Annotated in this window: 115 protein-coding genes, 1 other RNA gene and 2 riboswitches (1 of these 118 only partly in view); of the genes, 19 read left to right on the top strand and 97 right to left on the bottom strand. The window is 45.3% G+C overall.

Features of this window, described 5'->3' with window-relative positions; genetic code table 11:
• Nucleotides 1-841, bottom strand: partial view of an amidohydrolase gene (locus NFR88_RS03095; RefSeq protein ID WP_251613454.1) — the 5' portion only. The gene continues 770 nt to the left of window position 1, outside the view; the window shows 841 of its 1,611 coding nt (coding positions 1-841); its start codon is at nucleotides 839-841; the stop codon falls past the left edge of the window.
• Between the two features lie 251 nt (nucleotides 842-1,092).
• Here NFR88_RS03095 and NFR88_RS03090 point away from each other — a divergent pair, with 251 nt between their 5' ends.
• The gene (locus tag NFR88_RS03090) at nucleotides 1,093-4,257 is read left to right on the top strand and encodes a PAS domain-containing hybrid sensor histidine kinase/response regulator (protein WP_251613451.1); all 3,165 of its coding nucleotides are present in this window, start codon (nucleotides 1,093-1,095) and stop codon (nucleotides 4,255-4,257) included.
• A gap of 68 nt (nucleotides 4,258-4,325) precedes the next feature.
• On the opposite strand, the gene NFR88_RS03085 is transcribed toward NFR88_RS03090, so the two are convergent.
• The 9 genes from NFR88_RS03085 to NFR88_RS03045 all read right to left on the bottom strand — a co-directional run bounded on the left by NFR88_RS03085 (nucleotide 4,326) and on the right by NFR88_RS03045 (nucleotide 12,455).
• Entirely contained in the window at nucleotides 4,326-5,972 is a 1,647-nt protein-coding gene (locus NFR88_RS03085; protein ID WP_251613448.1) for a hypothetical protein, read from the bottom strand.
• Nucleotides 5,969-8,065, bottom strand: a complete 2,097-nt coding sequence (locus NFR88_RS03080; RefSeq protein ID WP_160202058.1) for an efflux RND transporter permease subunit — start codon at nucleotides 8,063-8,065, stop codon at nucleotides 5,969-5,971. Before NFR88_RS03080 ends, NFR88_RS03085 begins: the two co-directional genes overlap by 4 nt.
• 6 nt (nucleotides 8,066-8,071) lie before the next feature.
• Complete coding sequence (locus NFR88_RS03075; RefSeq protein ID WP_160202057.1) at nucleotides 8,072-8,668, bottom strand: HdeD family acid-resistance protein; 597 nt, start codon at nucleotides 8,666-8,668, stop codon at nucleotides 8,072-8,074.
• Between the two features lie 139 nt (nucleotides 8,669-8,807).
• Nucleotides 8,808-9,371 (bottom strand): TetR/AcrR family transcriptional regulator C-terminal domain-containing protein, encoded by a 564-nt coding sequence (locus NFR88_RS03070; RefSeq protein ID WP_160202056.1) that lies wholly within the window; start codon nucleotides 9,369-9,371, stop codon nucleotides 8,808-8,810.
• Nucleotide 9,372: 1 nt separating this feature from the next.
• On the bottom strand, nucleotides 9,373-9,837 hold the full coding sequence (smpB, locus tag NFR88_RS03065) for an SsrA-binding protein SmpB (protein ID WP_160202055.1): 465 nt from the start codon (nucleotides 9,835-9,837) through the stop codon (nucleotides 9,373-9,375).
• On the bottom strand, nucleotides 9,831-10,325 hold the full coding sequence (gene lepB / locus NFR88_RS03060; RefSeq protein WP_160202054.1) for a signal peptidase I: 495 nt from the start codon (nucleotides 10,323-10,325) through the stop codon (nucleotides 9,831-9,833). Before lepB (NFR88_RS03060) ends, smpB begins: the two co-directional genes overlap by 7 nt.
• Nucleotides 10,326-10,901 carry a signal peptidase I gene (gene lepB / locus NFR88_RS03055; RefSeq protein ID WP_161908386.1) on the bottom strand — a complete coding sequence of 192 codons (576 nt, stop codon included), beginning with the start codon at nucleotides 10,899-10,901 and terminating at the stop codon, nucleotides 10,326-10,328.
• A gap of 19 nt (nucleotides 10,902-10,920) precedes the next feature.
• Nucleotides 10,921-11,451, bottom strand: coding sequence for a signal peptidase I (gene lepB, locus NFR88_RS03050; protein WP_243151058.1), 531 nt, complete (start codon nucleotides 11,449-11,451; stop codon nucleotides 10,921-10,923).
• A gap of 17 nt (nucleotides 11,452-11,468) precedes the next feature.
• Complete coding sequence (locus tag NFR88_RS03045; RefSeq protein ID WP_161908385.1) at nucleotides 11,469-12,455, bottom strand: RluA family pseudouridine synthase; 987 nt, start codon at nucleotides 12,453-12,455, stop codon at nucleotides 11,469-11,471.
• Nucleotides 12,456-12,558: 103 nt separating this feature from the next.
• Between NFR88_RS03045 and NFR88_RS03040 the strand changes: the two genes are divergently transcribed.
• Nucleotides 12,559-12,990, top strand: coding sequence for a hypothetical protein (locus NFR88_RS03040; RefSeq protein WP_160202050.1), 432 nt, complete (start codon nucleotides 12,559-12,561; stop codon nucleotides 12,988-12,990).
• 3 nt (nucleotides 12,991-12,993) lie between these two features.
• On the opposite strand, the gene NFR88_RS03035 is transcribed toward NFR88_RS03040, so the two are convergent.
• Nucleotides 12,994-13,260 (bottom strand): hypothetical protein, encoded by a 267-nt coding sequence (locus tag NFR88_RS03035; protein ID WP_160202049.1) that lies wholly within the window; start codon nucleotides 13,258-13,260, stop codon nucleotides 12,994-12,996.
• An 82-nt stretch (nucleotides 13,261-13,342) separates the two neighbouring features.
• Between NFR88_RS03035 and NFR88_RS03030 the strand changes: the two genes are divergently transcribed.
• Together NFR88_RS03030 and fba are read left to right on the top strand one after the other, a co-directional pair.
• Complete coding sequence (locus tag NFR88_RS03030) at nucleotides 13,343-13,579, top strand: hypothetical protein (RefSeq protein WP_160202048.1); 237 nt, start codon at nucleotides 13,343-13,345, stop codon at nucleotides 13,577-13,579.
• Nucleotides 13,580-13,615: 36 nt separating this feature from the next.
• Entirely contained in the window at nucleotides 13,616-14,545 is a 930-nt protein-coding gene (gene fba / locus NFR88_RS03025) for a class II fructose-1,6-bisphosphate aldolase (protein WP_251613445.1), read from the top strand.
• A 35-nt stretch (nucleotides 14,546-14,580) separates the two neighbouring features.
• Here the strand turns inward: fba and NFR88_RS15035 are convergent, their stop codons facing one another.
• From NFR88_RS15035 to NFR88_RS02995, 6 genes are all read right to left on the bottom strand, one after another.
• Nucleotides 14,581-15,501, bottom strand: coding sequence for a response regulator transcription factor (locus NFR88_RS15035; protein WP_275557582.1), 921 nt, complete (start codon nucleotides 15,499-15,501; stop codon nucleotides 14,581-14,583).
• A 112-nt stretch (nucleotides 15,502-15,613) separates the two neighbouring features.
• Nucleotides 15,614-17,050, bottom strand: coding sequence for a nicotinate phosphoribosyltransferase (locus NFR88_RS03015; RefSeq protein ID WP_330588304.1), 1,437 nt, complete (start codon nucleotides 17,048-17,050; stop codon nucleotides 15,614-15,616).
• 96 nt (nucleotides 17,051-17,146) lie between these two features.
• Entirely contained in the window at nucleotides 17,147-19,981 is a 2,835-nt protein-coding gene (gene uvrA, locus NFR88_RS03010; RefSeq protein WP_161908384.1) for an excinuclease ABC subunit UvrA, read from the bottom strand.
• 81 nt (nucleotides 19,982-20,062) lie between these two features.
• Nucleotides 20,063-22,039, bottom strand: a complete 1,977-nt coding sequence (gene uvrB / locus NFR88_RS03005) for an excinuclease ABC subunit UvrB (RefSeq protein WP_251613441.1) — start codon at nucleotides 22,037-22,039, stop codon at nucleotides 20,063-20,065.
• A 327-nt stretch (nucleotides 22,040-22,366) separates the two neighbouring features.
• On the bottom strand, nucleotides 22,367-23,239 hold the full coding sequence (locus NFR88_RS03000; RefSeq protein WP_160202044.1) for a YitT family protein: 873 nt from the start codon (nucleotides 23,237-23,239) through the stop codon (nucleotides 22,367-22,369).
• Nucleotides 23,240-23,244: 5 nt separating this feature from the next.
• Nucleotides 23,245-23,724 carry a YbaK/EbsC family protein gene (locus NFR88_RS02995; protein ID WP_160202043.1) on the bottom strand — a complete coding sequence of 160 codons (480 nt, stop codon included), beginning with the start codon at nucleotides 23,722-23,724 and terminating at the stop codon, nucleotides 23,245-23,247.
• A gap of 322 nt (nucleotides 23,725-24,046) precedes the next feature.
• Between NFR88_RS02995 and NFR88_RS02990 the strand changes: the two genes are divergently transcribed.
• Together NFR88_RS02990 and NFR88_RS02985 are read left to right on the top strand one after the other, a co-directional pair.
• Nucleotides 24,047-25,462 (top strand): sodium-dependent transporter, encoded by a 1,416-nt coding sequence (locus tag NFR88_RS02990; RefSeq protein ID WP_251613438.1) that lies wholly within the window; start codon nucleotides 24,047-24,049, stop codon nucleotides 25,460-25,462.
• A 245-nt stretch (nucleotides 25,463-25,707) separates the two neighbouring features.
• Nucleotides 25,708-27,105 (top strand): sodium-dependent transporter, encoded by a 1,398-nt coding sequence (locus NFR88_RS02985; RefSeq protein WP_160202041.1) that lies wholly within the window; start codon nucleotides 25,708-25,710, stop codon nucleotides 27,103-27,105.
• Between the two features lie 61 nt (nucleotides 27,106-27,166).
• Here NFR88_RS02985 and NFR88_RS02980 read toward each other — a convergent pair whose 3' ends face one another.
• From NFR88_RS02980 to NFR88_RS02970, 3 genes are all read right to left on the bottom strand, one after another.
• Nucleotides 27,167-28,264 carry a M20 family metallopeptidase gene (locus NFR88_RS02980; protein ID WP_251613433.1) on the bottom strand — a complete coding sequence of 366 codons (1,098 nt, stop codon included), beginning with the start codon at nucleotides 28,262-28,264 and terminating at the stop codon, nucleotides 27,167-27,169.
• A gap of 165 nt (nucleotides 28,265-28,429) precedes the next feature.
• On the bottom strand, nucleotides 28,430-31,957 hold the full coding sequence (gene nifJ / locus NFR88_RS02975) for a pyruvate:ferredoxin (flavodoxin) oxidoreductase (RefSeq protein ID WP_160202036.1): 3,528 nt from the start codon (nucleotides 31,955-31,957) through the stop codon (nucleotides 28,430-28,432).
• Between the two features lie 165 nt (nucleotides 31,958-32,122).
• Nucleotides 32,123-32,383 carry a pro-sigmaK processing inhibitor BofA family protein gene (locus NFR88_RS02970; protein ID WP_251613429.1) on the bottom strand — a complete coding sequence of 87 codons (261 nt, stop codon included), beginning with the start codon at nucleotides 32,381-32,383 and terminating at the stop codon, nucleotides 32,123-32,125.
• Between the two features lie 94 nt (nucleotides 32,384-32,477).
• Between NFR88_RS02970 and NFR88_RS02965 the strand changes: the two genes are divergently transcribed.
• On the top strand, nucleotides 32,478-32,675 hold the full coding sequence (locus NFR88_RS02965) for a DUF2508 family protein (RefSeq protein WP_160202034.1): 198 nt from the start codon (nucleotides 32,478-32,480) through the stop codon (nucleotides 32,673-32,675).
• Nucleotides 32,676-32,787: 112 nt separating this feature from the next.
• Here the strand turns inward: NFR88_RS02965 and recR are convergent, their stop codons facing one another.
• The 19 genes from recR to NFR88_RS02875 form a co-directional block, all read right to left on the bottom strand.
• Nucleotides 32,788-33,387 carry a recombination mediator RecR gene (recR, locus tag NFR88_RS02960; protein WP_160202033.1) on the bottom strand — a complete coding sequence of 200 codons (600 nt, stop codon included), beginning with the start codon at nucleotides 33,385-33,387 and terminating at the stop codon, nucleotides 32,788-32,790.
• Nucleotides 33,387-33,746 carry a YbaB/EbfC family nucleoid-associated protein gene (locus tag NFR88_RS02955; RefSeq protein ID WP_160202032.1) on the bottom strand — a complete coding sequence of 120 codons (360 nt, stop codon included), beginning with the start codon at nucleotides 33,744-33,746 and terminating at the stop codon, nucleotides 33,387-33,389. Before NFR88_RS02955 ends, recR begins: the two co-directional genes overlap by 1 nt.
• A gap of 26 nt (nucleotides 33,747-33,772) precedes the next feature.
• On the bottom strand, nucleotides 33,773-35,410 hold the full coding sequence (gene dnaX / locus NFR88_RS02950; protein WP_251613427.1) for a DNA polymerase III subunit gamma/tau: 1,638 nt from the start codon (nucleotides 35,408-35,410) through the stop codon (nucleotides 33,773-33,775).
• Between the two features lie 503 nt (nucleotides 35,411-35,913).
• Nucleotides 35,914-36,125: signal recognition particle sRNA large type (gene ffs, locus NFR88_RS02945), an RNA gene on the bottom strand.
• Between the two features lie 88 nt (nucleotides 36,126-36,213).
• Complete coding sequence (locus tag NFR88_RS02940) at nucleotides 36,214-37,098, bottom strand: MBL fold metallo-hydrolase (protein WP_251613425.1); 885 nt, start codon at nucleotides 37,096-37,098, stop codon at nucleotides 36,214-36,216.
• A gap of 278 nt (nucleotides 37,099-37,376) precedes the next feature.
• Complete coding sequence (locus tag NFR88_RS02935; protein ID WP_251613423.1) at nucleotides 37,377-38,483, bottom strand: AIR synthase family protein; 1,107 nt, start codon at nucleotides 38,481-38,483, stop codon at nucleotides 37,377-37,379.
• Nucleotides 38,476-40,449, bottom strand: coding sequence for an NAD-dependent DNA ligase LigA (ligA, locus tag NFR88_RS02930; RefSeq protein ID WP_251613421.1), 1,974 nt, complete (start codon nucleotides 40,447-40,449; stop codon nucleotides 38,476-38,478). The genes NFR88_RS02935 and ligA overlap by 8 nt, the downstream gene beginning before the upstream one ends.
• Before the next feature lie 14 nt (nucleotides 40,450-40,463).
• Nucleotides 40,464-42,677, bottom strand: coding sequence for an ATP-dependent helicase (locus NFR88_RS02925; protein WP_251613419.1), 2,214 nt, complete (start codon nucleotides 42,675-42,677; stop codon nucleotides 40,464-40,466).
• A gap of 55 nt (nucleotides 42,678-42,732) precedes the next feature.
• Entirely contained in the window at nucleotides 42,733-43,500 is a 768-nt protein-coding gene (locus NFR88_RS02920; protein ID WP_251613417.1) for a sugar phosphate isomerase/epimerase family protein, read from the bottom strand.
• A 52-nt stretch (nucleotides 43,501-43,552) separates the two neighbouring features.
• Nucleotides 43,553-43,684: a hypothetical protein gene (locus NFR88_RS15030; RefSeq protein ID WP_275557584.1), complete on the bottom strand. Its 132-nt coding sequence runs from the start codon at nucleotides 43,682-43,684 to the stop codon at nucleotides 43,553-43,555.
• Nucleotides 43,667-43,866, bottom strand: a riboswitch (cobalamin riboswitch). Its footprint overlaps the gene before it by 18 nt.
• 142 nt (nucleotides 43,867-44,008) lie before the next feature.
• Nucleotides 44,009-44,827, bottom strand: a complete 819-nt coding sequence (locus tag NFR88_RS02915; protein ID WP_161908375.1) for a hypothetical protein — start codon at nucleotides 44,825-44,827, stop codon at nucleotides 44,009-44,011.
• Nucleotides 44,824-45,378: an RNA polymerase sigma factor gene (locus NFR88_RS02910; RefSeq protein ID WP_251613414.1), complete on the bottom strand. Its 555-nt coding sequence runs from the start codon at nucleotides 45,376-45,378 to the stop codon at nucleotides 44,824-44,826. The genes NFR88_RS02915 and NFR88_RS02910 overlap by 4 nt, the downstream gene beginning before the upstream one ends.
• Nucleotides 45,379-45,691: 313 nt before the next feature.
• The gene (locus NFR88_RS02905; protein WP_251613412.1) at nucleotides 45,692-46,978 is read right to left on the bottom strand and encodes a fibronectin type III domain-containing protein; all 1,287 of its coding nucleotides are present in this window, start codon (nucleotides 46,976-46,978) and stop codon (nucleotides 45,692-45,694) included.
• A gap of 15 nt (nucleotides 46,979-46,993) precedes the next feature.
• Nucleotides 46,994-48,079: a fibronectin type III domain-containing protein gene (locus tag NFR88_RS02900; protein ID WP_251613410.1), complete on the bottom strand. Its 1,086-nt coding sequence runs from the start codon at nucleotides 48,077-48,079 to the stop codon at nucleotides 46,994-46,996.
• Nucleotides 48,080-48,124: 45 nt separating this feature from the next.
• Complete coding sequence (locus NFR88_RS02895) at nucleotides 48,125-49,492, bottom strand: DUF4430 domain-containing protein (protein WP_251613408.1); 1,368 nt, start codon at nucleotides 49,490-49,492, stop codon at nucleotides 48,125-48,127.
• Between the two features lies 1 nt (nucleotide 49,493).
• On the bottom strand, nucleotides 49,494-50,789 hold the full coding sequence (locus NFR88_RS02890) for a fibronectin type III domain-containing protein (RefSeq protein ID WP_251613406.1): 1,296 nt from the start codon (nucleotides 50,787-50,789) through the stop codon (nucleotides 49,494-49,496).
• A 118-nt stretch (nucleotides 50,790-50,907) separates the two neighbouring features.
• Nucleotides 50,908-51,840, bottom strand: a complete 933-nt coding sequence (locus NFR88_RS02885; protein WP_251613404.1) for an ECF transporter S component — start codon at nucleotides 51,838-51,840, stop codon at nucleotides 50,908-50,910.
• The gene (locus NFR88_RS02880) at nucleotides 51,819-53,465 is read right to left on the bottom strand and encodes an ABC transporter ATP-binding protein (protein ID WP_251613402.1); all 1,647 of its coding nucleotides are present in this window, start codon (nucleotides 53,463-53,465) and stop codon (nucleotides 51,819-51,821) included. Before NFR88_RS02880 ends, NFR88_RS02885 begins: the two co-directional genes overlap by 22 nt.
• The gene (locus NFR88_RS02875; RefSeq protein WP_251613400.1) at nucleotides 53,438-54,346 is read right to left on the bottom strand and encodes an energy-coupling factor transporter transmembrane component T; all 909 of its coding nucleotides are present in this window, start codon (nucleotides 54,344-54,346) and stop codon (nucleotides 53,438-53,440) included. The genes NFR88_RS02880 and NFR88_RS02875 overlap by 28 nt, the downstream gene beginning before the upstream one ends.
• A 115-nt stretch (nucleotides 54,347-54,461) precedes the next feature.
• A riboswitch (cobalamin riboswitch) is annotated at nucleotides 54,462-54,653 on the bottom strand.
• Nucleotides 54,654-54,929: 276 nt separating this feature from the next.
• Between NFR88_RS02875 and NFR88_RS02870 the strand changes: the two genes are divergently transcribed.
• A complete protein-coding gene (locus NFR88_RS02870) occupies nucleotides 54,930-55,841 on the top strand; it encodes an Rpn family recombination-promoting nuclease/putative transposase (protein WP_251613398.1) in 912 nt (303 codons plus the stop codon).
• A gap of 93 nt (nucleotides 55,842-55,934) precedes the next feature.
• Here the strand turns inward: NFR88_RS02870 and rplQ are convergent, their stop codons facing one another.
• From rplQ to NFR88_RS02685, 37 genes are all read right to left on the bottom strand, one after another.
• The gene (gene rplQ, locus NFR88_RS02865; protein ID WP_161908366.1) at nucleotides 55,935-56,276 is read right to left on the bottom strand and encodes a 50S ribosomal protein L17; all 342 of its coding nucleotides are present in this window, start codon (nucleotides 56,274-56,276) and stop codon (nucleotides 55,935-55,937) included.
• A 130-nt stretch (nucleotides 56,277-56,406) separates the two neighbouring features.
• Nucleotides 56,407-57,351 carry a DNA-directed RNA polymerase subunit alpha gene (locus NFR88_RS02860; RefSeq protein ID WP_160201943.1) on the bottom strand — a complete coding sequence of 315 codons (945 nt, stop codon included), beginning with the start codon at nucleotides 57,349-57,351 and terminating at the stop codon, nucleotides 56,407-56,409.
• Between the two features lie 49 nt (nucleotides 57,352-57,400).
• Nucleotides 57,401-58,021: a 30S ribosomal protein S4 gene (rpsD, locus tag NFR88_RS02855; protein ID WP_160201944.1), complete on the bottom strand. Its 621-nt coding sequence runs from the start codon at nucleotides 58,019-58,021 to the stop codon at nucleotides 57,401-57,403.
• Nucleotides 58,022-58,043: 22 nt separating this feature from the next.
• Entirely contained in the window at nucleotides 58,044-58,442 is a 399-nt protein-coding gene (gene rpsK / locus NFR88_RS02850; RefSeq protein ID WP_160201945.1) for a 30S ribosomal protein S11, read from the bottom strand.
• Nucleotides 58,443-58,459: 17 nt separating this feature from the next.
• The gene (gene rpsM / locus NFR88_RS02845) at nucleotides 58,460-58,828 is read right to left on the bottom strand and encodes a 30S ribosomal protein S13 (RefSeq protein ID WP_160201946.1); all 369 of its coding nucleotides are present in this window, start codon (nucleotides 58,826-58,828) and stop codon (nucleotides 58,460-58,462) included.
• Between the two features lie 121 nt (nucleotides 58,829-58,949).
• Nucleotides 58,950-59,063, bottom strand: a complete 114-nt coding sequence (gene rpmJ, locus NFR88_RS02840; protein WP_050738992.1) for a 50S ribosomal protein L36 — start codon at nucleotides 59,061-59,063, stop codon at nucleotides 58,950-58,952.
• 137 nt (nucleotides 59,064-59,200) lie between these two features.
• A complete protein-coding gene (gene infA / locus NFR88_RS02835) occupies nucleotides 59,201-59,419 on the bottom strand; it encodes a translation initiation factor IF-1 (protein ID WP_067532786.1) in 219 nt (72 codons plus the stop codon).
• 19 nt (nucleotides 59,420-59,438) lie between these two features.
• The gene (gene map, locus NFR88_RS02830; RefSeq protein WP_251613396.1) at nucleotides 59,439-60,185 is read right to left on the bottom strand and encodes a type I methionyl aminopeptidase; all 747 of its coding nucleotides are present in this window, start codon (nucleotides 60,183-60,185) and stop codon (nucleotides 59,439-59,441) included.
• A gap of 1 nt (nucleotide 60,186) precedes the next feature.
• On the bottom strand, nucleotides 60,187-60,831 hold the full coding sequence (locus NFR88_RS02825; RefSeq protein ID WP_161880235.1) for an adenylate kinase: 645 nt from the start codon (nucleotides 60,829-60,831) through the stop codon (nucleotides 60,187-60,189).
• A gap of 17 nt (nucleotides 60,832-60,848) precedes the next feature.
• Nucleotides 60,849-62,129 (bottom strand): preprotein translocase subunit SecY, encoded by a 1,281-nt coding sequence (gene secY / locus NFR88_RS02820; protein ID WP_160202030.1) that lies wholly within the window; start codon nucleotides 62,127-62,129, stop codon nucleotides 60,849-60,851.
• 7 nt (nucleotides 62,130-62,136) lie between these two features.
• On the bottom strand, nucleotides 62,137-62,577 hold the full coding sequence (gene rplO / locus NFR88_RS02815) for a 50S ribosomal protein L15 (protein ID WP_160201949.1): 441 nt from the start codon (nucleotides 62,575-62,577) through the stop codon (nucleotides 62,137-62,139).
• Between the two features lie 20 nt (nucleotides 62,578-62,597).
• Nucleotides 62,598-62,777, bottom strand: a complete 180-nt coding sequence (gene rpmD / locus NFR88_RS02810; RefSeq protein WP_160201950.1) for a 50S ribosomal protein L30 — start codon at nucleotides 62,775-62,777, stop codon at nucleotides 62,598-62,600.
• Nucleotides 62,778-62,790: 13 nt separating this feature from the next.
• Entirely contained in the window at nucleotides 62,791-63,294 is a 504-nt protein-coding gene (gene rpsE / locus NFR88_RS02805) for a 30S ribosomal protein S5 (RefSeq protein ID WP_160201951.1), read from the bottom strand.
• A gap of 16 nt (nucleotides 63,295-63,310) precedes the next feature.
• A complete protein-coding gene (gene rplR / locus NFR88_RS02800) occupies nucleotides 63,311-63,676 on the bottom strand; it encodes a 50S ribosomal protein L18 (RefSeq protein ID WP_160201952.1) in 366 nt (121 codons plus the stop codon).
• An 18-nt stretch (nucleotides 63,677-63,694) separates the two neighbouring features.
• The gene (rplF, locus tag NFR88_RS02795; RefSeq protein ID WP_160201953.1) at nucleotides 63,695-64,237 is read right to left on the bottom strand and encodes a 50S ribosomal protein L6; all 543 of its coding nucleotides are present in this window, start codon (nucleotides 64,235-64,237) and stop codon (nucleotides 63,695-63,697) included.
• 13 nt (nucleotides 64,238-64,250) lie between these two features.
• Nucleotides 64,251-64,649 (bottom strand): 30S ribosomal protein S8, encoded by a 399-nt coding sequence (gene rpsH / locus NFR88_RS02790; protein WP_160201954.1) that lies wholly within the window; start codon nucleotides 64,647-64,649, stop codon nucleotides 64,251-64,253.
• A 178-nt stretch (nucleotides 64,650-64,827) separates the two neighbouring features.
• Entirely contained in the window at nucleotides 64,828-65,013 is a 186-nt protein-coding gene (locus tag NFR88_RS02785; protein WP_160201955.1) for a type Z 30S ribosomal protein S14, read from the bottom strand.
• Between the two features lie 9 nt (nucleotides 65,014-65,022).
• Nucleotides 65,023-65,568 carry a 50S ribosomal protein L5 gene (rplE, locus tag NFR88_RS02780; protein ID WP_160201956.1) on the bottom strand — a complete coding sequence of 182 codons (546 nt, stop codon included), beginning with the start codon at nucleotides 65,566-65,568 and terminating at the stop codon, nucleotides 65,023-65,025.
• Between the two features lie 17 nt (nucleotides 65,569-65,585).
• On the bottom strand, nucleotides 65,586-65,891 hold the full coding sequence (gene rplX, locus NFR88_RS02775) for a 50S ribosomal protein L24 (RefSeq protein ID WP_160201957.1): 306 nt from the start codon (nucleotides 65,889-65,891) through the stop codon (nucleotides 65,586-65,588).
• Nucleotides 65,892-65,905: 14 nt separating this feature from the next.
• Nucleotides 65,906-66,280, bottom strand: coding sequence for a 50S ribosomal protein L14 (gene rplN / locus NFR88_RS02770; RefSeq protein ID WP_160201958.1), 375 nt, complete (start codon nucleotides 66,278-66,280; stop codon nucleotides 65,906-65,908).
• 14 nt (nucleotides 66,281-66,294) lie between these two features.
• Nucleotides 66,295-66,555 (bottom strand): 30S ribosomal protein S17, encoded by a 261-nt coding sequence (gene rpsQ, locus NFR88_RS02765; RefSeq protein WP_160201959.1) that lies wholly within the window; start codon nucleotides 66,553-66,555, stop codon nucleotides 66,295-66,297.
• Between the two features lie 18 nt (nucleotides 66,556-66,573).
• Nucleotides 66,574-66,777, bottom strand: coding sequence for a 50S ribosomal protein L29 (gene rpmC, locus NFR88_RS02760; RefSeq protein ID WP_160201960.1), 204 nt, complete (start codon nucleotides 66,775-66,777; stop codon nucleotides 66,574-66,576).
• Nucleotides 66,777-67,208 (bottom strand): 50S ribosomal protein L16, encoded by a 432-nt coding sequence (gene rplP, locus NFR88_RS02755; RefSeq protein WP_160201961.1) that lies wholly within the window; start codon nucleotides 67,206-67,208, stop codon nucleotides 66,777-66,779. Before rplP ends, rpmC begins: the two co-directional genes overlap by 1 nt.
• Before the next feature lie 26 nt (nucleotides 67,209-67,234).
• Nucleotides 67,235-68,113: a 30S ribosomal protein S3 gene (rpsC, locus tag NFR88_RS02750; protein ID WP_160201962.1), complete on the bottom strand. Its 879-nt coding sequence runs from the start codon at nucleotides 68,111-68,113 to the stop codon at nucleotides 67,235-67,237.
• Between the two features lie 17 nt (nucleotides 68,114-68,130).
• Entirely contained in the window at nucleotides 68,131-68,466 is a 336-nt protein-coding gene (rplV, locus tag NFR88_RS02745) for a 50S ribosomal protein L22 (protein ID WP_160201963.1), read from the bottom strand.
• A gap of 16 nt (nucleotides 68,467-68,482) precedes the next feature.
• Nucleotides 68,483-68,761, bottom strand: a complete 279-nt coding sequence (gene rpsS / locus NFR88_RS02740; RefSeq protein ID WP_160201964.1) for a 30S ribosomal protein S19 — start codon at nucleotides 68,759-68,761, stop codon at nucleotides 68,483-68,485.
• Nucleotides 68,762-68,778: 17 nt separating this feature from the next.
• A complete protein-coding gene (rplB, locus tag NFR88_RS02735; protein WP_160201965.1) occupies nucleotides 68,779-69,612 on the bottom strand; it encodes a 50S ribosomal protein L2 in 834 nt (277 codons plus the stop codon).
• 18 nt (nucleotides 69,613-69,630) lie between these two features.
• Entirely contained in the window at nucleotides 69,631-69,921 is a 291-nt protein-coding gene (gene rplW / locus NFR88_RS02730) for a 50S ribosomal protein L23 (protein WP_160201966.1), read from the bottom strand.
• Nucleotides 69,921-70,544 carry a 50S ribosomal protein L4 gene (rplD, locus tag NFR88_RS02725; RefSeq protein ID WP_160201967.1) on the bottom strand — a complete coding sequence of 208 codons (624 nt, stop codon included), beginning with the start codon at nucleotides 70,542-70,544 and terminating at the stop codon, nucleotides 69,921-69,923. The genes rplW and rplD overlap by 1 nt, the downstream gene beginning before the upstream one ends.
• Nucleotides 70,545-70,573: 29 nt before the next feature.
• On the bottom strand, nucleotides 70,574-71,209 hold the full coding sequence (gene rplC, locus NFR88_RS02720) for a 50S ribosomal protein L3 (protein ID WP_160201968.1): 636 nt from the start codon (nucleotides 71,207-71,209) through the stop codon (nucleotides 70,574-70,576).
• Nucleotides 71,210-71,496: 287 nt separating this feature from the next.
• Nucleotides 71,497-71,808 carry a 30S ribosomal protein S10 gene (rpsJ, locus tag NFR88_RS02715; RefSeq protein ID WP_160201969.1) on the bottom strand — a complete coding sequence of 104 codons (312 nt, stop codon included), beginning with the start codon at nucleotides 71,806-71,808 and terminating at the stop codon, nucleotides 71,497-71,499.
• A gap of 693 nt (nucleotides 71,809-72,501) precedes the next feature.
• Nucleotides 72,502-74,100, bottom strand: coding sequence for a putative polysaccharide biosynthesis protein (locus NFR88_RS02710; protein WP_160201970.1), 1,599 nt, complete (start codon nucleotides 74,098-74,100; stop codon nucleotides 72,502-72,504).
• Nucleotides 74,101-74,311: 211 nt separating this feature from the next.
• Nucleotides 74,312-75,217 carry a carbohydrate kinase family protein gene (locus tag NFR88_RS02705; RefSeq protein WP_251613393.1) on the bottom strand — a complete coding sequence of 302 codons (906 nt, stop codon included), beginning with the start codon at nucleotides 75,215-75,217 and terminating at the stop codon, nucleotides 74,312-74,314.
• 33 nt (nucleotides 75,218-75,250) lie between these two features.
• Nucleotides 75,251-76,915: a nucleoside kinase gene (locus tag NFR88_RS02700; protein ID WP_160201972.1), complete on the bottom strand. Its 1,665-nt coding sequence runs from the start codon at nucleotides 76,913-76,915 to the stop codon at nucleotides 75,251-75,253.
• 120 nt (nucleotides 76,916-77,035) lie between these two features.
• The gene (locus NFR88_RS02695; protein WP_160201973.1) at nucleotides 77,036-77,173 is read right to left on the bottom strand and encodes a hypothetical protein; all 138 of its coding nucleotides are present in this window, start codon (nucleotides 77,171-77,173) and stop codon (nucleotides 77,036-77,038) included.
• 87 nt (nucleotides 77,174-77,260) lie between these two features.
• Entirely contained in the window at nucleotides 77,261-77,803 is a 543-nt protein-coding gene (locus NFR88_RS15200; protein ID WP_465250572.1) for a YdbC family protein, read from the bottom strand.
• Between the two features lie 103 nt (nucleotides 77,804-77,906).
• On the bottom strand, nucleotides 77,907-78,812 hold the full coding sequence (locus tag NFR88_RS02685; protein WP_251613554.1) for a metallophosphoesterase: 906 nt from the start codon (nucleotides 78,810-78,812) through the stop codon (nucleotides 77,907-77,909).
• Between the two features lie 156 nt (nucleotides 78,813-78,968).
• Between NFR88_RS02685 and NFR88_RS02680 the strand changes: the two genes are divergently transcribed.
• Nucleotides 78,969-80,420: an MATE family efflux transporter gene (locus NFR88_RS02680; RefSeq protein ID WP_160201976.1), complete on the top strand. Its 1,452-nt coding sequence runs from the start codon at nucleotides 78,969-78,971 to the stop codon at nucleotides 80,418-80,420.
• 403 nt (nucleotides 80,421-80,823) lie between these two features.
• Here the strand turns inward: NFR88_RS02680 and NFR88_RS02675 are convergent, their stop codons facing one another.
• Both NFR88_RS02675 and NFR88_RS02670 read right to left on the bottom strand, forming a co-directional pair.
• Nucleotides 80,824-81,573: an exodeoxyribonuclease III gene (locus NFR88_RS02675; RefSeq protein ID WP_160201977.1), complete on the bottom strand. Its 750-nt coding sequence runs from the start codon at nucleotides 81,571-81,573 to the stop codon at nucleotides 80,824-80,826.
• Between the two features lie 12 nt (nucleotides 81,574-81,585).
• Nucleotides 81,586-82,500, bottom strand: coding sequence for a pseudouridine-5'-phosphate glycosidase (locus NFR88_RS02670; RefSeq protein ID WP_251613390.1), 915 nt, complete (start codon nucleotides 82,498-82,500; stop codon nucleotides 81,586-81,588).
• Between the two features lie 137 nt (nucleotides 82,501-82,637).
• Here NFR88_RS02670 and NFR88_RS02665 point away from each other — a divergent pair, with 137 nt between their 5' ends.
• A complete protein-coding gene (locus NFR88_RS02665) occupies nucleotides 82,638-83,339 on the top strand; it encodes a M23 family metallopeptidase (protein WP_160201979.1) in 702 nt (233 codons plus the stop codon).
• A gap of 26 nt (nucleotides 83,340-83,365) precedes the next feature.
• On the opposite strand, the gene trmB is transcribed toward NFR88_RS02665, so the two are convergent.
• The 4 genes from trmB to NFR88_RS02645 are packed head-to-tail and all read right to left on the bottom strand — an operon-like array spanning nucleotide 83,366 to nucleotide 86,487.
• Entirely contained in the window at nucleotides 83,366-84,004 is a 639-nt protein-coding gene (gene trmB, locus NFR88_RS02660) for a tRNA (guanosine(46)-N7)-methyltransferase TrmB (RefSeq protein ID WP_160201980.1), read from the bottom strand.
• Nucleotides 84,005-84,011: 7 nt separating this feature from the next.
• Nucleotides 84,012-84,809 (bottom strand): energy-coupling factor transporter transmembrane component T family protein, encoded by a 798-nt coding sequence (locus tag NFR88_RS02655; protein ID WP_251613387.1) that lies wholly within the window; start codon nucleotides 84,807-84,809, stop codon nucleotides 84,012-84,014.
• The gene (locus NFR88_RS02650) at nucleotides 84,806-85,663 is read right to left on the bottom strand and encodes an energy-coupling factor transporter ATPase (RefSeq protein WP_251613384.1); all 858 of its coding nucleotides are present in this window, start codon (nucleotides 85,661-85,663) and stop codon (nucleotides 84,806-84,808) included. Before NFR88_RS02650 ends, NFR88_RS02655 begins: the two co-directional genes overlap by 4 nt.
• Nucleotides 85,648-86,487: an energy-coupling factor transporter ATPase gene (locus NFR88_RS02645; RefSeq protein ID WP_251613382.1), complete on the bottom strand. Its 840-nt coding sequence runs from the start codon at nucleotides 86,485-86,487 to the stop codon at nucleotides 85,648-85,650. The genes NFR88_RS02650 and NFR88_RS02645 overlap by 16 nt, the downstream gene beginning before the upstream one ends.
• A gap of 87 nt (nucleotides 86,488-86,574) precedes the next feature.
• On the opposite strand from NFR88_RS02645, the gene NFR88_RS15025 reads away from it, so the two are divergent.
• A complete protein-coding gene (locus tag NFR88_RS15025; RefSeq protein WP_275557599.1) occupies nucleotides 86,575-86,703 on the top strand; it encodes a hypothetical protein in 129 nt (42 codons plus the stop codon).
• Nucleotides 86,704-86,790: 87 nt separating this feature from the next.
• On the opposite strand, the gene NFR88_RS02640 is transcribed toward NFR88_RS15025, so the two are convergent.
• The 3 genes from NFR88_RS02640 to NFR88_RS02630 all read right to left on the bottom strand — a co-directional run bounded on the left by NFR88_RS02640 (nucleotide 86,791) and on the right by NFR88_RS02630 (nucleotide 89,904).
• The gene (locus tag NFR88_RS02640) at nucleotides 86,791-88,476 is read right to left on the bottom strand and encodes a D-alanyl-D-alanine carboxypeptidase family protein (protein WP_251613379.1); all 1,686 of its coding nucleotides are present in this window, start codon (nucleotides 88,474-88,476) and stop codon (nucleotides 86,791-86,793) included.
• A 229-nt stretch (nucleotides 88,477-88,705) separates the two neighbouring features.
• The gene (locus NFR88_RS02635) at nucleotides 88,706-89,245 is read right to left on the bottom strand and encodes a DUF2284 domain-containing protein (protein ID WP_251613376.1); all 540 of its coding nucleotides are present in this window, start codon (nucleotides 89,243-89,245) and stop codon (nucleotides 88,706-88,708) included.
• 104 nt (nucleotides 89,246-89,349) lie between these two features.
• Entirely contained in the window at nucleotides 89,350-89,904 is a 555-nt protein-coding gene (locus NFR88_RS02630; protein ID WP_251613373.1) for an ECF transporter S component, read from the bottom strand.
• 118 nt (nucleotides 89,905-90,022) lie between these two features.
• Here NFR88_RS02630 and pdxR point away from each other — a divergent pair, with 118 nt between their 5' ends.
• Nucleotides 90,023-91,408, top strand: coding sequence for a MocR-like pyridoxine biosynthesis transcription factor PdxR (gene pdxR / locus NFR88_RS02625; protein WP_251613370.1), 1,386 nt, complete (start codon nucleotides 90,023-90,025; stop codon nucleotides 91,406-91,408).
• A gap of 347 nt (nucleotides 91,409-91,755) precedes the next feature.
• Here pdxR and NFR88_RS02620 read toward each other — a convergent pair whose 3' ends face one another.
• Nucleotides 91,756-92,544 (bottom strand): hypothetical protein, encoded by a 789-nt coding sequence (locus NFR88_RS02620; protein WP_251613367.1) that lies wholly within the window; start codon nucleotides 92,542-92,544, stop codon nucleotides 91,756-91,758.
• 77 nt (nucleotides 92,545-92,621) lie between these two features.
• Entirely contained in the window at nucleotides 92,622-93,641 is a 1,020-nt protein-coding gene (locus NFR88_RS02615; RefSeq protein ID WP_251613363.1) for an FAD:protein FMN transferase, read from the bottom strand.
• Nucleotides 93,642-93,672: 31 nt separating this feature from the next.
• Between NFR88_RS02615 and NFR88_RS02610 the strand changes: the two genes are divergently transcribed.
• The 7 genes from NFR88_RS02610 to NFR88_RS02580 all read left to right on the top strand — a co-directional run bounded on the left by NFR88_RS02610 (nucleotide 93,673) and on the right by NFR88_RS02580 (nucleotide 102,188).
• Nucleotides 93,673-94,044 carry a NusG domain II-containing protein gene (locus NFR88_RS02610; protein ID WP_160201780.1) on the top strand — a complete coding sequence of 124 codons (372 nt, stop codon included), beginning with the start codon at nucleotides 93,673-93,675 and terminating at the stop codon, nucleotides 94,042-94,044.
• Nucleotides 94,028-94,552 carry a Gx transporter family protein gene (locus NFR88_RS02605; RefSeq protein ID WP_251613360.1) on the top strand — a complete coding sequence of 175 codons (525 nt, stop codon included), beginning with the start codon at nucleotides 94,028-94,030 and terminating at the stop codon, nucleotides 94,550-94,552. Before NFR88_RS02610 ends, NFR88_RS02605 begins: the two co-directional genes overlap by 17 nt.
• Nucleotides 94,553-94,565: 13 nt before the next feature.
• Nucleotides 94,566-96,281 (top strand): aminopeptidase P family protein, encoded by a 1,716-nt coding sequence (locus tag NFR88_RS02600; RefSeq protein WP_251613357.1) that lies wholly within the window; start codon nucleotides 94,566-94,568, stop codon nucleotides 96,279-96,281.
• Nucleotides 96,282-96,479: 198 nt separating this feature from the next.
• On the top strand, nucleotides 96,480-97,760 hold the full coding sequence (locus tag NFR88_RS02595) for an MFS transporter (RefSeq protein WP_160201777.1): 1,281 nt from the start codon (nucleotides 96,480-96,482) through the stop codon (nucleotides 97,758-97,760).
• An 18-nt stretch (nucleotides 97,761-97,778) separates the two neighbouring features.
• A complete protein-coding gene (locus NFR88_RS02590) occupies nucleotides 97,779-99,668 on the top strand; it encodes a Xaa-Pro dipeptidyl-peptidase (protein WP_251613354.1) in 1,890 nt (629 codons plus the stop codon).
• Nucleotides 99,669-100,110: 442 nt separating this feature from the next.
• Nucleotides 100,111-100,647: a helix-turn-helix transcriptional regulator gene (locus tag NFR88_RS02585; RefSeq protein ID WP_160201774.1), complete on the top strand. Its 537-nt coding sequence runs from the start codon at nucleotides 100,111-100,113 to the stop codon at nucleotides 100,645-100,647.
• A gap of 32 nt (nucleotides 100,648-100,679) precedes the next feature.
• Nucleotides 100,680-102,188: a carboxypeptidase M32 gene (locus tag NFR88_RS02580; protein ID WP_160201773.1), complete on the top strand. Its 1,509-nt coding sequence runs from the start codon at nucleotides 100,680-100,682 to the stop codon at nucleotides 102,186-102,188.
• A 94-nt stretch (nucleotides 102,189-102,282) separates the two neighbouring features.
• Here the strand turns inward: NFR88_RS02580 and NFR88_RS02575 are convergent, their stop codons facing one another.
• From NFR88_RS02575 to NFR88_RS02530, 10 genes are all read right to left on the bottom strand, one after another.
• Nucleotides 102,283-103,560: an ATP-binding protein gene (locus NFR88_RS02575; protein WP_251613352.1), complete on the bottom strand. Its 1,278-nt coding sequence runs from the start codon at nucleotides 103,558-103,560 to the stop codon at nucleotides 102,283-102,285.
• Nucleotides 103,561-103,730: 170 nt separating this feature from the next.
• Nucleotides 103,731-104,948 carry a peptidase T gene (gene pepT / locus NFR88_RS02570; protein WP_251613350.1) on the bottom strand — a complete coding sequence of 406 codons (1,218 nt, stop codon included), beginning with the start codon at nucleotides 104,946-104,948 and terminating at the stop codon, nucleotides 103,731-103,733.
• 10 nt (nucleotides 104,949-104,958) lie between these two features.
• Complete coding sequence (locus NFR88_RS02565) at nucleotides 104,959-107,139, bottom strand: transglutaminase domain-containing protein (RefSeq protein WP_251613348.1); 2,181 nt, start codon at nucleotides 107,137-107,139, stop codon at nucleotides 104,959-104,961.
• Entirely contained in the window at nucleotides 107,129-108,220 is a 1,092-nt protein-coding gene (locus NFR88_RS02560; protein WP_251613346.1) for a DUF58 domain-containing protein, read from the bottom strand. Before NFR88_RS02560 ends, NFR88_RS02565 begins: the two co-directional genes overlap by 11 nt.
• 10 nt (nucleotides 108,221-108,230) lie before the next feature.
• Complete coding sequence (locus NFR88_RS02555; protein ID WP_251613344.1) at nucleotides 108,231-109,178, bottom strand: AAA family ATPase; 948 nt, start codon at nucleotides 109,176-109,178, stop codon at nucleotides 108,231-108,233.
• Between the two features lie 381 nt (nucleotides 109,179-109,559).
• Nucleotides 109,560-110,444, bottom strand: coding sequence for a YitT family protein (locus tag NFR88_RS02550; RefSeq protein WP_251613342.1), 885 nt, complete (start codon nucleotides 110,442-110,444; stop codon nucleotides 109,560-109,562).
• A 95-nt stretch (nucleotides 110,445-110,539) separates the two neighbouring features.
• Complete coding sequence (locus NFR88_RS02545) at nucleotides 110,540-111,433, bottom strand: YitT family protein (protein ID WP_251613340.1); 894 nt, start codon at nucleotides 111,431-111,433, stop codon at nucleotides 110,540-110,542.
• A 150-nt stretch (nucleotides 111,434-111,583) separates the two neighbouring features.
• Nucleotides 111,584-112,789, bottom strand: coding sequence for an L-serine ammonia-lyase (locus NFR88_RS02540; RefSeq protein WP_251613338.1), 1,206 nt, complete (start codon nucleotides 112,787-112,789; stop codon nucleotides 111,584-111,586).
• Nucleotides 112,790-112,891: 102 nt separating this feature from the next.
• Nucleotides 112,892-113,773, bottom strand: a complete 882-nt coding sequence (locus NFR88_RS02535; RefSeq protein ID WP_251613336.1) for an EamA family transporter — start codon at nucleotides 113,771-113,773, stop codon at nucleotides 112,892-112,894.
• A gap of 68 nt (nucleotides 113,774-113,841) precedes the next feature.
• Nucleotides 113,842-115,221 (bottom strand): aminopeptidase, encoded by a 1,380-nt coding sequence (locus NFR88_RS02530; RefSeq protein ID WP_251613334.1) that lies wholly within the window; start codon nucleotides 115,219-115,221, stop codon nucleotides 113,842-113,844.
• Between the last annotated feature and the right edge of the window lie 122 nt (nucleotides 115,222-115,343).

Raw genomic sequence — 115,343 nt, 5'->3', positions numbered from 1 at the left:
CAAGAATCTTTTGCAACTGCCGGAATTCTTCCAGGGAAGATACCTGAATCTGCGCAAACACGCGTACAGGCAGGCGCTGCTGCTTTCGCAGGTTATCATAGGCACGTAAAATTCTCTCTTTCGACGTAAAATCCGAAAACGCTTTCATGTCATCACACTGCACCGCCGTAAAGCCCCTTGCCTTGATTTCCCTTAACGTCTCTTCAATCACCTGTTCAATTTCTTTGACGGAAAGCGCCGGTTTATGCACCAGTACCATGTCAGCAATCGCATCCTCATAAATTCTCCCATCTGGCATACCGTCAGGATATCTGCCGATATTCTGATTGTCCAGATAGGTATTATGGTCAATTCCTGCCAATTCCAAAACTTTGCTGTTTACCGCCGCAATATGAATGCAGACCCGCTTGGCAAAGACATAATGACAGTCTGAAACGCGGTCTAAATCTTCCCGGCTAAGCAGTCGTTTGTCCGGAAAATGTTCTTGATTCCAACGGCTTCCGATGATCCAGCTTCCTGCAGGAATCTGCTGTTCTGCAATGAATGCTCGCATACGCCGCACCACATCTTCTGCAGAAACGGCTTCCGATAAGTCCACACAATACCGCTGATTATACCCATACTCCACCAGATGCATATGACTGTCATGAAACCCGGGTGTTACCACGCGGCCTTGCAAATCAACCCATTCCGTCATTTCATCCTGCCTTGTAAAACCAATGTCCTCCTCGTCCACATCCACTGCCTGAATCACACCATCTTCAACCAGAAAGTTTGCAGCCATGGGATGGTCAGAATCCATCGTAATCATTGTTCCGTTATAATAGAATGTTCTATTCATCGTTCTCTTGTGCTCCTCCTATTTTATGATTGTATCTGAGAAGCGTATTTTTTCTGTATATAAAACGTATTTTTTCCGTTTTTCTGTAAATAACGAAAAAATTCCCCAAAATACGATTGCGGCTACTATTTTCCATTTCAAATCCTCTTAAAACATTGACATTACCCCGCAAGCGCAGTAAAATTTAGAATAGGTATGCAATCATGCCATCACAGAATCGCAAGCCACAAATTAGGGAGGATATTCGTTTTATGTACCATTGTCATATACGATTCTACTGCATCGGCGACCGGCATCGGGTATTGAAACAGCTCAGGGCACTGACCCCTTTTTCACAGTTTTCCCATGCATTTCTCGAAAGTGATCGGGTCGAAAAAGTCTCAGCATCACAAGCTGATGTCATTTTCGCAAGTCTGCCGACAGCAGATTTACAAGCGCAGTTGTCACAGCTGCTGACGTGGAAAAAGCCGGAGGCGCAGCTCATCCTGCTTACGGCAGAGGATACAGACGTGGAAGCGTTCACAGATTGCGTTTCAGCACTGACCGATATCTGGTCGCAATCCGCTTCCGACGCGTTATTAATGTTCCGCATCCAAAAATGGTATCAGGACTACAAAGCGCAGAAAGACGCCTGGCAGACCAGCCAGTACCTAGAAACCACCATCAACAGCACACCGGATTTAATCTGGTATAAGGACAAAGACGGCATTCACAAAAAAGTCAACGACAGTTTCTGTCAAACCGTCAACAAGACCAAAGCGCAGGTGGAAGGTCGCGGTCATGCTTATATCTGGGACGTAGAACATGACGATCCTGCCTGCATCGAATCGGAGCGCATCGTCATGGAAACCAAAGAAACCTGCGTTTCCGAAGAGACCATTCTCAGCAGCGGTGAAACCAAAATTCTAACTACATATAAATCACCATTATACAATCTGGACGGCACTGTTATGGGCACCATGGGCATCGGTATCGACATCACCCAGGAGCGGGCTTACGCCGATGAACTGATTCAGCAGAATCAAACTCTGGAGATGCTGTTTACTACCATGGACTGCGGCATCATGTGCCACAGCCTGGACGGTTCCAGGATTCTCAGCATCAATCAGGCTGCGCTGCGCATTCTAGGCTATCCCGACGAGCAGGCACTCCTTGCAGACGGCTTTGACCTGGTGGCTTCCACTGTTTTCGAAGAAGATAGAAAGCGACTGCGGAAATCCATTCAGTCCCTTAAAAAGGAAGGCGACAACGTCAGTGTCGATTATCGTGTGCAGCATGCAGACGGCGAAATTCTCTATGTAACCGGCAATATCAAACTCATCGAAGAAAATGGTGAACGTTATTATCAGAGATATCTGTTAGACCGTACTGCACAGAGACTGCAAGAAGAGCGAGAGCGCCTGGAAGATCAGCGTCGGCAGATGGAACTGGTGCATGCCCTCAGTATCGAGTATGTGCTGGTCTGCTTCTTCGATTTAGACACCGGCGAAGGCAAAGTCCTGCGTATGGGCGAATGTAAAAATGGCATCATGCCTGCCATCTTTCATGATGCGCTGTCTCTGGAAACCTGCCTCGAACAGTATGCAGCCACAAGCATTCACGAAGAAGATAAAGAAGCGTTCCGAAAAACCGCTTCGAAAGCCCATCTGGAACAGGAACTTTCCGAAAAAGATATGTGCTATATCAACTACCGTACCACCTGCTGCGGCGAAATCCGCTATTTCCAGATGAAAGCAGTACGGGCTGGAGACTGGGACAAGACCCACAGCATCGTACTGGGATTCCGCTGTCTGGATGAGGAAATGCGGGACGAAAGAGAGAAAAAGGCACTGCTGGAAGATGCCCTTTCGCAGGCAAACCGTGCCAACAAAGCCAAGAGCACCTTCCTCTCCAACATGTCCCACGATATCCGTACGCCGATGAACGCAATCATCGGTTTTACAGCACTGGCAATCACCCACATCGACCGTAAAGAGCAGGTGGCAGAATACCTGAAAAAAATCATGACCAGCGGCAATCATCTGCTGAGTCTGATCAACGATGTACTGGATATGAGCCGGATCGAAAGCGGCAAAATTCATCTGGAAGAACAGCCTTGCAGTCTGCCGGAAATCCTTCACGAACTGCACAATATCATCCAGGCGGATATCAACGCCAAACAGCTTGACCTGTATCTGGACGCCATCGACATCCAAAACGAGCAGATCTGCTGTGACCGGCTGCGGCTCAATCAGGTACTCCTAAACCTTTTGAGCAATTCTATCAAATACACCGGTGCAGGCGGCATGGTCAGCTTGAAAGTCATCGAAAAACCAGGTGCTTCGCCGGGCTTTGCTAATTTTGAATTCCACATCAAAGATACGGGAATTGGCATGAAAAAAGAATTTGTCGCCCATATCTTCGAACCGTTCGAACGAGAACGGAATTCTACCAGCAGCGGCATTCAGGGCACCGGACTTGGCATGGCGATCACGAAAAATATCGTCGATATGATGAACGGTACCATTGCAGTACAGAGCGAACACGGCGTCGGCACGGAAGTCATCGTCTGCCTGACACTACGGCTGGATGAAGCCGGAAAAAAAGAACCTGTCGCTATTGCGGAACTCAACGGTCTGCGGGCGCTGGTGGTAGATGACGATTACAACACCTGTGACAGCGTTTCCTGCATGCTGCAGCAGATTGGACTGCGGGCAGAATGGACTATGTCAGGAAAAGAAGCAGTGCTGCGCACCCGTCAGTCAGTTTCAAGAAATGATCATTACTTTGTCTACATCATCGACTGGCTGCTGCCTGACATGAATGGTATTGAAGTCGCCAGGAGAATCCGTCAGGAAACCGGAAAGGAAGTTCCGATTATTGTTCTCACCGCTTATGACTGGTCCGATATTGAAGAAGAGGCAAGAGAAGCCGGCGTTACCGCATTCTGCAGCAAGCCGCTGTTCCTGTCAGAACTCAGAGGCTGTCTCCACTCCATTGTGAAGAAAGAGCAGGCTACCGATGACATTCTTGACTCAAAAGAAATCCTGCGCAGCGGACATATTCTTCTTGTAGAAGATAATGAGCTGAACCAGGAGATTGCAGTAGCTATTTTAGAAGAAGCCGGTCTTACTGCAGAGGTTGCTGAAAACGGTCAAATTGCTGTAGAAATGCTAAAATCTTCCCAGCCTGGATATTATCAGCTGGTGCTGATGGATATTCAGATGCCAGTGATGAACGGCTATCAGGCTGCCAAGAAAATACGAAAGCTGGAAAACAGGGAGCTTGCCTCCATTCCAATTATCGCTATGACTGCAAATGCTTTCGAAGAAGATAAGCAAGAGGCATTGCGCTGCGGCATGAACGATCACATCGCAAAACCAATTGATATTGAAACCCTCTTGGAAACACTGGATAATATTTTGATGAGCAAATAAACGTTATCAATATATATGCTAAGAAACCAGCTGGCGCAATCCGCCAGCTGGTTTCTTTTTCCCTATATTTATTTCTCTTCCAACGCTTCGGTACGGTATATGAATCTCACCTGTCCGTCCATGTCGTCAGAAATGCCTGAGAAAGACTGATAAGCTTTGGAAGCGTTTACGGTAGCCTTCATTCGATCGAGTAAGTCTCCGATATTTCCGCCGGCAGCTCCTGCCAGCTTCTGAATTCCCTCTTTATCAAATTCTTTCAGCCCATTGTTCAGTTTTTTAGCGCCGCCGCGAAGCTCCGTTACACCATCTACCAAGGCAGGCATATTTTTATCTAAAGTCCTAATACCTGTATTCAGTGCGTTGACACCGTCGTACAGACTCTTTGTGCCTTTCGTAAGCTGCGCTGCCCCTGTATTCAGCTGCTCAGCGCCGGCCTTTGCAGACGCTACGCCCTGCGTATACTGCAGCAAGCCTAGGTAGAACTGGTTATAACTATCCAGCTGCGCTTTCAGTGCAAGAATTGGCGCAGAACCGGCGTCGGGAGCAGCCGCTGCTGCTCCTTCCAGCACCTGACTGTAATTCTCAATGGTCAATTTTGGAAGCGCTGCCCCTGCTGCTGCAAGCTGTGCGTCTGCTGTTGCGAGCATAGACTCAAATACCTGCTTTGCACCTGTAGTGATAGCTGCACTGTTGCCGTCTAATGTTGTCAATCCATCCTTTAATCCTGTAATACCCCCAGAAAGTTCCTGCACCCCGTTTTGTAAAGTTGTTGCGCCAGCCTTCAGGCTTTTTCCGCCTGCAGCCAGCTCATGAACTCCCAGCGCCAGCTGTCCCGATTTATCTAACAGCGTATCCAGTCCGTCGTAAAGCTGTGATGAACCGTTCAGCAGCTGTTTCATAGCATTTGTCAGCTGATTAAGGGCACCTGCCAGTTCATCTGCCGAACCTATCTTTCCTGTATCTAAGTCAGCAAAAATGCTGCTGTCCGCTACGGTTACCGTATTAGTCATTTCAAATTTGTCCACATCAGCGGTCACTTCGACATAATCCGGAAGCTCCAGGTCAGAAGAATCTACATTGAGATTGTCTGCAAGTCCCGGAAGCGCCATGCCTGCCACAACGGTACGTTCCCCGTCGTTAATCACCTTTCCGCTGGAAACTTCCACATTGCTGAAAACGTCATTGTCCATAACCATACCGGTCAGTACCGCAAAAGGCACATAGATTTTCTCCGTTCTGCCGCCGACTTTTGCCATCTCATACAGATTGTTTTCATAGTCAAAGCGAACGGTCACTTCGCCGCTTTTTCCGACCAGTTCTTCTGGCTCGATGTCTTTTCCGTCCAGCTTATAGGAAATCTCCATGTTAATCGGCAGTTCTTTTTTTATACTGCCCCTGTAATAGATATCTTTTCCCTCAGCATTCCAAATTTTTCCTGACTTTCCTTCGTTCTTACACTCCTCATCACCTTTCAGATTTTCAATATCTGTCAAAGCTGACCTGTCGTAGAGAGATTGGCTTCCTGTCAGGTTTTTCAACCAGTCGCTGACGATGATTTTCTGCACGGAACCGTCGCTTTCCGCAAGAACGTAAACCGTTTCTTCTTTCTGATTCGCGTCTTCCCCATCATCGGCGTATGCCATAGTCACACCGCTGCCCACAGTAAGAGCAATGCACAAAACCACCACTAAGCATTTTTTTAATTTATTGTTCATAGATTTGACACCTCCGAATTTGTTCTAACTACATGTTTCATTCCCCTGGTCGTTGCACAGACCAATCTATCACAGAGCATAAGCAGCGCCGGCAGCAGGAAGATAACACATATCATGCTGACTACCGCACCTCTTGCCATCAGCATACACATGGAGCTGATGATGTCGATATCCGAGTAAATTGCCACTCCAAAGGTCGCAGCAAAGAGCCCTGTTCCCGATACGAGTATAGATGGGATAGAAGCTGCAAGAGCAGTCGTAACACTTTCTCTCTTATCTTTCCCGGAAAGCCGCTCCGTTTTGTATCTGGTCGTCATCAGAATTGCGTAGTCCACCGTCGCCCCTAGCTGAATGGTACTGATGCAAATCGGCGCAATAAACGGAAGCGACTGTCCCAGGAAGTGAGGAATTCCGAGATTGATAAAAATTGCGAGTTCAATAACCGCAATCAGGATAAACGGAAGGGAAATACTTCCCTCGACCAGCGCAATAATGAGAAAGATTGCAATAATCGATACCGCATTTACCACCTGAAAATCGTGGTTGGTGGTCTCTATCATATCTTTCATGCAAGGAGCCTCTCCGATGAGCATACCCTCTTCGTCGTAGCTTTTCAGCACTTTATTCAGACTGTCAATCTGATCATTCACTTCATCACTGGCAACGTCATATTCCGAATTGACCAGTAGCAGTTCACTTTTATCACTTTCTAAAATTCCCTTGACTCCCTCTGGTAAAATCTCCTCAGGCACCATACTGCCAAGGACTGATTCCATGCCAAGGACATATTTTACACCCTCAACCTTTTCCATTTCCTTCATCATAGCGCGAACTTCTTTAGAAGGCAGATCTGCGTCCACAAGCACCATATGGGTTGAAGCGATATTAAATTCTTCCGAAAGCTTAGAATTTGCAATGACGTATTCCATATCATCCGGCAGACATTTCCCCATGTCATAGTAAACCTCGTCATTGGTTTTGCTGTACCCGTAAATCGCTGGCAGCGCTGCAACAATAAAGACTGCAAGAAGCACCGGAAAGACTTTTGTCACACGTTTTGCCAGTTTTCCCATATCGGGAATAAGCGATTTATGCTTTGTCTTATAAAGGGGTTTATCCAGTACAAGGATTAAGGACGGCAATACAGTCACACAGCCGATAACGCCGAAGATGACACCTTTTGCCATGACAATGCCCAAGTCTTTACCCAGAGTGAAGCTCATGAAGCACAGTGCCGCAAAGCCTGCCACTGTAGTAATAGAGCTTCCAACAACACTTGCCAGGGTCTTTCTGATTGCGACAGCCATGGCCTCCTTGTGGTCGTCATAAAGCGCCCTCTGCTCACTGTAGCTGTGCCACAGGAAGATGGAATAGTCCATGGTAACCGCTAGCTGCAGAACCGCCGAAAGAGCCTTTGTTATATATGAAATTTCTCCAAAAAAATAGTTCGTTCCTAAATTGAGCAAAATCATCATGCCAATCGAGACAAGAAATACGAAAGGCACCAGCCAGCCGTCCAAAAGCAGCACCATGGCTGCCGTTGCAAAAAGCACTGCAAGCCCTACATAAATCGGTTCTTCCTGTTCACACAGATTTTTTAAGTCCGTTACCAACGCCGACATGCCCGATACAAAACACTGCTCGCCGCAGACACTGCGCACATCAGCAATTGCATCAATGGTTGAGTCAGCACTGGTAGCACTGTCAAAGAAGACCGCCATCAGAGTTGCATCTCCCTCATTAAATTCATCGAAGAGTTTATCCGGCACCATCTCCATCGGAATGGAAATATCCGCCAGCGTGGAGTACCACAGGACACTTTCTACATGATCCACCTCTTCAAGCTTTTCACAAAGAACCGCTACATCTTTATCCTCCATATCTTCCACTACAATCAGGGAGAAAGCACCCTTTCCGAAGTCGCTCAAAAGTTCTTCCTGACCAATTACCGTGTCCATATCCTCCGGCAAATAATCCAGCATGTCATAATTGATTCTCGTTCCCAGCATTCCAAACAGGGAAGGAACCATTAAAACAATCGCAACAATTAAAATCGTAATCCGGTGTTTGACCACCGCCCTTGAAAAACGCATTTTCTGTCAGTCCTCCTTTTCCTCGCAATACACGTTTTCTATCATATCCGGCCATTGATGTCTGATAATTTTTACCGCTGTAATAACTGTGCTAAGATTCAAAATCCCCTCCGAAAGCATGCCTATGCCCAGTAGAATCATCAGCAAATCCGTACCCTCACCCGGACGCAGCAGCAGGACAAGTCCAAGAGCCTCTGTAACTGCCGCACTTGCAAAGATCAGCCACCACTTTCCTATGCCAAAAGTTCTCGACTGACCGGCAACCTGTATTTTCAGAAGTCCATCTATCACCATAAATATGCCAAAGGTGATACAGATAAATAACATCAGACTTTCAGGTCGTACCAGTATCACACCGCCAAGAATCAGAAGCAGAATGCCCAGTGTCAAATCGTGCTGAAATGCCAGCCGGTACAGGTCCTTTGAAAAGTATCCAACCAGTTTGACTGCGCCAAACAGCAGAAACAGTATGCCGCAGCAGCTGCCCAGCAGCGCTTTAGACAATACCGGTGCTGTAATCAGCAAAATCCCCAGCACGCATAGACCAAGGGAAATGACAATGTATCCGATTTTCGCTGTTTTCATCGGTGCAACTGAACGCATCACTATCCATCCTTCCATCTCATATCAAACATCTACAGCGCTTTTTCTTTCTGTATTTAACTTACCAGATTTTCTTCTGGTTAAAAATGGGCAAAAGAAAAACCCCTGCCTAAAAATTAGGCAACGGGGTCTAATGTGACTAAATTTCTGCTTGATTACATCTCCTGATCATCTCATCGGACAATCCATGACATAGGTGAATCAAATGATGAATTTCTTCAATAGAATCCTCCGGCATACTGCGGGAAAGCCAATCAAGACCAGCTCCAAACAGTTCAAAACGGAAAAAACGAATGGCAATTTCCCGGTCTTCAGCACTGACAAGGCTCTCTCCAAAAACCGTATCCAAATAAGTTCTGACAATATACTCGCAGGATTTCATCAAATACCGCTCAAAGAGGTCTCGATTCATAGAATTGAAAATATGTAAGACCGCTTTTTTGTTATGCAGGGCAAAGTCAAAAGCCTCGCTGATACAGTCCTCCAGGGACTCAATCTTTGGATATTTTTTTACCAGCCCATCAGCCAGTTCCACAATGATTTCTTCCATCAGAGCAGGAATATCCTGGAAGTGATAATAAAAAGAATTTCGATTGATACCGCACTCCTCTACGATACTGCGAACGCTGATTTTATTTAGCGGCTGCTCGCTGAGCAGCTTCATAAAAGACATTTTAATCGCTTGCTTGGTGAAACTTGGCATACTACCACCTCTGCTTCATGGCATGGTCGATTTTACGAGCCGCGTCTTTCTTTGCCATGTCGTCACGCTTATCATAATTTTTCTTACCGCGCGCTACCGCCAGCTCCATCTTCGCCCGTCCGTCTTCATTGATATATAAATTCAGCGGAACCAAAGTCAGACCTTTCAGCGTTGTATATCCAATCAGCTTTCTGATTTCCTGCTTATGTAAGAGAAGTTTTTTCGGGCGCAAAGGTTCTGTATTAAAACGATTACCCTGCTCATAGGGGCTGATGTTCATACCGTAGACAATCATCTCACCCTTTTCAATTTTTGCATAGCTTTCCTTGATACTGACCTTTCCTGCACGAATGGACTTAATCTCTGTGCCGGTCAGCACGATACCCGCTTCGTAAACCTCTTCTATAAAATAATCATGGCGCGCTTTTTTGTTGTTTGCCACCATCTTCTTCTGTCTTTTTACCATTTTAAAATTACCTTTCCCAGTAAATCCTCTTCATCAACCAGCCCCACAGATTCATGTCTGCTGTCTGTACTGGCTGCTCTATTATCTCCCATCACAAAAATCTTCCCTGCGGGAATCTGTATCTCTTCCATATCGCCGCTGATACCCTGCGTAAACACATATTCTTCGTCCAGCTTCTGATTATTTACATAGACCTGCCCCTCCGTAATCAGAATCCGATCACCCTCTACACCAATAACGCGTTTCAACATGACAGTGTTTTCGCCGGACACCGCATAAATTTTGTTCTTCATCAGAATCACATCGCCCTGCTGCGGTCCTTTTTTCCCCGCAAACGCAAGCCTGCTAACCAGCACCTGATCTCCGTTCTCATAGGCTGGAAGCATGCTGTGGTCCGTAACCTCCGTAATCTGAAAAGCTAGAGATACTAAAAGCCCTGCACCTGTACCTAATATAACGGCGAGCAGAAAGACGACTGATTTTTTCATTTACTGTGTACTCCCAATCATTCCAAATTTACTAAATGGATAAAGTCTGAATACCACCTTTCCTACGATTTTGTCTTTCTCAACAAATCCGACTTCCAAAAAACGGCTGTCAGTGCTGTGCAGTCTGTTATCCCCCATGCAGAAATAATTGCCTTCCGGTACGACAACAGGTCCCACATCTCCGTTAGTAACACCATCTTTAATATAGCGCTCTTTCAGTTCCTCTCCATTTATGTACACTTTTCCTTCTCGAATCTCTACAATATCACCTGGCACGCCGATGACTCTCTTAATGAGTTTTTTCAAAGTTCCTCTGTTATTATCTCTAAGCTTTGACTGAAACACGATAACATCACCTCTTTCAGGCTCCGCCTCCCCTACATAGGCCTGTTTATGAATCAGCAGATAATCTCTATGCTCAAATCCCGGCTCCATAGATCTGCCATAAACCGCTGTAGGGATCACAAACTGCACTACAATCAGCGCCGCCGCACTTGCTGACAGCACCGATTTCAGCCAGTCTATTCGGTTTTCACGTTCTCGCTGTCTCTTTCTTTCTCTTCTGCTTTTTCCCATGATTTCCCTCTCCTGCATATTATTTATCGTACGGATTTTGAATAATCCCAAATTCGCTGAACGGATAGACACGCAGTACCACCTTTCCAATGACGTCGTCTATCTCAATACATCCTACATCTTCGTCCCTGCTGTCAATGCTGACTCTTCGATTATCACCCATGCAGAAAATCTTGCCCTCAGGAATCACCAGACGTTTCACCTCGCCCGAAGTAAAATCTTCTTTTAGATAGTCCTCTTCCAATTTCTTGTCGTTGATATACACCTCTCCATCAATGATATCGATGGTCTCTCCCGGCAGCCCGATAATACGCTTGATGAGCATTTTCTCCTCACCGTTTTCCTGTACCAGTGAAGAATGCACCACAACCACATCCCCGCGCTGCGGCTCACCAAACAGAGTGTAGGACTGCTTGCTCACAAAGAGATAGTCATCCTCATAAAAATTCGGTTCCATGGAGCTTTGCTTGACAATGGTCGGTTTAACAAATTGTATTACAATTACAGCAATAACTACTGCGAATAAAATATCCTTGATCCACTCTTTCATGTTTTTGTGATTCCCCTCTATTCATCTTGTTCAAAAATATGCTTTTTTATTCTCATAAAGCTTTCCGGAAGTTCCGCCGTGAATTCTTTGCCACTCAGATAAGAAAGGCTATCCGGACAGTTTTCAAATTTCAGCCTGTACGCATGAAGCAGCTGACAAGACAGTCCAAATTTTCTGCCTGCTGCTGCATTTATCATTTTGTCTCCGTACTTGGAATCGCCCAGCACAGGATAGCCGGCTGCTGCCAGATGGGCTCTGATTTGGTGCGTTCTGCCTGTAATGATTTCGACCTCCGCCAAAGTGCACTCTCTGCCGCAAAAGGTTCCATACTGCAGCGGCACAGCGATGGTTTCCATTTCTTTGCCGCTCTCTGTTATCGGTACTACAGCAATGCGGTTTTTCTCTTCATTCTTAACCATCCTGTCCATCAGGTGAAGAGGCTTTTCCATTCTTCCTCCGACAACAGTCAGATACATCTTGCGGATTTTATCTTTTTCACGAACCATCTGATTCAGTGTCTGCAGCGACATGGCGTTTTTTCCAAAGAGCACCAGACCAGTTGTATTTCTGTCCAGTCTGTTGACTGGAGCCGGCGTAAAAGTCTTCTCCAGCCTGGGATTGAACTCTTCTTTGTCGATGAGATAATCCACCACCTGGTTTGCCAGATGATTCTTTTTCTCGCTGCTGTCTCCATGGGTTAGAAGCCCAAGGGGTTTTACTGCCGCTAAAAGATTATCATCCTCATAGGCAATACCGAACTGCCTTCGCGTCCGGTTCACCCTTCTGCGCTTTTGGAACTTCTCCATATCCGCATCGCTGATGTACAGCAATATCTCATCGCCAAAATGCAGCACGGTATCTTCTTTTCCTCGCTTTCCGTTGACCTTGACATCCTTTCGAATAGCCTTGTAGATAAAACTCAGCGGCGCATTTTCCAAATATTTTCTAAGGAACTTGTCCAAACGCTGTTCCTGCTCGTTTTTGCCTATTTCAATCCTAATCATACCCTTTATTATACAACATTCCCCGCTCTAAAGCAAAATGTATTTGTTCTTTTGCGAAAAGTATGTTAAATTATATATAGAAAAAGACGAAAGGAGAATCTTGATGAAAAAACTAAAAGATTTTTTCTACGACAAAAACGATATTCTTATTGCACTTGCGATTTTAATTATAGCTGCACTCCTCATCGTGTGGCGCATGGAGATCATCATGGATTATCCGAGGACCCTCGCTGAAGAAACCGGCACCCTTGATACTACAGAACCAGAGGCTGTCGACAGTCCCGAGAATTCCCAGCAGGCCAACGAAATCTGGACAGCCGGCGTACTGACAAAGGACATTACTGTCACGGTCCGGGGCGGCACAGCTACCGAAGCAGTGCAAAGTCTTATCGATGCAGAACTCTTCGCATCTTATGACGAGTATTCGTCAGTCTGCAATGCTGCAGGGTACAAACCTGAGAACATCAAGGCAACAACCTTTACATTCCCTGCCGGCAGTACCCAGACAGACATTGCCAGAATGGTTACACAGTAAACTTTACTTTTTCAAAAGCTCGATGATTCTTGTCAATCGAGCTTTTTGCTGTCCATTCATCATGGGCATTAAGCTCTGTACCGCTGCCATCTGTTTCTCATAAGGAATATTAGCTGCTTCGAGCTGATTCTTGATTTTCATAATTTCTGATACAAGTTCAGCGTCGCTTTTCTGTTCGTAGGATTTAGCCTTAGCTACAGTGGTTTTCTTATCAGCGGAAATTCCCAGCTGTCCTGCCAAATCTAAAATGGTCTTATCGTCTAATTGCATGAATACACTCCTTTCTACTACACTATATGCACCAAATGCGCCGGTATTTCATAATATGATATAGAAATTACGGAGGTGACATATGGCAAACAACCCTATTCCCATTCTGGCTGTGCTGTTTCTTTTAAAATCCAAAAATACTGGAACCGGTTTCAGACCACCGGTTATGAATACCCTGGAGCTGGAATCCATGCTGGACAATGCTCATTCCATGATACATACCATCGAAAAACTCCGCGGTTTTGCCCAGGTCAGCGGGCAAGGCAGCCTTCCTGATATGAAAAAAATGATGGAAATCGTTGAAAAATTACCGCTTTAGTGTATAATAGACATATACATTTTAAGGAGGTATGACATGGCTTTAGTAACAACAAAAGAAATGTTCGCAAAAGCAATTAACAGTGACTATGCAATTGGTGCTTTCAATGTAAACAATATGGAAATCATTCAGGGTATTGTCGCTGCGGCCCAGATAGAACAGGCACCGCTGATTCTGCAGGTCTCTGCAGGTGCCAGAAAATATGCAAAACCATCTTACTTAACCAAACTGGTGGAGGCTGCCATCGATGATACCGGTGTAGATGTTACACTGCATCTGGACCACGGTGAAGATTTTGAAATCTGCAAGAAGTGCGTCGACGACGGATTTACTTCTGTTATGATTGACGGCTCCAAATATCCTTTGGAAGAAAACATCGCTCTGACCAAACAGGTGGTAGAATATGCTCATGCACACGGTGTTGTGGTAGAAGCTGAGCTAGGCAAACTGGCAGGAGTGGAGGACAATATCAAGGTTGACGCTCGTTCTGCAACCTTTACAGACCCGGATGAAGCTGCAGAATTCGTAGAAAAGACCGGCGTAGACTCTCTCGCCATCGCCATCGGCACCAGTCACGGCGCATACAAATTCAAGGGAGAACCTTATCTGGATTACGAAAGATTGAAGAAAATTCATTCACTGATTCCAAATACTCCACTGGTGCTTCACGGTGCCTCCTCTGTCCTGAAAGAATTTGTCGATAGATGCAATCAGTATGGAGGAGAAATTCCGGGTGCTCAGGGCGTTCCTGAGGATATGATCCACGAAGCCGTTAAGTACGGTATCTGCAAAGTCAATGTAGACACCGACCTGCGTCTTGCCATGACCGCTGAAATCAGAAGAGTTCTCGCAGAAAATCCAGGAGAATTCGATCCAAGAAAATATCTGGGACCAGGAAGAGACGCTATCACTAGAATGGTACAGCACAAAATCAGAGATATGCTTAACGCATCAGGAAAAATGTAAAATGTAGAAAAAGAGGCTGTCTGAGACAGCCTCTTTTATGCTTTCGGTTCTTTTTCTTCTCTTACTATGCACACCGCTTCTACTCTGCTCTTAACACCAAGCTTTCTAAATAAGTTGTAGACATGCGCCTTTACGGTGCTTTCTGAAATAAACAGAGCTTCGGCAATCTGTGTGTTGGTCTTGCCGCTGTAAATTTCTTCGAGAATTTCAATCTCTCTTTTAGTCAATTCATATTTGTTCTGCACATTGGCAAGCGCCTCAGAAAGTTCCATTACTACCGGCGCCTCAGACGTATAAGAACTTCTGAAATCCCTCTTGTACTGCAGTACCATATTTGCTGCGTTGATTACCAGCCAATAGTAGATGGTTATATTCATAACCACCTCTTTATCACCGTCAATCCAGCCGCTTTCACTGATGAAATAGCTGATATAGTTTACCGTCATAAAAAACGTAATAACGATCTTATAGGCGATAAATCGTTTAGGCGCTTTGCTGCGAACACTGTTTAAAATGCTGCTGATACTGCCCACAATCAGAAGACCAATGAGAGGCACATCAATAATCAGTCTAATCCAGTAAATTTCTCTAAACAGAATGATCGCCGCCATCCAGATAATTCCATAAAAAAACACGTAGACCGACGCAAAACCCGTAAACCGGCTCTCTTCCTCTACGCCGGTAATACTGTTGCTGACCCGGAGCCACAGATATACCAGAACTGCAATGAAACAATCGCCGATACTAATCAGCAAGGAAGTTTCTATGTGTATAATGTTATCACAGTAGTAAATCACAAAGTCATAAACATTCATGAACAGGAGCATGATTACAAAGGGTTTCATGGAAGCAAACTGCTTTTCTTTATCTCCTTTTCCTGCCAGCCACTGTATGGTCAGCCCGCAGGCGCCTATCAGAATTGCAAATATATAAAGAAAGACAATAACATGTCGCATACAAGATCCTCTCTATCCAAAAGCTTACTTTTATTTATTTTACTATGGAATATACCAAAAGACCAGCAAAAATATGCTGGTCTTTAAAAAATTTATTGTCCGATTCTACAGTCTACCGCACAGTATGTTCTTCCAGAAGCTGGTTCTTCATATTCCACAGATTCTGGGATAAATCCACATAATATGTTTGTGGATTTTCAAAACGCAGTGTCTCACTCCAAAGCGTCTCTATTTGCTGTGAGCAATACGTTCTAATCTCTTCGATAGATGGGTTTTCATATACACATTCCCCCTTGTCAAAGAGCTGTACTCTAAGATTTTTTACGTAGAAATTATAAAGTTTTTTCTTTTTCCATACTGCATTTGGATCAAAGATTTCATATCCGTCTACTTCAGGAATTTCTTCACCATCTACAGTTAAAACGTCTGCCAAAGCTTTTCCTGTCTCCTTGTCGAAGAGTCGGAACAGAGACTTAAAGCCAGGATTCGTAATCTTCTCCACATTCTCAGAAATTTTAATCTTAGGAATGATTTTTCCTTCCTGTTCCAAAGCCGCCAGTTTATATACACCGCCAAAGACCGGTTCTGACTTGGCTGTAATCAGTCGTTCACCCACGCCAAAGGAATCAATCTGTGCGCCCTCCATAATGACATCCCTAATGATGTACTCGTCCAGCGAATTAGATACCGTAATAGTACAATCCGTAAGACCGGCTTCGTCCAGCATTTTCCTGGCCTTCTTTGTCAGGTAAGCCACATCGCCGCTGTCGATACGAATGCCCATCTTCTTTGGCTGTGCTTCCTTGAACACCTTGATTGCATTAGGCACGCCGGACTTCAGCACATTATAGGTATCCACCAACAAGGTACAATTTTCTGGATAAATTTCGGCATACTTTTTAAATGCCTCGTATTCGGACGGGAACATCTGGACCCAGCTGTGAGCCATAGTCCCAAGGGCTGTAATGCCAAAATCTCTGTCTGCGATGGCACATGCTGTTCCTGCACAGCCTCCGATATATGCCGCACGAGCGCCGTAGACCGCTGCTGCAGTGCCATGGGCTCTTCTCGTCCCAAACTCCATGACAGGTCTTCCCTGTGCCGCTCTGACGATACGATTTGCCTTGGTTGCAATCAAACTCTGGTGATTAATGATTAAAAGCACCATTGTTTCAATGAACTGCGCCTGAATTACAGGCCCTCTCACCGTCAAAATCGGTTCATGGGGAAAAATTGGTGTTCCCTCCGGTACCGCCCAGACATCACAGGAAAATTTAAAGTCTTTCAGATAATCCAGAAAATCTTCACAAAAAATTCCTTTCTCTCTTAAATAGACAATGTCTTCTTCTGTAAAATGCAAATCTCTCAAATAGTCAATGAGTTGTTCCACTCCCGCCATCACTGCATAGCCGCCGCCATCGGGCACTTTTCTAAAGAACATATCAAAATAAGCGATATCTTCTTCTACATTACCTGACTGAAAATATCCATTTGCCATAGTGATTTCATAGAAATCCGTCAGCATCGTCAGGTTTTCATTTTTCATCATTGGGATAATCTCCTTTAGTATACAATCCAAATCATATCTATGCCTTTCTCTGCCCGCCACAGGCACGTATCGAAAGGTACAATTTAGTATTATACACTATTTCAGAATTTTCTTCAAGAACTCTCCAGTATAAGATTTTTTGCACGCTGCAATCTCCTCCGGAGTTCCTGTAGCAACTATGGTGCCTCCACGGTTTCCACCATCCGGTCCTAAGTCGATTACATGGTCCGCCCTCTTGATGACATCCAAATTATGCTCAATGACAACCACAGTATTGCCTGCGTCCACCAGCTTATCAAGCACTGCAATCAGTTTATCTACATCAGCAAAATGAAGCCCTGTAGTTGGCTCGTCTAAAATATACAGTGTTTTTCCCGTACTCCTCTTGGAAAGTTCCGACGCCAGCTTGATTCTCTGCGCTTCACCGCCGGAAAGCTGGGTTGATGGCTGTCCCAGTTTGACATAATCGAGTCCCACCTCGTTGAGAGTATCCAGCTGTCGTTTGATAGTAGGAAGGTTTTTGAAAAAGTCCAAAGCCTCGGATACGCTCATATCCAGCACGTCAAAAATGCTCTTGCCTTTATATTTCACTTCCAATGTTTCTCTGTTATATCTCTTCCCTTTGCACACTTCGCAAGGTACATAAACATCAGGCAGGAAGTGCATTTCTATCTTGATAATACCGTCACCGCTGCACGCCTCACATCTGCCGCCTTTTACATTGAAGCTGAATCTGCCTTTTTCAAAACCGCGGATTTTGGATTCCGGAAGGCTTGCAAAGAGGTCTCTGATGTGGGTGAACATGCCGGTATATGTCGCCGGATTGGAACGAGGAGTTCTTCCGATTGGAGACTGGTCAATGTTGATGACCTTGTCGATGTGTTCAAGTCCGGTCATATTCTTAAACTTGCCAGCTTCGTCCTTTGTTCTGTTAATCAGCTTTGCCGCGCCTTTATACAGAATCTGGTTGACAAGGCTGCTCTTGCCTGAACCGGAAACCCCAGTGACGCAGACGAATTTCCCAAGGGGTATGTCCACGTTTACTTTCTTTAAGTTGTTTTCTTCAGCACCTTTGATGGTGATACACTTACCGTTTCCTTCCCTTCTTGACTTCGGTACAGCGATGGATTTTTTGCCGGATAGATACTGCCCCGTAATGGAGTCAGGACACGCCATGATATCCTCGACTGTTCCCTGCGCCACCAGTTCACCGCCGTAAACGCCTGCCGCAGGTCCGATATCGATGATGTGATCCGCGGCGTACATAGTATCCTCATCGTGTTCCACGACCAGCAGGGTATTTCCTAAATCAGTCAGCTCCCGCAATGTTGCCAGCAGCTTTTCATTATCTTTTTGATGCAGCCCGATACTAGGCTCATCCAGAATATAAAGCACACCCATAAGGCTGGAACCAATCTGCGTCGCAAGACGGATTCGTTGGGATTCACCGCCGGAAAGGGTCCCCGCTGCCCGTGAAAGGGTCAAGTAATCCAGTCCTACGTTAATCAGGAAATTCAGTCTTTCTTTGATTTCCTTGATAATCTGTCTGCCGATGATTGCTTCCTTTTCGGTCAGCTGCAGCTGATCAATAAATTCGTAAGCTTCACGAATAGAAAGGTCGGAAAGCTCTGCCAGATTCTTTCCTCCTACAGTAACTGCAAGAACCTCCGGTTTCAGCCTCTTTCCTTTACAGTCGGGACAATCCCGCACTGTCATATATTTTGCCATACGCTCTTTCATGAAATCAGAATTAGTTTCACGATAACGCCGCTCTAAGTTGTTGATTACCCCTTCAAAAGGATGATCTCTTTCGGATTTGCTTCCGCTGCTTCTGCTGACATAAGTGTATTTCAGGTGGCGCGTACCTGTGCCATAGAGCAGTTCTTTCTTGAACTTCTCAGGTAGTTCCTCATAAGGGGTATTCAAATCCACACCGTGGTCTCTTGCCAAAGCATCAATCATCTGTCTGTAAAACCCAGAAAATTCCATGGACGCAAAAATATTGCCGAGGGCTCCTTTGATAATGCTCTTGTCCGTCTGGATAATCAACTCCGGATCAATTTTCTGGGTAAATCCCAGCCCGTTGCAGGACGGACACGCCCCGAAGGGACTGTTAAAAGAGAACATTCTCGGTTCCAGTTCCTCAATGCTGACACCGTGTTCCGGACACGCCAGCTTGGTAGAGAAGGTCTTCTCTACAGAATAATCCTTGTCCACAAACTGCACCACAACCAGACCGTCACCCTGATGCATTGCCAATTCAACTGCTTCCGAAATACGGCTTTCCTGTCCGTCTTTGATGATGATACGGTCGACGACAATTTCTATGGTATGCTTGAACTTTTTGTCCAGCTTGATTTCTTCTTCATTAATTAGCCTGATTTCCCCATCGATTCTGACTCTGGTAAATCCCTCTTTGCGAATTCGCTCCAGAATCTTCTCGTGCTCGCCCTTACGCTGCCTGACAACCGGCGCCATAATCATCAGTTTGGTGCCTTCCGGGAATTCCATAATCGTATCCACCATCTGATCCACAGACTGACTGGTGATAGGCTGTCCGCAGACCGGGCAGTGCGGCTGTCCGATTCTCGCATAAAGCAGTCTCAGGTAATCGTGGATTTCTGTCACCGTTCCCACTGTGGAGCGGGGATTCTTGCTGGTGGTCTTCTGGTCGATGGAAATCGCAGGTGAAAGCCCTTCAATCAGCTCTACATCCGGTTTATCCATCTGTCCCAGAAACTGTCTCGCATAGGAAGAAAGACTCTCCACATATCGTCTCTGTCCCTCTGCATAAATCGTATCAAATGCCAGCGAAGATTTTCCTGAACCGGAAAGACCGGTCAAAACCACCATCTTATCTCTCGGGATTTTTACATCGATGTGTTTCAGATTATTCTCGTTGGCACCTTTTACAATAATTTCATTTGCCATATATCTAACTCCGTTTCTGTAAAATTATCTCTATGTTACGTCTAGTCTATACCGACGGTTGCGCCGCAAATCACGCCAACCTTATGACAGCCGGCTCTTATATTCAAATATCTGGTCACGCAGCTGCGCCGCACGTTCAAACTGCAAGTTCTGCGCAGCATCCTTCATTTCTTTTTCTAATTCCTTTACGTAATCCTTCAGTTCCTTCTGGGTCATTTCTATCGGCTTCTTGCCCTTATATCTGCCCTCATCCTCTGCTGGTTTGGTTGCCTCAATGACCGCGCGGACTGATTTCTGTACACTCTTCGGCGTAATTCCGTGTTCCTCGTTATATCTCGCCTGAATGCCTCTTCTTCGCTGCGTCTCGTCGATTGCCGCCTTCATAGCTTTGCTGATATAATCTGCATACATAACAACCTTGCCATCTACGTTACGAGCGGCACGGCCGATGGTCTGAATCAGTGAAGTCTCCGTTCTGAGGAAACCTTCCTTGTCGGCATCCAAAATTGCCACCAGCGATACCTCCGGAATATCCAGTCCCTCTCTCAGCAGATTGATGCCAACCAGCACGTCAAACTCTCCGAGGCGTAAATCCCTGATAATCTCAAGGCGTTCCAAAGTATCCACCTCCGAATGAAGGTATCTGACTCTGATTCCAGCATTGGTCAAATAGGTTGTCAGGCTCTCTGCCATCTTCTTGGTCAAAGTGGTGACAAAGGCACGTTCTCCTTTGGCAGCGGTCTGTTTCAGTTCGCCAATCAGGTCGTCAATCTGTCCTTCGGTCTTTCGCACTTCAATCGGCGGGTCCAAAAGACCTGTCGGTCTGATAATCTGCTCTGCTGTAATGCCGCCAGCCTTTTCTCTCTCATACGATGCTGGCGTGGCGCTGACATACACTGCCTGATTGACAAGTCCCTGCCATTCTTCAAACTGCAGCGGTCTGTTATCCAGCGCTGACGGCAGTCTGAATCCGTACTCTACTAACGATGATTTCCGCGATCGATCCCCTGCATACATGGCACGAAGCTGCGGCAGCATGACATGAGACTCGTCTATCATCAGCAGAAAATCATCGGGAAAATAGTCTATCAAAGTATACGGTCTGGTGCCCGGCGCAAGGCCATTGATATGACGGGAATAGTTTTCGATTCCCTTGCAGGTGCCGATTTCTCTGAGCATTTCCATATCGTATCTGGTTCTCTGCTCAATTCTCTGCGCTTCCAGCAGTTTGCCCCGATCCTTAAACCAGCGCACTCTCTGATCCAGCTCATCCTCTATGGTAACCAGCGCCCGCTCCATATTCTCCTTGGAGGTAACATAGTGGGATGCCGGGTAAATTGCGATGTGGTTCCTAAGTCCCAGAATTTCTCCTGTCAGCGGATTCATCTCTTTAATACTCTCCACCTCGTCACCGAAGAGTTCTATGCGAACTGCCTTATCGGACCCTGCCGGAAAGATATCGATGATATCTCCCCGCACGCGGAAGGTGCCTCTCTCAAATTCCAAATCGTTTCGGACATACTGGATGTCTATCAGTTTGCGCAAAATTTCATTGCGGGGCTTCTCCATCCCCGGCCGCAATGAAATCATCTGATTTTCATAATCAAAAGGGCTTCCCAGTCCATAAATGCAGGAGACAGACGCTACGATGATGACATCGCGCCGCTCGGCCAAAGCTGCTGTTGCCGAGTGGCGCAGCTTTTCTATTTCGTCGTTGATATCGGAATCCTTCTCAATATAGGTATCGGTAGACGGCACATACGCCTCCGGCTGATAGTAATCGTAGTAGGACACAAAATACTCTACCGCGTTCTCTGGAAAAAACTCCTTAAACTCACCGTGAAGCTGAGCTGCCAGCGTCTTGTTATGAGAAATAACAAGGGTCGGCTTCTGTACCTTTTCTATGATGTTCGCCATGGTAAAGGTCTTTCCGGAACCGGTGACGCCCATGAGTGTCTGGTGCTTCTTTCCGTCCAGAATCCCGCTGACCAGCTTATCTATTGCCTGTGGCTGGTCACCCATAGCATTATATTCTGATACTAATTTGAATTGACTCATGAAAGTTCCTCCCCTATGAATCAGTCTTTGTCTTGAATATCTTTGGAACTACTGTAAAAAACAGCAATTCAATCTGTTTACCCAAAAGAGTTCCTTCTTAATCTTAATCTAATAAAAAATTCTTTGCAAGAATGAGTTTATTATACCATAAACTCATCGCCTTTGCAAACAAATGTTCGTTTTTCTTTCAATTTGCTCTAAAGGAAGCCATCTCAAAGTGGAACGTAAAAATCCGCACCATAAGACCTTATTGGTTCATAAATGGTGCGGATACCGTTTAAGGAAAATGGTGCAGTCATGCATCCCTTTTTTGTATTTAAATATATGTTAGTCGTTAGGTCTGTTATAGAACCAGCCGCCAATTTGTTCCGTCTTAATCACGTTAACAAACGCGCCCGGATCAGCATCCATAATCGCTGCAAGAACTTTGTTTACCTCTTCACTGGAAACCACAGAATACAGCATATTCCGTTCTGTTCCCTGATAACACCCAATTCCCTTAAAATGGGTTGCGTCATGGTTGGTAATCGCCTTGATCCTACCGTAAATTACATTGGGCTGCTCCGTGATAATCAGCAGCGTATGCTTCTGATATCTTTTGTACAGCATCTGTATAACCTGCGTAGAGCAAAACTGAAAAATAATTGAGTACAATGCTTTATCAAAACCGAAAAGAATGCCTGCCGCAACAAGAATACACACATTGCCCATAAAGATATAGTTCCACGCGTCAATGCCTTTCTTCTGAGAGAAGTAAATGGATATGAAATCGGTACCACCTGCACTGGCCCCCACGTAAAGCGCCAGACTGATTGCTACACCGTTTAGAATGCCTCCGAAAATGCAGATCAGAAGTACATCATAAGTAATTGTCACAGCTGACAGAATATCCGTCATGAAACTGCTCAATACAATCACATAAACGGAATAAAATGTAAATCGTTTTCCCAGATACTTAATACCTATATAAATAGGAACCAAATTCAGCGGAATATACAGTACCGTATACGGAATGGACAGTCCCAGAAATGTATCCGCAATCTGCTGAAGCAGAATCGTAATTCCCGCAAAGCCTCCAGGAAACAATCCCCCGGTTCGAACAAAGCTTCTCAGATTAAAAGCGTAAAGGAGTGCCCCTGCCGTACAGAAAAGAATTCTTCGTAATTCTTTTTTTGTTCTCTGTTTTTTTGTCAGTTCCATGCAGTTTACTCCTCCTCTGGCAGTTTACTTACATCAATCCACGCTTCTGACTTGGAAAACCCGAAAATCTCATCGCAAGTCAGTTCGATGGCACTGTTTGCACTGCCGCAGGCAGGAAACACCGTCTCAAATCGTTTCATAGACACATCACAAAAAATCCGCACTTTGGGATTTTCGACAGCAAAAGCACAAACGCCGCCAACGGCATGTCCTGTATAGAATTCCACTTCTTCAGCAGACAGCATTTTTGCCTTAAATCCAAAATAGTCCTTAAACTTCCGGTTATCTACCTTCGAATCTCCCGCCATCTGAATCAGAATACAGCCGTCTTCACTTTTGAAAGACAGCGTTTTACAAATTCTTGCGCCCGAAACACCTACCGCATGAGCCGCCAATTCCACAGTTGCACTAGAAACGTCAAACTCCTGAATTCTATCTTCTAGTCCATATTGCCCAAAATATTCTCTCACTTTCTCTATTGCCACAAGTATACCTCCTATAAAAAGCTTTCTAATTAGTATACGTGAAATCTATCTAAATCTCAATAGTTACTAATTAGAAAATTTCTGTTTTCCCATATCAAACCTTCTTGTCCTAAAGTCATATTACATGTAATATATGCCAGATTGTGCATTTTTGTGTCACCGAACCAAAAAACCTTTCTTTTTTGGTGGTGTTTTTTCAATTATCAGATTTTTCTTTGTTCAGATGTGTATACATGTTGACTTTTTACCCATCTTTCACATATAATGAAGCTGTATAAGTTATTTTTATGCATTTATTTTATCCTAATTAGGAGGTAGTTCAATGGACAACAAGAACAACAAAGGCTTTAACAGTAACTTTGGATTCCTGATGGCTTCCATCGGATCGGCTGTAGGTCTGGGTAACCTTTGGTCCTTCCCGTTTAAGATGGGTAACATGGGTGGATTTGTATTCCTGCTCTGTTATCTGTTCTTCCTGGTAGTCGTAGGTTATCCGCTACTGATGGGTGAATTTGCCATCGGTCGTAAAACAGGCAAAGCTGCAATTGAGGGCTTTGAAAACACAAACAAGAGTTTCAAGATTTTTGGTATCATTGAAACAATCGTACCTTATTTCCTGGTTGCATTCTACTGCACATTCGGCGGATACATTACCAAATATCTGGTTGCATCCATCGGCTGGTTAGTAGGTGCCGGCGATCTTGGTACTGCTGATGCCGGTGAATACTTCGGCGGTTTCATTTCCAGCGGTATGCCGGCAATTCTCTACATGGTAGCTTTCTGGGCATTGACTGTACTTATCGTTTATCTGGGTACATCCGGTATTGAGAAATTCTGTAAGGTAGCCATTCCTGCCCTGATTGTATGTATGGTTATCATCATTATCAGAGCAGTTACTCTGCCAGGCGCAGGCGAAGGTCTTGCTTTCATCTTCAAGCCTGATATGAGCGCATTTAAAGGCACTGGCTGGATTGGTGTTCTGGGCGCTGCAGGAAATCAGTGCTTCTTCTCACTGTCACTGGCATCCGGTTGTCTGATTGCATATGGTGCTAAACTGAACAAGAGTGAAAACCTAGAAAAGAACGCAGCAATCGTAGCTGTTGCAGATACTCTGGTTGCGGTTATGGCTGGCGTCTGCATCTTCCCTGCAGTATTCGCATACGGTCTGGAACCGGGTGCAGGTCCTGGGCTTCTGTTCTCCACTATGGTAACTGTATTCCAGAACATGGGCGCAATCGGTCCTATCTTCAGCGTAATCTTCTTCCTGCTGGTATTCTTCGCAGCACTGTCTTCCTCCATCGGTATGATGGAAGGCGGTATCCAGGCTATGGTAGACGCACAGGAAAGAAAAGGCAAGATGGGCGGAAGAGCAAAATGCGTTGCCCTGACTGCAGTAATTGCTCTTGCTGGTAACTTAATCGTAACCGGTGATGGTCTTGGTTCTTCCGGTTGGTGGAATCCGCTGGCTGCACTCCTTGGGCCTGAAGCTGATAAGGTATGGCTGGACTTCTTCGATTTGTTTGCAGAAGGTCTGCTGATGCCAATCGGTGCTACCGGTATGGCAGTCATGCTTGGCTGGACCAGACTGAGATTCCTCGACGAGGAAGTTTCAGAAGGTTCCGACTTCAAAACAAAAGGTTTCGTACATTTCTGTCTAAAATGGCTGGATCCAATCATCTGCGGTATTTTGATTATCGTATCTCTAGACGGATTCTTCGACTTCACAGATTTATTCTAATAAGACCACATACATATGCACGATTTGCATAAACGACGCAGAAACCGGGATTCTTCTCAATCCCGGTTTCTGCTTTCTTTCGTCTATTTTCATACATTAAAAGGAATCCAATTTTATTCAGTTTTTTATGTCATATAACAAATTTCCAAAAGGCTTTATGTTATGATTGACAACTTCACTACAGCCAGATATAATGGTAGGACAAACTATATATTTGCAATTATCAATTAGGAGGACTTTATCTCATGACACAACAACAAGGTAAAGGTCAATGGGCGAGCAATTTCGGCTTTCTAATGGCCGCAATCGGCTCCGCTGTTGGTCTTGGCAACTTATGGGGATTCCCGTACAAGATGGGAATCAGTGGAGGATTTGCTTTCCTCATCCTGTATCTAATCTTAGTCGTACTGGTAGGCTACGTAATCTGCCTTGGTGAGCTTTCTCTGGGAAGAAACTCCGGCAAAGGTGTTGTCGGCGCTTACGAAGCATTAAGTAAAAAATATGCGTTTATCGGATGGTTCGGATGGATTTCTCCGCTGCTGATTCTGGGCTTTTACTGCATGCTGGGCGGCTACTGTCTGAAATACGCGATTGCCAATATCGGAGATCTCTTTGGTGCAGGCTTTGGCGTTGGATCCACAGATAGCGGTGAATTTTTCGGTACATTTTCCACCGATATGGTGCAAAGTTCTGTTTACACCATTATCTTCGTCGCGCTGACTATCTTTATCGTTCGCGGCGGCGTTTCCAGCGGTATTGAGAAGTTTACCAAAGTGGCTATGCCGGCGCTATTCGTATGTCTGCTCATTGTTATCGCAAGAAGCGTTACCATGCCGGGCGCAGCTGCAGGTCTGGAATTTATGTTTAAACCAAACTGGGACGTATTCCAGGGCGCAGGCTTTATCAATGTTCTTGCCGCAGCAGGCGGTCAGATGTTCTTCTCCCTGTCGCTGGGCATGGGCATCACTGTTACTTACGGTTCTTATATGACAAAGGACGCCAGTCTGGAACGCAGCGCACTGATTATTCCACTTGCAGATACGATCATCGCCATCATGGCAGGACTTGCCATCATGCCAGCAGTATTCGCTTCCGGTCTTGATCCTAAAGGCGGTCCTGGTCTGCTCTTTGTAACACTGCAGACTGTATTCTCTGCAATGGGAGGAATTGGTCCAATCTTCGGATTCATCTTCTACGGTCTGGTATTCATCGCAGCTATCACCTCTTCCATCGCTCTGCTGGAAGCTGTCAGCTCCACCGTCATGGACAAGCGCGCAGAAAAAGGCAAACCGATTGACAGAAAACTGGTTGTAACTATTATGGGTATTATCGTAGGTCTGGAAGGCGTTTTCGTAGCGCTGGATGGACTTGGCGGCAATGGATTCCCGCAGATTTTTGGTCAGAGCACCTGGCTTGATTCCTTCGACTTAGTATCCGAGGGTATTCTCATGCCGCTGGGCGCATGCTACATGGCAATCATCCTGCCGACAGAACTGGTAGACAAAGAAGTGACCCTGAACGGCAACAAGTTCAGAACCCAGAAATTCTTCGATTTCTGCATCAAATTCGCAGCGCCGCTGCTGATGGTTCTGGTTCTTCTGGGACAAATCGATACCTTCTTTAAAATGGGTATTTTCTCATAATATAGACCACAAAGATGCCGCATGGTTGAAAACCGACGCGGCATTTTTTTAATTAGGATATTTATAGTTGTACAATCAGTCGATACATCAGTTCCAGTCTTTTTTCGATGGTGTCCAGTTCCAAATACTCTCCGCTGCTGTGCATATCGTTACCCACAGGACCGCACCCACAAAGGGTGGGCACGCCCAGACTTGCGATGTGATTAGCATCTGATACGCCGCCGGTATCTATCCAGCAAATACTCTGCCCCAAACCGGACGCTGCCTGGTTCATCTTCTGCATTAGCTCTTCTGTCACGTTTGATGGATTCATCGGCATAATTACATTTTTAAAGACTGGTTCCGCTTTCACGCCGTTTACATCTGGATTCTGTTTTAAATAAGACACCTTCTCCCGAATCTTTTCAAGCGCATGGGAATCCTTAAAACGAATATCAAATACAACTTCCGCCCTTTCCGCTACTACATTAGACGCTGTTCCGCCAGCTGCCACACCAGCCGTAATAGAAGTGCCTGCAGAAAAATCCTGCAGCGCCGTCAGTTCTGTAATCCAGCGTGCCATTTCCACAAGGGCATTGGCCCCTTTTTCCGGCGCAACCCCGGCATGGGCAGCAATCCCCTGAAAGGACACTTCCAAATCTGCGCCGCCTTTCCTGCTTCTGACAAATCCGTTATTTTGTCTTCCCGGCTCAAAGACAAAGGCGTACCGGGTATGCCTTGCCAGTTTCTGCAGCCAGGATTTGGAGCGTCCAGAACCGATTTCCTCATCACTGTTAAAAGCAAGGCAAATTCTAAGTTCTGGTCTTACCGCTCTCAGCTGTTTCGCAAGATGCATTGCCAGAACCAGTCCAGCCTTCATATCTGCTGCGCCCGGTCCGTATGCCAGATTACCTTCTTCCCTGTACGGTCTTTCTGCTGCTGTTCCTTTCGGAAATACTGTGTCCATGTGACCGACAAACATCACATCAAAATCCTTCTCCGAATGTGTCCTTGCCTCAATGCGTGTATCCTCATCGAAGGTTTCCACCAGATAGCCTTCATCTCTCAATCGGTTCGCGAGCATTCTGCCTATCACGGCAATGTCCTGCAAATTTTCACTGCTGCTGTCCAAATTTACGATTTCCGCAAGTTCTTTGCGGAATTGTTCTATATTCCACATGCTCTTGCTCCTTTCTTTTTTCTAAAATTATTATATACTCTTTTGGGAAGGTGAACAACATGAAACTCAACCAGCTATATTATTCCGGATGTACATTACAAAAGCGGACTGATTGCCCACTTCTGCCTGCAATCAATCCGCTTTTTATAAAGAAGGTGTTTTGGATTATTCTTCGGAAAGTTTCTTATAATTTTCGTATTTTTCACGAGCGTCTTGTTCTGTCATTTCAAAGAGCTTATCTGCTTTCTGCGGAAATTCCTTTGCCAGAGAAGCATATCTGTTCTGACCCATGATAAAGTCTTTGAACGGTTTGCTTGGCGCCTTGGAATCCAAAATAAACGGATTTCTGCCCTTTTTCTTTAACTCAGGATTGTATCTGTAGAGATGCCAGTAGCCAGATTCTACAGCGTCCTTGATGTTCTCCTGAGATTTGCCCATGCCTTTCTTGATGCCGTGGTTGATACAAGGCGCATAAGCGATAATCAGAGATGGTCCATCGTAAGCTTCAGCTTCAGCGATTGCTTTCATGAACTGGGCTTTGTCAGCGCCCATGCCTACCTGCGCTACGTATACATAGCCGTAGGACATTGCCATCATGCCGAGGTCTTTCTTCTTGATTCTTTTACCAGAGGCTGCAAATTTTGCAATTGCTGCTGCCGGTGTCGCCTTGGATGCCTGACCGCCAGTGTTGGAGTAAACCTCTGTATCGAATACCAGTACGTTGATATTTTCGCCGGAAGCCAGTACGTGATCCAGACCGCCGTAGCCGATATCGTAAGCCCAGCCGTCACCGCCGATAGCCCAGATAGATTTCTTTACGAGGTAATCCTTGTATCTTAAAATTCTGTCACAAAGCTGTTTCAGCACTTCGTCGGTAGTCTTCATATTCTCTATTGCATCCAGAACCTTCTGGCTGGCTGCAATAGATTCTTCGCCGTGGTCCTTGTATTCTAACCAGTCTTTGAAAGCGTCTTTCATTTCGTCATCGATATCCAGCTCGAGAAGCGCTTTCATGTTGCTTTCAATCTTGTCGCGGATCTGTTTGGTTGCCAGAACCATACCGTATCCAAATTCTGCATTATCTTCAAACAGGGAGTTTGCCCACGCAGGTCCGTGTCCCTTTTCATCCGTGCAGTATGGCATGGACGGCGCAGATGCGCCCCAGATGGAGGAACAGCCTGTCGCATTGGCAATCATCATTCTGTCGCCGAAGAGCTGTGTGATAACCTTCAGATAAGGCGTTTCACCGCAGCCTGCACATGCGCCGGAAAACTCGAAGTAAGGCTGGAAGAACTGACTGCCTTTTACGCTGGTCTTTTCAACTGGCAGGTCTTTTTTCTTGATGGTCATAGCATAATCCCAGTTGTCTGCTTCGTGAACCACATCGGCATAAGCTTCCATCTTAAGTGCCTTTTCCTTTGCTGGACAGATGTCTGCGCAGTTGCCGCAGCCCATACAGTCAAGAGCAGAAAGCTGCATCCTGTAGTGCAGTCCGTCAAGCTGTGCGCCCTGCGCTTTGATGGTCTCAAAACCTTTTGGCGCTGCTGCCAGTTCCTCATCATTGAGCAGCACAGGTCTGATTGCAGAGTGCGGGCAGACAAAGGAGCACTGATTGCACTGGATACATTTTGTCATATCCCACTTCGGCAGATGTACAGCTACGCCGCGTTTTTCGTATCTGCTGGTGCCCAGAGGGAAAGAGCCATCCGGGTGATTGATAAAGGTGCTGACCGGAAGATCTTCGCCTTCCTGTTTATTCATCGGAATCAGCACTTCTTCTACGAATACCGGCAAATCCAGAACCTTTTCTTTCGGATCTTCTGCATCCAGCCAGCTTGCCGGAATCTCGACCTTCTGAATTGCGTTGATACCTTCATCAACAGCCTTCCAGTTCATCTCGATGACCTGTTGACCTTTTTTCTTGTATGTCTTTTCGATACCTTCTTTCAGATATTTGATCGCATCATCTACAGGAATTACTTCCGTCAGTTTGAAGAAAGCTGCCTGCATGATCATGTTGATTCTGCTGCCAAGACCGATGGCTTCACTAATTTTCCATGCGTCGATGGTATAGAAGTTGATTTCTTTCTTTGCCAGTGCGCGCTTTACGCTTGCAGGCAAATGTTCGTCCATTTCCTCCGGTGCCCACAAACTGTTGAGCAGGAAGGTGCCGCCCTTCTGCAGATCCTTCAGCATGTCGTACTGTCTCAGATATGCCTGGTTATGACAGGCAACGAAATCCGCTCTGTTAATGCCGTAAGCCGACTTAATCGGATTTTTACCAAAACGCAGATGAGAAATGGTTACGCCGCCAGATTTTTTGGAGTCATACGCAAAATATCCCTGTGCATATAAGTCAGTCTTATCACCGATAATCTTAATGGCTGTCTTGTTAGCGCCGACTGTACCGTCAGAGCCCAGACCCCAGAACTTGCATTTGATGGTGCCTTCCGGCTCTCTGGAAATGCCCACGGTATATCCCAGGGAATGACCGGTTACATCATCTTCGATACCTACGGTAAAGTGGTCTTTCGGATGCTTGTGATACAGATTATCAAAGACCGCACGAATCATACCCGGCGTTACATCCTTGGAGCCCAGACCGTATCTGCCGCCGTAAACTTCCGGCGCATACTTTTCGCCGTAAAGCATGGTCTTAATATCCTGATACAAAGGTTCGCCGATGGCACCCGGTTCCTTGGTTCTGTCCAGCACTGCAATTCGCTCAACAGTCTTTGGCAGAACATCCATAAAATATTTCTTTACGAAAGGACGGTAAAGTCTAACCTTAATCAGACCAACCTTGTGACCGTCCGCAAGAAGTTTTTCCATGGATTCTTCGATGGTTTCGCAGACAGATCCCATCGCCACGATTACGTTCTCTGCGTCAGGCGCACCGACATAGTCAAAAGGCTTGTACTTGCGACCGGTTACCTCGCCGATCTTATCCATGTATTCTACTACGATTTCCGGCAGCTCATCATAGAACTTGTTGGAAGCTTCTCTTGCCTGAAAGAAGATATCCGGATTCTGTGCAGTACCGCGAATCATCGGATGTTCCGGGTTGAGCGCTCTCTTTCTAAACTTATCGACTGCATCTAAATCGATTAACTTTCGCAGTTCATCGTACTCGATGGTTTCGATTTTCTGAATCTCGTGAGAAGTTCTGAAACCGTCAAAGAAGTGTACAAAAGGCAGACTGCCTTTGATTGCCGCAAGGTGCGCTACAGCACCCAGGTCCATAACCTCCTGCACAGAACTTGAAGCCAGCATTGCAAAGCCTGTCTGTCTTGCTGCCATAACATCGGAATGATCGCCGAAGATACAAAGGGCATGACTGGAAACAGTTCTTGCTGCTACATGAAATACTGCCGGCAGCATTTCGCCTGCAATCTTGTACATATTTGGAATCATTAAAAGCAGCCCTTGTGACGAAGTATATGTAGTCGTCAAAGCGCCTGATGAAAGAGAGCCGTGCACTGTTCCTGCAGCGCCCGCCTCAGACTGCATTTCCGCAACTCTGACAGTTTGTCCAAAAATATTTTTCTTGCCATATGCTGCCCATTCATCTACCACCTCTGACATTGTCGATGAAGGTGTAATCGGGTAAATAGCCGCCACATCGGTAAAAGCGTAGGAAACCTGCGCTGCTGCGGTGTTGCCGTCCATAGTTTTCATTCTTTTTTTAGTCATAAGATTTTCCTCCCATTCTCTCTTCTCATTTCTAAAAAATAGTTTTAAACTCTAATTTTTTGTAATAAAAATCGTAATGTATCTACTTTAATACAGAAAAGTAACTTTGTCAAGATTGTACAACTAAAAATACAATATACATATAAATATGCACAAAATATACATTTAATTGCATAACAAAAGCAACGTGACAACGCCAGGAACCCCTAAAACGCCCACTGTTAAAGAATTAACAACGTTAATTGGGATGAGAATTCCAAAATTCATTCCAATGTAATTTATTACAATAATTAAAACAGCACCTATCAGACTGTTCGCCAGCAGCCGCAAAATTACTTTCACTGGAACAAGCAGTGCTTTTCCCAATAAAAAGATTAAAATCAACGTACCGCCAAAAGTCAAAAATACGCTCAGTTCTGTGCCCATAGTAAATCCTCCGCCTAAAATAATGTACTCGTTGTATAAAATATGCGCAGGTGGAATAAAATAGAATAAAATAACTACAAAGGATGTGATTCCATTGAAAAACAAAGAGAACCAAATTTTGTCCTGTATCAAAATCGCCCGCTCCGAAATGGAAGCAGCGACAAACCTTTTCAATGAATTGACCGATACTGCCGCTATCGACTGTGCTGCTTACAGTCTTCTTGCGGCAACAAAGAAATATAACTATTTTATGCAGATTGCAAAGGAAGAAGGGCTGCGGGTGCAGGGATGACAGTCGGCTCGGCAATTTTGCGCAGTGCAGAAGTCTCACCGCACCAGTCTGCCCCTTTTGCCCCTTTACCTTCATAATCCAAAAAAGAGACAGATTCCAAAAATCTGTCCCTTTATAATGTTCTGCGCCCTTCCATAGCTTTCAAAAGTGTTACTTCGTCAGCATATTCTAAATCGCCGCCTACAGGTATACCGTTAGCAATTCTGCTGACTTTGATTCCGGAGGGTTTAATCAGCCTTGCAATATACATAGCCGTCGCTTCCCCTTCGATATTAGGATTTGTTGCCAAAATCAGTTCTTTGACCTGACTGTTCTGCAGCCTTACAATCAGCTGCTTCAAGTTGATATCCTCAGGTCCTATGCCATCCATAGGAGAGATTGCTCCATGAAGCACGTGATAAAGCCCGTCGAATTCTTTGATACGCTCCATCGCCATTACGTCTTTCGGACTTTCCACTACGCAAATCACATCCTGTCTGCGGTTTTGGTCAGTACAAATGCTGCACGGATCCTGATCGGTCAGATTTCCGCAGACAGAACAATATTTCATCGTCTGTTTTGCCTCCAGAATAGAGTGCGCCAGCCCCTGCGCCTCTCCATCTGTCAACGACAGAATATGGAATGCAAGGCGCTGTGCTGTTTTTCCGCCGATTCCTGGCAATTTGGACAGTTCATTGACCAGTTTTCCTAATGGTCTTGGATACTGTCTCATTACATCAATCCCGGAATGTTGAGCCCGCCGGTCAGCTTGCTCATTTCAGTATTAGAAATCTCGTCAATCTGGCGCATTGCCTCGTTGACAGCGGCAATCACTAAATCCTGCAGCATTTCCACGTCATCAGGATCTACAATATCTTTATCCAGATTCAGACTGACAATTTCTTTCTTTCCGTTTACAGTTACGCTCACTGCACCACCGCCAGAAGTTGTGGTAATTTCCTTTTCTTCAAGTTCTGCCTGCATCTGCTCCATCTGGCGCTGCATCTGCTGCATCTGCGCAAGCTGCTTCTGCATATTGCCTGCTCCTCCGCCAACTTTCGGTTTCTTTCCTGCTCTCATTCCTTTTCCCATGTCTTTATCCTCCTATGGTTTACTCTTTATTTAATCGTGATGTCCACACCCAAATCCAGTTTGCTGCGAACTTCTGATGCCAGCTGTTCCGCTTCCTGTCTATGAGGTGATACTTCTTCATTCTGCTCCTCTGTCTTGCAGACCAGTTTCAGGTTCTTTCCCGTAATCTTCTCCATCAGCTGACAAATCTGCTGCTGATTACTCTCTACATACTGTTTGGTGAAAGCGTTTTGTGCGATAACCTTAAACTGACTGTCATTTATCTCTGCCAGTACTGCACCGGTACGAATCAGGTTAAAGCTACCCTTAATATCCTCGCCCTCTTCAAAAATGCGCTCCCAGATTTCATCCAAATCGTAATTGGGTATTTGCACGGTCTGCGGCTGTTGCTGCAGTGCATTGCCTGCACCGTTTTCTTCTAAAACTACTGGCGCTGAGGCTACTACCTGTTCCGCCTGAGGCTGCTGCAGCGGTGCTGTTGCTGCTCCCACTGGGGCTGGCTGTGCCATCTGTGGCTGCCCTTGCGGTCTTACGCTTGCCTGCTGCACCTGACGAACACTTTTGCCTATAGGCGCTGCCTCCGTCAGACCTGAAGCAATTGTTACGATGGCAAGCTCCAGCAGTATCCTCGGCTGGCTGGAATATCTTGCGTCATTGATAGTTCGTGACAAAGTAACAATTCCGCTGTTAATTTCATCCAGAGAGATTTGACTGCTCTGATCCCGCAGCTTTTCTATATTTTCTGTAGACATGTTCAACATGTCTTCTGCATTCTTAATGTATTTTGTAATCAACAGGCTTCGGTAGTGACTCATCCAGTCTTTCATCAGCTGTTTGACATCCTTACCTTCCTGCAGCGCTTCATCCAGAATCACCAGCGCCCCTGCAACGTCATGAAGGGAAACTTTGTCTGTCAGATTGATAAAGAATTCTTCGGAAACCGTTCCCAGAAATTCCAGAATAATGTCTCTGTCAAGTTTACGATCACCTGCTGACAGGCACTGGTCTAAGATGCTGAGTCCATCACGGACAGAGCCATCTGCATTGGCTGCTAGAAGTCGCAACGCCCGCTCTGTAATTTCGATTCCCTTCTCTGCGCAAATTCTACCCATATGGTCGATGAGCACCTTTTCCGGTACTCTTTTAAAATCCAGACGCATACATCTTGACAGAATCGTCTGAGGCAGTTTCTGCGGGTCAGTGGTTGCAAGAATAAAGATTACATTTTCCGGCGGTTCCTCCAAAGTCTTCAACAGTGCATTAAAAGCGCCTGTTGACAGCATATGAACTTCGTCTATAATGTAGACTTTTTTCCGTCCCACTGCCGGCGGATATTTTACACTTTCCCTGAGTTCCCTGATATTATCTACCCCATTGTTGGACGCCGCATCAATCTCAATGACATCCATAAAAGTTCCATCTTTGATCGCCATGCAGTTTGCACAGTGACCGCAGGGTTTTTCTTCCTCTGTAAGACAATTAACTGCCTTAGCTAAAATCCGCGCAGTCGTGGTCTTACCCGTCCCTCTGGTCCCGCAAAATAAATATGCGTGACTGACCGTTCCGGTCTGAATCTGATTCTTTAAGATCCTGACAATGTGGTCCTGCCCGATCACCTCGGAAAAGACCTCCGGTCTCTGCGCCCTATATAAAGCTGTGTACATGAAGTTCCTCTCCTTGTTTTTAACGGTGCTTAATGTGGTAGGAGGCGTGCCTGCTGCTTCCTGACTCGGCTCGGCTCGTTGTGCCCCGCGCAGCGTGCCTGCTCTCCGGCTCGTTGTGCATATTTTTTAAAAAAATCCCTAAAATATGTACAAGTTATCGCTCCCTTATGCATATTTCTCAAAAAACACCTGAAAATATGCACATTCCCCTTCCAAAATCAAGGAATTACACCGAAATACGCTACAAAATTCAACCTTTATCCGAGCAAATATGCATAAATTTTTCTATTTTGCCGAAAATATGCACACCGGCGTGCATATTTTCGATACTTTTTTATTATATATGCACATCACACTGCTCTGGCTGTTTCCGAATAAGAAAAGTGCACATGACAGAATTATAAATTCCTATGCACACATGGCGTCTGCCTCGCGGCGACGCTTCACAAAGTGCTTTTCTCGAAACATATGGAAATATCGACCAGTGGATATTTCCTATGTTATAAAAAAATTGCCCTTTTATAGCTCCGCAGGCGTTGGAGAAGGCTTATCTGCGGCACATAAGAACTTCCGCTTATTGCTGCTTCCTTCCGGACCTGACAAGGTTCACGGCATCCCATTGCGCAGGACCCAAACCATACCAGGCGAAGCTATAAAAGGGCAATGATTCAGTTTTCTCTACAAAGTTTGTACGTTTTAGTCGCACATATTATTATATGGGTTTTGGACGGGATTGTCAAATAGTATTTAGGGGTTTAAGAAGTTTCACCAGTTCCAGGTGCTACTTGCACAAAGGCAGCATGTTAAAAAACAGACTTCCATTTTATATAATTGCCTTCTATTACAATCTCCATCTTCTCTGCCTCATGGAGATAGGTCAGCATGGCCTTCACTGTAGTTCCGTTGAGTACATACTGCCCCAAATCAAAACAAAGGTTATATTTCTCAAAGAGGGCCGCCATGATATCATCGAAAATCAACGCCTTGTTGGAGCAAAGATTCAGAATGTCGTCCATGATTTCCATAGCGTTATCAATATTTACCTGGGCAAGAGGTACGATATCCTCACAGGCTGCGCCGTGGGCTGGCACAAAGACTTTGGCAGAGATCCCTTTGACCATTTCCAATGTCTCCAGATATCTTCCCATATCAAATATATAAGAAATTCGGTATTTATCCAAAGTTTCCTGGCCTACAAGACAATCTGCCAGAAAGACTACATCATCGCAGGTTCTAAGTCCAAACTGCGCATCGGAATGACCAGGAAGTTCTATCATAGATAAACCTTCTGGAAGCAGTTCCTCTGTCAGTTCTGTAACCACACTTTCCTTTGCCATCAAAAATTTGTTCTGCAGTTCGTGCGGCGGACAGGAGCCGAAGAGAAACGCCGGCTCCAGCAGCGGCCGCGCCACGAAGGCGCGGTCGCTGCCACGGCTGCACACGGTGCAGCCGGTCCGCTGCTGTAGCAGTTGATTTCCACCAATGTGATCTGCATGAAAGTGGGTATTGATCACCATCTTCAGCTTCCAGCCCTGTCCCTCGATGATGCGCAGGGCTTTTTTGGCGGCATCCTTATCATTGCCGCTGTCAATGAGACAAACCTCTTCTTGATTAATCCTGAAGAGTCCCATTTTTGCAGGGCACTCTATGTAATAAGTCCGTTCACCTATCTGTATCAACTCGTACATCTTGATCCCCTTTCCTCGCTTATCAGCAGAGAAAACTTAACCTATAATTTGATTTTCAAGAAAAAATGTATAAAAATCTCTCAAGTTTGCGCAAAGTCCCTGCATTCAACTCTTAAAATCCTCTAAATCAACCCTGCATTTAAACAATTTTTACAAAATCCACACTGCTACACAATCTTTCTTATACACTTTTCCCTATTTTTTTCATTTTCGGTTAAGATTTGCCGATTTCCTTATACATTTTCTCGCGATTTTATCGTTATAGGTTAAAAGCTTTGCTATTTTACCACCTTATACAACTCATCCGGCTCTGGCGGCGTGATTTCAGACCGCTCACCGTCTGCTCCAATCAGCACAAGCCCTGCCTCCTTGGCGCAAATCCGCCCAATACAGCAAACCGGCACACCTACCGCTGTAATCGCCTCCAGCAGCGCCTCCTTCTTCTCCGGCGCTGCAATGATCATCATACAGCCGCTGGAAATCAGCCGCAGCGGATTGATTCCAAAGTGGTCTGCGATTTTTCTTGTAACCGGCTGCACCGGAATGGCTTCTTCCCAAAGCTCTACACCAAGGTCTGCGATATGACACATCTCCCAGACTGCTCCCAGAATGCCGCCCTCAGTTACATCGTGCATACCGCCAGTTCCAATCTTTCCGGCAGCAGTGCCCTCTTTCACGACGCTTACATCGTCTAATAGCGATTTTGCATGTATTAGCTCGGATTTTGTCAGCACATCTGCCAGTTCTGCTTCAAAATCGCCTGCAATAATGCCAGTGCCCTCAAGCCCCGCCCATTTTGTCAGAAGCACATAATCGCCCGGGCGCATATCGCCCGCTGACTGGCAGCTGCCTGCAACTGCCCGACCAAAAGCAGTAGAGACGATAACCGGCTGATTCACCGCCGGCGTCACTTCGGTATGACCGCCGATAATCTCAACACCGGAAGCTTCTGCCGCTTCTCCCGCCTGCTCCATGATCGTTGCTACATCTTCAATGGTTGTTCCCACAGGCAGCATGACTGCCAGGGTAATGCCAAGAGGCTCTATACCGTTGCTGGCAATATCGTTGCAGGAAATATGAATAGCTAGCCGGCCAATTTCAGAAACAGCTGCTGTAATTGGATCAGTGGAAATTACACAATCATATGATCCGAAGTCGATAACGGCACAATCTTCTCCCACACCTGCACGAGTTTTCACTTCAGGTCTGCGGTAGGTAATCCTGTCCAGTACAATTTCCTGCAGTACATCGCTGTCCAACTTGCCGACTTTCAGTGGAGCGAGGGCCTGCGTTCCGCCAGATGCTAACTCTGCTTCCAGCGGCGATGCCTCTGCACACCTCGTCATTTTTTTAGCCGACCTCGCCAACTCTTCTTCCTTACACATCTTCTATCACCCCTGTTTCAATCCAAGTCTTAATTGTTTCTTCATCTATAATAGGAATACCAAGTTCCTTTGCTTTCTTGTTTTTTCCGGAAGTGGACTGCAGATCATTATTAATCAGATATGCGGTCTTTGCGCTGACAGAGCCTGCTACTTTGCCGCCAGCCCGCTGAATTTCTGCCTTCAGTGCATCCCGATTCTCATAGTGCTGCAAAGAACCTGTAATCACAAATGTCTTTCCTTCCAGAAAGTCTGCCGTTTCTTCTTCCGTCTCATCGAGGCGCACCATGGCACGCACATCTTCTGCTTCCTTTCGCTTCGTGTCATCGTCAAAATACGATACATAGGCATCTGCCATAATTTCGCCGATTCCATCGATTTCAATCAGTTCTTCACGGGTCAGTGCCACTGCTTTGTCCCACTTGCGACCACAGGCTTTGACAATTACCTTGGCATTGGCAACACCGATGCCCGGAATGCCCAAACTGTAAAGGAGCCGTTCTGGCGTCGTATCCTTCGCTTTTTCTATGGATGATGCCAAATTCTCAAAGGATTTTTCTCCAAAACCCTCCATTGCTGTGATTTGTTCCCGATACTGTTCCAGCGCAAACAGGTCCGCTAACTCACGAATCAGCCCTTTTGCAATCAGTTTTTCGATGGTCGCCTCTGACAAACCGTCTATATTCATTGCGTCGCGAGAAACAAACAATGTAAACCGTTTAATCTGCTTTGCGAGACATGCCTCGTTGGTGCAGTACAAGGTTTCCACGCCATTGTCGTTTTTCACTGTAGTTTTCTCTCCGCAGACCGGACAACTCTCCGGCACTTCTATATCATTACTTCCCGTCAGATTCTCTGCAATCTGCGGAATAATCATGTTTGCCTTGTATACTGTAATGGTATCGCCAAGTCCCAGTTTCAGATCCCGCATCACGCTGATGTTATGAACCGATGCCCGGCTCACTGTGGTTCCTTCCAGTTCTACCGGTTCAAAGATTGCCACCGGATTAATCAGACCGGTTCTTGATGCGCTCCACTCGATCTCCTTTAAAGTCGTCTCCGCAACCTGATCCTGCCACTTAAATGCAATGGAATCCCTTGGAAACTTTGCAGTAGTCCCCAGACTGCGGCTGTAATCGATGTCATCCAGACTCAGAACCAGCCCGTCCGACGGCAGATCGTTATCTGCCACTGCTGCTTCAAAATATCCAACGGCATCTACCACATTTTCTGCGTCTACCATCCTGTATTCCACAACATCAAAGCCCTGGTCACAAAGCCACATCATCTGCTTTTGCCGGCTGCCCGCAAAATCTACGCCTGCAGCTTCCACCAGACTAAAAGCGAAGAAATTGACGTTTCGCTCAGCGGTAATGCGATTATTCAGCTGACGTACAGAGCCGCTGCACAAGTTTCTCGGATTTTTATATTTAGCATCGGCATCCCCGATAGAAGCATTGATCTTCTCAAAATCGCTGTACTTGATTACTGCTTCTCCACGCAGAACCAGTCTGCCTTTATGCGGAATTTCCACAGGCACATTGGCAAAGACGCGGGCGTTGTTTGTAATCACTTCGCCAACATCCCCGTTTCCCCGAGTCAGCGCCTTAACCAGCTTTCCTTCCTCGTAAGTCAGTACAATGGTAAGTCCATCCAGTTTCCAAGATAAAAGCCCCTTCTGTCCTGCAAGCCATTCTGCCAGCGCCTGTCTGTCCTTTGTCTTATCCAGCGACAACATTCTCTCCGGATGCCGCTCCTTCGGCAGATCCGAAAGCACTTCATATCCCACATTCTGCGTAGGACTGCCTGCCAGAATCATGCCGGTTTCCGCCTCTAAAGCTGCCAACTCATCGTAAAGCTTATCGTACTCAAAGTTGGACATCATCTCCTCAGCATCCTGATAGTACGCCTTGCTGGCTCTATTCAAAATCTCTATTTTCTCTTTCATTAAAGACTTTTTGTCTTCCATGGTCATTTTATCTCCTAAATTTTCTTTAGCGGAGCGATACCCTTCGCCATTTTTTTCTGTCCAGCAGCATCGAAAATAACAGTCATCGTCTTGTCATCCTGATCGATGACGAGTCCCTCTCCAAATTTAGCATGGCGCACTCTGTCTCCGATAGCAAAATCTTCACCGCCTGCCGCAGCGCTTACATTGGCACGGGTGGCTGCTTTTGCAAAGCGCAGCGCATCGTAAGGTTTCGGGCTTTCCTTTGCTGCATAACCGTCGATAGATCCGGTGGATACACCTAGACCGCTATCTCTTGACTTTCTGACATACACAGCGTCTCCCTCAAGGAGTCTCTTATCAACTTCCCGCAAAAACTGGGACTCTCTGGTATAGTCCGTCCGTCCGTAGAGTGTTCGCATAGCTGCGCTGCACAGGATTAGTGTTTCCTTTGCACGGGTCATGCCTACATAGCAAAGCCTGCGTTCCTCCTCCATACCTGTCGGCGTATCAAAGGCTTTGTGCCCCGGAAAAAGACCGTCCTCAAGTCCCGGCAAAAATACGACCGGAAATTCCAATCCCTTTGCGCTGTGCATGGTCATGAGCACTACCGCATCCTGACTCTCATCGTGGTTGTCGACTTCTGCCATCAGAGTGATCTTCTCCATAAACTCTTCGATGGTCGGATTCTCGGCTTCATCTTCGTAATCGTAAATAACCGATTTAAATTCCATCAAGTTTTCGATACGTCCCTCTGCCTCTACAGTATTTGCATCTTCCAGGGCTTTCATGTATCCGGTTTTTACAAGGAGGTTGTCATAAATGTCAGACACCCTAAGGTTCTCCCTCTCGGCTCTGCAAAGGTTGATACATTCTACCATCGCCTTGACGCCGGCGTACGCTTTTCCCGGAAGGGTGGAAAGCACCTCTTCATCAGACAAAGCCTGCAGCAGACTTTCCCCTCTGACCTTGGCAAATGCCTCAACCTTTTCCACTGACTTATCTCCCATGCCCCGCTTCGGCTCGTTGACTACTCGCTTAAAGGAAAGGTCGTCGTACGGATTTACTACAAGGCGCATGTATGCCATCACATCCTTGATTTCTTTTCTGTCGTAGTAACGCAGCCCCGACAGTACTCTGTATGGGATGTCTCTTGCAGTCAGTGCCTCTTCAAAATGTCTGGACTGAGCGTTGGTCCTGTAAAGAATGGCAAAATCACTGAACTTCCGCTCTCTGGTTTTCATCAGGTCGATCTGCTGCGCCACAAAACGCGCCTCGTCCTTTTCCGTGTCGGCGCGGTAATATTTGATCTTATCGCCAGCTTCCTTTTCGGTCCACAGCTTCTTACCTTTTCTGCCGTGGTTGTTTTCGATAACTGAATGGGCTGCCGCCAAAATGTTGCCTACGGAGCGATAGTTCTGCTCCAGCTTGACCACCTTTGCCTCAGGAAAGTCCTTTTCAAAATCTAAAATATTCCTGATATCCGCACCTCTCCACTGATAGATGCACTGGTCGTCATCACCTACTACGCAAAGATTGTGATGGGCCTCAGCAAGCATCTTTATCAGCTTATACTGAATATGGTTCGTATCCTGATATTCATCTACCATGATATAACGAAACCGATTCTGATACTTGAGCAAAATCGCCTCGTCCGCTTCAAAAAGTCTGACTGTGTTTAAGAGCAGGTCGTCAAAGTCCATGGCGTTGTTCTTCCTAAGTTCCTCCTCGTATGCCTTAAACACGTTATAAATAATCTTCGTCTTGAAGTTATCCTCCATGGTCTTTCGGTAACCCTCTGCGTCCACAGCTTTTTCCTTAAAAGAACTGATAATGCTGAGAAGATACGGCGCACCGAACTCCTTATCGTTGATATTCTGTGCCTTGATGATATTCTTGACGATAGTTTTCTGATCTGTGCTGTCATAGATGACAAAGTTATGATCATAGCCGATGATCTCACAGTGATACCGCAAAATCCGAAGACACATAGAATGGAATGTCATGATCCACATGTCCCTGCAGCTGCCTACTAAATCCTCTACTCTGCTCCTCATCTCAGCTGCCGCCTTATTGGTAAAGGTTACAGCCAGAAGGTGATAAGGGGATATCCCCTGCTCTATCATATAAGCGATACGCTCTGTCATGGTGCTGGTCTTGCCGGATCCGGCGCCAGCCAGAATGAGCAGCGGTCCTTCGATCATCATAGCTGCCTGTCTCTGTTTGTCGTTCAATCTGTCTAAACTCATCTATGTAAACTCTCCTTATTTTAAATGCTCTTTTATTCTACCACAAACAAACGTTCTATGCACGAAAATATTGACAAAGCCATGCAGCACTTTCCGCACACTGCCTGCTTTCAATGGTCATGGTTACATCTTGCCCGCAGTGCCTTGCTATTTCCTGCAAAACTTTTTTCATATCCATAGCCCCCTGATGAACAGGTCCATGGGAATCTGACGTTCCATCATTGTTATGCAGATGAAAATGCCCGATATAAGGTCCCAGCACGGAAAGCCAGTCAAAGATATCGTATTCCGGCAGGGTGCAGACATTGGCATGGCCTACATCGAGACAAATGCGTGCCCGCGGGTCATCAAGCTCCTCTAACAGCTGCTTCATCATATACGGTTCATCTTCAAAGACATTTTCGATATAAATAGTAAACTCCGCCGGCTTATCCTCTAAGAACTTTCTCCAGAAATAAAGAGATTTCTCATGGTGCCATTCCTTGAAATATAGAAGCGGCTGATATCCGCTGTGCACAACCATTCGATTCACGCCCAATTTTTCACACATTCGATACGCTTCATTAAGCCTGGTAAGTCCCAGCTCTACCGCTCTGTGGTCGATAGAAGCTGGAATAATCTCCGTAAACGGTCCGTGCATAATAACATTTTTTGCCTGTGAGTCAGAGATTTCCTTTCTCATTGCTCTGATGGTATTTTCTTCCTGGTCAGCATCCAGCGCTTCTGATATACAAATATCGTTAAGCTCTATTCCAAGACCATATCTGGCAATAACCTCTACAGCGTTTTCCGAAAATGTCGCGATACAAATTTTATCCTTCATACCTTCTAGGTTCCTTTCAAAAAATAGTTGAGGCAGGCTGACGAGACCTGCCTCAATCTGTATGAAAAAAGAATGAAAAGCCGGTCATCCACGCTTTAAAAAAAGGGCTGTGGATAACCCACAGCCCGTATTTGCTGTTCTTTTTCAGGTTCGGTTCACCGCCGAATCCGGAAATTCCTCTCATGCAGGTCTCCTGACTCAGGACTCAGCATTTCTTCTGCCTTCCCAGAAATATTCCAGTGGCGCCTTAGAAGAAACTCCTCCAATACAGTGGCGGGACCGCACAGGATTTGCACCTGTTTCCCTCTTAGCCTCCTCGCACATCAGAATCTAGCGCAAAAAGGAACATGAGATTGTATCGAATTACAGTTTTATTATAGCTTTTTTTAACTGAAAAGTCAATGAAAACCCACTTCCAATTTACTTATATAAAGTCGCCTAATCGGCACAGTCACCTAACCTAAAACGAGCTTTTTCGGCACCAGTGCACGAGACGTCAAATCTCTCACTACTCCACCACAACCTGCTCTGTTTCACAGATAAAAGATGTAATCACCTTCACCAGTTCAGACAGCGGCAGTTGATGACTGACAAACTCGTAGTGAACATCATCGATTATGAAGGTTGCTACGTATAAATCATAAGTTCCCTCCGGCGCATGGGTATTTTCATCATAAGGTCCATACTCCATCTCCCTGTGCCCAAAGGTGACTTCCGTATTTCCAATGAGGGAAGTCTTAGGCTGCTGTTCCTCACTAATCCACATGTAGTCTCTGCTCATCCCTTTTTTCCATGCACTCAAAGTAAATCCCCTCTCGGCATTCACGCCTTTTGTCATCATAGGCATACCGTCCTCATAAAAACTATGGTAAAAATCCAAAGAAATTTCATCCAAGTATAGCTTGCCGTCCAACATAAGAACGCTTTGTTTATCGTTATTAGGCGATTCTCCTAGCCCATTGGGAATATACACAGGCCACAAATCCCTTCCGAAATATGCATTGATTTCTTCCTTCGCCCAAACCTCTTCCACGCAATTATTCGGTACGTGGATTTTGTCGGCGCTAAAACTAGCAAGCTCACTTACTGCAATATCCGAAAGTTCCACCCGCACCAGTTCTGTCGCCGGCGCATTCAACCCCTGTCTATGCAAAAAAACACCGGTTACCGCAATACAGATACAGGCTGCCGCCAATCCAAACCCTTTTAAAAAATTTCTGGAGCGTGCTTTTCTCTTATGCACTGGCGCATAAGCTTCCGAAATAATATCCGAAATAACATCCTCATGCATATAACTCAAACCTGTCAATAAATCTTTTCCGTTCATATTGTAATCCCCTCTTTCTCTAAATAGCTGCGCAGCGCTTTTCTTGTGCGATGCAGTTCTGTCTTCACCTTACTCTGACTAATGCCCATGGTTTTTGCCAGCTCTGCCACAGACTGTCCCAGCCAGTAACGCCGCAAAAACATCTGCCTTTTTCCAATGGGCAACTGCTTCACAAAAGAACTGAGCAGCACTCCGATTTCCTGCCCTGTAAAACTACACTGGACAGATTCGTCGGGTATACACGTCTCCAACTCCACAGATAATTCCACCACCGGAAAATTTCTCTTCTTCGCATGATTCCAGTCCAGTCTGTCAAAACAAGTAAGCCTGCAGATTTTTGCCAAATATGCGAACAAATGATTCGGTCTTTTCGGCGGAATGGCATTCCACGCTTTCAAATAAGTATCGCTGACGCACTCTTCGGCATCCTGACGACTATGCAAAATATTTTCCGCCAGCCGTAAAAGTTGACCTCCATAAAGTGCCTCCGTTTGGGCTATGGCATTCTGATTTCTCTGCCAGTAGAGCATCAAAATCTCCTCTTCATTCACTGGCTGCACCTCCTTTCACTTCTATAGACGGAGAACAATTTCCAAGGTTACACTTCTCACACAAAAAAAACATAAATACGCTCAATTTCTTCTCGAAATTACCACAAAAACCGTATATACTAAAGGAGTCAAAAGTTAATGGTTTGCACACTTTTGAACGTTCTTTCTTAATTAAATACTAAATATCGCAAGAAAAAGACTCTGCTGCCAAGCGGAGTCTTTTTCTTTACAAGAATTGAAATATACGTCTTTTCATCCGCTATAATCCCGAAAAAAAGAGAACATCAGTCCTGACGTTCTCTTTTCCTTTGATTTATTTCACTTTTACCTTCTTTGCGCTGCAATACTCACCATAGAGTTTGCCGCCCTCGCCATCGTCTTTATAGGCCCGGATTTTCACATAATAGGTTTTTCCCTTTTTCAGGCTTTTTATAGTCTTTTGCACGCTGGAAGCAGTAGCTGTCGCTGTCTTACTCGCTGTGAATTTACTGTTTGCGGCATAGACAATCTGGTAGCCCTTTACGCCGGAAATCTTTTTCCACTTCACTGTCAGCTGTTTTGTTTTTAAAGATTTCAGTGAAGAAATTGTCGGCTTTATTGGTCTTGCAATGGTTTTACCATCTCTCATATCATAGAGCGTATTTTTCCCATTTAAAAACCTGCTGTATGCCGTCAGTCCATAATATCCCTGCGCCGTCGCAAGACCATTGACCACCGGCTCGTAGCCGACTGCAGACTTGTTTACATGACGAAACCCGCCGCCTGTGGCATAATAAGTCAGCAAAGCATCCAAAACAGATTTGCCGTTTTTAATAAAACGCTTGTCCTTATGAGGGTCTATTCCCAAAGAAGTCAGTGCTACAATAACCTGCACACTGCTCTCTGCGTTAGCAGTTTTCAGAGTTTCAAAACCGCCGTCTGCCATCTGCTTTTCAGAAAGCACAGCAACTGCGCGATCAACAGCAGCCCCAACATCAGCCCTCGTCCGATATGGTGCCAGAGCAGACAGTACCATGGCGGTAATATCCACATCCGCTGCATCGCCAATCAGAGCAAAACCGCCGCCTTCTTTTTCTTGAGATAAAATATTCTCAATCAAAAGTTCCCTGCTTGTAAGCTGAGAAATCCCATCTACCTCTGGAATCTCATAGCCGCCGCAGTCCAGCGCCAGCAGCGCCCAGACAGGTCCATTGATTCCCTGTTTCTTTACCATTTCAAAATCCGCTACTTTTTCAAAAAGATTGTAGCCGCCTACATCTGTAGGATCTTTTCCCATGGCAGTCAGGGTCAGAATTACCTTGGAATACTCGCTGTACTTACGGGCATCCAGTACACCTTTTTTATCTGCTAAAACTTTTTCAAGATTTTTACAGTACTTATTATATGTAGCGTCTGTAACCGCTGCCCCGTTTCTGGCAAGTCCAAGGAGTGCCCACTCGTCGCCATAAGTCGGATTTGTCAGTTTCTTTGTCATATAGCTTTCGGTCTTGCTCATGGCAGTCTTCCAGCTTACACTTGCTCCATGAGCAGAAGCTGCCGAGGAAAGCACTAGAGTGAAAGCCATTGTCAGAGACAAAAATACGCTTAATATTTTTTTCATAATCATCTCTTTTAATTATTTCGCAATTACAGAAACAACGTTCGACCATTGAGTATAAACAGTCTTTCCGTCTATAGTTCTGTAACCTCTCACTTTGTAATAGTAACGAGTGCCTTTTTTCAGAGATTTTGTGTTCTTATAAGACTTTGCTTTTGTAGTCATCATCTTTGTAAATCCGCTGGATTTTTTAGCGGATCTGTACACCTGATATCCGTCTACTTTATAGCCTGCGCTCTTCTTCCAGGTCAGGGACACCTTTCCTTTTGAGGCAGCTGCTTTCAGATTGGTAATTTTAGTTGCTTTTACGCCTGCAGCGGTCTTGCTCTGCACGGTTACTTTGCAAACCGGCGCCATAATCGGAGCATCTACATCCACAGTCGGGGTTCCCTCTGCACTCCAGTCTGTTGCAGTAGTTGCTACTGTGCCCTTTGCAGAAATTACGTAAGTCTCTCCAACTTCAAACTGTGCCGGATCCATTTTAATGACAGCATTTCCTGCTTCGTCAGTTACAACACCTTCCAGTGCCACAAAGCCTTTATCAGTTACAACACCCAGCTGTGCATTTGCAATAGCCGCTGCATCTCCTCCCAGCATGCCGGAGAAGCCTTTCAGTGTCAGGGAAAGCTCTTCACCTGTGGTGACAGTAGTTTTCTTTTTGCTGAAATAGCTATAGAAGTCAGAATAGAGTTTGTCATCTGCATTGATGGACGCAACGATTCTATCGCCATCCTTTACTTTTGCAGCATCAACTGCCTCTACAAGCCCTACATGATTCACAAAGAATAAAGTATTGGTAGTTTCGATGCCCCAAAGCTTAGCTACAAAAGCACCCCACTCGCCATTTGTCATCTCATAGCCGTCCTTGCAGTATGTCTCATGGAATACTTTCATGACATCATCCACTGTTGCACCTTCTGCAACCTTTACGGCTACATCCGCCATGATTTCGCCGTCTTCTGTTACGGCAACATCACCACGATTGCTGATGGTCACATAAACTGTAGCGTCTTTCTCTGCTGCCCAGGACAGGCAGGTCATCGCTGCTGCTGATGATACTACTAATGTTAAAACCAGCAGCAAAGATACTAATTTTCTTTTCATTCTTTTTTCCTCCTTAAAATATATGTCAATATTTTATAAGCAAATTTATTCCGGCAGTTTGCAGCCTACATCTTCACCCAAATCACAGGTATATGCCCACACGATGGAATCTCCATCTTTCAGCGTATAGGCAGAGCATCCATAATTTGGGAACCAGCCGTTTACTTTGTACATCCAGCCGCTTAAATTACCGCCGTCGAACTCGTAGAGATAGTTGATTCCTTCTATATAGTAAGAACCAAATGCTGGTGTATAAGAAGACTCTACGTGAATTTTCTTATCCCGGCATACTTTGTTCAACACATCAAATACTGTGCTTCCTTCTTTTACAGTCACCTTGGTGGTCGGCAAAATCGTACCGTCAGATGGCACATATGCCTCAAGAGCCGGATTCTCCAGTTTGGATAAATCCTGCGCCAAAGTATCGCAGCGAATTTCGATGGATACGGTAATATTCTTAGATTCTGGTTTATCAGAAGGATTGTCATTGGAAGAATTTCCATTCTTGTTGGAAGAAGAACTGCTGCCTTTCTTATCTCCTGTTTTTCCATCGTTGCTCTCAGCATCCTGCTGTGCCTCTTCTTCCAGTTCCTCGATATCCAGTTTCTTTTTCTTGCCGTCCTTGTGCATTTTCTTTGTGACAATGACGTAATCGCCGCCTTCTGACACGCTGAAAGTCGCCGTCTGACTCTCTTTGGAAAGCTTGGCATCGGAAACATATTCTAAAGTACCCTTTTCTAGGTCAACTTTATAGGCATACGCCTTTGTCTCTTTTTCCAGATACATCGGCGCAGTCACACTAATTTTTCCGCCGAAGCTGCCATCCTGATAGAAAGAGACCACCTGCCCCTGCAGCGAAAGTTCCGCAAGAATCTCAGAAATCTGACTGTAGTATGGTCCTTCTTCCTGTGCAGTCAGGTTCATGGTAACCGGCTTTTTCAGATTTTCTCCTGCAATCACATAAGACAATTCTTTGTCCTTTTTAAAATCAACCGTGTAGTTTTCAGATCTCTTTTCTTTAGCCAGTTTTTCTGCGTCTTCCACAGATACCACATCGCTATTATCAGCCTTTTTAAAAGCCTTGATATCATCTTTTAGCTGTTCGTAGGCATCTTTTTCGGCGTTGTACTCACTGGCCTCATCCTCCGCTACTGCTTTGGCTTTATTTATCTGCTGCGCAAAGGCAAGCAGTGTATATGGAGCATACTGTCCCTCTTCATTTCCAGCATTTACCTTCTGTTCATCGTAAAGACTCTGAGCAGCTGTAATCTGTTCCTGCAGAGAATCACCGTAGTCAGCCTTCTCAACATCCATATCATAAATCAGATACGCTGCGATAGCAATGACGATAATTGCCACTGCCGCTGCCCGGATTCTCTTCATTCTGACTTTCTTTTCAAATTCTTTATCCATACTACTTTACTTTAACCTTCTTTACCGAACTATAGCTTCCGTAAATCTTATTCCCCTTGGCGTCGGTTCTGTAAGCTCTGACTTTAACGTAATAGGTCTTCCCCGATTTCAGACTCTTCACAGTCTTCGACAAGGTGGACTTAGAAGCAGACGCAGTCTTGCTTGCCGTGAATTTGCTGTTTGCTGCGTAAACAATCTGATATCCGCTGGCATTTGTAACCTTTTTCCACTTTACCACAAAGGTCTTTGCTTTAGAAGATTTCAGTGAAGAAATTGTAGCCTTTGCAGGTTTTGTCAGCGGTTTTTCACCATCTGTCATATCGTAAAGGCTGTTCTTTTTGTTTACAAATCTGTCATAGGCCACCAGTCCATAATACCCCTGCTCTGTTGCCATGCCGTTGATAACCGGCTGGTAGCCGCCTGTAGCAGTATTTACATGTCTGAATCCGCCCTGTGCATCGTAGAAGGTCATCAGACCATCAACTGCGCTTTTTCCATTCTTAACAAAACGCGCATCTTTTCCCGGATCAATCCCCAGTGCTGTCATCGCAACAATAGTCTGTACAATGCTTTCAGAGTTTTCAGTTCCCCATGAATCATAGGTACCGTTATCCTTCTGCATATCTGACAAGCATTGCACTGCCTTATCCACAGCTTTCTTTACTTCACTGCGACCAGTATACGGCGCCAGTGCCTGCAGCGCCATAGCTGTAATATCCACATCGGCTTTGGAGCCGGACAGTGCAAAACCACCGTCTGTAAGCTGCTGCCTCAAAATTTCCTGAATCAGTTTATCCCTGGTTGTCTGCACTTCCACGCCTTTTACTTTTGGAATCGTGTAATTCTTAGAATCCAGTGCAATAAGCGCCCAAATTGTGCCATTAATTCCCTGCCACTTAACCTGATTGAAGTCCGCCAGTTTTTCCAGCAGATTATAACCGCCTACATTGCTTGGATCCTTGCCAATAGCACTGAGCGCCAGAATCGTTCTGGAATACTCTGTGTACTTCTTCGCATGAAGAACACCTTTACATTCTTTGACGGTTTTCACCACATCGTTATAGTAATCGCTGAAAAGCTGGTCATTCAAGTTTGCACCAGAACGCGCCAGTCCCAAAATCATCCACTCTGTTCCATAAGTAGCACCCTTTTCAGTCAGCTGCTTTGTAATATAGGTCTTAGTTTTTTCAAGCGCTTCATTGTACGGTGTGTCACTGTCCGCCGCAAAGGCAAAGCTTGTCATTAACGACAAGACCAGACAAAACGCTACAAACAAGGATAGTAGTTTTCTTTTCATAGATTCCTCCTTTATACAACCAAATCTTTCTAATCAGATTCCGCTTTTCTTACTCTTTTGGAGACTCCTGTAGAGTAAGGACCTGGCATCAAATCACTCTGCCAACCTGCGAAAACCATTATTTATATATTCCATACTTTATTTTAATCCGCTCTAATTTCTTTATGATGCTGTTGCCAAACAGAAACACACATAGCGCCGCTGTACTGCCGTGGTACGCATCATAAGGTGCGCCTGAGATGTACAAAAGTCTCATCTGTTCAATAGATAATTCTGCTCCAGGTGCGCCCGCTGATGTTACCAGTGCGCATATATTCATAATCCCTCCGTAAAGGACGAAGGTTGTAACAAAGGTAAATATTGCCAAAGTCACTCCGTCTACAGGCAGCCGCTTTCGCTGCAGCAGCACACCCGCTAAAAGTCCCAGAAAACCGAAGACATAGAGTCTCCATCCGAAAAATGTTCCGTCTGTGCCCGGCCATATCTGATAGCATACATATGCGATCAGTATTCCAAATATCACGCACAGTACTGGTCCCATAATTAGCTTAAAGTGGCGTGATTTCAGCTCATCCAGATCCACCTTGTTAAATGCCAAACCTGCAAGAAAGCCCAGAATGCCCCAGCAAAACATCTGCCACGGTGTCCACGGTCCCTGTCCCATGTAAAAATTGCAGACAAACCGGGATACCGCACCAATGAGGAATCCTGCCTCCGGTCCCAGAGAAATACCTGATATGATAATCATCGCCGTACCGATTTGCAGCGGCAGCGTAATATGGCAAAACAGCTGCAGGCTTACCGTCAGCGCCGACATCATGGCGATAAGAACGATTTCTCTCGCTTTTGGCTTTCGTTTTTCAAAGACCATGAAGAAAGGCAGCATGGTATAAATCAGCAGAATCACGCTGACAATCATAAACTTGCTCTTTCCAAACTGCAGTCCAATGAAAATTGTCAGTGGCATTGCCAGAAAAATCAGCGCTGCCGATACCAGCGTCCGTTTACGATGTGCTGCTTCTACCTGAGTTAAATTGTAGCTTTTAGCCATGCAGCCACCTCCTCACAGGTGATACCGTCCGGCTTCCACTGACGAATAATCTTATTTGCCGTGGTTGTGTAAAAGTTGTTGCCGGAGAAGAAGGTCTTCGGATCACCAATAGATACAATGTCTCCGTCAAAGAACATTGCGCACTTATCCGCATATTCTGCGCAGAACTCTACATCGTGAGAAACCATAAAAATGGTCACGCCGCTTTCCACCAGCTTTCGCAGAATCCCCGCAAGGGTTCTCTTGAAAAAAGGATCAAGCCCCTTAGTCGGCTCATCCAAAAGCAGAATCTTAGGCTCCAGCAGAAGGATTTTGCCAAGTGCCAGCCTCTGCTGTTCTCCACCAGACAAATCGTAAGGATTCGCCTTGCGAAGATGCTCTATTTCCATCAGCTTAAGCATAGCGTTAACATGCTCAATTCTGCTGCTGTCTGACATTTTCATAAAATGCAGGGCTTCCAGCAGTTCCTCTTCCACTGTAATCTCTGTAAAAAGCGCCTGCGGATTCTGTGGAAGCATAGACATGATATCCCTGTCGGTTTTCACCGTGCCCCGCTGCGCCTTTAGCATGCCTGCAATCATTTTCAGGGTCGTACTCTTTCCGGTTCCATTTCCGCCAAGAAGACAATACCACTGATTCTCTTCCACGGAAAGATTCAGACCCCGCAGTACTTCACCGCTTTCTCTGCTGTATTTAAACCAAAGGTCTTTCACCGTGATTACTGCCTTGCCGGAAGACTCTGCCGGCTGCTCTTCTACTGGTGTTGTAACCTCCGGGCTCTTTCCCTCCAGCAGTTCTGCCGCCTTAAGTCTGCCCTCTCTGATGGTCAGCGGGCTCTTCTCATCAGGCAATACACTAGAAAAAATTCTCATCACTGCAGGCAGCCCATAGAACATTGGATGCCTATCCGCTTCTGATTCTCCGGACAGGAATTCTCCAATTTTTCCCGGCTCATCAAAAGCGATAACCTCACCTTTGTCCATAACCATGACTTTGTCTGCCATAGGGAATATCTCCTCAAGGCGATGTTCCGAAATAATAATGGTCGTACCAAGATCTCTGTTAATTTTATATATTGTTGATAAAAATTCTGAAGCCGCAATAGGATCCAGCTGGGAAGTCGGTTCGTCCAGAATCAGAAGCTTCGGCTGCATTGCCATAATGGACGCCAGATTGAGAAGCTGCTTCTGTCCGCCAGACAGTTCGCTTACATTTTTGCGAAACCAGCCCTGAATGTCGAAATAGCTTGCCATTTCTGCCACTTTTCGCTTAATAGTCGCATTGTCCATGCCCAAACTTTCAAGACCAAAGGCAAGCTCGTGCCAAACCTTATCCGTAACAATCTGATTGTCCGGATTCTGCTGTACAAATCCAATTTCCGTTACACTGCGCCGATCATCGAGGTCTGCCACAGGCTCTCCACAGTACAAAACCTGCCCCTGCAGATTGCCGTAGGGAATCAAATTTTTCTTCAGTTGCTTCAAAAGAGTGCTTTTTCCGCAGCCCGACTTGCCGCACAGTACGATAAACTCGCTGGGCTCTATAGCAAAACTTACATCCTTTAAGGCGTTACCTTCCGCTAGAGGATAAGAAAAAGTCACATGTTCAAGTCTAATTGTTTCCATTTATATTCTCCTATGATATCGACAATCATCGGTGCCGCTGATAAAATTGCGTAGCTGATTAAAATCAGCGCTGTTGTCAAATCCAACTGAGGAAAGACCAGTTTCGGATAAAAGTACATGTTGGTAACACCCAGATAAGCCCCATAAAATACCGGACATGCCGTCACTGCCATCAATATCAGCATGGCAATATCTCTTCTCGAAAACTTGAAGAGGTGAAAGCTTGTTCTGCCCTTCAGTCCATAACCTCTGGCTTCCATAGAGTCGGCACTTTCAATAGATGCTTCCAATGACCATGCGATTAAGATGGATACTTCCTTTAAAAGCTGTCTGGCGCGTCTGATTAAATTTCCTTCGGTATGACTGCGTTTCATGCATTTTTGTCCCAGAGTAATTTCCGCAAAGCGGTTTTTGAGCAGGGGGATAAATCTGAAAATCATGGACAGGGTCAGCCCCAGCACTGGTGCAACTTTTCCGAAGAGGTAAATCAGCTTATCCGCTGTAATAATTACGTTGAAACAGGAAAACCACACAACCACGGCAATGAGCATAACTGCAGATGCAATACCGTAAACGATAGACTCGGCTGTAATCCTGTTGGTATTGATATACATCAGCACCGTTTCTCCATTGTTGTTGAAGAACATGTTGATAATTACCATGACAAGAAGCATAGCCAGCGAAATCCCAAGGTTCAGCTTCAGGCTCTTAAAGCCTTTGAGCACGAAGGCATAGCTCCAGGAAAATACCAGGCTCACCGCCAAAAAGTACGGTGAAATAGAAAACATAGTAATACCCACAACCAGTGCAAAATAGGTAATGTTTACAAGGGGGTGAAAGGAACAAAATTCCGCCGTTTCACCAAGTCCTTTATTTTCCATAGCCCACCTCCTGTGATATGAGATTATTTTCCTCAGACAATAAAAAGGCTGTAGCACAAAGGTGCTACAGTCCGTTTTTTCTGTATGTTCTATCTTGCTTAGCCAATAACCGTCAGCCGCTTCAGTACTCCATGCAGGTCTTCTGGCTCAGAAATCATCACACTGCTATCCTTCCCGACGTTTCACCACGAAACGTTAGTGGTTTCTTAGCAGCATTCCTTCAATACAGCGACGGTAACCGCGCAGGACTCACACCTGCTTCCCTCTTAGCTGACAACTTATCAGAACATGAAATAGTTTCATTCAATTGTTTCTAATGATTTATATACAGTATAGCACAGGCGGAAAGCTTTGTACAGTATAAAACTCTGCTTCCAAATCAGTTTACCATTTTTACAAAGTATTTTCTCAAAACATAGCTGGCAGCCCGTTTCTTCTTTCAGTCTATCATCTTCCAAATTTTGTATTGACTAGGGGATTTTTCCATGATAAAATTAGTACAAGGAGAAAAAGGCAAACTTTTACTATTTTGTCATTTTCTCTTTTTTGATTTTGCTGATTTCGTTCAAAGAAAGGGAGAAATATGAAACAAAAATCACAATTACGCCTGACTGATGATCTGGTCTTCTACTTTGTCTATGCGTCCGATACAGATGCATCCCGCCATGCACTGATGGCTATGCTGAATCTGGTTCTGGACCGCAAAGATGATCCCATTACAGAGGTTACCGTTCTAAACAGCGTGCACAAAGGCTTCAAACCGAGCGATAAAGGCACGATTATGGACATCCGCGCCAAAACCCATGATGGAGAGCAGTTCAACGTGGAAATGCAGAATAAAGTACAGGATGGCTTCGAAAACCGTATTCTGCTGTATGGCTGCCGCATGACAAATTCTTCATTGGATTCCGGGGAAAACTATGATAAAATGAAGAAAAACGTAGTCATCTCTTTTGTCAACGGCATACAGTTCAGCCATATTCCGGATTTCCATACCCGGTTTATCATGGCAGAGGACACCTACGGGTACCCTCTGACTGACAAGCTGGAAATTCATTTTCTGGAGTTGGGGAAACTGCAGGCGCAAGATCCTTCGCTGATGAGCCCGTTGGAGCAGTTCTGTTCCTATATAAAATACGTTGGTGATGACCAGAAAGAAGACTATGTTGCAAAACTCTTAGAAACTGATGAGGAGGCAATCCATATGTCCGATCGGGTATACAAAAATGTTACAGACGATGAAGTCTTAGAAGTTCTCTTATGGCATGAGGAGATGGCAAAACACGACCGTACTACGGAACGTGATGCAGCCAGACGAGAAGGTCTCGCAGAAGGTAAAGCAGAAGGTATAGAACAGGGCATCGCCGCCCTTATTTTGGATAATCTGGAAGAAGGAAAGACGCAGGTACAGATTCTCTCTAAGCTGCAAAAGCACTTCTCCCTAACCGAGGATAAAGCACAAGAGTACTATTTAAAATATAGCAAGACGTACTAAGCGTTCCCATCCATAAAGAAATATAGAATGAACAAACCCTGCAAGGCGTATGCCTTACAGGGTTTTCATGTTTAGTATTAAGTTGATGTTTGATTATACTAATTCTACGAACACTACTTCAGCGCAATCGCCTCTTCTAGGTCCCAGCTTCAGAATTCTTGTATATCCACCGTTTCTGTCAGCATACTTTGGTGCAATTTCATCAAACAGCTTGCTTACTACGCTTTCGTCGTAGATGTATGCCAGCGCCTGTCTTCTTGCGTGAAGGTCGCCGCGCTTTGCAAGTGTAATCAGCTTTTCTGCTTCTCTTCTAGCTTCCTTAGCTCTGCAGTCAGTAGTAGAAATTCTACCTTCTCTGAGCAGATCAGTTACCAGATTTCTCAGCATAGCTTTTCTGTGAGCAGTAGGTCTGCCCAGTTTTCTATATCCTGGCATATCAATTCTCCTTTCGTAATGGTTCTCGCCCCAATTTCCAGGGGAAATTGATGGGGAGACCTTATGCTTTTGTGCCCTGCGAACCGCGTGAGCAGCTTGGCACAAGTCGTATCATGGTTTGTGCAAATGATTAATCGTCGCTTGGTTTGAGACCAAGTCCTAATTCTTCTAATTTTGCTTTCACTTCGTCGAGGGACTTCTTACCAAGGTTTCTAACCTTCATCATATCCTCTTCGGTGCGTTCGGTCAACTCTTCAACAGTGTTAATTGCAGCTCTCTTCAAACAGTTGAAGGAACGAACGGAAAGTTCCAATTCATCAATTGTCATTTCCAGCGCTTTTTCTTTCTGGTCTTCTTCTTTTGCGACCATGATTTCCATGCCATCGGTGGAGTCGTCCAGCTGAATGAAGAGATTCAGGTGTTCCTGCATAATCTTCGCTCCTATGGATACGCCTTCCTCCGGTGTGATGGAACCATCTGTCCAAATTTCCAGAATCAATCTGTCAAAGTCAGTGACCTGACCAACTCTTGTGTTCTCTACTGTATAGTTGACTTTTCTAACAGGTGTGTAGATAGAGTCAACTGGAATCACTGAAATCGGTGTGCTTTCTGTCTTGTTCTGGTCAGCAGGTACATAGCCTCTGCCTCTTGCAAGATTGATTTCCATTACAAGTGTAGCATTTTCCTCCAGTGTTGCAATATGCAGCTCAGGATTGAAAATTTCCATTTCGGAATCACCAATAATGTCGGCAGCCGTTACAACTTTTGGACCAACTGCATTGATGATTACCCGCTTTGTATTATCGCCGTTCAGTCTTACAGCAAGTTTCTTTAAGTTTAAGATGATTTCTGTTACGTCTTCTTTGACACCTGGTATCGTTGAAAACTCGTGAAGTATTCCGTCGATTTTTACAGAAGTTACAGCAGCACCCGGAAGCGAACTCAAAAGAATTCTTCTCATGCAGTTTCCCAGTGTTGTACCATAACCTCTTTCAAGAGGTTCTACGACAAATTTGCCGTAAGTACCGTCTTCGTCCACAAACTTAGTGATTGTTGGTTTTTCGATTTCTATCACTAAAAACCCTCCTTCTTATTCCAAGTAATACCGGTTTTATGCCGCTTGTTTACTTGGAGTACAATTCGACGATTAAGTGCTCTGCAACCGGAGTATCGATATCTTCTCTTGTTGGCATAGCAACAACTTTACCTTCTAATTTCTCAACGTCTACTGCCATCCATGAAGGTACAGTGATTGACATTTCTTTGATTTCCTTAAATTTAGGGGAGCTTGTGCTCTTTTCCTTAACTTTAATGACATCACCAGCTTTCAGCTGCATAGATGGAGCTGTAGCTTTCTTGCCGTTTACTGTGAAATGTCCGTGAACAACCAGCTGTCTTGCTTCTTTTCTGGAAGATGCAAAACCTAATCTGTAAACTGCGTTGTCCAGTCTTGTTTCTAATAAGATCAGTAAGTTTTCACCTGTCTTACCCTGTTTTCTAGCAGCTTTATCAAATAAATTTCTAAACTGCTTTTCCTGCATTCCGTAGAATCTCTTAGCTTTCTGCTTTTCGCGGAGCTGCAGTCCATAGTCAGAAGTCTTCTTTCTGGACTGACCGTGCTGACCGGGAGCGTAATTTCTCTTCTCAATTGCGCATTTGCCGCTATAGCATCTTTCACCCTTCAAGAAAAGCTTCTGGCCTTCTCTTCTGCATAATCTGCAGTTAGCGTCTGTATATCTTGCCATGTTATATTACTCCTCCCTTCAATTAGACTCTTCTTCTCTTTGGCGGTCTGCATCCGTTGTGCGGAATCGGTGTGATATCCTTAATCATAGTGATTTCAAGACCAGCTGCCTGCAGTGCTCTGATAGCAGCTTCTCTTCCGGATCCTGGACCCTTTACGTAAACTTCAACTGTTTTTAAGCCGTGTTCCAGTGCACCTTTAGTTGCTTCTTCAGCAGCCATCTGTGCAGCGTATGGAGTAGACTTTCTGGAACCCTTGAAACCCAGGGAACCTGCGCTGGACCAGGAAAGTGCATTTCCGTCCATATCTGTAAGAGTGACTAAAGTATTGTTAAAGGTGGATTGGATATGTGCCTGGCCTTTTTCAATGTTCTTACGTTCTCTTTTCTTTTTTCTAACTACCTTTTTAGCAGTTTTAGCCATTGTTTCCTACCTCCTTCTTATTTCTTCTTTCTGCCTACAGTCTTTTTAGGACCTTTGCGAGTTCTAGCGTTTGTCTTTGTTTTCTGACCTCTAACAGGCAGACCTCTTCTATGTCTGATACCTCTGTAGCTGCCGATTTCCATCAGTCTCTTGATGTTCAGAGAAACCTCTCTTCTAAGGTCACCTTCTACAAGGTATTCTTCATCGATGATCTTTCTGATTTTACCAGCTTCATCTTCAGTCAGGTCTTTTACCCTTGTATCAGGATTTACGCCTGCTTTTTCAAGGATTACATTTGAGGTTTTTCTTCCGATACCGTAAATGTAAGTTAAACCAATTTCTACTCTTTTGTCTCTTGGTAAGTCGACACCGGCTATACGAGCCATACGTTTCCTCCTTCTCCTATCTTCCGTCACCTTCCAGGGGTGATACAGACAGGGGTTCTAATAACAATAAATTTTATCTTCCCTGCGGTCCTGGTCCTCACAGGGGATTTAACGAATTTAATTAACCTTGTCTCTGTTTGTGCTTCGGATTTTCACAGATAACCATTACTCGTCCGTTTCTTTTGATTACTTTGCACTTTTCACAGATTGGTTTTACGGAAGCTCTAACTTTCATTTTAATTCCTCCTCCATATCTATGCGATTTTCTATAATTCCTGAGCGAAGTCGAGGGAATTTCAAACAAGATTTCCTTACAGCGAAGCTGCGAAAGATTTTATCTTGTCTATAATTCCCAGGGCGGAGCCGAGGGAATTATTTATCTCTCCAGATAATTCTTCCGCGAGTCAGGTCATAAGGTGAAAGTTCCACTTTCACTTTATCTCCCGGAAGGATTCTGATATAATTCATTCTGATTTTTCCTGAAATGTGTGCGAGTACTTCAAAACCGTTTTCAAGCTTCACCTTGAACATAGCGTTTGGCTGTGCGTCTACAACGGTTCCCATTGCTTCGATGACGTCTTTTTTCGCCATAAATACACCTCTCTCTTTACTATAAGGTAAGCAGTTCAGGCTCACCATCATTAATAACAACAGTATTTTCATAATGCGCTGCAAGCTTTCCGTCAGCTGTAACCACTGTCCAGTCGTTGAGCAGCGTCTCTACTTCGTAGCCGCCCTGACAAATCATCGGTTCAATAGCAAATACCATACCGCTGACCAGTCTCGGTCCTTTTCCCGGCTTGCCGTAGTTAGGAATCTGCGGATCCTCGTGCATATCTCTTCCTACGCCGTGTCCTACAAAGTCACGAATAACAGAAAATCCTGCACCCTCCGCATGTACCTGAATGGCATGAGAGATATCTGACAGTCTGTTTCCCGCTCTTGCAAACTTGATACCTTCGAAAAAGCTTTCTCTGGTAACATCAATCAGCCTTTGTGCTTCAGGTGCAACTTTGCCGATAGCGTAAGTTCTTGCTGCGTCACTGACATAGCCTTTGTAGGTCGAACCCACATCTACGCTGACAATATCGCCTTCCTGAATGATTCGATGCTTGTCGGGAATGCCATGCACGACCTCTTCGTTAATGGACACACATGCGCTGCCGGGAAAACCACCGTAGCCTTTAAATGATGGAATCATTTTGTTCTTACGGATGGTTTCCTCTACATAGCGGTCGATGTCCATAGTGGACATGCCCGGTTTAATAAAGTCTTCCAGCGTTTTTAGAATATAGCCGGTAACTTTTCCGGACTCGCGCATTAAATCAATTTCCTGTTTGGATTTGATGATGATCATACTATTCACCTAAAGCTTTTACAATTTCAGCAAATACAGTGTCGAGAGGAAGCGCTCCATCGATAGTAACGACATTGCCTGCCTTTGTGTAGTAATCCACCAAAGGCTTGGTCTTTTCGTTGTATTCTGCGACTCTGGTTTCAACAGCATCAACGGTGTCGTCCGCTCTCTGGAACAGCTCGCCTCCGCAGAGGTCACAAATGCCTTCTTTTTTAGGAGGAATGTTTACGACATGGAAGGAAGCGCCGCAAGCCTTGCAGACTCTTCTTCCGGTGATTCTTGTAACCAGTTCTTCCTTTTCAACTTCGATATCAATCACAGTGTCAAGTTTCTGACCATGCGCTTCTAAGAATTCATCCAGCTTTTCAGCCTGGTAAACAGTTCTAGGGAAGCCGTCGAGCAGGAATCCATTCCTGCAGTCATCTGCAAGAAGTCTGTCTGTTGCTAAATCGATTACCAGCTCATCTGGAACCAATTCACCTTTGTTCATATATTCCTGTGCTTTCTTTCCAAGCTCTGTTCCGTTTTTGATGTTTTCTCTGAAAATATCTCCAGTTGAAATGTGTGGGATATTGTATTTCTCCACAATTTTCACTGCCTGTGTGCCCTTACCGGCTCCCGGAGGGCCTAACAATACTGTTCTCAGCATTTGCTCATCTCCTCTTATTTCAGGAATCCCTGATAGTTTCTCATAACCATCTGGTTTTCCAGTTGTTTCATTGTATCAAGCGCAACGCCTACTGCGATAAGCAGAGAAGTTCCACCGAAGTGCATTCCCTTCAGTGCTGGAACCAGTACGCCTAAAATTGTCGGCAGCGTTGCGATTACTGCCAGGAAAATAGCGCCTACAAATGAAAGTCTTGACATTACTTTGTTCAGATATTCAACTGTTGCTTTTCCCGGTCTGATACCCGGAATAAATCCGCCGTTTGCTTTCATGTTCTGTGCTACTTCCACAGGGTTAAAACTAACTGCTGTATAGAAGTAGTTGAAGAATATGATGAGCAGTACATTAAATACTGCATATACCCATACACCCGGATTTCCGGCAGGTGACAGCCACTTCGTTACAAACTCAGTAAAAGCAGTGCCTGGGAAGAAGTATGTGATTGTCAGTGGGAACTGCAGGATGGACAGTGCGAAAATTACCGGAATTACCCCTGCCTGGTTAACCTTTAGAGGGATATGGGTGGATTGTCCGCCGTACATCTTTCTTCCTACAACTCTCTTTGCATACTGTACAGGAATTCTTCTGGTACCCTGCTGAATTTCAATAACGCCCAGAATAACTGCAACTGCAAATACTACGAACACCAGCAGTGTTACGATGGAAAGCGCTCCATCGTTATACTGCGTCCATAAACTGCGAAGTCCGCTCGGAATTCTTGCAACGATACCGCCGAAGATAATCAGAGAGATACCGTTACCGATTCCATTTTCGTTGATCTGCTCACCCAGCCACATCAGGAATGCAGTACCTGCTGTGAGAACCAGAATAATTACTGCGAAAGAGAACCATGTCTGGTCGGTGATTGCTCTTCTGAACAGACCTACTGTCAAGCCAAGCGCCTGAATCAGCGCAAGGACGATGGTCAGATAACGAGTAATCTGCGCCATCTTCTTTCTTCCTTCCTGTCCTTCTTTTGCCAGTCTTTCAAAATAAGGGAAAGCCATGGTCAAAAGCTGGATAATGATGGAAGCCGTAATGTATGGTGTAATACTTAAAGCAAATATGGTGAACTGACTGAAAGATCCACCGGAAAACAGGTCGAACAAGTCGAATAATCCGGTTTCACCTGTAAACATCTGTGCCAGCGTACCTCTGTTGATTCCCGGTACAGGAATGTTGGATCCGATTCTAAAAACGACCAGCATTAACAGCGTGAAAATCATTTTGCTTCTTATTTCAGCGACTTTAAATGCCTGTGAAATAGTCTTAAGCATCTCCATCTTAAATCACCTCTGCCTTTCCTCCAGCAGCTTCGATTTTTTCAATTGCGCTCTTAGTAAATTTGTGTGCCTTTACTGTGATACCGATGTTCAAAGTTCCATTTCCAAGAATCTTGATTCCGTCTTTCACCTGTTTTACCATGCCTAATTCTTTCAACAGCTCAGGTGTAACTTCAGTACCAGCTTCAAATCTATTAAGATCTTCTACATTAACAATTGTATACTCTGTTCCAAAGATGTTGGTGAATCCTCTCTTTGGAAGACGTCTGTAAAGTGGCATCTGTCCGCCTTCGAAGCCAAGTCTGACTCCGCCGCCGCTTCTGGACTTCTGACCGTTCATACCTCTGCCGCCGGTTTTACCCTGGCCGGTAGCAGTACCACGACCTCTTCTTTTGCGGTTTTTAGTGGAACCTTCTGCCGCTCTTAACTCATGCAGTTTCATTTTACCTTGCACCCCCTATCTTACAGTTCTTCTACAGTAACAAGATGTGCTACTTTTGCTACAGCACCGCGAGTTGCAGGTGTGTCAGCTAATTCGACACTTCTATGCATCTTCTTCAGTCCTAACGCTTCGACAACTTTTCTCTGTTTAGGGGAAGCGCCAATTGTGCTCTTTGTCAATGTGATTTTTAACATAGCCATGAAACGTTCCTCCTTATCCTAAAATTTCTTCAGGAGCTTTGCCTCTCAGCTTAGCAACTTTTTCTACAGTCATCAGGCTCTTCAGACCTTCCAAAGTTGCATAAGCCATGTTTCCAGTGTTGCTGGAGCCGATGGACTTAGCTCTCACGTCTTTGATACCTGCAGCTTCCAGTACGGTACGTACAGAGGAACCTGCGATAACTCCGGTACCCTGTGCAGCAGGCATCAGTAAAACTTTACCTGCGCCGAAAATACCAACGTTTCTATGTGGGATAGTTGTTCCAACTGTAGGAACATATATTAAATTCTTCTTAGCATCTTCTGTTGCTTTTCTTACAGCTTCAGGAATTTCCTGTGCTTTACCAAGACCAACGCCTACATAGCCATTGCCGTCGCCGACTACTACAGTTACGCTGAATCTCATGTTTCTACCGCCTTTAACAGTCTTAGCTACACGTCTGATATTAACGATAGTTTCTTTTAAGTCAAGCTTGGATGCATCAATGATATTACGCATTCCTTATCTCCTCCTGTTAGAATTTTAATCCGCCTTCGCGAGCGCCATCAGCCAGTTCCTTCACTCTTCCGTGATAGAGGAAACCGCCTCTGTCAAAAGCAACAACTTCGATTCCTTTTGCCAGTGCTCTCTTTGCGATGGCTTCACCGACTTTCTTTGCAGCTTCCTTGTTTCCACCGTAACCGATTTCGGCTTTCAGTTCCTTATCAAGGGAAGATGCAGAAGCTAAAGTAACTTTGTTTACGTCGTCGATAATCTGGCAAGAAATGTTCTTGTTAGACTTGAAAACGCAAAGTCTAGGCTTCTCAGGAGTTCCGGATAAATTCTTTCTGACTCTTTCGTGTCTCTTAACACGTCTGTCGTTTCTGCTTTCTTTTGCCATTTTTCTTCACTCCTTTCCTTATTTAGCTCCAGCTTTTCCTTCTTTTCTGCGGATAACTTCGTCCTCGTACTTGATACCCTTTCCTTTGTACGGTTCAGGCATTCTCCAAGCTCTGATGTTTGCCGCATAGTTTCCGATAACTGCTTTGTCGATACCCTTTACTACTACAGTGGTAGCATCAGGAACTTCTGTTGTGATTCCTTCAGGGTCTTTCATTTCTACAGGATGAGAATATCCAAGGTTCATAACCAGTGTGTCACCTTTTTTCTCTGCTCTGTAACCAACACCGATCAACTGGAGTTTCTTCTGGTAACCTTCAGTTACGCCAACTACCATGTTGTTTACCAGTGTTCTTGCCAGACCGTGCTGAGATCTGTACTCTCTAGCATCGGAAGGTCTGGTAAATAAAATTTCGTTTTCTTTTACTTCTACGCTGATTAATTTGCTTACCTGTTCCTGCAGCTGACCTTTCGGTCCTTTTACTGTTACAAGATTGTTTGCATCTACAGTAACTTCTACGCCGGCAGGAAGTGCAACAGGTCTATTACCTATTCTAGACATAATTCATTACCTCCTACCATACATAACAGATGACTTCGCCGCCAACGCCAAGCTGTCTTGCTTTCTTGTCACTGATTACACCTTTAGATGTGGAAACGATTGCGATTCCCAGACCGCCCAGTACCTTTGGTACTTCGTTAGCCTTTGCGTAAACTTTCAGACCAGGCTTTGAAATCTTCTTAATTCCTGTGATAACTCTTTCTTTGCCGGCACCGTACTTCATCTGAACTTTGATGATGCCCTGCTTGTTATCGTCTATAACTTCGAATCCATTAATGTAGCCTTCTTCCAGTAAAATCTCTGCGATAGATTTTTTGATTCTTGATGCAGGGATTTCAACTGTTTCATGACCTACAGTATTGGCATTTCTGATTCTTGTTAGCATATCTGCTATTGGATCTGTCATTGTCATTACAGTATATCTCCTTTACTCTTGCGCGGTTCGAAGCGTCTAATCCTTTCTTTTTGCTGAGATCGGGGCGGTAAAATTCACCAAATCGGAGATTTGGGAATTTCTCGCACAAGACCTACCAGCGATTTCTTTCAGAAATCGGGTTAGGGCTTCGCCTTCGCACTGATTTAACGAATTCTTACCAGCTAGCTTTTCTTACGCCAGGGATTTCACCTTTGTAAGCAAGCTCTCTGAAGCAGATACGGCAGATGCCGTATTTCTTTAATACAGAGTGAGGTCTTCCACAAAGTCTGCATCTTGTATAAGCGCGAGTGGAGTACTTCGGTTTTCTCTGCTGTTTTACTTTTAGAGATGTCTTAGCCATCTTAACCTCCTATTGCTTTTCGAACGGCATGCCCAGAAGCTCAAGCAGTGCTGCTGCTTCTTCGTCAGTCTTAGCCGTCGTCGTAAATACAATGTTCATACCTTTGATTGTGTCAACATCATCATAGTTAATTTCAGGGAAGATTAACTGTTCCTTGATACCCATGGAATAGTTTCCTCTGCCATCAAAAGAGTTTTTGCTAACACCCTTGAAGTCTCTTACTCTAGGAAGAGAGATGTTGAAGAACTTATCAATAAATTCATACATGTTATCCCCTCTCAGAGTAACTTTTGCTCCAACCGGCATGCCCTGTCTCACTTTGAAGTTAGCGATGGACTTTTTAGCCTTTGTTACAACCGGTCTCTGACCTGTGATCAGTCCGATTTCTTTTACGGCTGTTTCCAGAATCTTAGCATTTTCTTTTGCTTCGCCAAGACCCATATTTATAGTAACTTTCTCCAGCTTAGGTACTTCCATTACATTTTTGTACTGGAACTTTTCCTGCAGTGCTGGGAATACTTTTTCTTTATAAGTTTCTCTTAATCTTGCTGTCAAAATCGTCTCCTCCTTTCTTAGTCGATTACAGCTCCGGTCTTTCTGTTGACTCTAACTTTTTTGTCGCCATCAACTTTGTAACCAATCTTTACTGCTGCTTTTGCTTTTGTATCGTAGAACATTACGTTAGAAGCGTCGATTGGACCTTCTACATGTTTGATTTCAGCCTTAGCAGTTCTTGTCTGCTTCTGGTGCTTAGTCTGAATGTTTACGCCTTCTACGATGACTCTGTTTTCTTTCGGCATAGCTTTCAGGACTTTGCCTGTTTTGCCCTTATCTTTACCAGTAATCACAATTACTGTGTCGTCTTTTTTAATACGCATCTGTCAACACCTCCTTACAGTACTTCTGGTGCCAATGACACAATCTTCATAAAGCCCTTATCTCTGAGCTCTCTTGCAACAGGTCCGAAGATACGTGTTCCCACTGGGCTCTTGTCTTCTTTATCTTTAATGATTACTGCAGCGTTCTGGTCAAACTTTACATAGCTGCCGTCTGCTCTTCTGGCACCTTTCTTAGTTCTAACCACTACAGCCTTGACAACGTCACCTTTTTTAACGACGCCGCCTGGTGTTGCTTCTTTAACAGCACAAACGATTACATCACCGATATTCGCATACTGACGGGAAGTACCGCCCAGAATACGGATACATAAAAGTTCTTTTGCACCTGAATTGTCAGCAACTCTTAATCTAGTTTCAGTCTGAATCATGATTTGGTGCCTCCTTATTTAACTTTCTCTACGATGTTCACAAGTCTCCATCTCTTGTCTTTGGACAGAGGTCTTGTTTCCATAATTCTAACTTTATCGCCAATCTGGCATTCGTTGTTTTCATCGTGAGCCTTCACCTTCTTGGTTCTTTTTACAGCTTTGCCGTAAAGGGAATGTCTTACGAAGTCTTCGATTGCAACAACTACAGTCTTATCCATCTTATCGCTTACTACGATGCCGACTTTAGTCTTTCTTCTGTTTCTTTCAACTGCCATAATTTACATCCTCCTTTCTTAAGCCTGAACCTTTTCCAGTTCTTTTTCTCTTATGATAGTTTTCACTCTAGCGATGTTTCTCTTTACTTCTCTCATTTTAACAGGGTTTTCAAGCTGGCCTGTTACGTGCTGGAATCTCAAGTTGAACAGTTCTTTTTTCATCTTTTCCAGCTCAGCTGCGAGCTCGATTTCTGTCATTTCTCTCATTTTCTTTAATTCCATTATGCTTCACCACCCTCTGCTGCGTTTTCCTTGATGGCAAACTTACATTTAACAGGTAACTTGTGCATAGCAAGTCTCATAGCTTCTCTTGCCTGTTCTTCAGTTACCCCCTCAATCTCAAACATGACTCTGCCAGGTTTTACAACTGCTACCCAGTACTCAGGTGCACCTTTACCGGAACCCATACGTACTTCAGCAGGTTTCTTTGTTACTGACTTGTGTGGGAAAATCTTGATATATACTTTACCACCTCTTTTGATAGATCTTGTCATGGCAATACGAGCTGCCTCGATCTGATTGGAGGTGATCCATCCACATTCCTGTGATACCAGGCCATATGCACCGTAGGTAATTGTGTTGCCCTTGGTTGCTACGCCCTTCATTCTACCTCTATGAACTCTTCTGTGTTTAACGCGCTTTGGCATTAACATGGCTTTGTTCCTCCTTTCTTCAGTGCTTATTCTTCAGTAGCTTCTGCAGTTTCCACTGCTGCTTCTACCTGTGGTTCTTCTACTTTTTCTACCTTCGGAGTCTTTCTAACTCTCGGGTTTACAGCTTTCGGCGCTTCGTGTCTGTCGTTTCTGTCGCCGCGATCATTTCTCTTTCTGTCGCCACGTCTATCGTTTCTTCTTCTGTCGCCGTCTTTCTTGCCTCTTCTGTCTCTCTTTTCACGCTTTTCTTCGCGAACCGGGCTCTGTAATCCCTTGTCGAGGATTTCTCCGTGGTTAATCCATACTTTGATACCGATCTTACCATAAGTGGTGTCTGCTTCCGCAAACCCATAATCGATATCAGCTCGAAGAGTGTGGAGAGGAACGTTACCTTCGCTGTACTTTTCACTTCTAGCGATTTCAGCACCGCCCAGTCTTCCGGAGCAGAGAACTTTGATTCCCTTTGCGCCAGCTTTCATGGTTCTGCCCATTGCCTGTTTCATGGCTCTTCTGAAAGATACACGTCTTTCTAATGCCTGTGCGATGGACTCAGCTGTCAGCTGTGCATCGAGTTCAGATCTTCTAACTTCTTCGATGGAAATCTCTACTTCTTTCTTTGTCATTTTAACCAGTGCAGCCTTCAGTTCTTCAACGCCGTTGCCGGAACGTCCAATTACCATACCAGGTCTTGCAGTTAAAACGATGACTCTGATTTTGTTTTCTGCAGCTCTTTCAATTAACACTTTAGAAACGCCTGCAGCATATAATTTTTTCTTTACGTATTCTCTGACTTTGTTATCTTCAACCAGCATGTCTGCAAAGTTGTGCTTGTTTGCATACCATTTGGAATTCCAGTCTTTGATTACGCCCACTCTCAATCCATGTGGACTTACTTTCTGACCCATTCAATGAACCTCCTATCTTAGTCTCTTTCCTTCAGAGTCACGCCAACGTGGCTTGATCTCTTCAGAATGATTGATGCTCTACCTTGTGAACCGGCTCTCCATCTCTTCATTGTAGGGCCCTGATGAGCATATACCTCAGCAACGTATAAATTGTCCGGATTCATATCGAAATTGTTTTCAGCGTTTGCTGCTGCTGACTGAACAACTTTTTCAACGATTTCAGCACCTTTACCCGGTGTGAATTTCAGGATTGTTAATGCCTCCGCTAAGTCTTTGCCTCTAACCAGATCAGTTACCGGTTTCAGCTTGATAGGAGACATTCTTACGTATTTTGCAACTGCTTTTGCTTCCATTTCTTATCTCCTTTTCTTATCTAACCTTTGATGACTTATCTGCAGCATGACCTCTGTAAGTTCTGGTTGGAGCAAATTCTCCAAGCTTATGTCCTACCATGTCTTCTGTAACATATACAGGCACATGTTTTCTTCCATCATGGACTGCAATTGTGTGACCCACCATCTGTGGGAAGATTGTAGATGGTCTAGACCAAGTCTTGATAACTTTCTTTTCGTTCGCTTCGTTCATTGCTTCGATAGCTTTCAGAAGCTTCACGTCTACGAAAGGACCTTTTTTAAGTGATCTACTCATTTATCTATGCTCCTTCCTTATTTCTCATTTCTTCTCTTTACGATATACTGATTAGAAGCTTTGTTCTTCTTTCTGGTCTTATAGCCAAGAGCAGGTTTACCCCAAGGAGTAACAGGACCTTTACGTCCGATAGGCGCTCTACCTTCACCACCGCCGTGTGGGTGATCGTTCGGGTTCATAACAGAACCTCTAACGGTAGGTCTGATACCCATGTGTCTTTTTCTTCCTGCTTTACCAATCTGGATGTTGGAATGATCTGCATTTCCAACTTCACCGATGGTTGCTCTGCACTGAATCAGAACTTTTCTAACTTCTCCGGAAGGCAGTCTTACCTGCGCATATTTGTCTTCTTTTGCCATCAGCTGCGCGGCATTACCTGCTGATCTTGCCATCTGACCACCTTTGCCAGGCTTCAGTTCGATGTTGTGAATCATTGTACCAACTGGAATGTTAGCGATTGGAAGTGCGTTTCCAACCTTGATATCAGCTTCAGGACCGGAATAGATTACATCGCCTACCTTTAATTTTTCAGGTGCGATGATATATCTCTTTTCACCGTCTGCGTATACGATTAAAGCGATGTTTGCGCTTCTGTTTGGATCGTATTCGATTGTCTTAACAGTTCCCGGAATATCGTCTTTTCTTCTCTTGAAGTCGATGATTCTGTATTTTGGTCTTGTACCGCCACCTCTGTGTCTAACGGTAATCTTACCTCTAACGTTTCTTCCTGCATGTTTTTTCAGAGTTACTGTCAAAGATTTCTCAGGAGTTTTCGCTGTGATTTCTTCGAAAGTAGAAACGGTCATACCTCTCTGTCCAGGAGTCGTTGGTTTATATTTTTTAATTCCCATTCGTAGTTACCTCCTATATTACAGACCCTGGAAGAACTCGATTTCTTTGCTGGCTTCTGTCAAGGTTACAATCGCCTTCTTGTAAGCAGCTCTTCTTCCCATGGTTCTTCCCATTCTCTTTAATTTTCCGTCATAGTTCATAATGTTGACTTTTTTAACTTCAACACCAAAGATTTCTTCAACAGCCAGTTTTACCTGGGTCTTGTTAGCGTCTGTTGCAACTTTGAATGTGTACTTCTTTTCCTGTGCCTGGTCCATACTCTGTTCGGAGATAACCGGCTTGATAATTACGTCGTATGCGCTTCTCATTATAAGTACACCTCCTCAATTTTTTCGATTGCTTCCTTTGTTACGATGAAGCTTGTGTGGTTTACGATTTCGTAAACGTTCATGGTTCCTACCTGGGCAGTTTTTACGCCAGGGATGTTTGCTGCGGATCTAACAACGTTTTCGTCTTTTTCGGCAGTGATGATCAGTGCCTTTCTTGCAGCTTTGACATTCTCTAAAACCTTAACCATTTCCTTAGTCTTAGGAGCATCAAATTTCAGTTCATCGAGTACGATGATTTCTTTATCTAATACCTTTGCGGAAAGAGCGGACTTCAGTGCCAGTCTCTTTAACTTCTTAGGTACTTTATAGCTGTAATCTCTTGGCTTCGGTGCGAAAGCGATACCGCCTCCTACCTGTGAAGGGTCAGTTGTGGAACCCTGTCTGTGACGACCGGTACCTTTCTGTCTGAAAGGCTTTCTGCCGCCTCCTCTGACTTCGCCTCTAGTCTTTGCGGACTGTGTGCCCTGTCTCTGGTTTGCCAGATAATTTACAACAACTGCGTGAACAGCGTTAGCATTTGGTTCGATACCAAAGATTTCGTCTTTAAGCTCAATTGTTCCGGCTTCAGTTCCGGCCATGTTAAGCATTGTTACTTTTGCCATTTTATGCTTCCTCCTTTCTGAAGTCTATTCTATTTGTCCTGACCTTTGACAGCGTACTGGACTTTTACCAGACTTCCTTTGCCGCCAGGTACTGCGCCCTTAACCAGCATCAGGTTTCTGTCAGTGTCAACTTTTACTAAAACTACGTTCTGAACGGTAACAGTTTCGCGTCCCATTCTACCAGGTCCGGCATTACCCTTGAATACTCTGGAAGGATAAGTACCAGCAGCCAGTGCGCCGGCTAATCTCTTGTGCTTAGAACCGTGGGTCATCGGACCTCTGTGATGTCCGTGTCTCTTGATGTTACCCTGTGTGCCTTTACCTTTGGAAGTACCGGTGATGTCCAGTTTGCTTCCTTCTTCGAAATCAGCAACAGTGATAACCTGTCCTAATTCGTAAGTTTCGCCTTCTTCTACTCTGAATTCAGTCAGATGTTTCTTCAGAGGAGCACCGCTCTTTGCAAAGTGACCTGTCATAGGTTTGTTCACTCTGTGTGCTTTCTGATCTTCGAATGCAACCTGTACTGCGTTGTAACCGTCAGTTTCTACTGTCTTAACCTGTGTTACAACTTCAGGACCAGCTTCGATAACTGTTACAGGAATTACTTCTCCTGTTTCTGCGAAAATCTGGGTCATACCGATTTTCTTGCCTAAAATAGCTTTCATATTGTTTCTCCTTTTCACTTACATTGGATTGCTCTGGTGTGCAACTTGCCGCAGCGGCGCCGCATCTTGCGCCTGGGCTCTCACAGGTGAGCCTTTGGCAGCTTTTCCCTCTCATGCAATCTTACTAAGGGAAGGTCCCTTACTTTACTTGTCTTTTTCCGGCATTGCTGCGTTGCTGCTCCTTCTCTGCGATACTCACGCACTTAAGTGCGCTCCGTTTCTCGAAACTCACACGCCTTGCACTCCCGAAAAAATCCTGCGTAACTTTACTATTACACCTTAGCTGACTACAGCTTGATTTCGATGTCTACGCCAGCAGGTAAATCCAGCTTAGTTAAAGCGTCTGTAGTCTGCAGTGTAGCATTGGTGATATCGATCAATCTCTTGTGTGTTCTCTGTTCGAACTGCTCTCTGCTGTCCTTATATTTGTGAACAGCTCTCAGGATTGTCACGATTTCTTTCTCTGTCGGAAGCGGAATCGGTCCGGAAACGTCTGCGCCAGTTTTCTTGGCAGTTTCCACGATCTTCGCTGCGGACTGGTCTAATAACGCATGGTCATAGGCCTTAAGCTTAATTCTGATTTTCTGTAATTCGCTCATTTTTTCCTCCTAAAATTTTTTGTACTGTTTTCGCTATGCTTGTACAGGGGTTCTTTTCTGACCAGATGTTCTGTGCCTCGCGAATCTGCGCAGAACCCAGTCAAATGCCCACTTCTGTAACGTGTGCGGTGGAATTGCTTACTTTGCACACGGCTCCGTGCGTTTCTTTATTTTTCGCACAAAGCAAAAGTCGGCGAACACCTTCGCCCCCATCTGGTGGGGACAATTCTCTGTAGAAATTACCGGATAGCTCCGCAACTTCCTACTTCATCGCCTTAAGCAAGCCTTTTAATTATATATGAGGTTGGTAAAGATTGCAACCCTTTTTTAAAAAAACTTTTCACGATTTTTGAAGTTTTTTCATGATATGACACAGTGATTTCAACTGCTTAAACCCCATATCATTATACACTGATCCTGGCGTTTCTATTATGACAACAACCATCTTAGAATTCATTTTACCTGTGCTGCACTATTTTCCCTAAAAACACCCTGGAAGGTGGACTTTTTCCAAGTGAAAAAGCGGCATCCGCACCATGACCCTTGATTCAGCGTTATATGGTGCAGCATCAAGACTACACAAGCGCAGAAACGCAACATTGCCTTACATTTGCCTTAAAATGGTGGAGATTTTTACATTCCTAATTCGAGATTCTCTGCATGTATATCCGATGACTGCACTGCGCCATCGACTTAAACCCTGAAAATCCGCATCAAAAACTCACCTCCCGGTAGCGCCCGCAGCTCTGCCGGACTTACAGCTTTCATGCGCAGAACCAAAACACTGTATGCCGCCATGCTGAGTAGGATACTGCATAAAACGCCCAAAGCGTTTCCCGCCCATGCGAAGACTATATTATAGGAGCCATACGCGCACAGACCCATAATCATAGCTGCCAGCATAGGCTTTACAAAGGTTTGCACAAAGGGAAAGTGTACACCAGTTTCCTTTTTTATTTCATGCAAGTTTAAAATCAGTGCAATCAAATATGCGCCACTTGTTCCCAAAGCAGCTCCCCTCACATGAATAGTGGGAATACCCACCAGCACATAGGTCAGCACCGTTTTCAGCACAGCGCCGACAGCCATATTGCGCACCGGTTTCATCTGTTTACCTACGGACTGCAGCGCTCCAGTTGTGGTCTGCACGATGGCAAGGAGTATCACGCCGATGGTCATAACCTGCAGAGTCGGCACAGCCTGCAGCGCATTTTCTCTCTGATTAAAATACAGCAAAAGAAGAATTGGTTTGGCAAGAACAAAAAGACCTACAGCGCAAGGACACGCTAAAAGCATAGTCATACGCATACTAATTCGGATGTTTTCCTGCACCTTATCTTTTCTTCCCTGCCAAAAAAATGCTGCAATGGAGGGCACCAGGCTCACCGCAATTGCCTGCGTAAAAGTCTGGGGCAGTGAAATCAGTGTATCGCAATAAGCACCATACTGATTATACAAGTTCAACGCCTCACTCGCTTCCCAACCTGTATCTTTTAACCTTGAAACCACCAGTGTCGTATCAATGGCTGACATCAAAGGCATGATTTCTGCCCCGATTACGATAGGTACTGCAATCCAGGCAATTTTCTTCAGAATTTCTACAGTCGATTCCGACCTTAAACCGGCTTCGCCTGTAAGGCGTTCGGGAGCTTTTCCAAATTGTCTACATCGTCTCCAGTAAATCGCACCTATTACGCACATGCCTGCCATGGCCCCCGCGACAGCGCCAAAAGTAGCGCCAGCAGCGGCGATATCCAAGCCCTCATCATATAAATAAAATCCCAGTCCAAGTCCTGCGGCTACTCGCACCACCTGCTCGAAAACTTCTGAAACCGCTGTAGGGCGCATATCCTGCTGTCCCTGAAAATATCCCCGAAAGGCAGCAAGCAGCGGTACGATACACAGCGCTGGCGCTATGGCCCTCAGAGAATTTTGAGAGCCGGGAATATCAATTACAAAGGCGATTAAATCTGCTCCGAAAAAACAAATGGCAAAAGCGGCTGCTCCGATTACCGCCATCAATTTCAGCGCTGTAAGAAAGACTTTCCTTGCGCCAGACCGATTCCCTACCGCAGTGCGCTCCGACACCATGCGCGAAACTGCAACCGGTATCCCCGCCGTTGCCAGCACTAAAAAAATGGCATATATCGTATATGCTACATTATAGTATGCCATACCCTCGCCCAGCTTGTTGGCAATAGGAATTCTAAGCGCTGCTCCCAGCAGTTTCACTAAAATTCCTGATATGCTCAAAATCACTGCGCCTCTTATAAAATCTCTCTTTCCATCCATGTTTTCTCCCAACCCTTTTATAGCTTTCTATTTAGTATATCAGAATAGACCATTTATTTGAACTGATATTTTATAGAAAGATAACAAAAGAAAAAGGACGTGATTCTCAAATTCAGCGAACCCCGTCCTATCTTTTTAATAATATTCCACTTTTGCCCGAAAGCGAGCCTTTGTATGTGTACATACCGGTCACTCACCCGGTGCTTCTATTCTATATTCTGTCGTATACTTTTTCCATAGATATCTCCGGATTTACTGCCGTCTTCGCTTCCATAGCAATAGATGCACAGGCGATGCCCATCTGCGCCGCTTCTCTGGCTGACATGCCTTTCACATGCCCCAGCAAAATCGCTGCAGAAAAAGCATCGCCGGCTCCAGTGGCGCTTAATACCCTCACCGACTTTGTCGCTGCGATCCCCTCGCAAGCGCCTTCTCTGTAATAAGCACCCTTTTCGCCAAGACTGATAAAGACCCTTTTTACACCCTGTCTGCAAAACCATTCTCCTGCTCTTGACAGAGAAATCTCATCAGTGATCTTAATACCGCTTAACAGTTCTGCCTCAATGCGATTGGGTTTTATGGTGTGAAAAGCTCCGATAATCGGCTTTACCCGTTCCGCCTTTGAAGCAGATACCGGATCCAGAAACAGAGGTACTCTGGCATGCTCCGTGATGTAGTCCAAACTCTCCCTCTGTAGATTGCAATCCACACCAACGATTTTCGAGCGATTCAAAAACTCCATCTTATCTTCCAGAAATGCCGGTGTAATCCGCTCCAAAATATCCATGTTGCAAATGGCAAGTTCCATATCATTTCTATGATTGAGAATAGACAAATACACCCCCGTACTTTCACCCTGAATATGGTAAATATGATCTGTACCCACACCCAGACTTTCAAGCTGTTTTCTAGCACTTTCTCCCATAAAGTCATCACCTGTCAAAGAAAGCATGGCTGCATCGCCGCCCATTCTTGCGATATTCTCTACGATATTTCGTCCTACGCCTCCAAAGGACTGATTCACAATCCCTGGATTGGAATCCGCCGTGCGAAGAGGCTGATAGGGAATCCCCTCAATATCAATATTGATTCCTCCGACTACAGTTATCTCTGCCATTTTCTTGCTGCATCCTTTCTGGTATACCTCTTATCAATCCGTAAAAATACTTCCGCCGATAAACTCTCTGATAATTGAGTTGTTGACGATGATACTGTCATCCTCTATGGTTTTAAAGAAACGCAGGAATTTCAGCATGCGCACTGCATCTGCATATTCTGCTTCCTGGGGACTTATTTCCTTCAACAGCGGCTCTGCATATTTCTTTAGAACTGCAATCTCATAAACATGGTACGAATTAAACAGCACATCCGCTTCTCCGCTGTACGGGAAAATATTTTTGTCCTCACCCGCACGGACCTTTGGCCAACTTGCAATAGTGCTCTGCGCGTTGTGTCCTCTATACAGATTATCGCGCACCATACGCCGCAGCATTCGTTCATCAGTCGTTGGGATTCTGTTATGTGCATCGATATTAAGCTGCGTCAGCGGACTGATATAAACCTTAAACTTTTCTTCCTTCGGAATATAGGCAGTCAACTCTTCGTTGAGCGCATGGATGCCTTCAATGACGATAGGCTGATTTGCCTTGATCGATGTAATTCTTCTCCCGTATTCTTTATGTCCAGTCATAAAGTTGAAAGTCGGCAAATCCACCTTTTCGCCTGCCAGCAGGTCATTCATATTGCTGTTGAACAATTCAATATCCAGCGCCTGTAAATTTTCATAATCCCTCTCGCCGTGCTCATCGAGCGGCGTCTGCTCCCGCTCAACAAAATAGTCGTCAGTTCCCATATAAATCGGATCCAGACCATTCACCTTCAGCTGAATGCAGAGTCTGCGCGCAAAAGTGGTCTTGCCTGATGAAGACGGTCCGGCAATGAGAACAATCCGTTTATTCTGCTGTTTTATCATATCGGCAATCTCTGCAATTTTCTTCTCGTGCAGCGCCTCAGAAAGCTGAATCAGCTCTCTGTACTGACCATTTTCAATTTTCTCATTCAAATCCGCCACGTAGTTGACGCCCAGCAGTTTGTCCCATCTGGTTTGTTCTCCAAATGCCTGATACATCTTCGTTTCATCCACATAAGGCGGAATCTCTCCCGGATTCGATGGGTGCGGAAAACGCAGCAACACGCCGCGGCGATATTTCATCAGCTGAAAGAACTGAATATATCCTGTAGACGGCGCCATCAGCCCATAGAAAAAATCTCTGACATTGCCGAGGGAGTAGAACTTTACGTCCTTTAAATTAAGAGAAGCACCCATAATCTTCTGTTTGTCTCTGCGCCCTTCTCTTTCAAAAATCTCCATGGCTTTTTCTCTGGAGACAACCTCTTTCACAAAAGGCATATCGGCATCTACGATTTCCCGCATTCGCTTTTCGATCTGCGCAACCTGCGCCTCAGTCACAACTTCTGCTGTCTTAATTTCTGTATAGACTCCTTTATTTAAAGAGTTCTGTATTTCAACACGCACATTGCCCAGACAATCTGACACGGCTTTCAGATAGATTAAAGACAAGCTGTACTGATAAATCAGATTAGCAGCCTGCGTCCTTATATCCAAAAGTTCCACACGGCATTCTGTATCCAGCGCATAAGTCAGATCCTCAAATTTATTGTCTACCTTCGCCGCTATAATCGTATAAGGCAAGTCCTTCTCATAGCTTCGATAAATTTCCTCTATTGTAATTCCCTGTTCCAGTTCCAACATTTCCCACGGACCCCTTGGAACTGTTCTAAGATAAACCTTCATATTTAATCTCCTTCCTTGCGGCAGTACCGCAATCCTTCTGAGGTTATTATATCACACTCGCCTTTTATGTAAAAGCAAAAACACAAAGAGAGGGATTTCTCCCTCTCTCATCTGCTGAAATTAGCAACATGTAGGTTCGCATGTGTCGCCGCAGCTGCCACATCCGAAAGCGCCCGGATTGCAGAACAGCAGAACCAGTAATAAGAAAAAGAATAACAGACTGTCGTCCATACCTCTTCTATTATTAAAACATGACATAATACATACCTCCTGTTTTAGTCGTTTGCTATATATTATGTGGTCTGCTTGTCATTGGTTCATGAAAAATCGACACAATCTGCTAGCTTAAAACGGAGTTGCATCGCTGACCTGCACAGGCGTCAAATCCACAGACTCTTGCTCTGTCTCAGTATCAGCTCTAGACTCCTCCACCTCTTCAGCTGAACACTGACACGGTTTCTGAGATGCGCATGACAAATCCTCACCTTCTGCGACTTCCGGTTCAGGCGGAAGTGCTGCTTCATAGCTTTCGGCATCAACAGCCTCTGCAATCGCACCTCTGGCCTCGGCACTCTGCTCAAACTGTTCTCGCTGACGATCTCTGCGCTGTTTCTCAAGCCTTCTGCCTTCTTCCACTGCCTTTCTCGTGTTATTGTTCAGATACAAATCCACCAGCTTTCGCATTTCTGCAGCATGAAGGGTAATGCCCTTACGCATGCGTTCATGATGAGGATCCCAATCGCGAAGATCATATTTAGCGGCAGCGCCATTCCAACTGATGATATTCAGCTCACGATTCCATCCGCTCTCAAATCTGGTGATAACTCCTAAATGTTCTTTAATTTCAAATGTGATATTTTTCTCTGACATTTCCATCTCTCTTTCCATGCCAGTTCGCCCATGTATATACTACCATTTTTTACATTTACTGTCAACTTCTTTATCAGCATTTTATTTTCCCTTACACACAAGCTTAGAAAATCAAATACTACTATTGCTGCGGTTCGATTTGGATTACCACAATCTCTGGTCTATTGAACACTCTGAACGGGAAGGTACTGTTGCCCAGTCCCCTGCTGATTACCATAGTACTATTCCCCGATTGATGCATACCACTTGTCAGCTTCGGTAAAATTCCCTGCCCAGGCGCAAACAGTCCCTGTGTGAAAGGCAGTCGAATCTGTCCGCCGTGCGCATGCCCTGCAAAAATCAGATTGATACCAGGTACAGCATACACTTCCAAAAACTGCGGCTCATGAACCAGCAATAATGTAAAAGCATTCTCACCTTCCCCCGCATCTGTCAGAAGCGCCGCAATACACTCCCGCACCAGCTGCCTATCAATTTCCGTATCAGAAACCTTCTCTCTACTGCACTTTTCTCCTTCACGTAAAGCGCCGCCGCTAATCTTCGCACGATAAATCGTTTCCTCTGACAGCCCTAAAAGCCGCATCTGCGGCGCACCACTTTTTGTAAAGGTTGTCGCTCTGTCCCTGAGCAGGACAACTCCCATTCCTTCTAACACATCGTACATCTGCGATATTTCCTCTACGGGCAGCGCCAGCTCGTGATTTCCATCAACATAGTAAACCGGCGCAATCTTCACAAGTCCCTCCATCAATGTGATTCCCGCCTGATAGTCCGTATGATTTCGATCTGTCAAATCCCCTGTAAACACAATCAAATCCGGCGAAGCAGCCCTTGTTTTTTCTAAAATCCGTCTCTGTGCTTTGCCGAAATACTCACTCTGTAAGTCCGACAGATGTACAATCCGAAGTCCGTCAAGGGCAGAAGGCAGCGCCTTGTTCCAGTAAAAATATCTCGTTGTTTTTATGCTCTTTCTGCTCCACCAAAGAAAGCCTCCGAGAAGCAAAAGCAACACTGTCATCACAATCATCTGAATCAAATCCTTTTTTCCTTATAAACAGCATTATACAAGAAAATAGATTTTGCCGCAACATCCGCACATAATACACAGCAAATCCCTTGTATACAATCCACATGCTTTATGATATACTGGTATTCACGTATTACAAACAAGGAGGGCAAAAGTATGCAGCAGTTACAACAGAACAATCATCCGAAACGTCTGAAGCTCATCGGGGACAGAGCGTTTTATAAGAAAGTGCTTCTTATTGCCGTCCCGATTATGCTACAGAACGGCATTACCAACTTTGTCAATATGCTGGATAATATCATGGTAGGACAGGTGGGTACAGAGCAGATGTCCGGCGTTTCCATCGCCAACCAGCTGACGCTGGTCTTTAACATGGCAGTGTTTGGTGCTGTGGCAGGTGCCGGTATTCTGGGCGCCCAGTTTTTCGGCAGCAAAAATAACGACGGGCTGCGTCATACCATGCGTTTTAAAATACTCTGCGGTGTGATTCTGACCCTACTTGCCGCATTAATTCTAATTCCCTTCGGCGGCACGCTAATCGAAGCGTTTCTCCATCAGGGAGAAAGCCATGGCGATCTTGCTGCCACGTTAACCTATGGCAGAAACTATCTTTTAATTATGCTGATTGGCATGCTGCCCAGCGCCCTGTCTCAGGTTTATTCCAGTACACTCCGCGAAACCGGGCAAACTATCGTGCCGATGATCAGCGGTATCGTTGCTGTCCTTGTTGACCTGGTCTTCAATTACATTTTGATTTTTGGAAAATTTGGTGCGCCTGCTCTGGGTGTAGAAGGGGCTGCTATCGCCACTGTCCTCTCGCGCTTTGTCGAGCTTGCTATTATCGTAGTATGGACACATCAACATACGGAGCAACTTCCTTTCATCAAAGATCTCTACCGCAGTCTCCATGTGCCAGCAAGACTTGTCAAACAGCTGCTGCGCGTCGCTACGCCGCTGTTTTTCAACGAACTACTCTGGTCACTGGCGCTGGCTTTCCTGGCGCAGTGCTATTCCATGCTGGGGCTTGACGTCATAGCCGCAGAAAACATCGCCAATACCTTGAGTAATGTTACCAACGTAGTCTTCGCTTCTCTGGGCGGCTCTGTTGGCATCATCGTGGGGCAACTGCTTGGGGCGGGAGAACTGGAAAAAGCCCGGGAGGAAGACAATCAGCTCATCGCCTTTTCCATGTTCTGCAGCGTGATTACAGGAATTCTTCTCATCCTCATCGCTCCTCTGTTTCCGCAGCTCTATAATACTGCCCCGGAAATCCAGCATATCGCCATGCGGTTCATCCAGATTCAAGGACTGTCCGCGCCGCTGTTGGGATTTATCAACGCGTCCTACTTCACCCTGCGTTCCGGCGGAAAAACCATCATCACCTTCCTCTTTGACAGTATGTTCCTGTGGGTCTGCACCATTCCTGCGGTCACCATCATGGTTCGCTTTACCAGCCTGCCTGTGGTGCTGGTCTTCCTGATCGACCATTCGCTGGATTTGATCAAATGCGCCATCGGATTCGTCTTGGTCAAAAAGGGCGTCTGGCTGCAGAACCTGACCGGCGAGCAGGGCGAAAATCAGAATGAAAGTGAAAGTTGTGCAGACTAACCATAATCGCCATCGATTTGCACAACCCATCGCAAAACAATAAGTTCAAAGTTATGCAAATACTTGCTTGAATTCATCCCTTTGCACAACTTTATGCCAGTCAAATACCTTGAAGTGGTGCAGAACATGCTAATCTCTCGTAAATTGCACAACTATAGAAGGAAAAAAGGGTAAAAGTTTTGCAAATGAATGCTGCATCATAAAATCTGCACAACTGTATGATAACCAAAGCCCTTAAAGTTGTGCAAATCGGGTAGTTACCTTCTATTCCTGCACAACCACCTATCAAAAAACATAAAGCAACACAAAAGGCACAGCCCCAGCGGTGGTTCAAAATCCCACTAAAGGCTATGCCTTAATTTTTTCCTATTTCCGTACGTCAATTCCTTTCAAACTGTATCCTCTACAGCTCTATTTCCAGCTCCACTGGGCAGTGGTCGCTACCAAAGATGTCCGTATGAATCTTTGCATCCACAATTTTGTCTGCAATGCGCTCACTGACGAGAAAATAGTCGATTCTCCACCCCGCGTTGTTCTTGCGAGCGTTGAAACGGTAGGACCACCAGCTGTACACGCCTTCCAAATCGGGATATAGATAACGGAACGTGTCCACAAAACCTGCCGCCTGCAGTTTGCGCATTTTGTCCCGCTCCTGGTCGGAAAATCCGGCGTTGCCCCGATTAGTCTTTGGATTCTTCAGGTCAATTTCCTCCTTAGCAACATTCATATCGCCGCAGATGATGACCGGCTTCTTCTCATCCAGTTCCAGCACAAACGCCCTGAAATCATCTTCCCACTCCATACGGTAGTCGATTCGCTTCAGCTGATCCTGCGCATTGGGCACATAAACATTGACCAAAAAGAACTTCTCATATTCCAAAATCACAGCCCTACCCTCATCAGTATGCTTACCGAAATTAATCTGCACAGACTGCGGCGCTTCCTTTGCAAAAATAGCCGTGCCGGAATAGCCCTTCTTTTCAGCGCTGCTGAAAAATTCCAGATAATCGGGCAGATCTACTTCCGCCTGCCCTTCCTGCATCTTCGTCTCCTGAATGCAGATAAAATCCGGCGTAAGCGCCGTCATAGATTCTACGAATCCCTTGCCGAGACATGCCCTCAGCCCATTAACATTCCACGAAATTAGTTTCATCTCTTTGCTCCTTTATAATGTGCAAAGAGCACAAGCAATCTGGGCTGCAACCTTTGCATTGTTGTAAACAAGCTGAATATTCGCCTCAAGGCTTTCTCCGCCTGTAATTTCCTTTACCTTCGCCAGCAGGAACGGTGTCGTCTCTTTGCCGCTGATATTCTTTTCAGCGGCCTCTGCAATCGCCTCGTCAATAGCGCGGTTAATCGTATCTGCATCCATGGAAAACTCTTCCGGAATCGGGTTAGCAACCAACATGCCCGTATGCAGTCCGCATTTTCGCTGTGCATCAAAGGCTTCCGCAACCGCTAGCGGCGTATCCAGTCTATAATCTACGGCAAATCCGCTCTTTCGGGTATAGAATGCCGGCAGTTCTTCCGTCCCGTAGCCGATAACAGGAACGCCTTTGGTCTCCAGATATTCCAAGGTCAAACCCAAATCCAAAATCGCCTTTGCTCCAGCACAAACTACCATAACTGGGGTGTTAGCCAGTTCCTCCAGGTCTGCTGAAATATCCATGGTAGTTTCTGCGCCTCTATGCACCCCGCCGATTCCACCGGTTGCAAAAATTTTAACGTCTGCCATGTTGGCAATCATCATAGTCGTTGCCACGGTCGTCGCTCCGTCAATCTTTTGGGACAGCACTACAGGCACGTCTCTTCTTGAAGTCTTTACAATTTCAGCGCCTTTCTTACCCAAATATTCGATTTCGTCTTTAGAAAGACCGCACTTGAGTCTGCCACCGAGAATGGCAATCGTTGCAGGTACTGCACCATTATCTCTAATAATCTGCTCCACAGCAAGAGCCGTCTCTACATTCTTCGGATACGGCATGCCGTGAGAAATGATGGTAGATTCCAGCGCAACCACTGGTCTGTTACTTTCCAGCGCCTCTCTTACCTCTGGCGCAATATCTAAATACTTGTTCATTAAAACCCCCTGTTTATTATATTATCACAAGAATTTTTTCCTATTTTAAATTATAGACGCTTCTCCCTTTTTTTACAAGTTAATATTAGTATGAATCCTGCCGGAAGTGGTGATACTAAATGCAGGAGGTGAAGAACATGCGCCAAGCAGAAAAGAAAAAAGGAAAAGACAAAGTTGCTGCGGTTTTAATGCTTTGTTTCTGTCTCATCGCTCTCGTCTCGATTTTCACCATAAAGTCCAGCATAGACAAGATTGCAAAAAGTGCAGGTGATGTGCCGACAGCGACAGAAACACCGACAAAACCACAACTAGATGAGCAGACTGATTCCCCAACGGAAGAAGCACTCGATGAAAATGAAAATTCGGAAGAAACTGCTTCCAACATTCCAACAGTTGACAGCCAGAAACAGACAAAGAAGAAAACATCTTTTGCTAGTCCTATTGACATGTCAACAGCAAAAATTTCCAAGGAATACTCCATGGATATGGTGATCTACAACCTGACCTTAGACCAGTACATGACCCACCCCGGCCTTGATTTTGAGGCGCCGCAGGGTTCCGGCGTAAAAGCTGTGGCTGACGGCACCATCACGGAGGTTTACACCGACGACGCCTATGGCATTACCATCGAAATCACCCATCAGGGCGGTTACATTTCCCGCTACTGCAATCTGGCAACAGACAAGCTATGCGAGAAAGGCGATACCGTAAAGAAGGGGCAGGTCATCAGCAACATCGGCAAATCTGCGCTGTACGAATCCATGGACAAAGCTCATCTGCACTTTGAGCTTTTGAAAAACGGAAAAGTCTGCGATCCGACCAAAGTCATTTCTAACTAATCGCAGTCGAAAAAAAAAGAGCCATCTCAGGCTCTTATCTTTACATAGTTGATATTTTTCCCCGTCTTTGCGAATTTATCTTCGTATTCAGTGGTAATATTTTCTGCCGCAAACTCCGAAGCGTGAAGATCTCTGCTCATCTCTAAAATTTCCAGATTTTCCTCTTCAATCTGTTCCAGGGTAAATGTAAACAACCCTTCGTTGTCTGTTTTGAAACAAATGCTGCCACCGGCACAAATAATCTGCCGATACTGCTGCAGCCTTTTTCCGTAGGTAAGCCGCCTCTTTGCATGGCGATCCTTCGGCCACGGGTCACTGAAATTCAGATACACCCCCGCAAGTTCTCCATCCGCAAAGAATTCTCTAATGTCTTTTACATATTCCAAAACAAATCGTACATTGGCGATTTGATCTGCGTCCGCTTTTTCAAAGGCTCTAAGTACCACACTTTGGTGTCCCTCGATTGCCACGAAGTTTCTGTCCGGATACTTCTTCGCCATTTCTGTGATAAACTGACCTTTGCCACAGCCAATTTCCAGATAGATGGGGTTATGGTTTCCAAAAATTTCCTGCCATTTTCCCTTATTCGCAGCTGGGATTGGTACCGTAAACGCCCCATAAGCTGCCAGTTTATTGTCAATATCTTTAATCTTTCTCTGTCTCATATATCCTCTAATAAATCTTCATCAAAACAATGGCTGCCAGAAACAGCGCCATCAAAACCATCGCAGTATAATCTCTGCCCTGCATCTTCATGGCATGCATGCGCGTTCTGCCTTTACCGCCTCGATAACACCTTGCTTCCATGGCCATTGCTAAATCCTGCGCAATGCGAAATGCGCTGATAAACAGCGGTACTAAGATTGGAATCAGCGCCTTTGCTCTGTTCAAAATATTGCCGCTCTCAAAATCCGCCCCCCGCGCCTGCTGGGCTTTCATAATCTTATCCGTTTCTTCAAGAAGCGTCGGAATAAAACGGAGTGCAATAGACATCATCATCGCAATTTCATGAGCGGGCACGCCGACATGCGAAAGAGGTCCTAAAAGCCGCTCTATACCGTCAGTTAGACTGATTGGCTTTGTCGTCAAAGTCAAAAGGGATGAGCCGATAATCAAAAGGACCAGACGCAGCGCCATAAATGCCGCCATATAAAGACCTTCTTTGGTGATTTTCAAAAAGCCCCACTGCCACAGCGCATCACCGCTTGTCATGAAGATATTGAGGCAAAAGGTAAAAATGATAATCAAAAGTATCGGCTTCAGTCCGCGCATAATAAAGGAAAGAGGTACTTTGCTGACCGCCACCACGGTGCCCAGCGCTGCAATACTGACCGCAAACCCGACAAAGCTGTCCACCAAAAACAATTCTACGATAAACAAAATCGTCGCAATAATTTTGATTCTCGGGTCTAATCTATGAATGGGGGATTCCACCCCGTAATACTGTCCAAGCGTAATATCTCTAATCATGATTTCCTCTGCAAATACTCATATATTGATTCTGTCGCCTCCTTGAGGCTCAGAATGTTTTCTTCCACAGGAATGCCCTTTTCTTTGAGCTGGCACATCAGTTCCGTCACCGGCGGTACAGAAAGTCCGATTCCAGCCAGCCTGTCTCTCTGCGCGAAAATTTCCTTCGGTGTACCCGCCATGACCAGCTTTCCTTCGTCCATGACCAGCACTTTGTCCGACAGCGCTGCCACGTCCGCCATATTGTGGGAAACGAAAAGAATGATATTGTTCTGCGATTCATGCACCTGCTCAATCATAGAAAGTATATCCTTGTGCGCCCCCGGATCAAGTCCCGCAGTAGGCTCATCCAAAATCAGCACATGGGGCTTCATGGCGATAACGCCTGCAATAGCTACCCGCCGTTTCTGCCCGCCGGAAAGCTCAAAGGGGGATCGATCTTTGATGTCCTCGTAGGAAAGCCCCACAAGCTCCAGTCCTTCCTTAACTCTGCTGTCAATTTCCTCCGGGGAAAGCCCCAGATTCTTCGGTCCAAATGCCACATCCAGCGCTACGGTTTCTTCAAAAAGCTGATACTCTGGATACTGGAACACCAGCCCAACCTTTCTTCGGATGTCCCGCATGCTGACGCCGGGCTTTGTAATATCGACGCCGTCAATTTCGATGGAGCCGCTGTCCGCTTTCAAAAGTCCGTTGAGGTGCTGCAGCAGGGTCGATTTTCCGGAGCCGGTATGTCCGATGACACCGACAATTTCGCCGTCGTATATGTTAAAGTTAATATTGTCCAGCGCCTTCTGCTCGTCAGGCATACCTTTGGAATAAATATGGGATAAATTTCTTACTTGTATTGACATATGAATTCCACCAATCCTTCAGCGGTAATGATTTCCTTTGGAATTTTGATTCCGCGTTTTCTCAGCCTCTGGGCAAGTTCCACCGCAAGAGGCAAATCCAGACTCGCCTCTCTAATCGTTTCTTCCTGTGCAAAGACTTCCTCCGGCGTGCCGTCAAGCAGCACATGTCCTCTATCCATAATAATGATTCGGTCAGCCTGCACCGCTTCGTCCATAAAGTGGGTAATCAGCACTACAGTAATACCCTCATCGTGGAGCTGTCTGATAATCTCCATGATTTCTTCTCTGCCTTTTGGATCCAGCATAGCAGTCGGCTCATCGAAAATGATGCATTCTGGTTTCATCGCTACTACTCCGGCAATAGCAATTCTCTGTTTTTGTCCTCCGGAAAGCATATGGGGAGATTTTTTCTTATATTTTCCCATATTGACTGCTGTCAACGCATCATCCACCCGTCTTCGGATTTCGACAGGGTCTATGCCCAGATTCTCAGGTCCAAAGGCCACATCATCCTCAACGATGGAGGAAACCAGCTGGTTGTCAGGATTCTGAAAGACCATCCCGGCGCTCTGCCGCACATCCCAGATGTGGTTGTCATCGCTGGTATCCCAACCTCTTACGAAAATCCTGCCGCCGCTTGGAAGAAGAAGTCCGTTCAGGTTCTTTGCCAATGTCGACTTGCCGGAGCCGTTTCTGCCGATAATCGCAGTAAAACTGCCCCGCTCGATAGAAAGCGACACATCGTCAATAGCGCGGACCTTTTCGTCACCCTCTCCCGTCATATATTCAAAGATTAAATTCTCAATGCGAATGATATTTTCCATATACGCCTCTTGGTAATTATTGTTTAACAATTTATTTTACCACAATTACAAAAAATTTGCCATACTATAATTAGGAGGTGATAAAGTATGGAATTCAACAAGTTTGCGGCGATTTCTCCAAGTGAGATGAAAATCATCGATGACGCTGAAAGAAAGCTCTCTGACCAGTGCGGTTGCCAAGTGGCTTTGATTGCTTATGATGTGAAGAGGGACTAATTTCACAAAAAGAAGTCCCTAGAAAAAGACGGTAACCTGCTTCCAGATTACCGTCTTTTTTCAATTGGTGTATTTATTATTGCTAGCTTACCGTTTCTGTGCTACTTTGTCAGACCATGGTGTATATACTGTGTGACCGTCAATTTTCTTGTAGCCTCTTACTTTGTAATAGTAAGTTTTTCCCTTTGTTGTGCTCTTGTTGAGCGCAGAGAGTTTCTTTGTTGTAACGATTTTCTTATAAGTTCCGTTCTTTTTCGTTGCTCTGTATACCTGATAGCCATCTACTGCGCTTCCTGTCTTTTTCCAGGAAATCGTAATTCCGCTGGTTCCAGTCTTTGTAGAAACTTTAACCTTGACTGCTTTCACCGCATCTTTTGCAGCATAGTACTGTTTTGCATATTCAATCAGCATGGTACTCTTTTCGTAACGCTCAGCTGTGCCTTCTGCCCCGAAAATTACAGAAACAATATTCTGAGTTTTACCCTCGATTGTCACAGGCACTGCAGTAACCATGTTTGCACCGGATCTGTTGGTTGTTCCGGTTTTCAGTCCGATTGCACCCAGATTGTAAATCAGCGTTCCATAAGTTGAAGTTGCAACAACACCTTCTCCAAAGGTTGGAAGTTCAATTTGTGTCTGTCCTGTAAATGCAGTCAGTTCCTTCTGATAGTTCTTCAGCAAATAGGATGCCAGTTTGAACATATCTTTTGCACTCATGGAATTCTGACGCTTTGCAGTTACTGCGCTGCTGTCATAGTTTGGAAGACCATGTACATTGTAAAATACAGCTGAGGAAAGCCCCAGTGCTTTTGCTCTTTTGTTCATCAGTTTTACAAATGCCTCTTCGGATCCGCTGACAGCTTCAGCCAGCGCAGTTCCACACTCATTAGCAGACGGCAACAAGAATCCTGCCAAAAGATCACGAACAGAAACTTCTTTTCCAAGTTCAAAATTATTTCTGCAAATACCGGTGCTGTCTTCGGAGTTTGCTTCCTCCATCACTGCTTCAGAAATTTTTACTTTCGTATCCAGTGAAATTTTACCTTTGTCAATTGCTTCCTGCACCAGCAGATAAGTCATCAATTTTGTAGTGGACGCCAGCTGGGTCTGTACATTTTCGTTACTTGCGTAAAGGATTTCTCCCGTGTCAGCGTTGCCGACAATCGCACCGTGCAGAAAACTGAAATAACCATTTTTGTCAAGCTGATCGATGTCGATGCTGAAGTTCTTCTTCGTATTCACTGACAGTGCATTTTTCCCAGTCAGCTTAGTTTCCAGACCAAAGGCAAATCCCAGATCTAAAATTTTCATGTAGATATCGTCTCCAGCTTTATACACGCTGTAGCCATAAGGCTTTCCGTCGATCTCCATGTTGGTCGGCGTTGTCATCCCCGGCGTGCTCAGGCTAATATCGTCCTGCCCTTCTTTTGGATTCTGGCTATATGTTACATCAAATGCTGCATTCTCTCCACCGACAGCTTCATAAGCTTTTCCCGTGGTGAAGATGTACTTGCCACTTTCTTCATCGTATTTAAAATTCATCTGCTTCTCACTTCCACTCAAAGCACTGCATAGATCTTTGACAGAAACATACATGTTATACGCATAGGACGCATTGTACGCTTTTACGGTCACAGGTCCATTTCCATCTACGCTGACTGCCAGATTGACTCTCTGCATCTGATCTCCTGCATAGACGGTTCCCATCGCGCCAAAACACATCGTCATGACGACAGATAAAACCAGGATTACACTGATTAGCTTTTTCTTCATTTGATCATCTCCTTTTCTTTTGTGATATCTCACACTAGAAAGGACATGCAAATGTTGTGCCAGAAAAAGGTTATTCTGAAAACTCTTTTATTTTAGGAGATTCGGATTTTTTCTGCTGCTTTCCCCTCATCTTTTCGTCCGAAATTCCGTTTAAAGAATCCGAATTTTAGAACATGCGTCCGCTGTGTACTTTAATATTAAAATTCTATGTTTTTCAAAGTCCTGCTTTCTAATCCATCATATAAATGCCAAAGAACCCCACCTTATCCTTCCCATGATCCCAGGAAAGTCCGCAGGTTTTACATAATTCTGCCACATTGATTCCGTAAGCAGAAAGGCAGGAAGCTCTCTTCTCCGGAAATCTACATGGCTCACCGCTCACCTTTGCACAAGGGCTGCAAGCGCTGCATGGTCCTGCCATAATTGCCATACCTTTAATGCCCTTCGCCTCAAGTTCATTGATAAAAATTCTGATTTTTGCGTTATGTCTTTTCTTCAGCGAACCGGTCTCTGCGGAATCGGTGATGTCTCCTACCGGCTGAATGGTCTGCAAAACCAAGGCACGGCTGTATTTCATCACCTTGTCCTTCATTTCGGCAGGGGTACCGCAATCCGGCGGACAGCCATAATTTTTCCCAAAATTACCGCATTGGTTCATCTCGCAGTATTTACGAAATTCAAATTCAAAGACCAAATCCTTCGCGTCCATAAATGCGCTGTTTTCAATACCTGCCTCTTTAGCAATCCGTAAAATTTCCTGTTCTGTCATAATTGTACCTCATTCAAATATGTTTCCACTGCGGTAATTATACCACAATCCCGCCCAAGAAAAAAGGAATCTTCCCCGCTGAAGATTCCTCTGTCGGTCGCAATTTATTTATAAGCAAAGAATTTTTTCGCCGGTGTTTTGCAAAGGGCGCTTGCCAATATGCAGGCGATAACCATGCCTACTGCAAACTGTCCGATATTCCACGGCACACCCGAAAGCGGCGCAATGAAATTTCCATACATGACAGCTTCGGTCACATAATAGCCTGCTGTCATTTCAAGGCCTGCGATGACCATTCCGATAACTTCCCCCACAGAAATTCTACCCTCTTGCTGGTTTTTCCCTGACTTTTCCATTCTCTCCACAAAACTTCCCAAAATCCATGCCATAACCAGCTTAATCAGCAGCGTCCACGGCGCCCAAAAAGCATAACCGCCGATGATGTCACCCAAAGCCGAGCCGGCGCCTGCTGCCAGTGCACCGCTTTTTTTGCCAAGAATCAAAACGGCCAGAAAAATCATGGAGTCCCCCAAATGAACGTACCCCTGGGTAAACGGAATCGGCACTTTGATAAACATGGTCGCAATCATCACAAGGCACATCATCAAGGCCGTCATTACCATTGTCGCTATTTGATTTCTATTTTCATTTCTAATCATAATTTCACCTGTTTCTATTGACTTTCTCTCTGTCAGTATTATAATAGCACTAAAGTGTTCTTAAAGAAACAGTCAGAATATATTATTTTTATATATACACTTTGGAGGTTTTTGCGAAATGAAGCCAATTACAATAGAATTCAAAAACAGTTCTAAAACGCCTTTATACATACAGTTGTACAGACACATAAAAAGTGAAATTACCTGCGGCAATATGACCGCCGGAGAGAAACTGCCTTCACTCCGCAGACTTTCTGCAGATTTGTCCATCAGCATTACCACCACCGAGCAGGCGTACAACCAGCTTTTGGTAGAAGGCTACATCATCAGCAAGCCGCAGTCCGGCTACTATGTTGCCAATGTGGCTGGCGGCAGTTCAGACAGAGGACTAACCCCAGAGACTGGTCTTGACCTCTCCTCTTATGCGGTACAGGAATCCCCTTACAAACAAGATTTGTCCTGCTTTGACTTTGGAAAATGGAAAAAATGCATGGCCCGTGTGCTTAACGACTACTCCCGTCTGCTGCTCTTTGAAAGCGACCCGCAGGGAGAAGGCGCCTTGCGCTTTGAGATTTCAAAGTACATCTATAACTCTCGCGGTGTTATCGCAAACCCGGAGCAGATTGTCATAGGCGCGGGTACCCAGCAACTGACCAGTCACCTTTGCCGGATTCTGCGCAAAATCAGCGTAGACCATATCGCAACCGAGGATCCCGGTTATCTTCCAGTGCAAAACATTTTCCGCGACCACGGTTTTAGTATTACGAAAATTCCTGTATCAGACGACGGAATCCATATAGAAAAACTGCCGACCAATATTCCTTCGGCAGTCTACGTCAGCCCCTCTAATCAGTTCCCTACAGGCTCCGTTATGCCGGTGGGCAGACGCTACCGGCTTTTAGAGTGGGCAAAAGAAAATCACAGTTTTATATTAGAGGACGATTACGACAGCGAACTGCGTTACTTCGGAAAACCTGTGCCGGCGCTACAGGGTCTTGACGACAGCGGCAGGGTTGTCTACCTGGGCTCTTTTTCGTCCACTTTATTTCCCGCAGTCAAAATCAGCTACATGGTGCTGCCGGAATCAATGATGGAAATTTTCAACACCATTAAAACCGACTACACCCAGACCTGTTCCAAAACAGAGCAGCTAACCCTCGCCCTCTTTATGGAAGATGGGCTTTACTACACCAATATCAAAAAATTGCGCAAGCTTTACGGTCAAAAACTACAGATCGCACTTACTGCTTTTGCGTGTTTTGGCGTCGGCTTCGTCACACCGACCAATACCAACTCAGGAATCAACATCATCTTAAAAGTCCGCACAAAAAAATCCCCTGCGATCCTTTCTGAAATGGCTCGCTCCATCGGACTCAATGTACAGCCGGCTGCCAGCCTGACTGACCAAGATACCGCCGCCCTCATCTTTTATTATAATCAGATTCCACTCGGCGAAATGGAATCCAGCATTGCGGCTATGATCACATTGTGGAAAAGCTGCTGATGTATCGCTTCGATTTTGCTAAATAGCTGCGAAACCTGCACCATTTTCTTTAAATTTTAAGGCTATGGTGCAATTTTTCATCTCGACGCTTCTATTCTTGCACCATTTCCTTTCAAAATCGAGTCAATGGTGCGAATTTGACCGTCAACAGCTAGTTCAATAAGCGCTATGTTGAAAGTCATCTTAATTCAGCTTCCATTATTCCCCTTTTATTTCCATTATATCCATTATCATGCATACAATTCTGCCTTGTAGGTTATGCTCGACGCACCATACGCCCGATAAAAAGCAAAAATGGTGCACCTTTAGAAGCAGCCAACTTCAAATCCGCACCATTGGCCATCTATTTAAAGAAAATGGGGCAAAAGTTGTGTTCTGACGACTTCATCAATCCAAGCGCTGTTACAACTGCCCTTGTTATCATCCTGTGTCAAAATTAAATCCTTGCCGATTACAAAACCATTCATCTGATAAGTGTACAGCTTATTTGCAGTGTTTTCGCAATATGTCATTTTACTTAAAAGCCCTAGATGCTCCCAGATTTTATAGCCGCCTAATGGCAATTTGATGCGAAAATCCGGATAGAAATACTGCCCTGTAAATGACAAACGTTCCTCATATCGAAATGGAATGTGGTAATAGAACAATGTATTTGCAATAATGACTTCCGACTTAGAACGCACGAAAATTCCGCTTAAAGTTTCGTGAACCAGGTGCTGCGGTTCATACTCGCACTTTGGATAGTCAGCACTCGCCCAGTCCTGCAGTTTCTTCGCCGTAAATCTGCAGAATGCTCTTTGATAAGCCGGCGATAAGCCATGCAAAATATCCTTTTGTTCTGTGCTTTGATAGCTCTCCTGCAAATCTTCCAGCAGAATAATATTTTTTTCTGCTCGCCGATTTACCTCCTGCTGGATTCTTTTATCCAAAAGGCACCTCACTATCTGCGGATTCTTTGAGATATTTTCCTCAAGATATCCATTTTCAGTCCTATATTTGCGATAAAACACCGCATCGACTTTCCTCTCTCTCATTTTCAAAAATCCGTCCGGCGCTCTATTTAAAAACTGCTTACTTTGATATAGCTGCTGCTTCTGCTGTTTCAACTCATTTTCAATCAAAAAAGAAAAACTCACTCTAATCACCTCCATCTTTATTGTGACATAATCGAGGCGAGATTTCAAGAAAGTTTTTCCTTATTTTACATTTTTTGCTATTTTTCTTCCGCGAACCCTATAAATCCGCTGGTCTTCGTCAGTACGCCGTCCTTGTCCACAAAAAGCGCTTCCACACCGTCAATACCCTCAATAAAGTCGACACCCTCTTCCACGCCCAACATGAGGCATATAGTCGCCATAGCATCACAGTCGGCAGAGGTTCCTTTATCACCCACGAGACTTACACTAACGACATCGTTATTCACCGGCCATCCGGTTTCCACATCCAATATATGATGGTAATAAGTTCCGTCCGCTGCTTCAAATCCGCGCTCGTAAATGCCGGAAGTTACCACCGTTTTATTTGCAGCTTCCACATAGCCGACAATTTCTCCACTATCAGAAAACGGCTTTTCAATACCAATTTTAAAGGCATCGCCGCCCTTATCGCCAATTACGATAATATTGCCGCCAAAGTTGACGACGGCGCTGGTAACGCCCAATTCTTCCAGACACTCCGCCGCACGGTCAGCCACATAGCCCTTTCCTATGCCGCCTAAGGTAATCTCTGCCTTAGGATTTTCCAGCGTCACATCATTTCCGTCAATCTTCACCGCCCGGTAGTCAACACCCTGCATAGCTTCCTCCACTGCCGCCGTAGAAGGCACCTTCGGCTCCGACTCATGAAAATCCCACAAAGCAGCTGCTTTTCCGATGGTGATATCAAACTTTCCGCCTGAAAGATCGCCATAATACAATGCCTTTTTCAGCAAAGAAACAGTTCGCAGGTCGCATGCAACAGCCTTGCCGCCCGCATGATTTACCTTGTAAATATCACTGCCCTCAATGGTCGCACTGATCAGCGACTCGTACTCCACACATAATGCAAAAGCTGTGTTAATGGCATTCTCCGCATTCTCCTGCCCCATAGCTTCCATATCGTAAATTGTAATCTGACATAGAGTGTCCATGTAGTAACTTGTTTTTGATACCGGCTTTTCTGTACAGCCAGTCTGTGTTATAATAACAGAAGCAGTCATTATCGCAATGACCGCAATAGAAAGAAATTTTTTCATTACATATACCTCAAACTTTATTGGAGTTTTTATGTTCAAAATCATCAACAAGGCTGATATCGTGCTCTTTTTCTGCCTGCTTCTCATAGGTCTTGGCCTTTCTGCGTGGTCCCTCACATCGGGCGGCGCCGGTCAACAGGTCATCGTCACGGTGAACGGACAGCACTATGGCACCTACAGCCTCTTCGAAAATCAGACGATAGAGATTCAGCAAAAGAATCATCTTAATAAGATTACCATAAAAGACGGCACGGTGCAAATGACTTATTCCGACTGCCACAACCAGGTGTGCGTCAAAGACGGCAAGGTTCGCATGGCAAATCAGAGCATTGTCTGCCTGCCAAACAAAGTCATGGTCGAAATCGTCGGCGGAGAGGGGGAGCTTGATGCAATCTCAAATTAGTACTCGTACCAGAAGAACTAAGGCGCTAGCCCTTTCTGCCATGTTTGCCTGTCTTGCGCTGATTTTTTCCTATGTAGAAGCAATAATTCCTTTTAACATCGGAATCCCCGGTGTCAAACTGGGGCTAGCCAATCTAGTCATTGTCATCGCCCTGTACGAGCTGAATTTTCGCTACGCCTTTGTCATCAACATGATCCGAATCCTGCTGGCAGGACTTTTGTTTAGCGGCGTATTCGGTGCGCTTTACTCACTGGCTGGCGGCATTTTGTCCCTACTCGTCATGTGGATTTTGAAAAAGACCGAACTGTTCAGCATGGTCGGCATCAGCATGGCAGGCGGCGTGGCGCACAACATGGGGCAGCTTTTAGTCGCCGCCGCCATCGTATCCAATCTGCGCATGTTCCTGTATTTTCCGATATTGATGTTCAGTGGGCTTGTAACCGGCATTCTCATGGGCATTGTCGCATATGTCATCGGCAACAAAATACCAAAAAGTATATTTAGATAGAAAGAGGTTTTTTATGAAACAGCAATTAATTGACCTGCGCATACGCATGCAGCAGGCAGGCATTGACGCCTACATCATTCCAACCACAGATTTTCACGGCTCCGAATATGTCAATGACTACTTCAAATGCCGCAAATTCCTTTCAGGTTTCACAGGCTCTGCGGGAACCGTGGTTGTCACACAGGAGGAAGCATATCTCTGGACGGACGGCAGATATTTTCTACAAGCGACGGATCAGCTAAAAGACACCGGCATCGGCCTGATGAAAATGGGGCAGCCGGGGGTTCCGACCATCGACGCTTATTTAAAAGAAAAGTTGACGCCGGAAAACACCATCGGCTTTGACGGCAGAGTCTGCGATTACGCCTTTGGCTGCAAACTGGAAAGCATCTGCAAAGTAAACTACGAACTGGATCTGGTCGGTGACATCTGGAAAGACCGTCCCGCTATCAAACCGTCTAAGATTTACGGGCTGCAGTCCTCTGTCACCGGTGAAACAGCTGGTTCCAAGCTGGCGCGAGTTCGCAGCTATATGGAAAAAAAGGGCGCTGACTATCATCTCATCACGAAACTAGAAGAAATCGCATGGCTTTTCAACGTGCGCGGCGACGATGTCGCCAATACCCCAGTATTCTTCAGCTTTGCGCTGATTGCCAGAGATCACGCATACCTTTATGTCATGGACGAAACTTTTAAAGAAGAAGACGTCCGTCCATATTTCCAGATTTTTGAAGACATCAAGACGATTCCGCAAGGTACAATCCTGCTGGATGAAGATGTAGTCAGCTATGCTCTAGTGCGTTCTCTGCCTGAAAAAGTACAAATCATCAACAGCAGCAGTCCTGTTACCATGATGAAAGCCCTAAAGAATGAGGACGAAATCAGAAGCACAAAAAATGCCCATCTAAAAGACGGCGCTGCTATGGTAAACTTTATCTATTGGCTGAAGCAGACCGTCGGCAAAGAGGAAATCACAGAAATTTCTGCTGCTGATTACCTGGAACAATGCCGCAGAGAGCAGGAAGGCTGTTATGACCTCAGTTTTACCACCATTTCCGGCTATATGTCAAACGGCGCTATCGTCCACTACGAAGCGACGCCAGCAACCAACAAGACACTAAAACCGGAAGGGTTTCTTCTGGTGGATTCCGGTGGACAGTACGAGGACGGCACCACCGATATTACTAGAACCATCGCCCTAGGACCTTTGTCGCAGAAAATGAAAGAGCACTACACCACAGTACTTCGCTGTCACATTCGTCTTGCCATGGCAAAATTCCCCGTGGGTACTACCGGCAGTGAGCTTGACACTTTGACCAGACAGCCGCTTCATGCCATCGGTCTTGACTACAACCACGGCACTGGGCACGGCGTCGGTCATCTGCTCAGCGTCCACGAAGGGCCCCAGACCATCAGCGGTAAACCTGGCTGTGATGTGCCGTTTTATCAGAACATGATCACTAGCAATGAGCCGGGCGTTTATCTGGAAGGAGAATACGGAATCAGGCTGGAAAATGAAATTCTCTGTGTTGACGCTGCAAACGGAAAACTGGGCTTTGAAAACCTGACTTTCTGCCCATTTGACAGGGAGGCAATTCTTCCAGAGCTTTTGACAGAAGAGGAACTGGCATGGCTCAACAACTACCACAGAGAAGTCTACGAAAAAATCGCACCGCGGGTATCCGCAGAAACTTCCGCCTGGCTGAAAGAGCAAACAGAGAAGATATAAAAGAATATATAAAATTCAAAGCAGCGGCTGGTTTTCCAGTCGCTGTGTTTAATTTATTCTGGTTTCTCGAAATTCTCTTGACATCCAAAACATATTGTAGTATCGTTTGTTTATAAATAAACGTTTTATAAATTTGTTTATTTATAACAGCACATGTCATTATAAATCTATCATTATTGAAGAAAGGACAAGAGAACTATGCAAAAACTACTTCAAAAAATTGGTTTAGGCGAAAAGATGTCAAGGAATTTCTGGGCAATTCTAATCGTCGCTTTCGGTGGCGCCATCATCTATGGTCTGCCATATTTCAGATTTGACTATTACGATGTTTATCTGGAAACCTATCATCTGACCAATACCCAGATGGGTGTATTCGGCAGTGTACTGGGTATCTTCGGTATGATTTCCTACCTATTCGGAGGAATTGTCGCCGACAGATTCTCCACCAGAATGATTCTGACCGTATCGCTGATCGGAACAGGTCTGGGCGGATTTGCTCATCTGCTCCCGCTAAACTACACTGCTCTTCTATGTCTCTACGCATTCTGGGGAATTTCCTCCCTGTTTGCATTCTGGCCTGCCTGTGTTAAAGCAGTGCGTATACTCTCCGGTTCCGGCGACCAGGGTAAAGCCTTCGGCTTCTTTGAAGGCGGCAGAGGCATCGGCGCCGCTTTAATGGCGATGGGCGCAGTAGTCGCATTCAGAATCGGTATCGGTCAAATTGACAATCAGGCACAGGGAATGAAATACGTTATCATATACTACTCTGTTCTGACTATTCTGATGGGAATTTTAGCATTCCTCACCGTTAAAGACGGCAAGATGGAAGCCAGCGACAGAATCTCCTTCAAAGGCATTGGTCAGGTTCTGAAGCTGCCTGCAGTATGGATTATCGGATTCGTTACCTTCTGCAACTATGTATTCACCCTTTCCCTGTACTACTTCACACCGTATGCTACAGGTATTTTAGGCGCTACCGTTACTTTTGCTGCAACTCTAGCCGCTCTGAAGAGATGGCTTGGTACTGTCAGCAGTGTGGCAGGCGGCTATATGAGTGACAGAATCGGAACAGGCAAAACGATTTTGATATCCTTCTTAATTATGGCTGCAGGTACCGCAGGCATTTTACTGCTGCCGACTAATGCTAAGAGCATCATTGCATTCACTGTCATTTTCATGATCATTTATATCTTCTACAGTGTAAACTATGCGCAGACTTGGGCAATGATGGACGAAGGCGCAATCCCTGAAAAATATTCCGGCACTGCGGCAGGTATCATCTCCACCGTTGGTTATCTCCCTGAAATCTTCGTGTCCGTCATGGCAGGTATCATGATTGACCAAAACCCAGGCGTTGGCGGCTACAGACAGTTCTTCGGATTCATGATTGGCATGCTGCTGCTTGGCGCTGTCATCACCGTAGTATGGATTAAATTCCTGAAGAAAAACAACGCAAACACAACAAATCAAGAAGCATAAGCAATTAGAATGGTAACTATGATGAAAAAAGAAAGTGTAAACAAAGAAATATTATTTGAAAGGGTCTATGTAGAAACGCCTGTCGATACTGACGGCGACGGCAGGTATGACCTGATTGCCGTTTACATCAGACGACCTGTATCAACACTTCACGGCGAAAAAGTTCCTGCTATCTATGTGGCCAATCCGTATATGCTGTCCTGTAATGAGAACTGGTATGCGCCGCACAATGTAAATCAGGAAGTAAAAGTATATCCTGCACAAAACATTGCCGAGGAAGATATTCGCTACGACTTTTCCAAGGAGCCAACCTTTGCAGTCACGGAGCATCGTAAGACCAGCGGCTATGCTAAGACCTCTCCCTGCACGGAAGAGGTTGAACTGGAAGGCATCAATCCCATTTACAATCATTTTAACGCAAGAGGCTATGGCTGCGTATTCTGTGGCGGACTGGGCACTAGAGGCTCCGAAGGCTTTACACTGTCGGGTTCGCGCGAAGAGATTCTTGCTTTCCGTTCCGTCATAGACTGGCTCTGCGGCAGATGTCGTGCTTTTACCAACAAAACCGACAACATTGAGATTAAAGCAGATTGGTGCACAGGTAAAGTCGCTATGTCAGCGAAATCCTACCTCGGAACTATGTGTATCGGCGTAGCGGCTACCGGCGTGGAAGGACTGGAAACCATTATTCCCGAAGCAGGCATCTGCAACTGGTACGACTACTATCGATACAACGGGCTGACTGTACCTGCCCTTGACTGGCAGGGAGACGATCTGGATATCCTTGCAAAGTACTGTTTTAGCAGGGCTAAAGATCCAGATGACTACGAAAAAATCAAAGACGCTTATGCCCAGCAGCTGGAAAATCTGTTCATAAACGAAGATCGGGATTCCGGCAATTACAACCTGTTCTGGGATCAGCGTAACTATCTGAGACAAATTGAAAACTTCAAAGCCTCAGTATTTATCATTCATGGTCTCAACGACTGGAATGTAAAGACAAATCAGTGCATTCCCCTTTTTCAGGCTTTGGAAAAGCAAGGAGTTGAGCGAAAGCTTCTGCTTCATCAGGGTGAGCATGTCTACATATATGCGCTGAAAGACGCAGGGGTGCTCTCTATGCTGGAACGCTGGCTGGATCACTATCTAAAGGGCATCGATAACGGCGCTGAAAAAGAACCAAAAGTTTTGGTAGAAAGCAACACAGATCAATCCCGCTGGTTTGCCTCTGATACATGGCCTCCGGCAGACTGGTCTTATGTGGACTTCCCGATTCGCAGCGCTAGCAATCAAAAGACTTCCGTTATCGTCGATGATCTATCTAAAACAGCCTACGACAAAGCTTCCGACAATCAGAAAGAGTGGCTGGACAACTTGGTTTTAGCCGAAGAAAAAGACGCACCATACCGCTGCAGATTTTTCTGGGATCCGTGGGAAGCAGATACCTCAGCGCAGAAAACAGCTCACTGCAGCGCCGATGAACTGCGCATCTCCGGCACCATCAAAGTATCCTTTGATGCAGCCATCGATAAAAAAACGGCTATTCTCAGCGCTATGTTGGTAGATATAGGCGCAGACTGCCGAATTACCGCTGAGCAAGTGCCTGTCGAAGGGGATAATACTTTCGTCTTTGGCACGGAAGCCTCCCCATCTGCATATAAAGTGATCAGCCGCGGCTGGCTCAATGCGCAGAATCGAACCTGTCTCTGGAGCAAGGAAGATATTATAGCTGGACAGATTTACAGCTACGATTTTGATATGGTTCCGACAGATCACAGCTTGAAAAAAGGTCATAAACTGGCGCTTATTCTATACGGCATCGATGCCCAGCAGACATTGCGACCGGATACAGTCACCAGAATTGAAATTCCTACAGGCAGCATCCGGGTACAAATTCCTCTGCTTTAGGCACATAATTAAAACTATTACAAAGGCTGCCTTCCCGGCGGCCTTTGCTCATATTTGCAACGCCAAAATCTATAGCCCTTGTGGCTGCCGCAGCCATATATAGCAGCATGGCAAAGGCATGAAAAATATCATTAGCCATCAATACTGACAAAATGATAGCAGAATGCAGGATTTTGTCAGTAAATCGTAAAGAATCCATCTTAATACGCCTGAAATCCTGACAGAACTGACAAAATCAAAAATAATTGTCAGTATTGGCAGGAATTTTGAAAGAAACACTGACAAAACTGACATAAATCTAAAAAGCTGTCAGTTTTGTCAGTTCCAGAAAATCATTAAACGTTTTTCGTGCGTTTGCCGTGTATAGCGGGAAGAACACTTGCCATTCAAAACAAAATATGATATCGTTTTTGTATAGACTTTTGCATTCAGGAGGATTTTAATGGAATTAAAAGAACTAACAGTCTCCGAACTTTCTAGCGGCTATTACCGTTCAAAGGAAACCGGACAGCTTACCTGCATCTTCTGCGGCGAAGCTTTTGAGGAAGGACTTATCTATAATTCCCGAGGAAGAAATGTCACGGCTCAGCGCGCCATAGCAGAGCATATCTTCGACCGACACGGCGGCGTATTTCACGGGCTGATTCAACTGGACAAGCAGATTAACGGTCTCTCCGAAGTGCAGAAAGATATTCTCACCGGCATGTATGAAGATATCGATAACAAAACCTTGGGCGAAGAACTTCACATCAGTACCGCTACAGTTCGCACCCACAAATTCAATATACAGAAAACGAAGCGTCAGGCACAGATTCTGCTGGCAATTCTCGCACAAATTGAGGACGAGGAACTGGTAGCAGCCAGAAAACAGCTGTCAGATGAGAGTGCAGAAAAGGCACCGATAGATTTTCCAAAGCCAAATCAGGATTTCTGCCGCAACACCCTGCACCCGTTCTTCACTACATTTGACTTAAAATAGCGACATAAGAGTTTCAGGAGGTAGTTAAAACTATGATCGGATATTACAACAAACTCGCAGAGTTTAAAAAACTGATCAGCCGCATAGAGTATTTATCCTATACGCAAAATTCTCTGATTTACTGGGATAAGCTCACCTATATGCCGCCTGGCGCCATCTCCTATCGTGCCAAAGTCCTCGCTTTTCTGGCAGATGAGCAGTACAGATTTATGTCTTCTGCAGAATTCAACAGCTACATGGCTTACTTTGATCATCACAAGAAAAATGATGCTCTGACCAAGTCCATGATTGCGCAGATAAAGCAGAGCGCCGAATACGTACGGCGGATTCCCGAAGATGAATACCAGGCATATATCCAGCTGATTGCCGTTTCTGAGCAAGTTTGGGAAGAGGCAAAGGCTAAGTGTGATTTTGCCTTATTTCAGCCATATTTAGAAAAAATCTTCAGCACTTTTAAAAGTTTTACGAAGTATTGGGGATATGAAAAAGATCCTTATGACGCTCTTTTGAACTATTATGAGCCTGGACTCACAACAGAAACGATTGATAATTATTTGGTGAAGCTAAAGCCTTTTCTCATAGATCTCTACAGTCAGATTCAGCAGTTAAACCGTTCCTCCCTTTCTTCCTGCGAAATCCTTCCAGTCATGGGCGGCAGCAGCCAGAAAGCCCTTTGGGAGCATCTTCTTAAAAAAATGGGGTTCAGCTTTCATACTGGGCGCGTGGATATCGGTTCACACCCCACAGTTCTTGCCAATTCTCCCGATGATGTGCGCATTGTCAACGCCTACCGCGAAGATAATACAGTTTTCGGTCTGTTCAATGTCATGCACTCTGCAGGCAAAGGCATCTACCAGCAGTCCATCAGCAAGGATTTGCTGGGTACTTTTCTGGCAAAGGTACCTTCTTTCGCCTTGGAAGAAGGAATCGGGCGGTTCTATGAAAACATCATCGGAAGGAGCAAAGGCTTTGCTGAATTTTTTACACGGGAACTTTCGGTTTTCTCTGGCGGCAGCCACTTGCTTTCCGCTCAGCGTTTCTATGAAGATGTCAATGCAGTAACACAGGCCCCAATCCGTCTGCAGGCAGATGAACTGACTTATCTGCTTCACGTTATCATTCGCTATGAAATCGAGCGGGATCTCATCAATGACCGTCTCAAGGTTTCCGATCTGCCTGAGGTTTGGAATCAAAAATACCAGGAAATGCTGGGCTGCACACCTGCCAACGATGGAGAAGGCGTGCTGCAGGATATCCACTGGGCTGCCGGTTATGTCGGATATTTTCCGACCTATCTGGTCGCAAATCTTGCAGCTGCACAGCTGGCAACTGCTATCGATACCAGCTGCGGCCATCTGGACGATCTGATAGCAAAAGGAGATTTCGCTGCAATCAACCAATGGCTGAAAGAAAATATCTTCACCTACGGGGCACAGTATTCCACCAGCCAGCTCCTAAAATCAGCTTCCGGCAGCTCGCTGTCATCCCAGCCCTACATGGATTATCTGCAGAAAAAATATACAGAAGTGTACAAATTATAATTTCCAAGGCGCAGTGAGTATATCATGGCAGCATCCTTTGAGAAATCTATGCTAAACAAAAACCGGCTTCATGCCGGTTTTTATTAAATCGTTATCAATTTTTCAAAGCAGTAATGGGTACAACATATACACCATCTTCCCTTTGATATGCTGCATTTGACATACCGCATATCACGCACAAAATTGCAGGCAGTTTCCCTTTGGGCTCTTTTTCAATATCTTTTTTAAGGCGAAGTAAGGCTTCTGCTGCTGCTTCTATCTGATTGGCACCCAGCTTAATCTCAAAAGCACTCCACTTTCCATCAGGCATTTCAACAACAGCGTCAATTTCGCCGCCTCTATAATCCTGATAATGATAGAGCTTTCCGCCAAAAGACTCCGCATAAATCTTTAAATCCCGCTCGCATAGAGACTCAAAGAGAAATCCCAACGTCTCTAAATCGCCGAGAAGTCTTTCCGGTGTAGCTTTCAGCAAAGCACACGCTAAGGAAGGGTCCGAAAAATGCCTCTTCACCGCCTGTTTTACACGAACAGAGGAGCGAATTTCAGTTGAAAACGGAGGCTGATTATCAGTAATAAACAGTCTTGCAAAAATATCCAGATATTCTTTTACCGTTTCGATATCAATATCCTCATCATCTATTTCTTTCATATCATTTTTTAAGGTTTTATTTGTAACAGTTGTGCTCTCATTTCGGGCAAGGGAGCGCAGCAGTTTCTCCATTTTAACAGTATTTCGCTTTACCCCATCTATGCGATATACGTCATCTTCAATGACCGCGCTTAAATATTCCTCAGGTATGATTGCTGCCTGCTCCTGTGATAATCCCAAACTACCCGGCCATCCTCCACGAATGATATAGAAAATCAATTTTCGCAAATCCACGTTTCCTGTCATTACAGCTTGGAAGTCACCCTTACAGAGTTTCTCCAAGGAAACTTCTCCTGAAGAATCACCCGACTCATACAGCGACATCGGACGCATTCGCAATCTCGCAATTCGCCCTGCCCCACTATGCAGAATCCCTTTGTGATTAGGCGTCGCTGAACCGGTCAAAATAAATTGCCCCTTTTCCCCCGTCTGATCCACCTTATATCTAACTGCGTCCCATATAGGCGGCACTTCTTGCCATTCATCAACAAGTCTAGGTGTTTCCCCCTCTAAAACCAACTCCGGCGATAACTCTGCCAATTTCCTGTTCTGAAAATTACCTTCCGGATTGCCAATTAAAATTTCACTATTGCTATGAAAAGAAGACGTCCAAGTCTTCCCGCACCATTTAGGTCCTTCTACGCATACCGCTCCGAAAACTTGCAGATATTCTTCAATGGTTTTATCAATGATTCTCGGCATATAATATTTCTTGTCCATGCTCTCACCTCTACCATTATTGTACCCCAATCCGATAGATTTTACAACCTTATTCCTATTTGTTTTATTTTTTCAACCCGATTGATTTCACATTTTCAACCATACTAATTTTAAAAAAACAACCGGATTCCTGCAAGGTCGCCGGTTGTTTTCTATTTATATTCTACCTCTTATCTCTCCGCATACTTTCCGATAATCGCCAGTATCAATTCCGCGGTTTTCTCCATATGGTCGATATTGGCAACCTCGGTCACGGAGTGGTGATTCCAAGAGCCGGTTCCAAGGTTCGGGCAAGGCACGCCTTTGAAAGAAAGCTCCGCACCGTCTGTACCGCCGCGAATAGCCGGCACACGAGGTGTAATGCCAAGCTCAGCAATCGCTTCTTTAGCGTAGTCAATCAAGTGCATGTGAGGTCTTACCATCTCCGTCATGTTGCGGTAGCCGTCGGTCACTTCTGCAGTCACTGTGCCATCACCGTACTTAAAGTTGAGCAGTTCCGCCACTTTGCGCACTGTATCTTTTCTCTTTGCAAACTTTTCAGCATCGTGTTCTCTGATGATATAGCGCAAGGTCGCGGTACTGCAATCGCCGTCCATGTGCATGAGGTGATAAAATCCCTCGTAGTTTTCCGTGTGCTCCGGTCTTTCAAACGGCGGCAGCATAGCGTTAAACTCCATAGCAATGAGCATGGCGTTCTTCATTTTGTCCTTAGCTTCTCCCGGATGGGTTTCTACACCCTGCACGGTGATTTTGGCAGAAGCGCCGTTGAAATTCTCATATTCGATATCGCCAAGATCTGCCCCGTCCACCGTGTAAGCAAACTCTGCGCCGAATGCTTCCACATTGAAGTTGTCCTGACTTGTGCCGATTTCCTCATCAGGCGTAAAAGAGAATGCAATCTTGCCGTGTTTCGTCTCAGGGTGAGCCGTAAGATATTCCAGTGCCGTCATAATTTCTGCAACGCCGGCTTTATCATCACCGCCCAGCAGGGTTGTTCCATCAGTTACAATCAGGCTGCATCCTTTAGCATTTCGCAGATTTTCATCGGTTTTCGGATCCAGCACAGCCCCTGATTCCAGGGTAATTATACCACCGTCGTAGTTCTCAATGACGCGAGGCATTTTTACCGGTGACGGATGAGCGTCAGCCGTGTCCATATGCGCAATAAAACCGATGGCCGGCACACTTTTATCCAAATTTGACGGAATACTGCCGTAAATATATCCCATATCATCAAGGCGGACATCTTCAATGCCAAAGCCATTCAACTCATCTACCAGCGCCTGCGCAAAATCCTTCTGTCCCGGCGTGCTCGGCACCGTACCGATCCCCTCCAGCGACTGGGTGTTCATCATCACATACTTCAAAAATCTTTCCTGTAGCTTCATTCTTTTCCTCCTATACAATCTTTTTATTTTTCTTCGCCCAGGCAGCAATTTTCCTGTAAAGCTGTCTGACCGCTTCTTCCTCTTCTTCGCTTACTGGCGTATTTCCAAAAGCTGCCCTGCTGACGATTTCCGTCGCCCGCTGCGCTTCCTCCTCGCTGACTTCCGCTACCGCTATCGCCAATTTCTGCGCAAAATCCTCTTCACTGCCGTCATAACCGGAAAGTACTCCCGCACCCTGCAGTTTTTCCAGTATTTTCGCAAATGCCTTTCGGCAGTTCATCCTGTCAAGGGAACGCACATACAACTTTCTTCCCAAAACTGCGGCGGCTATGGTCACGAATACTGCCGCAAGCAGTGCCAGGACTATCACTTCAAGACGCGTGCTGCGTCCGCTCTCCTCCTCTTCCGGATTCTGATCCAAGCCTGTCTCCGGCTCATCATCTTTCTTATCAGGTGTATCAGGACGCTCTGTCTCATCCGTTTCACCTTCTGTTCTCTCAAAATCCGGTCGCACAGCTTCTGCGCTGCTCTCTGCTCCCTCATCTGAAGGCGTCACTTCAACCGGCGTCCAGCCCAGTTCTTTGTCGAAAATCTCCGGCCATGCGTGAGCCTCCTCATCGGTAACGACTGCATAATACATTCCATCTTCTTTTTTCACAAAATCCGATGGTCTCACCGCAAATCCCATGGAATAACGGGCAGGCACACCATACATACGATAAAGCAGCGTCGCCGCCGAAGCAAAATGCTGGCAGTATCCTTGCTGGCTTTCAAAGAGAAAATGCTCCACTGGCTCTTTTCCCAAAGGGATTCTCCCCGGTGAATCAGTATACGTCCCGTGGGTCAGCAAATAATTTTTGATAAAGGATGTAATATTTGCTTCCCCTTCCATGGGATTTTCCTGCTGCAATGCACTTAAATTCGGCAACTTACTTCTGTTTATCTGCGTATATGCCTTTTGCGCCGCTACTTCGTAACGCCGATGCAGATTACGCTCCCTGTCAAAGACATAACTCCTTGCCAAGCTGTACACGTTATCTCCATTTTCATCAATTCCCGCAAAAAAGTTAGAAGTACTCGCCGCATCCCAATCCGGCTCCATATCCTTTTTCTCAAAATATGCATAGCCCTCTTCCCCGGCTTGCAGCACGTGGTTCTCCCAGGATGCATTGTGCCACTGACCATAGTAAATCCCGTAAGACGGCGAGTCCTGATCTGCACGTCTTACGTAGAGAATCCGTTCCTTCTCTGCGCCTGCACGGTTCACGTCGTAATACATATTAATAAAACGATTTACCGTATCGGCTCTGCTATCTATCTCATTCAAAATCTCCCTGTCCGCCGCGGGAAGCCAAGTTCCGTTGCTATATGTACCTCCGCTGAAATCCCGCAGATAGATGGTCTCCGTCGGCTTTTCCTCAGCACGGACTTCCATGACCACCGTGTCTGATGTGTACAGATTTCCTCTGTTAATTCTCCGCACGTTCTGCCGGTTTTTCACAGTAATTGTGATTTCACTCTCAATCTGCTGCAAAGTCGGGTCAATCGCTTCCGCCCAGCGATACAAAAACCCATCGCCGCTTCCTGCTATTACATGAGAGACCAGCAGCAAAACAGCCAGCATCCCTGCCGTAATACCTCCGGCTTTTCGCATCACCTTTGGACTTCCTTCTGCCTTTTCTCCAAAGTGAACCGCTGTAAAAAGCACCTGATAAAGTCCCAGCAAAATAATACAGAGCCAGCCGGGGTCGATTCCGGTAATCGGCACGCTGAGCAGAAGCGCCATGGACAGCACCCACATGATAAAATGCCAGCCCAAAACGCACTCTGTCAAAAACAGCAATACAGAAAGTCCGCCAAAGACGCAGACCAAAAATCCGGTCATGTCGTACATGTACCAGTAAAGCCTACCCTCTATACAGCCGAGAAAATATGGAAACATTTGAATTTGTGCCAAAATCCAGTCGTCCCAAATGAGAACACACCCTGCAAAAAGCACAGCGGCTGCAACAGGCAGCGCTTTCGCCTTAATCCCGTAAATGCTCCAAAATAGCAGGCATGGCGCAGCCGCCGCAAAGAGAACCAGCTGCCTTTGGCAAATTAAGTCCTCTATGTCAAACACATAAGTTAATATTCCCAAGATTCCAATCAAGAGAAGAATCAGATGGAAAACGGTATTTCTATTTTTCATCAAATCCCTCCCCGATATAAACGGTCTGCGCCAGCTGTTCGCTGAGCTTTTCCGCCTCAAAAATCGCAACCCTTTTCTTTCCATAGAAAAGATTCAGCTCTAAATCCAGACAAAATCCTTTTGCACAAGCCGCCTCATCGCCGGCTGTCAATCCATTAAACCGGTCTTCTTCACGGTAAAGTCTGCATAAAAGCAGGTCTATTTCCCTCTCAGAACTAATCCTTGCGCTCTGCAGCGTGTTGTCCTCACACCGCCAGCACACTCTTAGAGACCTTCCCACCGCCAAGAGTCCGGCAACTACCCCATACAGCACCTGATAAAAGGCACTGATTTTTTCCGGTTCATACTCGTCACACCCGGCTAAATCCAGAAACAGTTCACTGCATGCGTCACTGATTTCACGATATTCCTTTACGAAGAGATTATCTGAACGAACACTCTGCTTCCATGCGATATCCCTGGCTCTGTCGCCCTGCTGATATTCGCGAATCTGAAAAAGTTCCCGCTCTGTCTCTTCCTCCGCTGCGCTGCCCCTTTCAAGGTAAATACGCAGCACATGTTTTGGCGGAAGTACTGCGATTTCTATAGATGTCTTCTGCGCAAAGCGCCTTCTGAAAAGTCCCAAATAATCCCAAAGATACGCTTTTTTTATGGTTACATCTAAAAGACCGCAAAGTTCCGCACGAGCCGGCAGTTTCAGCAGCAGCGCCTCCTTTGCATCTAAGGAAATACTCCGACTTTCCTTTCTCCTGCGGCAATTCTTATCTCGCTTCATCTTTTTAGACGCCGTCTGATTTCTGCGATATCCCCAATTCCATTTCAGCTGCACCTTTGTCACTGGCAGCACGCCAGTATTTTCCACTGTCACAGAGCAAAGGGCATCCTTTTCTGTATGAAGCCGCAGGTTCTGCAGTGACTCCGCGCTCAGTTGCACACGACTTCGCAAATACCAACTGAGAGGATACATGGCAAGAAATAACATCGTTTCCGCTGCTGCCAGCACCATGATGTGCGCTGCATGGAAAAATCCTGCCAAATACCAGCTGACCAAAAAGAGTGAAATTAAAAACACTTTTTTCATAGCTTGGCTCCTATTTTTTACTCATGGCAGGTTTCTTGGTTCTCGTTAGAATTTCCGATAAGATTTCAGCCTTTTCCGCCTGATTCTCTTCGTCGCTGCGGTCTGTCCGAATACGATGCCCCATCACATAAGGGAACACTTCCTGTACATCCTTTGGCATAACAAACTCCCGTCCGTCAAGCCATGCAGCTGCCTTTGCCATCTGACAAAGGGCGATACCCGCTCTGGGACTTGCTCCCTGAAGGAGCCTTTGATGCACTCTGGTTCCTCGCACCAGATTGACAATATATGCAGAAACCTCTTCACCGGCAAAGACTTCGTCGACCTGCTTCTGCACTGCCTGCAGAGTCTGAATGTCGAGGTTTTGTTTTACTGTTTCAATCGCAGTTCTTCCGCCTTTTCCCATAATCATAGCAAGCTCGCTGTCAAAATCCGGATAGCCCAAAGACAGACAAATCATAAAGCGCTCCATCTGTGATTCCGGCAAAGGCTGCGTTCCGGCGCTTCCCTCCGGATTTTGCGTAGCAATGACAAAGAAAGGACTCGGCACTTTTCTGGTAACACCCTCCACACTGACCGTACCTTCCTCCATGACCTCCAAAAGGGCTGACTGCGTTTTCGGCGAAGTCCTGTTAATTTCGTCCGCCAAAAGCAGATTGCAGAAAACACTGCCCGGCTGATAAACAAACTGCTCCGTTTCCTTCTGATACATGGAAAATCCCGTCAAATCCGAAGGCAGCACATCGGGCGTAAACTGCACCCGCTTATAGTCCAGTTCCATTTCCCTTGCAATGGTCTCTGCCAAAGTAGTCTTTCCAGTCCCCGGCAAATCCGTAAGCAGGACATGTCCGCCGGAAAGCAGTGCTAAAATTATCTGCTTTACCTGCTCCTCTTTTCCTAAAATTATACTGTTTACATCCTTCATTACCTGCTGCAACGCAGTTCTTGCTTCATTCATGGTAGCACCCCTTTTCTATTCAGACTTGTCTGATAACTATATTCTTATTTTATCATATATTATCTTCTGCTTTCAAGGCACTTCTCTCCTTTTGATTCTATTTTAAAAAAGGGGCGGGTACTCTTAGACGAAAACTTAACCCAAATCAAGAAATGTTCAAAAAAATGTATAAGAACGCTGTTCTGAAAGCGCAGTAGACTTACATCATTTGCAAGATATGCAGCAAATCCGAAATTTTCTTGCATAAAACGCAAAAATGCATATAAGTTTAGCCGCCGCTGCCTACCGACGACAAATACTTTTATACATTTTTTTGACATTTTACGATTCTCGGTTAAGATTTGCCCTTTCACTTATACATTTTAAGAAGAAAAATCTGTTTTAAGTTAAATTTGACTTTTCCTGCCTTATCCGTTTCGCTGCGCCCGTCTCAAAGGAAAAGCCCCTGCCCTTCACTTCCTTGACACTGCTTATAGTAAAAAAGGCTTCCGGATCAATGCTTAAAATCGCTCGCTGCACTCGGTTCAATTCCCGAGCAGGGAGCACACAAAGCAAAATATCCTGCTTATTCTCCTGATAGCCGGATTCCCCATAAAACACTGTATTTCCAATGACCATATCGGCAAAAGCCCGTCTCATCTGCTGATGCTTTTCACTGATAATAAAGATCTGCACCGAGCTTCCGCCCATGAGAACCACTTTGTCCGCCACCATAGAATAGAAAAAGGTCAGCAGAATCCCCAGCAGGATTTCCTCCATGTTCCTTGCAAAAATCACCTGCGTCAGAAGAATCGCAAAGTCGATGAAGTACATGGGAAGTCCCACTGAAATGCCCAGCTTACGATTGAAAATAATCGCTAAAATATCCGTGCCTCCAGTGGATGCGCCGCATTTTATTACAATCCCCATGCCAACGCCTGCCAGTACCCCGCCGTAGATAGTCGCCAGCATTACATTGTCCGTAATTCCGTCTGCAAATCTTGTATGCTCAAAGAGATTGATGAACATCGGATACGCAAAAGTGCTGACAATAATCGAGCCGGCAAACTTTTTCCCCAAACAAATCCAGCCTGCCAGAAACAAAATCCCGTTAAATGCCATTACCGTATACGATACCGGAATCCCATAAAAGTGCTCCATTACTCTGCCTACACCCGTGGAACTTCCAATCATAACACCGCTGGGCAGCACAAATGCCACGATTCCAAATGCTGCGATGGCAAGTCCTGCAAAAACTGCAATATAGTTAATGATGATCCGTTTCATGATATTTCCCTTTCTCTTATAAAGTCGTCCGAAAAGGATTATATCACAACTTTTGGTCTATTAAAACAAATTTAATCCGTATTTTGATTGATTTTTTATTCATCTTTTACAGTTTTGCTTTTCTTATATTCTTTCCCCATAGAAAATCCTCTGCCGCTGACTTGACTGACTCTGCTGACTGTCATAAAGCACGCAGGATCGATACCATGAACAATCCGTTCCACCTTGGGCACTTCTCTGTTTGAGACTACAGTAAAGACCATCTCTGTCTGATGTGCAAGATAACCGCCTCTCGCAGAAAGGAGTGTCGTTCCTCTGTCAAGCTGCACTCCGATTGCCTCATTGATTTCTTTTGACTTTTCGCTGATAATTTTAATCTCTGTCTGGGTCGTGCCTATGAGCATCAGCTTATCAATAACCATCGTATAAATCATGACCAGCACAATACCATAAAGGATTTTTTCTGAACCGGTAAAAAATGCCTGTGCCAGCAAAATACAGGTATCAAACACATACAGACTGACTGACACCGGCACCTTGCAGAACTTCTGCAAAATCAGTGGCGGCACGTCCATACCCCCGGTAGAGGCGCCCGCGCGAATCACCACGCCAACTGCAATACCAATACCAAGACCTGAAAACAGCGTGCACAGAATCACATCGTCTGTAATAAATGCGCCCGGAAACAGTCTGTCAAGCCCTTCCAGAGCCAACGGATATGTAAAGGTGCTGATAATGGTGGTCAGCGCAAAGCGGCTCCCCAGCACAAGGAATCCCGCCGCCAGCATAATCACATTAAACACCAGCACAAAACCTGAAATCGAAATTCCACTCAAATGATTAACCGCCAGGGCTATGCCAGTACTGCCACCTGTCACCAATCCGCCCGGAATCAGAAAAAATTTCACCGCCAGCGCATAAATAACATTACCTGCAATCACGCAAAGGACTCTCGCCGCATGATCCCTTAAACTTAATTCTTTTTTCAACACCATGCCTCCTCAAATCATAACTGAGACCTATCCTAAAGCAAAGCCTCGCCCTTGTCAATAGACCCCCATTAGCATGGTAAAGAGATAATATAATATAAAACTGCTGCAAGCTTACCTCGCAGCAGTTTCTTCATACTGTTTTAAACTTTATTCAAAATACGTCTTTGCCAGGCCGCCTTCACTGGTCTCCCTGTATTTGCTGAACAAATCACAGCCTGTCTCATACATGGTCTTTATCACCACGTCAAAGGATATTTTTCTGGTGTGAGTCAAAAAGTTCGCCAAGCTTACCGCATTAATCGCACGCATAGCCGCAACAGCATTTCTCTCAATACATGGAATCTGCACCAATCCGCTGATAGGATCGCATGTCAGCCCAAGGTGGTGTTCCATAGCGACCTCAGCCGCATATTCGATCTGGTCAATTTCCATACCGAAAAGCTCGCCAAGTCCTGCAGCAGCCATAGAGCAGGCGCTTCCTACCTCTGCCTGACAGCCGCACTCAGCTCCGCTGATAGAGGCATTGGTCTTAATCAGATTTCCGATAAGCCCCGCCGTTGCCAGCGCATCCACAATCTGCTCATCGGAATACTTTCTGTTTTTCTGCATGTAGTAAAGGGTTGCCGGCACCACACCGCAGGAGCCGCAGGTCGGTGCAGTTACCACCATACCACCGTCCGCATTTTCTTCACTGACCGCATAGGCAAAAGCACATACCAGCCTGTTTTCTCTCGTCTGCGGGCTTTCATCAATATGATTCTGGCGATACAGATACCTGGCCTTTCTCTGAACGGAAAGCCCTCCCTGTAAAGTGCCTTCTGCAGAAAGCCCCCGGCGCACAGTTTCTTTCATCTGGTTCCAGATTTCATGCAGATAATCGCGAATTTCTTCGCCTTCCGTTTCATAAACATATTCACAAAGGCGAATATCCCTCTCTCTGCAGTAAGCATGTATTTCCTCAAAGGATTCCAGCTTATATACATCCTGCGGCTTTGCAGGCTTTTGCCCTTTGACAGCAATACGTCCGCCGCCCACGCTGTAAATTTCCATCTGACATTTCACACTGCCCGCAGCGTCCAGCGCTTCAAAAAACATGGTGTTAGGGTGCGGCAACTCTTCGTCCGACTTATCACTGAAAATCATTTCACATTTGTCAGAGCCAAGTACATCCAAAATTGCTACATCGGTCATATGGCCCTTTCCCGTCTTTGAAAGAGAACCATACAAGGTAACTCTATAGCCGGCAGCATCTTTTGTCTCCGCTGCAAAAATTTCCGCTGCCAGGGTCGGTGCAATGGTGTGAGAACTGGACGGTCCTCTGCCGATTCTGTATAGTTCACGAAGTGATTCCATAGTATTTCCTTTCCTTTTTCTAAAACCTAATTCAAATCATTTCCCTAAGCATTATATACGAAAATCCCCTCATTGCACAACCCTCAAATTATCTGCGCAAAATTATCTTCCAATGGCAAATAATACCACACCGCAAACCAGCAGTTCAAACCCGCCCCAGCCTTTTGCTGAAAGTTTTTCCTTCAAGAAAATCCGGGACAGAATGATGGAAATCACCATGCCCATACGGTAAATAGTCATAATGACCGCCGCTTTTCCAAGGAAAAGAGCCTTATACACCAGCACATGACCGGCTCCGGAAGCTGCTGCGCCCAGCAGAATAAACAGCCATGTCTTTGGGGAAATTTCCCCAAACTCTCGGCCCTTTCCTTTCTTCGCCAGCAAAAGCCAGAGCATTACGACCACGATGATGTAACGAAAAGTGGAAGTCACATTGGTGTCGATAGGCTCAGTATCCGACTTTACGATGACATAGGAAATAGATGCGCAAACCGCGGAAAGTCCCGCAAAAAGAATCCATCGCTGCTCACTATTCCAAAGACCTTTGCCTGAGAGCGCTGCAAGTTCCTGTCTGTCCATCATCAGTAAGGTTCCAGTAATAATCAATGCCGTTCCAACCATCATGAATACAGTAATTTTTTCTTTGATAAATACCGCACAAAGAATCATGGAAATGACGATGGTAAGACTTTGAATGGCAAGAAATACACTGACACTGCCGCCTTTGAGTCCCAGAAAATAAAATGCCCATGAGATGGACAAGACAATGCCGGAAGCAAGAACCGAAAGCCATGTATGCATGGTCATATCACTGACCTGTCCGAAGCTGCCAGAAAAAAGCGCTGTTCCTGCAAAAGCTGCAAGAAGCACCGTGTTTGTCACCGCACCGGTCACATAAGCGTCGGCGTCCTTAATTCCGATTTTGGAAAGTATGGTAGACACACCGATAAACAGTGTAGAAATCACCGCAAGTAAAAGCCACATAAAAACAGGCTCCTTTCGTTTTGTTTCCAGTAGTTTAAACGAAAAAAGCCTGTTTTATGTCATTTTAATTACATTCTTTTCAGAAATACTTCATAGCCTCTCTTGGTTTCGTAAACGTCAGCTTTGCTGGTTACTTCCCAAGGTGCGTGCATGTTCAGTACCGCTACACCGCAGTCGATAACGTCCATGCCGTAAAGCGCCAGAATGTACGCAATCGTACCGCCGCCGCCGATATCGACTTTACCCAGTTCTGCCAGCTGATAGTGGATTCCTTCATCGTCCATGATATTTCTGATTTCAGCAATATACTCAGCGTTGGCGTCGTTGGAGCCGGATTTGCCGCGAGAACCTGTGAACTTACTGAATACCATACCGCGGCCTGCAAAAGAAGCGTTCTTCTTTTCGTAAACGTCTGCGAAGAGCGGGTCGTAAGCAGCATTTACATCAGAGGAAAGCATTTTGGAGTTAGCCAGCACTCTGCGCAGCGTAAGCTCGCTATACTGCCCCATTCTATCAAGAAGTTCTGCTACTGCATTTTCAAAGAACTTGGATTCCATACCGGTTGCACCTACGCTGCCGATTTCTTCTTTATCTACCAGAATGCAGCATGCCGTTTTTTCTATATCTTCCACGTCCAGCAGGGCTTTCAGGGAAGTAAACGCGCAAACTCTGTCATCCTGACCGTAGGACATAATCATGCTGCGGTCAAGACCCGTGTCTCTTGCCTTGCCCGCCGGAACTACTTCCAGTTCAGCAGAGAGAAAATCCTCTTCTTCCATATCGTATTTTTCTTTTAACAGCTTCAGGATTGTAGCCTTTACTGCGTCTTTTTCTTCACCTTCAAGGGGTTTGCTGCCGATGAGTACGTCCAGATTTTCGCCCTCGATGACAGAGCCCGCCTTCTTTTCCATCTGTTTTGCGCCAAGGTGCGGCAGCAGATCTGTAATACTAACGACAGGATCATTTTCATCTTCACCGATTACGACATTGACTACCTGTCCGTCTTTCTTAGCAACTACACCGTGAATGGCAAGAGGCATTGCTACCCACTGGTATTTCTTCACACCGCCGTAGTAGTGAGTATCCAGATATGCAAAATCGGAGTCCTCATAAAGCGGATTCTGCTTCACATCCAGTCTCGGAGAGTCTACGTGAGCGCCCAAAATGTTCATGCCGTCTTCGATATTCTTTTTGCCGATGTGAAACAGGGCAATGGTCTTGCCCATGCAAACCGCATAAACCTTATCGCCAGCCTTCAGACTTTCTCCAGCTTTGATTACGTCCGCCAGGTCTTTATAGCCCGCAGCTTTTGCCATTTCGATGGTATTCTTTACACATTCTCTTTCGGTCTTGCCTTTGTCTAAAAAATCCTTATACTCTTCGCAAAGAGTCTCAAGAGCCTTTAAATCATTTTCCTTATAGCTTTTCCAAGCGTTTGGTCTTTCCATTTGACATTACTCCTTTACTTCTTTCTAGTATAGCATTCGGCAAATAACCGGTTCAATCATGCCGAATACTTTTTCAAGTGTGCCAGGCAAAAAACGCAAGGCGTAGCGGGACTACGCGGAGG

Origin of the sequence: Senimuribacter intestinalis (genome assembly GCF_943192965.1) — a bacterium.
GTDB lineage: Bacteria > Bacillota > Clostridia > Peptostreptococcales > Anaerovoracaceae > Senimuribacter > Senimuribacter intestinalis.
The sequence above is the reverse complement of the archived record's forward strand: the minus strand, read 5'-3'. Positions and strand labels throughout refer to the sequence as shown.

Coding starts and splice junctions, on each gene's coding strand:
- NFR88_RS03090 (WP_251613451.1), top strand. CDS start 1,093: ATGTACCATTGTCATATACGATTCTACTGCATCGGCGACCGGCATCGG.
- NFR88_RS03085 (WP_251613448.1), bottom strand. CDS start 5,972: ATGAACAATAAATTAAAAAAATGCTTAGTGGTGGTTTTGTGCATTGCT.
- NFR88_RS03080 (WP_160202058.1), bottom strand. CDS start 8,065: ATGCGTTTTTCAAGGGCGGTGGTCAAACACCGGATTACGATTTTAATT.
- NFR88_RS03075 (WP_160202057.1), bottom strand. CDS start 8,668: ATGCGTTCAGTTGCACCGATGAAAACAGCGAAAATCGGATACATTGTC.
- NFR88_RS03070 (WP_160202056.1), bottom strand. CDS start 9,371: ATGCCAAGTTTCACCAAGCAAGCGATTAAAATGTCTTTTATGAAGCTG.
- smpB (WP_160202055.1), bottom strand. CDS start 9,837: ATGGTAAAAAGACAGAAGAAGATGGTGGCAAACAACAAAAAAGCGCGC.
- lepB (WP_160202054.1), bottom strand. CDS start 10,325: ATGAAAAAATCAGTCGTCTTTCTGCTCGCCGTTATATTAGGTACAGGT.
- lepB (WP_161908386.1), bottom strand. CDS start 10,901: ATGGGAAAAAGCAGAAGAGAAAGAAAGAGACAGCGAGAACGTGAAAAC.
- lepB (WP_243151058.1), bottom strand. CDS start 11,451: ATGAAAGAGTGGATCAAGGATATTTTATTCGCAGTAGTTATTGCTGTA.
- NFR88_RS03045 (WP_161908385.1), bottom strand. CDS start 12,455: ATGATTAGGATTGAAATAGGCAAAAACGAGCAGGAACAGCGTTTGGAC.
- NFR88_RS03040 (WP_160202050.1), top strand. CDS start 12,559: ATGAAAAAACTAAAAGATTTTTTCTACGACAAAAACGATATTCTTATT.
- NFR88_RS03035 (WP_160202049.1), bottom strand. CDS start 13,260: ATGCAATTAGACGATAAGACCATTTTAGATTTGGCAGGACAGCTGGGA.
- NFR88_RS03030 (WP_160202048.1), top strand. CDS start 13,343: ATGGCAAACAACCCTATTCCCATTCTGGCTGTGCTGTTTCTTTTAAAA.
- fba (WP_251613445.1), top strand. CDS start 13,616: ATGGCTTTAGTAACAACAAAAGAAATGTTCGCAAAAGCAATTAACAGT.
- NFR88_RS15035 (WP_275557582.1), bottom strand. CDS start 15,501: ATGCGACATGTTATTGTCTTTCTTTATATATTTGCAATTCTGATAGGC.
- NFR88_RS03015 (WP_330588304.1), bottom strand. CDS start 17,050: ATGATGAAAAATGAAAACCTGACGATGCTGACGGATTTCTATGAAATC.
- uvrA (WP_161908384.1), bottom strand. CDS start 19,981: ATGGCAAATGAAATTATTGTAAAAGGTGCCAACGAGAATAATCTGAAA.
- uvrB (WP_251613441.1), bottom strand. CDS start 22,039: ATGAGTCAATTCAAATTAGTATCAGAATATAATGCTATGGGTGACCAG.
- NFR88_RS03000 (WP_160202044.1), bottom strand. CDS start 23,239: ATGGAACTGACAAAAAAACAGAGAACAAAAAAAGAATTACGAAGAATT.
- NFR88_RS02990 (WP_251613438.1), top strand. CDS start 24,047: ATGGACAACAAGAACAACAAAGGCTTTAACAGTAACTTTGGATTCCTG.
- NFR88_RS02985 (WP_160202041.1), top strand. CDS start 25,708: ATGACACAACAACAAGGTAAAGGTCAATGGGCGAGCAATTTCGGCTTT.
- NFR88_RS02980 (WP_251613433.1), bottom strand. CDS start 28,264: ATGTGGAATATAGAACAATTCCGCAAAGAACTTGCGGAAATCGTAAAT.
- nifJ (WP_160202036.1), bottom strand. CDS start 31,957: ATGACTAAAAAAAGAATGAAAACTATGGACGGCAACACCGCAGCAGCG.
- NFR88_RS02970 (WP_251613429.1), bottom strand. CDS start 32,383: ATGGGCACAGAACTGAGCGTATTTTTGACTTTTGGCGGTACGTTGATT.
- recR (WP_160202033.1), bottom strand. CDS start 33,387: ATGAGACAGTATCCAAGACCATTAGGAAAACTGGTCAATGAACTGTCC.
- NFR88_RS02955 (WP_160202032.1), bottom strand. CDS start 33,746: ATGGGAAAAGGAATGAGAGCAGGAAAGAAACCGAAAGTTGGCGGAGGA.
- dnaX (WP_251613427.1), bottom strand. CDS start 35,410: ATGTACACAGCTTTATATAGGGCGCAGAGACCGGAGGTCTTTTCCGAG.
- NFR88_RS02940 (WP_251613425.1), bottom strand. CDS start 37,098: ATGTACGAGTTGATACAGATAGGTGAACGGACTTATTACATAGAGTGC.
- NFR88_RS02935 (WP_251613423.1), bottom strand. CDS start 38,483: ATGTGTAAGGAAGAAGAGTTGGCGAGGTCGGCTAAAAAAATGACGAGG.
- ligA (WP_251613421.1), bottom strand. CDS start 40,449: ATGGAAGACAAAAAGTCTTTAATGAAAGAGAAAATAGAGATTTTGAAT.
- NFR88_RS02925 (WP_251613419.1), bottom strand. CDS start 42,677: ATGAGTTTAGACAGATTGAACGACAAACAGAGACAGGCAGCTATGATG.
- NFR88_RS02920 (WP_251613417.1), bottom strand. CDS start 43,500: ATGAAGGATAAAATTTGTATCGCGACATTTTCGGAAAACGCTGTAGAG.
- NFR88_RS15030 (WP_275557584.1), bottom strand. CDS start 43,684: ATGAGAGGAATTTCCGGATTCGGCGGTGAACCGAACCTGAAAAAGAAC.
- NFR88_RS02915 (WP_161908375.1), bottom strand. CDS start 44,827: ATGAACGGAAAAGATTTATTGACAGGTTTGAGTTATATGCATGAGGAT.
- NFR88_RS02905 (WP_251613412.1), bottom strand. CDS start 46,978: ATGAAAAAAATATTAAGCGTATTTTTGTCTCTGACAATGGCTTTCACT.
- NFR88_RS02900 (WP_251613410.1), bottom strand. CDS start 48,079: ATGAAAAGAAAATTAGTATCTTTGCTGCTGGTTTTAACATTAGTAGTA.
- NFR88_RS02895 (WP_251613408.1), bottom strand. CDS start 49,492: ATGGATAAAGAATTTGAAAAGAAAGTCAGAATGAAGAGAATCCGGGCA.
- NFR88_RS02890 (WP_251613406.1), bottom strand. CDS start 50,789: ATGAAAAGAAAACTACTATCCTTGTTTGTAGCGTTTTGTCTGGTCTTG.
- NFR88_RS02885 (WP_251613404.1), bottom strand. CDS start 51,840: ATGGCTAAAAGCTACAATTTAACTCAGGTAGAAGCAGCACATCGTAAA.
- NFR88_RS02880 (WP_251613402.1), bottom strand. CDS start 53,465: ATGGAAACAATTAGACTTGAACATGTGACTTTTTCTTATCCTCTAGCG.
- NFR88_RS02875 (WP_251613400.1), bottom strand. CDS start 54,346: ATGGAAAATAAAGGACTTGGTGAAACGGCGGAATTTTGTTCCTTTCAC.
- NFR88_RS02870 (WP_251613398.1), top strand. CDS start 54,930: ATGAAACAAAAATCACAATTACGCCTGACTGATGATCTGGTCTTCTAC.
- rplQ (WP_161908366.1), bottom strand. CDS start 56,276: ATGCCAGGATATAGAAAACTGGGCAGACCTACTGCTCACAGAAAAGCT.
- rpsD (WP_160201944.1), bottom strand. CDS start 58,021: ATGGCAAGATATACAGACGCTAACTGCAGATTATGCAGAAGAGAAGGC.
- rpsK (WP_160201945.1), bottom strand. CDS start 58,442: ATGGCTAAAACTGCTAAAAAGGTAGTTAGAAAAAAGAAAAGAGAACGT.
- rpsM (WP_160201946.1), bottom strand. CDS start 58,828: ATGGCTCGTATAGCCGGTGTCGACTTACCAAGAGACAAAAGAGTAGAA.
- rpmJ (WP_050738992.1), bottom strand. CDS start 59,063: ATGAAAGTTAGAGCTTCCGTAAAACCAATCTGTGAAAAGTGCAAAGTA.
- infA (WP_067532786.1), bottom strand. CDS start 59,419: ATGGCGAAAAAAGACGTCATCGAAGCAATGGGAACCGTTGTAGACGCA.
- map (WP_251613396.1), bottom strand. CDS start 60,185: ATGATCATCATCAAATCCAAACAGGAAATTGATTTAATGCGCGAGTCC.
- secY (WP_160202030.1), bottom strand. CDS start 62,129: ATGCTTAAGACTATTTCACAGGCATTTAAAGTCGCTGAAATAAGAAGC.
- rplO (WP_160201949.1), bottom strand. CDS start 62,577: ATGAAACTGCATGAGTTAAGAGCGGCAGAAGGTTCCACTAAAAACCGC.
- rpmD (WP_160201950.1), bottom strand. CDS start 62,777: ATGGCTATGTTAAAAATCACATTGACAAAGAGCACAATTGGCGCTTCC.
- rpsE (WP_160201951.1), bottom strand. CDS start 63,294: ATGCGTAATATCATTGATGCATCCAAGCTTGACTTAAAAGAAACTATC.
- rplR (WP_160201952.1), bottom strand. CDS start 63,676: ATGGCAAAAGAAAGCAGAAACGACAGACGTGTTAAGAGACACGAAAGA.
- rplF (WP_160201953.1), bottom strand. CDS start 64,237: ATGTCTAGAATAGGTAATAGACCTGTTGCACTTCCTGCCGGCGTAGAA.
- rpsH (WP_160201954.1), bottom strand. CDS start 64,649: ATGACAATGACAGATCCAATAGCAGATATGCTAACAAGAATCAGAAAT.
- NFR88_RS02785 (WP_160201955.1), bottom strand. CDS start 65,013: ATGGCTAAGACATCTCTAAAAGTAAAACAGCAGAGAAAACCGAAGTAC.
- rplX (WP_160201957.1), bottom strand. CDS start 65,891: ATGCGTATTAAAAAAGACGACACAGTAATTGTGATTACTGGTAAAGAT.
- rplN (WP_160201958.1), bottom strand. CDS start 66,280: ATGATTCAGACTGAAACTAGATTAAGAGTTGCTGACAATTCAGGTGCA.
- rpsQ (WP_160201959.1), bottom strand. CDS start 66,555: ATGGCAGTTGAAAGAAACAGAAGAAAGACTAAAGTCGGCATCGTAGTA.
- rpmC (WP_160201960.1), bottom strand. CDS start 66,777: ATGGAATTAAAGAAAATGAGAGAAATGACAGAAATCGAGCTCGCAGCT.
- rplP (WP_160201961.1), bottom strand. CDS start 67,208: ATGTTAATGCCAAAGCGCGTTAAACACAGAAGAGTTCATAGAGGTAGA.
- rpsC (WP_160201962.1), bottom strand. CDS start 68,113: ATGGGTCAGAAAGTAAGTCCACATGGATTGAGAGTGGGCGTAATCAAA.
- rplV (WP_160201963.1), bottom strand. CDS start 68,466: ATGGAAGCAAAAGCAGTTGCAAAATACGTAAGAATGTCTCCTATCAAG.
- rpsS (WP_160201964.1), bottom strand. CDS start 68,761: ATGAGTAGATCACTTAAAAAAGGTCCTTTCGTAGACGTGAAGCTTCTG.
- rplB (WP_160201965.1), bottom strand. CDS start 69,612: ATGGGAATTAAAAAATATAAACCAACGACTCCTGGACAGAGAGGTATG.
- rplW (WP_160201966.1), bottom strand. CDS start 69,921: ATGAGAAGCGCATACGACGTAATTATCAAGCCGGTTATCTCCGAACAG.
- rplD (WP_160201967.1), bottom strand. CDS start 70,544: ATGGCAAAAGTAACAATGCTTAACATGGCCGGAACTGAAGCCGGAACA.
- rplC (WP_160201968.1), bottom strand. CDS start 71,209: ATGAAAGCTATTTTAGGCAAGAAAATCGGTATGACCCAGATTTTCGCA.
- rpsJ (WP_160201969.1), bottom strand. CDS start 71,808: ATGAGCGAATTACAGAAAATCAGAATTAAGCTTAAGGCCTATGACCAT.
- NFR88_RS02710 (WP_160201970.1), bottom strand. CDS start 74,100: ATGGATGGAAAGAGAGATTTTATAAGAGGCGCAGTGATTTTGAGCATA.
- NFR88_RS02705 (WP_251613393.1), bottom strand. CDS start 75,217: ATGGCAGAGATAACTGTAGTCGGAGGAATCAATATTGATATTGAGGGG.
- NFR88_RS02700 (WP_160201972.1), bottom strand. CDS start 76,915: ATGAAGGTTTATCTTAGAACAGTTCCAAGGGGTCCGTGGGAAATGTTG.
- NFR88_RS02695 (WP_160201973.1), bottom strand. CDS start 77,173: ATGTCATGTTTTAATAATAGAAGAGGTATGGACGACAGTCTGTTATTC.
- NFR88_RS15200 (WP_465250572.1), bottom strand. CDS start 77,803: ATGGAAAGAGAGATGGAAATGTCAGAGAAAAATATCACATTTGAAATT.
- NFR88_RS02685 (WP_251613554.1), bottom strand. CDS start 78,812: ATGATTGTGATGACAGTGTTGCTTTTGCTTCTCGGAGGCTTTCTTTGG.
- NFR88_RS02680 (WP_160201976.1), top strand. CDS start 78,969: ATGCAGCAGTTACAACAGAACAATCATCCGAAACGTCTGAAGCTCATC.
- NFR88_RS02675 (WP_160201977.1), bottom strand. CDS start 81,573: ATGAAACTAATTTCGTGGAATGTTAATGGGCTGAGGGCATGTCTCGGC.
- NFR88_RS02670 (WP_251613390.1), bottom strand. CDS start 82,500: ATGAACAAGTATTTAGATATTGCGCCAGAGGTAAGAGAGGCGCTGGAA.
- NFR88_RS02665 (WP_160201979.1), top strand. CDS start 82,638: ATGCGCCAAGCAGAAAAGAAAAAAGGAAAAGACAAAGTTGCTGCGGTT.
- trmB (WP_160201980.1), bottom strand. CDS start 84,004: ATGAGACAGAGAAAGATTAAAGATATTGACAATAAACTGGCAGCTTAT.
- NFR88_RS02655 (WP_251613387.1), bottom strand. CDS start 84,809: ATGATTAGAGATATTACGCTTGGACAGTATTACGGGGTGGAATCCCCC.
- NFR88_RS02650 (WP_251613384.1), bottom strand. CDS start 85,663: ATGTCAATACAAGTAAGAAATTTATCCCATATTTATTCCAAAGGTATG.
- NFR88_RS02645 (WP_251613382.1), bottom strand. CDS start 86,487: ATGGAAAATATCATTCGCATTGAGAATTTAATCTTTGAATATATGACG.
- NFR88_RS15025 (WP_275557599.1), top strand. CDS start 86,575: ATGGAATTCAACAAGTTTGCGGCGATTTCTCCAAGTGAGATGAAAATC.
- NFR88_RS02640 (WP_251613379.1), bottom strand. CDS start 88,476: ATGAAGAAAAAGCTAATCAGTGTAATCCTGGTTTTATCTGTCGTCATG.
- NFR88_RS02635 (WP_251613376.1), bottom strand. CDS start 89,245: ATGACAGAACAGGAAATTTTACGGATTGCTAAAGAGGCAGGTATTGAA.
- NFR88_RS02630 (WP_251613373.1), bottom strand. CDS start 89,904: ATGATTAGAAATGAAAATAGAAATCAAATAGCGACAATGGTAATGACG.
- pdxR (WP_251613370.1), top strand. CDS start 90,023: ATGAAGCCAATTACAATAGAATTCAAAAACAGTTCTAAAACGCCTTTA.
- NFR88_RS02615 (WP_251613363.1), bottom strand. CDS start 93,641: ATGAAAAAATTTCTTTCTATTGCGGTCATTGCGATAATGACTGCTTCT.
- NFR88_RS02610 (WP_160201780.1), top strand. CDS start 93,673: ATGTTCAAAATCATCAACAAGGCTGATATCGTGCTCTTTTTCTGCCTG.
- NFR88_RS02605 (WP_251613360.1), top strand. CDS start 94,028: ATGCAATCTCAAATTAGTACTCGTACCAGAAGAACTAAGGCGCTAGCC.
- NFR88_RS02600 (WP_251613357.1), top strand. CDS start 94,566: ATGAAACAGCAATTAATTGACCTGCGCATACGCATGCAGCAGGCAGGC.
- NFR88_RS02595 (WP_160201777.1), top strand. CDS start 96,480: ATGCAAAAACTACTTCAAAAAATTGGTTTAGGCGAAAAGATGTCAAGG.
- NFR88_RS02590 (WP_251613354.1), top strand. CDS start 97,779: ATGATGAAAAAAGAAAGTGTAAACAAAGAAATATTATTTGAAAGGGTC.
- NFR88_RS02585 (WP_160201774.1), top strand. CDS start 100,111: ATGGAATTAAAAGAACTAACAGTCTCCGAACTTTCTAGCGGCTATTAC.
- NFR88_RS02580 (WP_160201773.1), top strand. CDS start 100,680: ATGATCGGATATTACAACAAACTCGCAGAGTTTAAAAAACTGATCAGC.
- NFR88_RS02575 (WP_251613352.1), bottom strand. CDS start 103,560: ATGGACAAGAAATATTATATGCCGAGAATCATTGATAAAACCATTGAA.
- pepT (WP_251613350.1), bottom strand. CDS start 104,948: ATGAAGCTACAGGAAAGATTTTTGAAGTATGTGATGATGAACACCCAG.
- NFR88_RS02565 (WP_251613348.1), bottom strand. CDS start 107,139: ATGAAAAATAGAAATACCGTTTTCCATCTGATTCTTCTCTTGATTGGA.
- NFR88_RS02560 (WP_251613346.1), bottom strand. CDS start 108,220: ATGAAAAAAGTGTTTTTAATTTCACTCTTTTTGGTCAGCTGGTATTTG.
- NFR88_RS02555 (WP_251613344.1), bottom strand. CDS start 109,178: ATGAATGAAGCAAGAACTGCGTTGCAGCAGGTAATGAAGGATGTAAAC.
- NFR88_RS02550 (WP_251613342.1), bottom strand. CDS start 110,444: ATGAAACGGATCATCATTAACTATATTGCAGTTTTTGCAGGACTTGCC.
- NFR88_RS02540 (WP_251613338.1), bottom strand. CDS start 112,789: ATGGAATCACTTCGTGAACTATACAGAATCGGCAGAGGACCGTCCAGT.
- NFR88_RS02535 (WP_251613336.1), bottom strand. CDS start 113,773: ATGTGGCTTTTACTTGCGGTGATTTCTACACTGTTTATCGGTGTGTCT.
- NFR88_RS02530 (WP_251613334.1), bottom strand. CDS start 115,221: ATGGAAAGACCAAACGCTTGGAAAAGCTATAAGGAAAATGATTTAAAG.